Annotated in this window: 108 protein-coding genes and 1 CRISPR repeat array (2 of these 109 only partly in view); of the genes, 46 read left to right on the plus strand and 62 right to left on the minus strand. The window is 34.3% G+C overall.

Going from position 1 to position 115343, the window contains the following annotated elements:
* The 15 genes from THEYE_RS02640 to hslO all read left to right on the plus strand — a co-directional run.
* Nucleotides 1-300 carry the 3' portion of a phosphatidylglycerophosphatase A family protein gene (locus THEYE_RS02640; protein ID WP_012546233.1) on the plus strand. Its footprint begins 138 nt before the window's first position, so only the last 300 of its 438 coding nucleotides appear in the window; its start codon lies beyond the left edge, outside the window; it ends in the stop codon at nt 298-300.
* 7 nt (nt 301-307) lie between these two features.
* Nucleotides 308-868 carry an RNA 2',3'-cyclic phosphodiesterase gene (gene thpR / locus THEYE_RS02645; protein ID WP_012545374.1) on the plus strand — a complete coding sequence of 187 codons (561 nt, stop codon included), beginning with the start codon at nt 308-310 and terminating at the stop codon, nt 866-868.
* A gap of 38 nt (nt 869-906) precedes the next feature.
* A complete protein-coding gene (gene recA / locus THEYE_RS02650) occupies nt 907-1935 on the plus strand; it encodes a recombinase RecA (protein ID WP_012546028.1) in 1029 nt (342 codons plus the stop codon).
* Entirely contained in the window at nt 1916-2416 is a 501-nt protein-coding gene (locus tag THEYE_RS02655; protein WP_012545289.1) for a regulatory protein RecX, read from the plus strand. The genes recA and THEYE_RS02655 overlap by 20 nt, the downstream gene beginning before the upstream one ends.
* Nucleotides 2413-2748, plus strand: coding sequence for a lipoprotein (locus tag THEYE_RS02660; protein WP_012546204.1), 336 nt, complete (start codon nt 2413-2415; stop codon nt 2746-2748). The genes THEYE_RS02655 and THEYE_RS02660 overlap by 4 nt, the downstream gene beginning before the upstream one ends.
* A 3-nt stretch (nt 2749-2751) precedes the next feature.
* The gene (alaS, locus tag THEYE_RS02665; protein WP_012545089.1) at nt 2752-5379 is read left to right on the plus strand and encodes an alanine--tRNA ligase; all 2628 of its coding nucleotides are present in this window, start codon (nt 2752-2754) and stop codon (nt 5377-5379) included.
* Between the two features lie 10 nt (nt 5380-5389).
* Nucleotides 5390-5701 carry a phasin family protein gene (locus THEYE_RS02670; protein WP_012546703.1) on the plus strand — a complete coding sequence of 104 codons (312 nt, stop codon included), beginning with the start codon at nt 5390-5392 and terminating at the stop codon, nt 5699-5701.
* A gap of 5 nt (nt 5702-5706) precedes the next feature.
* The gene (gene selA, locus THEYE_RS02675) at nt 5707-7074 is read left to right on the plus strand and encodes an L-seryl-tRNA(Sec) selenium transferase (protein WP_028842667.1); all 1368 of its coding nucleotides are present in this window, start codon (nt 5707-5709) and stop codon (nt 7072-7074) included.
* Entirely contained in the window at nt 7071-8090 is a 1020-nt protein-coding gene (locus THEYE_RS02680; protein ID WP_012546176.1) for a deoxyguanosinetriphosphate triphosphohydrolase, read from the plus strand. Before selA ends, THEYE_RS02680 begins: the two co-directional genes overlap by 4 nt.
* Nucleotides 8087-8428 (plus strand): holo-ACP synthase, encoded by a 342-nt coding sequence (gene acpS / locus THEYE_RS02685; protein ID WP_012545321.1) that lies wholly within the window; start codon nt 8087-8089, stop codon nt 8426-8428. The genes THEYE_RS02680 and acpS overlap by 4 nt, the downstream gene beginning before the upstream one ends.
* 64 nt (nt 8429-8492) lie before the next feature.
* Nucleotides 8493-8969 carry a transcription elongation factor GreA gene (gene greA, locus THEYE_RS02690; protein WP_012545525.1) on the plus strand — a complete coding sequence of 159 codons (477 nt, stop codon included), beginning with the start codon at nt 8493-8495 and terminating at the stop codon, nt 8967-8969.
* Nucleotides 8962-9708, plus strand: coding sequence for a dihydroorotate dehydrogenase electron transfer subunit (locus THEYE_RS02695; RefSeq protein WP_012546654.1), 747 nt, complete (start codon nt 8962-8964; stop codon nt 9706-9708). The genes greA and THEYE_RS02695 overlap by 8 nt, the downstream gene beginning before the upstream one ends.
* A complete protein-coding gene (locus tag THEYE_RS02700) occupies nt 9708-10619 on the plus strand; it encodes a dihydroorotate dehydrogenase (RefSeq protein WP_012545671.1) in 912 nt (303 codons plus the stop codon). Before THEYE_RS02695 ends, THEYE_RS02700 begins: the two co-directional genes overlap by 1 nt.
* Nucleotides 10591-11373: an SAM hydrolase/SAM-dependent halogenase family protein gene (locus tag THEYE_RS02705; protein WP_028842665.1), complete on the plus strand. Its 783-nt coding sequence runs from the start codon at nt 10591-10593 to the stop codon at nt 11371-11373. The genes THEYE_RS02700 and THEYE_RS02705 overlap by 29 nt, the downstream gene beginning before the upstream one ends.
* Complete coding sequence (hslO, locus tag THEYE_RS02710) at nt 11366-12229, plus strand: Hsp33 family molecular chaperone HslO (protein ID WP_012546884.1); 864 nt, start codon at nt 11366-11368, stop codon at nt 12227-12229. The genes THEYE_RS02705 and hslO overlap by 8 nt, the downstream gene beginning before the upstream one ends.
* Here the strand turns inward: hslO and THEYE_RS02715 are convergent.
* On the minus strand, nt 12216-12632 hold the full coding sequence (locus THEYE_RS02715) for a DNA polymerase ligase N-terminal domain-containing protein (protein WP_012545568.1): 417 nt from the start codon (nt 12630-12632) through the stop codon (nt 12216-12218). The genes hslO and THEYE_RS02715 overlap by 14 nt on opposite strands.
* 8 nt (nt 12633-12640) lie before the next feature.
* The gene (gene truD, locus THEYE_RS02720) at nt 12641-13813 is read right to left on the minus strand and encodes a tRNA pseudouridine(13) synthase TruD (RefSeq protein WP_012545670.1); all 1173 of its coding nucleotides are present in this window, start codon (nt 13811-13813) and stop codon (nt 12641-12643) included.
* A 17-nt stretch (nt 13814-13830) separates the two neighbouring features.
* On the opposite strand from truD, the gene THEYE_RS02725 reads away from it, so the two are divergent.
* A complete protein-coding gene (locus THEYE_RS02725; RefSeq protein WP_012546787.1) occupies nt 13831-14289 on the plus strand; it encodes a RidA family protein in 459 nt (152 codons plus the stop codon).
* Nucleotides 14290-14308: 19 nt separating this feature from the next.
* Here THEYE_RS02725 and THEYE_RS02730 read toward each other — a convergent pair whose 3' ends face one another.
* The 13 genes from THEYE_RS02730 to trpB all read right to left on the minus strand — a co-directional run bounded on the left by THEYE_RS02730 (nt 14309) and on the right by trpB (nt 30738).
* Nucleotides 14309-15022 carry a pseudouridine synthase gene (locus THEYE_RS02730; protein WP_012544927.1) on the minus strand — a complete coding sequence of 238 codons (714 nt, stop codon included), beginning with the start codon at nt 15020-15022 and terminating at the stop codon, nt 14309-14311.
* A gap of 3 nt (nt 15023-15025) precedes the next feature.
* Complete coding sequence (locus THEYE_RS02735; RefSeq protein ID WP_012546060.1) at nt 15026-16051, minus strand: peptidylprolyl isomerase; 1026 nt, start codon at nt 16049-16051, stop codon at nt 15026-15028.
* A gap of 11 nt (nt 16052-16062) precedes the next feature.
* Nucleotides 16063-17061 carry a hydrogenase expression/formation protein HypE gene (gene hypE, locus THEYE_RS02740; protein WP_012545205.1) on the minus strand — a complete coding sequence of 333 codons (999 nt, stop codon included), beginning with the start codon at nt 17059-17061 and terminating at the stop codon, nt 16063-16065.
* Entirely contained in the window at nt 17054-18175 is a 1122-nt protein-coding gene (locus THEYE_RS02745; protein ID WP_012546291.1) for a fibronectin type III domain-containing protein, read from the minus strand. The genes hypE and THEYE_RS02745 overlap by 8 nt, the downstream gene beginning before the upstream one ends.
* On the minus strand, nt 18172-19548 hold the full coding sequence (gene argH / locus THEYE_RS02750) for an argininosuccinate lyase (protein WP_012546455.1): 1377 nt from the start codon (nt 19546-19548) through the stop codon (nt 18172-18174). Before argH ends, THEYE_RS02745 begins: the two co-directional genes overlap by 4 nt.
* Nucleotides 19549-20072: 524 nt before the next feature.
* Nucleotides 20073-22169: an elongation factor G gene (gene fusA / locus THEYE_RS02755; RefSeq protein ID WP_012546422.1), complete on the minus strand. Its 2097-nt coding sequence runs from the start codon at nt 22167-22169 to the stop codon at nt 20073-20075.
* 29 nt (nt 22170-22198) lie between these two features.
* Complete coding sequence (gene purB, locus THEYE_RS02760; RefSeq protein ID WP_012545083.1) at nt 22199-23491, minus strand: adenylosuccinate lyase; 1293 nt, start codon at nt 23489-23491, stop codon at nt 22199-22201.
* Between the two features lie 2 nt (nt 23492-23493).
* Complete coding sequence (truB, locus tag THEYE_RS02765; RefSeq protein ID WP_012546120.1) at nt 23494-24402, minus strand: tRNA pseudouridine(55) synthase TruB; 909 nt, start codon at nt 24400-24402, stop codon at nt 23494-23496.
* Nucleotides 24380-26479 (minus strand): LPS-assembly protein LptD, encoded by a 2100-nt coding sequence (locus THEYE_RS02770; RefSeq protein WP_012545799.1) that lies wholly within the window; start codon nt 26477-26479, stop codon nt 24380-24382. Before THEYE_RS02770 ends, truB begins: the two co-directional genes overlap by 23 nt.
* Complete coding sequence (locus tag THEYE_RS02775; protein ID WP_164924820.1) at nt 26476-27780, minus strand: bifunctional folylpolyglutamate synthase/dihydrofolate synthase; 1305 nt, start codon at nt 27778-27780, stop codon at nt 26476-26478. The genes THEYE_RS02770 and THEYE_RS02775 overlap by 4 nt, the downstream gene beginning before the upstream one ends.
* An 8-nt stretch (nt 27781-27788) precedes the next feature.
* Nucleotides 27789-28763 (minus strand): acetyl-CoA carboxylase, carboxyltransferase subunit beta, encoded by a 975-nt coding sequence (gene accD / locus THEYE_RS02780; RefSeq protein ID WP_012545653.1) that lies wholly within the window; start codon nt 28761-28763, stop codon nt 27789-27791.
* The gene (trpA, locus tag THEYE_RS02785) at nt 28763-29542 is read right to left on the minus strand and encodes a tryptophan synthase subunit alpha (protein WP_012546593.1); all 780 of its coding nucleotides are present in this window, start codon (nt 29540-29542) and stop codon (nt 28763-28765) included. The genes accD and trpA overlap by 1 nt, the downstream gene beginning before the upstream one ends.
* Nucleotides 29539-30738, minus strand: coding sequence for a tryptophan synthase subunit beta (gene trpB / locus THEYE_RS02790; protein ID WP_012546381.1), 1200 nt, complete (start codon nt 30736-30738; stop codon nt 29539-29541). Before trpB ends, trpA begins: the two co-directional genes overlap by 4 nt.
* 84 nt (nt 30739-30822) lie before the next feature.
* Between trpB and THEYE_RS02795 the strand changes: the two genes are divergently transcribed.
* The 4 genes from THEYE_RS02795 to THEYE_RS02810 are packed head-to-tail and all read left to right on the plus strand — an operon-like array spanning nt 30823 to nt 35186.
* The gene (locus THEYE_RS02795; RefSeq protein WP_012545510.1) at nt 30823-32520 is read left to right on the plus strand and encodes an ABC1 kinase family protein; all 1698 of its coding nucleotides are present in this window, start codon (nt 30823-30825) and stop codon (nt 32518-32520) included.
* A gap of 30 nt (nt 32521-32550) precedes the next feature.
* Nucleotides 32551-33240, plus strand: coding sequence for a lytic transglycosylase domain-containing protein (locus THEYE_RS02800; protein WP_164924821.1), 690 nt, complete (start codon nt 32551-32553; stop codon nt 33238-33240).
* On the plus strand, nt 33222-34133 hold the full coding sequence (gene nadA / locus THEYE_RS02805) for a quinolinate synthase NadA (RefSeq protein WP_012546803.1): 912 nt from the start codon (nt 33222-33224) through the stop codon (nt 34131-34133). The genes THEYE_RS02800 and nadA overlap by 19 nt, the downstream gene beginning before the upstream one ends.
* A 6-nt stretch (nt 34134-34139) precedes the next feature.
* The gene (locus THEYE_RS02810; protein ID WP_012545013.1) at nt 34140-35186 is read left to right on the plus strand and encodes a class I SAM-dependent methyltransferase; all 1047 of its coding nucleotides are present in this window, start codon (nt 34140-34142) and stop codon (nt 35184-35186) included.
* Here the strand turns inward: THEYE_RS02810 and THEYE_RS02815 are convergent.
* From THEYE_RS02815 to THEYE_RS02850, 8 genes are all read right to left on the minus strand, one after another.
* Complete coding sequence (locus THEYE_RS02815) at nt 35183-35686, minus strand: CAP domain-containing protein (RefSeq protein WP_164924822.1); 504 nt, start codon at nt 35684-35686, stop codon at nt 35183-35185. The two genes, THEYE_RS02810 and THEYE_RS02815, sit on opposite strands and share 4 nt — an antisense overlap.
* 44 nt (nt 35687-35730) lie before the next feature.
* Entirely contained in the window at nt 35731-36891 is a 1161-nt protein-coding gene (locus THEYE_RS02820; protein ID WP_012546471.1) for an acyl-CoA dehydrogenase family protein, read from the minus strand.
* A 12-nt stretch (nt 36892-36903) separates the two neighbouring features.
* Nucleotides 36904-38229, minus strand: coding sequence for a TldD/PmbA family protein (locus THEYE_RS02825; protein WP_012545326.1), 1326 nt, complete (start codon nt 38227-38229; stop codon nt 36904-36906).
* Entirely contained in the window at nt 38204-38572 is a 369-nt protein-coding gene (gene queD / locus THEYE_RS02830) for a 6-carboxytetrahydropterin synthase QueD (protein ID WP_012546681.1), read from the minus strand. Before queD ends, THEYE_RS02825 begins: the two co-directional genes overlap by 26 nt.
* Complete coding sequence (gene hpt, locus THEYE_RS02835) at nt 38572-39096, minus strand: hypoxanthine phosphoribosyltransferase (protein WP_012546262.1); 525 nt, start codon at nt 39094-39096, stop codon at nt 38572-38574. The genes queD and hpt overlap by 1 nt, the downstream gene beginning before the upstream one ends.
* Nucleotides 39097-39292: 196 nt before the next feature.
* Nucleotides 39293-40423 (minus strand): site-2 protease family protein, encoded by a 1131-nt coding sequence (locus THEYE_RS02840; protein ID WP_012545010.1) that lies wholly within the window; start codon nt 40421-40423, stop codon nt 39293-39295.
* Nucleotides 40420-43095, minus strand: coding sequence for a cation-transporting P-type ATPase (locus THEYE_RS02845; RefSeq protein WP_012545920.1), 2676 nt, complete (start codon nt 43093-43095; stop codon nt 40420-40422). The genes THEYE_RS02840 and THEYE_RS02845 overlap by 4 nt, the downstream gene beginning before the upstream one ends.
* Nucleotides 43096-43097: 2 nt before the next feature.
* On the minus strand, nt 43098-43502 hold the full coding sequence (locus THEYE_RS02850) for a phosphate-starvation-inducible PsiE family protein (RefSeq protein ID WP_012545179.1): 405 nt from the start codon (nt 43500-43502) through the stop codon (nt 43098-43100).
* An 82-nt stretch (nt 43503-43584) separates the two neighbouring features.
* Between THEYE_RS02850 and THEYE_RS02855 the strand changes: the two genes are divergently transcribed.
* The 3 genes from THEYE_RS02855 (at nt 43585) to THEYE_RS02865 (ending at nt 45367) form a co-directional block, all read left to right on the plus strand.
* Entirely contained in the window at nt 43585-44649 is a 1065-nt protein-coding gene (locus THEYE_RS02855; RefSeq protein WP_012545057.1) for a PH domain-containing protein, read from the plus strand.
* A gap of 120 nt (nt 44650-44769) precedes the next feature.
* Entirely contained in the window at nt 44770-44991 is a 222-nt protein-coding gene (locus THEYE_RS02860; protein WP_012546702.1) for a type II toxin-antitoxin system VapB family antitoxin, read from the plus strand.
* Entirely contained in the window at nt 44981-45367 is a 387-nt protein-coding gene (locus tag THEYE_RS02865; protein ID WP_012545845.1) for a PIN domain-containing protein, read from the plus strand. Before THEYE_RS02860 ends, THEYE_RS02865 begins: the two co-directional genes overlap by 11 nt.
* Nucleotides 45368-45388: 21 nt before the next feature.
* On the opposite strand, the gene THEYE_RS02870 is transcribed toward THEYE_RS02865, so the two are convergent.
* Together THEYE_RS02870 and THEYE_RS02875 are read right to left on the minus strand one after the other, a co-directional pair.
* A complete protein-coding gene (locus THEYE_RS02870; protein WP_012545363.1) occupies nt 45389-46498 on the minus strand; it encodes a hypothetical protein in 1110 nt (369 codons plus the stop codon).
* 91 nt (nt 46499-46589) lie between these two features.
* On the minus strand, nt 46590-47768 hold the full coding sequence (locus THEYE_RS02875; protein WP_012545490.1) for an oligosaccharide flippase family protein: 1179 nt from the start codon (nt 47766-47768) through the stop codon (nt 46590-46592).
* 542 nt (nt 47769-48310) lie between these two features.
* On the opposite strand from THEYE_RS02875, the gene THEYE_RS02880 reads away from it, so the two are divergent.
* Nucleotides 48311-49924, plus strand: coding sequence for an acyl--CoA ligase (locus THEYE_RS02880; protein WP_012545924.1), 1614 nt, complete (start codon nt 48311-48313; stop codon nt 49922-49924).
* 5 nt (nt 49925-49929) lie between these two features.
* Complete coding sequence (locus THEYE_RS02885) at nt 49930-50922, plus strand: NAD(P)H-dependent glycerol-3-phosphate dehydrogenase (protein WP_012545485.1); 993 nt, start codon at nt 49930-49932, stop codon at nt 50920-50922.
* A gap of 28 nt (nt 50923-50950) precedes the next feature.
* Here THEYE_RS02885 and rimI read toward each other — a convergent pair whose 3' ends face one another.
* The 4 genes from rimI to mnmG are packed head-to-tail and all read right to left on the minus strand — an operon-like array spanning nt 50951 to nt 54639.
* On the minus strand, nt 50951-51391 hold the full coding sequence (rimI, locus tag THEYE_RS02890; RefSeq protein WP_012546589.1) for a ribosomal protein S18-alanine N-acetyltransferase: 441 nt from the start codon (nt 51389-51391) through the stop codon (nt 50951-50953).
* Nucleotides 51392-51399: 8 nt separating this feature from the next.
* The gene (gene tsaB / locus THEYE_RS02895) at nt 51400-52101 is read right to left on the minus strand and encodes a tRNA (adenosine(37)-N6)-threonylcarbamoyltransferase complex dimerization subunit type 1 TsaB (RefSeq protein ID WP_012546261.1); all 702 of its coding nucleotides are present in this window, start codon (nt 52099-52101) and stop codon (nt 51400-51402) included.
* Entirely contained in the window at nt 52089-52760 is a 672-nt protein-coding gene (gene rsmG / locus THEYE_RS02900; protein WP_012546513.1) for a 16S rRNA (guanine(527)-N(7))-methyltransferase RsmG, read from the minus strand. The genes tsaB and rsmG overlap by 13 nt, the downstream gene beginning before the upstream one ends.
* A gap of 4 nt (nt 52761-52764) precedes the next feature.
* A complete protein-coding gene (mnmG, locus tag THEYE_RS02905; protein ID WP_012546402.1) occupies nt 52765-54639 on the minus strand; it encodes a tRNA uridine-5-carboxymethylaminomethyl(34) synthesis enzyme MnmG in 1875 nt (624 codons plus the stop codon).
* Nucleotides 54640-54683: 44 nt separating this feature from the next.
* On the opposite strand from mnmG, the gene THEYE_RS02910 reads away from it, so the two are divergent.
* Nucleotides 54684-56246, plus strand: coding sequence for a sigma 54-interacting transcriptional regulator (locus THEYE_RS02910; protein ID WP_012545066.1), 1563 nt, complete (start codon nt 54684-54686; stop codon nt 56244-56246).
* Here THEYE_RS02910 and THEYE_RS02915 read toward each other — a convergent pair.
* Genes THEYE_RS02915 through THEYE_RS02925 form a run of 3 tightly spaced genes read right to left on the minus strand, consistent with a single transcriptional unit; the run spans nt 56208 to nt 60069 of the window.
* Entirely contained in the window at nt 56208-57098 is an 891-nt protein-coding gene (locus THEYE_RS02915; protein ID WP_012545040.1) for a lysylphosphatidylglycerol synthase transmembrane domain-containing protein, read from the minus strand. The two genes, THEYE_RS02910 and THEYE_RS02915, sit on opposite strands and share 39 nt — an antisense overlap.
* Complete coding sequence (locus tag THEYE_RS02920; protein WP_012546047.1) at nt 57095-58039, minus strand: glycosyltransferase family 2 protein; 945 nt, start codon at nt 58037-58039, stop codon at nt 57095-57097. The genes THEYE_RS02915 and THEYE_RS02920 overlap by 4 nt, the downstream gene beginning before the upstream one ends.
* 11 nt (nt 58040-58050) lie before the next feature.
* On the minus strand, nt 58051-60069 hold the full coding sequence (locus tag THEYE_RS02925) for a glycosyltransferase family 39 protein (RefSeq protein WP_012545854.1): 2019 nt from the start codon (nt 60067-60069) through the stop codon (nt 58051-58053).
* A 48-nt stretch (nt 60070-60117) separates the two neighbouring features.
* On the opposite strand from THEYE_RS02925, the gene THEYE_RS02930 reads away from it, so the two are divergent.
* From THEYE_RS02930 to THEYE_RS02950, 5 genes are read left to right on the plus strand one after another with little or no spacing between them, the layout of a single operon-like run.
* Nucleotides 60118-60501, plus strand: coding sequence for a 4Fe-4S dicluster domain-containing protein (locus THEYE_RS02930; RefSeq protein ID WP_200855674.1), 384 nt, complete (start codon nt 60118-60120; stop codon nt 60499-60501).
* Nucleotides 60498-62258, plus strand: coding sequence for an aldehyde ferredoxin oxidoreductase N-terminal domain-containing protein (locus THEYE_RS02935; RefSeq protein WP_012545652.1), 1761 nt, complete (start codon nt 60498-60500; stop codon nt 62256-62258). Before THEYE_RS02930 ends, THEYE_RS02935 begins: the two co-directional genes overlap by 4 nt.
* Before the next feature lie 6 nt (nt 62259-62264).
* A complete protein-coding gene (locus tag THEYE_RS02940) occupies nt 62265-63575 on the plus strand; it encodes an NfeD family protein (RefSeq protein WP_012546843.1) in 1311 nt (436 codons plus the stop codon).
* A complete protein-coding gene (locus THEYE_RS02945) occupies nt 63572-64534 on the plus strand; it encodes an NAD-dependent epimerase/dehydratase family protein (protein ID WP_012545841.1) in 963 nt (320 codons plus the stop codon). Before THEYE_RS02940 ends, THEYE_RS02945 begins: the two co-directional genes overlap by 4 nt.
* Nucleotides 64507-65715: an aminotransferase class I/II-fold pyridoxal phosphate-dependent enzyme gene (locus tag THEYE_RS02950; RefSeq protein ID WP_200855675.1), complete on the plus strand. Its 1209-nt coding sequence runs from the start codon at nt 64507-64509 to the stop codon at nt 65713-65715. The genes THEYE_RS02945 and THEYE_RS02950 overlap by 28 nt, the downstream gene beginning before the upstream one ends.
* A 114-nt stretch (nt 65716-65829) precedes the next feature.
* Here THEYE_RS02950 and THEYE_RS02955 read toward each other — a convergent pair whose 3' ends face one another.
* The 12 genes from THEYE_RS02955 to THEYE_RS03010 all read right to left on the minus strand — a co-directional run bounded on the left by THEYE_RS02955 (nt 65830) and on the right by THEYE_RS03010 (nt 76984).
* A complete protein-coding gene (locus THEYE_RS02955) occupies nt 65830-66321 on the minus strand; it encodes a hypothetical protein (RefSeq protein WP_012546438.1) in 492 nt (163 codons plus the stop codon).
* Nucleotides 66276-67199: a type II secretion system protein gene (locus tag THEYE_RS02960; RefSeq protein WP_012545310.1), complete on the minus strand. Its 924-nt coding sequence runs from the start codon at nt 67197-67199 to the stop codon at nt 66276-66278. The genes THEYE_RS02955 and THEYE_RS02960 overlap by 46 nt, the downstream gene beginning before the upstream one ends.
* The gene (locus THEYE_RS02965) at nt 67196-67816 is read right to left on the minus strand and encodes a type IV pilus modification PilV family protein (protein ID WP_012546114.1); all 621 of its coding nucleotides are present in this window, start codon (nt 67814-67816) and stop codon (nt 67196-67198) included. Before THEYE_RS02965 ends, THEYE_RS02960 begins: the two co-directional genes overlap by 4 nt.
* A complete protein-coding gene (locus tag THEYE_RS02970; protein WP_012544961.1) occupies nt 67794-68249 on the minus strand; it encodes a prepilin-type N-terminal cleavage/methylation domain-containing protein in 456 nt (151 codons plus the stop codon). Before THEYE_RS02970 ends, THEYE_RS02965 begins: the two co-directional genes overlap by 23 nt.
* On the minus strand, nt 68234-71974 hold the full coding sequence (locus tag THEYE_RS02975; RefSeq protein WP_012545300.1) for a pilus assembly protein: 3741 nt from the start codon (nt 71972-71974) through the stop codon (nt 68234-68236). Before THEYE_RS02975 ends, THEYE_RS02970 begins: the two co-directional genes overlap by 16 nt.
* A gap of 7 nt (nt 71975-71981) precedes the next feature.
* Nucleotides 71982-72272 (minus strand): hypothetical protein, encoded by a 291-nt coding sequence (locus tag THEYE_RS02980; protein ID WP_012546168.1) that lies wholly within the window; start codon nt 72270-72272, stop codon nt 71982-71984.
* Between the two features lie 74 nt (nt 72273-72346).
* Nucleotides 72347-72772, minus strand: a complete 426-nt coding sequence (gene hepT, locus THEYE_RS02985; protein WP_012546800.1) for a type VII toxin-antitoxin system HepT family RNase toxin — start codon at nt 72770-72772, stop codon at nt 72347-72349.
* Between the two features lie 3 nt (nt 72773-72775).
* Nucleotides 72776-73189: a nucleotidyltransferase domain-containing protein gene (locus THEYE_RS02990; RefSeq protein ID WP_012545960.1), complete on the minus strand. Its 414-nt coding sequence runs from the start codon at nt 73187-73189 to the stop codon at nt 72776-72778.
* Between the two features lie 265 nt (nt 73190-73454).
* Nucleotides 73455-74348, minus strand: coding sequence for a sensor histidine kinase (locus tag THEYE_RS02995; RefSeq protein WP_012545894.1), 894 nt, complete (start codon nt 74346-74348; stop codon nt 73455-73457).
* On the minus strand, nt 74345-74989 hold the full coding sequence (locus THEYE_RS03000; RefSeq protein ID WP_012546125.1) for a response regulator transcription factor: 645 nt from the start codon (nt 74987-74989) through the stop codon (nt 74345-74347). The genes THEYE_RS02995 and THEYE_RS03000 overlap by 4 nt, the downstream gene beginning before the upstream one ends.
* A gap of 89 nt (nt 74990-75078) precedes the next feature.
* Nucleotides 75079-76701 carry a chaperonin GroEL gene (gene groL / locus THEYE_RS03005; protein ID WP_012545192.1) on the minus strand — a complete coding sequence of 541 codons (1623 nt, stop codon included), beginning with the start codon at nt 76699-76701 and terminating at the stop codon, nt 75079-75081.
* Between the two features lie 16 nt (nt 76702-76717).
* Entirely contained in the window at nt 76718-76984 is a 267-nt protein-coding gene (locus tag THEYE_RS03010) for a co-chaperone GroES (RefSeq protein WP_012546861.1), read from the minus strand.
* A 333-nt stretch (nt 76985-77317) separates the two neighbouring features.
* On the opposite strand from THEYE_RS03010, the gene THEYE_RS03015 reads away from it, so the two are divergent.
* Complete coding sequence (locus THEYE_RS03015) at nt 77318-78529, plus strand: lytic transglycosylase domain-containing protein (RefSeq protein WP_012546425.1); 1212 nt, start codon at nt 77318-77320, stop codon at nt 78527-78529.
* Here THEYE_RS03015 and THEYE_RS03020 read toward each other — a convergent pair.
* From THEYE_RS03020 to THEYE_RS03060, 9 genes are all read right to left on the minus strand, one after another.
* Nucleotides 78526-79128, minus strand: coding sequence for a tetratricopeptide repeat protein (locus THEYE_RS03020; RefSeq protein WP_012544965.1), 603 nt, complete (start codon nt 79126-79128; stop codon nt 78526-78528). The genes THEYE_RS03015 and THEYE_RS03020 overlap by 4 nt on opposite strands.
* Complete coding sequence (locus tag THEYE_RS03025) at nt 79125-79775, minus strand: histidinol phosphate phosphatase domain-containing protein (protein WP_012545579.1); 651 nt, start codon at nt 79773-79775, stop codon at nt 79125-79127. The genes THEYE_RS03020 and THEYE_RS03025 overlap by 4 nt, the downstream gene beginning before the upstream one ends.
* On the minus strand, nt 79772-80332 hold the full coding sequence (locus THEYE_RS03030; RefSeq protein WP_012545477.1) for an isochorismatase family protein: 561 nt from the start codon (nt 80330-80332) through the stop codon (nt 79772-79774). The genes THEYE_RS03025 and THEYE_RS03030 overlap by 4 nt, the downstream gene beginning before the upstream one ends.
* Nucleotides 80333-80707, minus strand: coding sequence for a response regulator (locus THEYE_RS03035; protein ID WP_012546622.1), 375 nt, complete (start codon nt 80705-80707; stop codon nt 80333-80335).
* Nucleotides 80688-82544: a sensor histidine kinase gene (locus THEYE_RS03040; protein WP_164924824.1), complete on the minus strand. Its 1857-nt coding sequence runs from the start codon at nt 82542-82544 to the stop codon at nt 80688-80690. The genes THEYE_RS03035 and THEYE_RS03040 overlap by 20 nt, the downstream gene beginning before the upstream one ends.
* Before the next feature lie 2 nt (nt 82545-82546).
* A complete protein-coding gene (locus THEYE_RS03045; protein ID WP_200855676.1) occupies nt 82547-83689 on the minus strand; it encodes an ABC transporter substrate-binding protein in 1143 nt (380 codons plus the stop codon).
* A 98-nt stretch (nt 83690-83787) separates the two neighbouring features.
* Complete coding sequence (locus THEYE_RS03050; RefSeq protein ID WP_012545978.1) at nt 83788-84012, minus strand: sulfurtransferase TusA family protein; 225 nt, start codon at nt 84010-84012, stop codon at nt 83788-83790.
* The gene (locus THEYE_RS03055) at nt 83993-85822 is read right to left on the minus strand and encodes a 4Fe-4S binding protein (protein WP_164924825.1); all 1830 of its coding nucleotides are present in this window, start codon (nt 85820-85822) and stop codon (nt 83993-83995) included. Before THEYE_RS03055 ends, THEYE_RS03050 begins: the two co-directional genes overlap by 20 nt.
* A 45-nt stretch (nt 85823-85867) precedes the next feature.
* Nucleotides 85868-86095: a 4Fe-4S dicluster domain-containing protein gene (locus THEYE_RS03060; RefSeq protein ID WP_012545602.1), complete on the minus strand. Its 228-nt coding sequence runs from the start codon at nt 86093-86095 to the stop codon at nt 85868-85870.
* A gap of 102 nt (nt 86096-86197) precedes the next feature.
* Between THEYE_RS03060 and aspS the strand changes: the two genes are divergently transcribed.
* From aspS to THEYE_RS03080, 4 genes are read left to right on the plus strand one after another with little or no spacing between them, the layout of a single operon-like run.
* Nucleotides 86198-87982: an aspartate--tRNA ligase gene (gene aspS, locus THEYE_RS03065; protein ID WP_012546812.1), complete on the plus strand. Its 1785-nt coding sequence runs from the start codon at nt 86198-86200 to the stop codon at nt 87980-87982.
* Nucleotides 87983-87995: 13 nt separating this feature from the next.
* The gene (locus THEYE_RS03070; protein ID WP_012546626.1) at nt 87996-88286 is read left to right on the plus strand and encodes a hypothetical protein; all 291 of its coding nucleotides are present in this window, start codon (nt 87996-87998) and stop codon (nt 88284-88286) included.
* Nucleotides 88283-89119 carry an HDOD domain-containing protein gene (locus THEYE_RS03075; RefSeq protein WP_012545798.1) on the plus strand — a complete coding sequence of 279 codons (837 nt, stop codon included), beginning with the start codon at nt 88283-88285 and terminating at the stop codon, nt 89117-89119. Before THEYE_RS03070 ends, THEYE_RS03075 begins: the two co-directional genes overlap by 4 nt.
* Entirely contained in the window at nt 89112-90041 is a 930-nt protein-coding gene (locus THEYE_RS03080) for a GGDEF domain-containing protein (protein WP_012545261.1), read from the plus strand. Before THEYE_RS03075 ends, THEYE_RS03080 begins: the two co-directional genes overlap by 8 nt.
* Here THEYE_RS03080 and THEYE_RS03085 read toward each other — a convergent pair.
* The 5 genes from THEYE_RS03085 to THEYE_RS03105 are packed head-to-tail and all read right to left on the minus strand — an operon-like array spanning nt 90038 to nt 94224.
* Nucleotides 90038-90313, minus strand: coding sequence for a cell division protein ZapA (locus tag THEYE_RS03085; RefSeq protein ID WP_012546407.1), 276 nt, complete (start codon nt 90311-90313; stop codon nt 90038-90040). The genes THEYE_RS03080 and THEYE_RS03085 overlap by 4 nt on opposite strands.
* Nucleotides 90306-90512 (minus strand): cell division protein ZapB, encoded by a 207-nt coding sequence (gene zapB, locus THEYE_RS03090; protein ID WP_012545009.1) that lies wholly within the window; start codon nt 90510-90512, stop codon nt 90306-90308. The genes THEYE_RS03085 and zapB overlap by 8 nt, the downstream gene beginning before the upstream one ends.
* Nucleotides 90509-92419, minus strand: coding sequence for a lytic transglycosylase domain-containing protein (locus THEYE_RS03095; protein WP_012546396.1), 1911 nt, complete (start codon nt 92417-92419; stop codon nt 90509-90511). Before THEYE_RS03095 ends, zapB begins: the two co-directional genes overlap by 4 nt.
* Nucleotides 92420-92425: 6 nt before the next feature.
* Nucleotides 92426-93637, minus strand: a complete 1212-nt coding sequence (gene aroC, locus THEYE_RS03100) for a chorismate synthase (RefSeq protein WP_012545839.1) — start codon at nt 93635-93637, stop codon at nt 92426-92428.
* A 50-nt stretch (nt 93638-93687) separates the two neighbouring features.
* Nucleotides 93688-94224 carry a flavin reductase family protein gene (locus THEYE_RS03105; RefSeq protein ID WP_012546732.1) on the minus strand — a complete coding sequence of 179 codons (537 nt, stop codon included), beginning with the start codon at nt 94222-94224 and terminating at the stop codon, nt 93688-93690.
* A 79-nt stretch (nt 94225-94303) separates the two neighbouring features.
* On the opposite strand from THEYE_RS03105, the gene ftsH reads away from it, so the two are divergent.
* Both ftsH and folP read left to right on the plus strand, forming a co-directional pair.
* Nucleotides 94304-96115, plus strand: coding sequence for an ATP-dependent zinc metalloprotease FtsH (gene ftsH, locus THEYE_RS03110; RefSeq protein ID WP_012545429.1), 1812 nt, complete (start codon nt 94304-94306; stop codon nt 96113-96115).
* Nucleotides 96112-96948: a dihydropteroate synthase gene (gene folP / locus THEYE_RS03115; protein ID WP_012545277.1), complete on the plus strand. Its 837-nt coding sequence runs from the start codon at nt 96112-96114 to the stop codon at nt 96946-96948. Before ftsH ends, folP begins: the two co-directional genes overlap by 4 nt.
* A 1-nt stretch (nt 96949) precedes the next feature.
* Here the strand turns inward: folP and argS are convergent, their stop codons facing one another.
* The 4 genes from argS to rho are packed head-to-tail and all read right to left on the minus strand — an operon-like array spanning nt 96950 to nt 104112.
* Complete coding sequence (gene argS / locus THEYE_RS03120; RefSeq protein ID WP_012546374.1) at nt 96950-98566, minus strand: arginine--tRNA ligase; 1617 nt, start codon at nt 98564-98566, stop codon at nt 96950-96952.
* Nucleotides 98559-102470 (minus strand): phosphoribosylformylglycinamidine synthase, encoded by a 3912-nt coding sequence (purL, locus tag THEYE_RS03125; RefSeq protein ID WP_012544968.1) that lies wholly within the window; start codon nt 102468-102470, stop codon nt 98559-98561. The genes argS and purL overlap by 8 nt, the downstream gene beginning before the upstream one ends.
* Complete coding sequence (locus THEYE_RS03130; protein ID WP_012546098.1) at nt 102467-102865, minus strand: PaaI family thioesterase; 399 nt, start codon at nt 102863-102865, stop codon at nt 102467-102469. Before THEYE_RS03130 ends, purL begins: the two co-directional genes overlap by 4 nt.
* Entirely contained in the window at nt 102862-104112 is a 1251-nt protein-coding gene (gene rho / locus THEYE_RS03135; RefSeq protein WP_028842629.1) for a transcription termination factor Rho, read from the minus strand. The genes THEYE_RS03130 and rho overlap by 4 nt, the downstream gene beginning before the upstream one ends.
* Nucleotides 104113-104711: 599 nt before the next feature.
* Here rho and csm6 point away from each other — a divergent pair.
* The 8 genes from csm6 to THEYE_RS03175 form a co-directional block, all read left to right on the plus strand.
* Complete coding sequence (gene csm6, locus THEYE_RS03140; RefSeq protein WP_012546577.1) at nt 104712-105821, plus strand: CRISPR-associated ring nuclease Csm6; 1110 nt, start codon at nt 104712-104714, stop codon at nt 105819-105821.
* A 104-nt stretch (nt 105822-105925) separates the two neighbouring features.
* Nucleotides 105926-108511: a type III-A CRISPR-associated protein Cas10/Csm1 gene (cas10, locus tag THEYE_RS03145; RefSeq protein WP_012545463.1), complete on the plus strand. Its 2586-nt coding sequence runs from the start codon at nt 105926-105928 to the stop codon at nt 108509-108511.
* Entirely contained in the window at nt 108508-108939 is a 432-nt protein-coding gene (gene csm2, locus THEYE_RS03150) for a type III-A CRISPR-associated protein Csm2 (RefSeq protein ID WP_012546668.1), read from the plus strand. Before cas10 ends, csm2 begins: the two co-directional genes overlap by 4 nt.
* Nucleotides 108940-108942: 3 nt before the next feature.
* Complete coding sequence (csm3, locus tag THEYE_RS03155) at nt 108943-109677, plus strand: type III-A CRISPR-associated RAMP protein Csm3 (RefSeq protein ID WP_012545508.1); 735 nt, start codon at nt 108943-108945, stop codon at nt 109675-109677.
* Nucleotides 109678-109680: 3 nt separating this feature from the next.
* Complete coding sequence (gene csm4 / locus THEYE_RS03160; RefSeq protein ID WP_012546365.1) at nt 109681-110595, plus strand: type III-A CRISPR-associated RAMP protein Csm4; 915 nt, start codon at nt 109681-109683, stop codon at nt 110593-110595.
* Between the two features lies 1 nt (nt 110596).
* Entirely contained in the window at nt 110597-111682 is a 1086-nt protein-coding gene (csm5, locus tag THEYE_RS03165; RefSeq protein WP_012546605.1) for a type III-A CRISPR-associated RAMP protein Csm5, read from the plus strand.
* Between the two features lies 1 nt (nt 111683).
* The gene (cas6, locus tag THEYE_RS03170; RefSeq protein WP_012545702.1) at nt 111684-112580 is read left to right on the plus strand and encodes a CRISPR-associated endoribonuclease Cas6; all 897 of its coding nucleotides are present in this window, start codon (nt 111684-111686) and stop codon (nt 112578-112580) included.
* A 407-nt stretch (nt 112581-112987) separates the two neighbouring features.
* A CRISPR array of direct repeats spans nt 112988-114876; the repeat unit is 36 nt; unit sequence GTAGGAAACAAGACCTCATTTAAAAGGGATTGCGAC.
* 243 nt (nt 114877-115119) lie between these two features.
* On the plus strand, nt 115120-115343 hold the 5' portion of the coding sequence (locus tag THEYE_RS03175; RefSeq protein ID WP_012546826.1) for a hypothetical protein. 127 nt of this gene lie beyond the right edge of the window; the window shows 224 of its 351 coding nt (coding positions 1-224); it begins with the start codon at nt 115120-115122; its stop codon lies off the right edge, out of view.

Below are 115343 nucleotides of genomic sequence, written 5' to 3' on the forward strand. Positions count from 1 at the left end.
GTTTCTATTGTTACCGGTATAATAGCTTCTGAAAGGATTGAAAAGGCTTCAAATAAAAAAGATCCCTCTTATATTGTTATAGATGAATTTGCAGGATATTTAACTTCAATTCTTTTTATCCCGATAAACTGGCAAAATCTTTTAATTGCCTTTATTTTGTTTCGTATTTTTGACATAATAAAGCCACCACCCATAAGGCAGATTGAAAAGAAATTAAAAGGAGGATTAAGTATAATGATGGATGATATAATTGCTGGATTAATTACTAATGTTTTAATAAGGATTTTTTTAATGTTATGATAATTTTATGCGACTTTTTATAGCCATAGAAATACCTGATGAGATAAAGGAATTTCTGTATCAACTCATATATTTAAAAACATCACTTGACGGAGTAAGTATTGTTCAAAAAGGAAATTTCCACATCACATTGAAATTTCTTGGAGAAGTCAACGAAGGTCTTATCCCTGATATAACTAATACTCTAAGGAAAATTTCAAATGGGTTTTCTCCTTTTACGCTGAAGATAACACATCCAGGAGTTTTTCCAGATAAATTTAAACCAAGAGTTATATGGATAGGCACAGAAAACACGGATAGTCTTAAAGAAATGGCAAAGAGAATTGATGAAGAGATGGAATCATTGGGATTTAAGAGAGAAGATAAAAATTTTAAATCTCACATAACTGTTGCGAGGGTAAAGAATTTCCATAATGGAAAATATTTGTTTGAAAAAATTTTAAAAAAATTTTCTGGAGAATCTTCTCAATTAAAATTTCAAGTGGAAGAGTTTGTTTTAATGAAAAGCACTCTTACTCCAAAAGGTTCAATTTATGATGTTTTACAAAGGTTTCCTTTGGTCAAATAGATAAATGGTATAATAAAAAAAAGCCTAAGAGGTGATTTATGAATAAGGATAAGTTAAAGGCATTGGAAATTGCCATATCCCAGATTGAAAAAAATTTTGGAAAAGGCGCTATAATGCGTCTTGGCACTAAAGCTCATGCAGAAGGAATAGGAGTAATTCCTACAGGTTCTATTTCTCTTGATATAGCAACTGGTATTGGAGGATATCCAAGAGGAAGAGTTATAGAGATTTTTGGTCCGGAGTCTTCGGGTAAAACCACCCTTGCACTTCACGCAATTGCAGAGGCTCAGAGACATGGCGGAGTTGCTGCTTTTATAGATGCAGAGCATGCTCTTGATGTTAATTATGCTTCAAAATTAGGCGTTGACGTTGAAAATTTACTGATCAGCCAGCCAGACACAGGTGAACAGGCTTTGGAGGTAACAGAGACACTTGTCCGTAGCGGAGCTGTAGATATTATTGTCATTGATTCTGTTGCAGCATTGGTTCCTAAAGCAGAGATAGAAGGAGAAATGGGAGATAGTCTTCCAGGGCTTCAGGCAAGGCTTATGAGTCAGGCATTGAGAAAACTTACAGCTGCTATATCAAAGTCTCAGACCGCTGTTATCTTTATTAACCAGATAAGGCAAAAAATAGGAGTAATGTTCGGAAATCCAGAGACAACACCGGGTGGAACTGCTTTAAAGTTTTATGCATCTATGAGGCTTGACATAAGAAAGATAGATACACTTAAAGAAGGGCAAGAGACAACAGGCGGTAGAGTAAGAGTGAAAATTGTTAAAAATAAGGTAGCTCCACCATTCAAACAAGCTGAATTTGACATCTACTTCAATGAGGGGATATCAAAGACAGGTGAGATTCTTGACCTTGCAGTAGAAAAGGGAATCATTGAAAAGTCAGGTGCATGGTATAATTACAATGGTTCAAGACTTGCACAAGGTAGAGAAAATGCTAAGGAATACTTAAAAACTCATCCTGAAATTTTTAATGAAATATATTCTAAAGTTCTTGATGTATATGGATTAAAACAACCAAAGGTTTCGGAAGGTGAAAACAAAACAGAATAAGGCATTAACTGTTGCATTGAGATTAATTACTAAGAGAGATAGAACAGAGGCAGAATTACAAGACAGGCTTCAAAAAAAAGGTTTTTCTGAAAAGGATATAACCGAAACTATCCAATATTTAAAACAGAAAGGCTTTATAGATGATTCAAAGTTTATTGAGAAAGCAGAAAAAATTGCTGAAGACAGGTTTTTAGGGACAATGGGACTAAAAAATTATTTGATGAGAAAGGGCATAGATAAGAATTTAATTCAGCATATTCCTGAAATTGATGAATTCTCAATAGCTCAGAAGCTCATTCAGAGGAAAAAGCATTTTTTAAGGGATATTCAACCAGATAAGAAAAAAGCAAAAATTGCAGGATTTCTTCTTCGCAGAGGATTTTCATGGGATACAGTAAATAAATGCTTAAAATTAAATGATAATTTTTTCGGGGATATTAAATCCCCTCAGAATGACATTTTAAGGGAGGATAGAAAATGAGAATTTTGATTGCTTTATTGATTGCTGTTTTTATTTTTGGATGCGCATCGCAAGGTGTCAGATATACCTATGATGAAATTAAAAACTATCCACCTGATGTTCAGGAAAGAATTGCTAAAGGTGAAATAGCACTTGGGATGACAAAAGAGCAGGTAAGATATGCATGGGGTCCTCCTTCCACTACAAGAATTCTTACTCCTGAGAAAGGAAAACAAAGAGAAGAGTGGGTGTATTCTTCCTCTCTTGGGCTTTTAAAATCAAGACTTATTTTTGTTGATGGAAAACTGACATACATAATCAGTAATGAACAAAGAATTGTAAATGAGGAATAATTAATGCAAAGTTCTGAAATAAGAAAGCTTTTTCTGGATTACTTTGTATCAAAGGGACATGAATTAGTTAAAAGTTCTCCGCTTATTCCTAAGGATGACCCGAGCCTTCTTTTCACAAATGCAGGAATGGTTCAGTTTAAAAGGGTTTTTCTTGGCGAAGAACAAAGACCTTATAGCAGGGCTACTACCTGTCAGAAATGCATTCGCGCAGGTGGAAAGCATAGTGATCTTGAAAACGTTGGATTTACTGCAAGACATCATACTTTCTTTGAAATGCTTGGCAATTTCTCTTTTGGCGATTACTTTAAAAGAGATGCAATCCTTTTCGCATGGGAGCTTCTTACTGAACATTTTAAACTTCCAAAGGAAAAGCTCTGGGTTTCTATTTACAAAGATGACGATGAAGCTGCAGAGATATGGGAAGAAGAAATAGGAATTCCTTCAGAGAGAATTGTCCGATTAGGTGAAAAGGATAATTTCTGGCAGATGGGAGATACAGGTCCATGTGGTCCATGCTCCGAGATAATAATTGATCAGGGAGAAGACTTTGGATGTGGACAGCCTGACTGTTCAGTTGGATGCGATTGCGATAGATTTCTTGAACTGTGGAATCTTGTTTTTATGCAGTATAACAGAGATGAGGAAGGAAAACTAACTCCTCTTCCAAAGCCGAGCATTGATACTGGAATGGGGCTTGAGAGGATTACAGCAGTTAAACAGGGCAAACGGACAAATTTTGATACAGACCTTTTTGAGCCGATTATTTCTGAAATATGTTCAACTCTTAATGTTAAGTATGGTAAAGATAGAAAAACAGATATTTCAATAAAAGTCATAGCAGACCACATAAGAGCTGCCACATTTTTAGTAGCTGAAGGACTAATCCCTTCAAATGAAGGCAGGGGATATGTTTTAAGAAGAATAATAAGAAGAGCTGGAAGACATATTAAACTTCTTGAATATGATAAAACAGCCTTTTACAGATTTGTAGAACCTGTTGTTTACAAACTTGGAGAAGTTTATCCTGAGATTGTTTCAGAAAGAGAAAGAATTGAAAAGATAATAAAAATAGAAGAAGAAAGATTTCTGAGAAGCCTTGAAAAGGCTCAGCAGATTTTTGATGATATTATTAACAATCTTAAGAAGACTGATTCAAAATTAATTCCTGGACATGAAATTTTTAAACTCTATGATACATTTGGTTTGCCTTTTGACTTGATAAAAGAAATGGCTCAAGATTCTGAGTTACAAATTGATGAGATAGGATTTCAGCAAGAGCTTAATAAACAGCGTGAACGTGCAAGGGCAGCACAAAAGTCCGAAGAAGTAGGAATAGGTGAAGTTTATAAACAGCTAAGACCTCAGTCGGAGAATTTAAGATTTATAGGATATACGGATTACGAAACAGAGACAGACATATATGCTATTGTGAAAAATAGTGAAAGAGTAAACGAACTTAATAAAGATGAAGAAGGTGAGATTTTTCTTTTTAAAACACCTTTTTATGCTGAGTCAGGAGGGCAGGTAGGCGATACAGGTATGATTATTTCAAATTCTGGTAAAGCAGAGGTTTATGATACAAAGAAAATTTCAGGATTACATTGTCATAAAGTCAGGGTTATTGAAGGAACTATTAAAGAAGGTGATAAAGTTTTTGCAAAAATTGATCTTGAAAGAAGAAAGGCTATAAAAAGAAACCACACTGCAACTCATTTACTTCATGCTGCATTAAGAACCGTGCTTGGAGAACATGTAAAACAAGCAGGTTCTTTGGTTGCACCTGATAGATTACGATTTGATTTTACTCATTTTGAAGCTGTGAATGATGAGGAGTTAAGAGAGATTGAAAGAATTGTAAATGAAAAAATACTGGAAAATCTTCCAGTTAAAATAGAAATTAAATCACTTGATGAAGCTTTAAATGAGGGAGTTACAGCACTTTTTGAAGACAAATATGAAGACACAGTTAGAGTAGTAAAAATTGTTGGTTTCAGTAAGGAACTCTGCGGAGGAACTCATTGTGACAGTACAGGTGAAATAGGAAGTTTTTATATAGTTTCGGAAGGCTCTGTCGCATCAGGAATCAGGAGAATTGAAGCTGTTACAGGGATTGAGGCATTCAAATATTCAAATATTAACAGAGAACAACTTAAAGCCATTTCCTCAATTCTTAAATCAGCTGAACCTGTTAAAGCTGTTGAAAGACTTGTAGCAGAACTTAAAGAAAAACAACAAGAAATAGAAGTTCTTAAAAACAAACTAATAAGTCAGAATATTGAAGAGATTGTAAAGCAGGCAAAGGAGATAGATGGGGTAAAAGCTCTTGCAGTAAAACTTGATGGTGTTGATCTAAAAAGTCTTAGAACACTTTCTGATAAACTTAAAGAAAAACTCCATCCTGCTATAATTTTACTTATATCAAAGGCAGATGGACAGGGCATATTGCTTCTTTCTGTAACCAAAGACATAACAAATAAATACGATGCTGGAAAACTTATGAGAAATATAGTCCAGGCTGTTGGTGGCAAAGGTGGTGGAAGGCAGGAAACTGCTCAGGGTGGATGTCCTGATGGAGAGTCTCTTGAGAAGGTATCGGAGATATTCTACAGTTTGATTGAAAAACAATCATGAAGGAGGTAGCATGGCATTACAGGATTTATTTAAAAATATGCTTTTTGCATGCTTGGGAATGCAGGAAATGCTCAGAGAATTTCTTGAGGATCTTGTGAAACGGGGTAAGATGAGCGAATCAGAGGCAGCAAAGATAATTAATGAGTTTATATCAAAATCAGAAGAGGCAAAGGAGAGTTTCAAGGACAACTTCAAAGAAATGGTTCAAAAAACATTACAGGGAATGAATCTGGTAACAAAAGATGAGATTGAGAATTTGAAATCATTGATAAATGATATAAACTTAAGAATTACAAAGATTGAGGAAAAATTAAAGGATTAATGAATCTGGATAAGACCAAACTCTTAAGAAATATTCCTGCTGTTGATAGGATTTTAAAAAATGAAAGAATAGAAACTCTTCTAAGTAACTATTCTTATTCATTAGTTCGTGAATGCACAAGAAAAGTTCTTAACAGATTAAGAGATAAAATACTTAAAGGTTATGTTTCTCAGATTGATGAAGATAAAATAGTTGAAGAAATAGAAAAATCTTTAAACCAGAGATATTCACTCAGACCTGTGATAAATGCTACAGGAGTTGTGATTCACACAAATCTTGGGAGAGCAATACTCCCAGATGAGGCAATAAAACATGTGATTGAAATTGCTACAAGCTATTCAAATCTTGAGTATGACTTAGAAAAAGGGCAAAGAGGCAAGAGATATGTTCATATTGTTGATGCTATAAAAAAGATTGCTGATGTTTCTGGAGCAGTGGTTGTAAATAATAATGCAGGTGCAGTTTTCCTATGCCTTAATACTCTTGCTCGTGGCAAAGAAGTAATTGTCTCTCGTGGAGAACTTGTTGAAATAGGTGGTTCTTTCAGAATTCCTGATGTAATGACTCAATCAGGAGCAATTTTAAAGGAAGTTGGCACAACAAACAAAACACGATTAAGTGATTATGAAAATGCAATAAATGAAAATACAGCTTTTTTACTTAAAGTGCACAGGTCAAATTTTAAAATTGTAGGCTTTACAGAAGAGGTTTCAATTAGGGAACTTTCAAATCTTGGTAAACAAAAAGGTATTCCAGTCATGGTTGATCTTGGAAGCGGATGTTTTATTGATTTAAAAAGATATGGATTTTTTACTGAACCATCGGTTCAGGAAGTTGTTAGAGAAGGAGCAGATATTGTTACATTTAGTGGAGATAAACTTCTTGGAGGAGCACAGGCTGGATTTATAATTGGACGGGACGATTTAATTGAACAGATATCAAAAAATCCTCTCATGCGTGCTTTGAGAGTTGATAAAATGACTCTTGCAGCACTGGAAGCAACTTTGATGCTTTATCTTGATGAAAAAGAAGCTATTGAAAAAATTCCTACATTAAGAATGATTGTTGAATCTCCTGAGAAGATTAAGAATAGAGCATTAAAGATATTGAGGATGTTTAAAAAAGAAGGAATTGATGCTACTCTGAAAGAAGATGTGTCAATGCCTGGAGGCGGATCTCTTCCTGAAAATGGCATTAAAACATATGTTGTAGCAATTAAAACAACTCAGACTGAAGAATTTATAAAAAAATTAAGAAAAACAGAACCTCCTGTAATTGCAAGAATAAAGGAAGATTTTGTTATTTTTGATGTAAGGACATTACAGGAAAAAGAGATTCCTTTGCTTGTTAAAGCTATAAAACAAGTTTTATGAACATCAGAGAACGATATCAGGAAATAGAAAAAAGTTTTTTACATCCCAAGTCCTGTCTGAGTTCACAAACAAAAGGAAGATTAAAGCCTGAACCAGAAGATGATATAAGAACTCCTTTTCAGCGTGACAGAGACAGAATTATTCATAGTAAAGCTTTTCGCAGGCTCAAACATAAAACACAGGTTTTTTTCTCTCCTCAAGGTGATCACTACAGGACTCGTCTTACTCATGTTTTTGAAGTATCTCAGATATCAAGAACAATCGCAAGAGCATTAAGGCTTAATGAGGATCTTACAGAAGCTATAGCACTTGGACATGATCTCGGACACACTCCTTTCGGACATGCTGGTGAAGCAATACTAAGAGAGCTTCATCCTGGAGGGTTTGAACATTATGAGCAAAGCCTTAGAGTTGTTGATATTCTTGAGAAAAATGGTAAGGGTCTTAATCTTACATTTGAAGTAAGGGATGGAATACTTAAACACTCAAAGGGTCGTGGAAAAATTTTAAGTGATGAGCCTTTCACATTAGAGGGGCAAATTGTGAGAGTAGGAGATGTTATCGCATATATTAACCATGATATAGATGATGCAATAAGAGCAGGAATTATCAAAAAAAATGATATTCCACAACAGTTTTTAAAATTTTTTGGCGATAGGCACTCAAAAAGAATAGATAAAATGGTTAGAGATGTTATTTTTACAACCATAAAAGAAGATTATGAAAAAATCTCCATGTCTCCTGAGATGGAAGAAATGGTTCACAGTTTTAGAGATTTTCTTTTTGAGAAAGTTTACTATAATGAACGCATTATAGAAGAGTTTAAAAAAGCTAAGAGAATGCTTGAGAGTCTTTATAACTATTATCTTGACAATCCTCATATAATAGATGCTCAGGAACTTGAAGAAAAAGAACTTCATAGAAAAATATGTGATTTCATTGCAGGAATGACAGATAGATATGCTCTTTACACATTTGAGAAAATATTTATTCCTAAAAGCTGGGCAGTTCCATGATTGAAGGAGTTGGTGTTGATATTGTAGCAGTTGAAAGAATAAAAAAAATTTATGAAAAATGTGGAGAAAAATTTTTAAACAAAGTTTTTACCGAAGGAGAAATTTCTTATAGTTTCAGCCATGCAAATCCTTTTCCTCATCTCGCAGCTCGCTTTGCAGTCAAAGAAGCAGTGATTAAAGCATTAAAAAAACAGAAAGGATTAACCTTAAAAAATATTGAAGTCAGAAACAACTCTGACGGTTCACCAGAAGTTAAAATACCAGGCTTTAATAAAAAAATTTTCATATCTATTTCCCACGAAAAAAATTATGCTGTAGCATTTGTCGTAATCACATAGCTTTACTGAAATTTCAAAATTCTGCTAAATTAAATAATATAATTTTCATTCAAAGGAGGATAAGTTGACTGACAGGATTCCCATGACCCCTGAAGGTTATGAAAAGCTGAAGGAAGAGCTGGACAGATTGATAAAAATTGAACGTCCAGCAATAATAAAAGCAATCGCAGAAGCACGTGCTCACGGAGATTTATCAGAAAATGCTGAGTATCACGCAGCAAGAGAAAAGCAGTCTTTTATTGAAGGAAGAATTCAGGAACTTCAGGCTAAACTCGCCCGTGCCTATGTAATTGATCCATCAAAAATCAATCAAAATAAAGTTGCCTTTGGTGCAAAAGTTAGAGTTATTGATATTGATACAGAGGAAGAGAAAGAGTTTCATCTTGTTGGTCCTGATGAAGCAGACGTAAAAAATGGAAAAATATCCATTACTTCTCCTGTGGGTAAAGCTTTAATTGGTAAGGAAGTTGGTGAGCAGGTTACTATAAAAGCTCCTGCTAAAACATTTAATTACGAAATTATCTCTATAAGCTTTGAATAAGCTATTTAAATCAAAAGTAATAAGCAATGAAGCACTAACAGAAGAGATTTATTTAATTTCCCTTGAGATTTCTGATGATGTTGAAACCAAGCCAGGACAGTTCTGTATTCTAAGAGTTAATCAGAGGCTTGATCCTCTTTTGGGAAGACCCTTTAGCATTTTTGAGCATGAAAAGGGAGAGATTAAGTTTTTATACAGACTAAAAGGCAAGGGAACAAATATCCTTACTAAACTTAAAAAAGGTGATTCTATAACTCTTACAGGTCCATTTGGAAGATGGTATCCTTTCCCAGAGGGAGATTTTATAGTAATTGCAGGAGGAATTGGACTTGCATCAGTTTATTATCTGATTAAAAAATTTCCTCAAAGAGCCTATCTTTTTTATGGTGTAAGAAATGAAAAAGAAATACTTTTTTATGAAGAACTAAAAAGGCTTTCAAAACAACTTTATATCTCAACTGAGAAAGAAACTTCCTATGCCTATAAAGGAGTTATTACAGAGCTTTTTAGAGAAAAAAGCATACAACTTCCTTTCCCTATTTATGCCTGTGGACCTATGATGATGTTAAAAGAGCTTAAAAAAATTGTTAATGAAAACAGACCCTGTTATGTAGCAACAGAGGAGAGAATGGCTTGTGGAGTTGGAGCATGTCTTGGATGTGTAATAAAAACAAGGGAAGATTTCAAAAGAGTTTGCACTGAAGGTCCTGTTTTTGAGCTTAAGGAGCTTGTATTATGATGCCTGTCTTGGAGGTTAAAATAGGTAATCTTAGTTTTAAAAATCCTGTGCTTACTGCATCTGGCACATTTGGCTACGGACTTGAGTATTCTCAGTTTGTTGATCTTAATATTTTAGGTGGCATTGTTGTAAAGGGGCTTTCATTAAAACCAAAACAAGGGAATCCTCCTCCGAGAATTTATGAAACTCCCTGTGGAATGATTAACTCAATTGGATTGCAAAATATAGGATTAGAGGCATTTAAAAAAGAAAAGCTTCCATTTTTGAAAAAGTTTAACACTAACATAATAGTAAACTTTTTTGGTGAAAATCTTGATGAATATATAGAAGTAGCAAAACTTCTTGATGAAACTGAGGGAGTTCATGCTCTTGAGATGAATGTTTCATGCCCGAATAAGACAAGTGAATGGAGAAAAATGGGATTAGAGCCAGAACTTTTACGGGAAGCTATAAAAAGGGTTAGACTTCATATTAAAAAGCCATTGATAGTTAAACTTGCTCCTCAGGTTACCGAGATTGCTTTAATGGCAAGAATTTGTGAGGAAGAAGGCGCAGATGCTGTCTCTTTGATTAATACAATTCCAGCAATGGTGATTGATATAAAAACTCGTAAAAGTATGATAGGAACTCTTACCGGAGGTCTTTCAGGACCTGCGATAAGACCAGTAGCTTTAAGAGCAGTGTGGGAAGTTGCCCAAGCTGTTAAAATTCCTGTAATTGGAGTTGGAGGAATTGTTAGTGCAGAAGATGCTTTGCAGTTTTTAATTGCTGGAGCAAAGGCTATTCAAGTAGGAACAGCTAATTTTATAAACCCTATTGCAACAGTTGAGATAATTGAAGGCATTAAGCAGTTTTTAATTGAAGAAAACATAAAAGACATAAATGAGATCATTGGCAGCTTCAAAGAATAGGATAATTACACTTTTAACTGATTTTGGTTATGATGACCCTTTTGTTGGGCAGATGAAAGGAGTAATTTTAAAAATAAATCCAAATGTAAAAATCATTGATATCACACATGGTATTAAACCTCAGACAGTGGAGGATGCTGCTTTTGTTTTATGGCAAAGCTTTAAATACTTTCCTAAGGGAACTATTCATCTCAGCATTGTTGACCCTGGGGTTGGTTCTCAGAGAAAAGCTTTGATAGTTAAATCTCAGGGACATTACTTTATCGCTCCTGACAATGGACTTCTTAGCTATGTTATAAAAGAACCCTTTGTATGCATATCAATTGAAAATCCTAAATATTTTCTACAAAAGGAAAGTCCTACTTTTCAGGGAAGAGATGTTTTCGCACCTGCTGCAGCATGGCTTTCAACAGGAGTTTCAATAAGTGAATTTGGCAAACCATTAAAAGAGATTTTTTTACTGGAGTATTTAAATCCTGTAAATTTGAATGATAAAATAGTTGGGAAAATAGTTTATATTGATAGATTTGGTAATGCAATAACCAATATAAAACCAGAAGAGAGAAAAATTAAAGAAATAAGAGTTGGAGAAACAATCCTTCCAATTGTGAACTTTTATTCTCAGTCTCCAAATAAACCTGCAGCACTTATAAATAGTGACGGATTTATAGAGATATTCATTTATATGGGCAATGCTGTAAAAACTATGGGGTTAGAGAAAAAACAGATTGTGGAGGCTTTATTAGATGGATGAGGTTGTAAAAGGATTAATAAAGAATGAGCATGTTCTTGTTGTAGCAACAATTTGCACAGAAACAGTTGAGTATGCAAGAAAGATTCACGATACATGGCCTACTGCTACAGCAGCAATGGGAAGAGTTATTGCTGGAAGCGTTCTTCTCGCATCAACATTAAAGGATAGGCAGAAGATAATGGTTCAGATAAAGGGTGATGGACCTTTAAATGAAGTTGTAGCTGAAGCAGATTCTTTTTATAGAGTTCGTGCATATGTAAAAAGACCACATATCTATATGGGATTGAAGAATGAGAAAATTGATGTGGGAAGAGGAGTGGGCAAAGGTTTTTTAAATGTGATAAGAGATTTGGGATTAAGAGAATACTATCAAAGTAGCGTGGAACTTCAAACAGGTGAGATTGCCCGAGACCTTGCTTACTATTTAAATGTTTCTGAACAGATTCCTTCAGCAGTCTCACTTGGAGTTTATGTTGAACCAGATAACTCAGTTAAAGCAGCAGGTGGTTTTATGATTCAGACCATGCCTGAAACAAGAACTGAAATAGTTGAGTTCCTTGAAAGAAAACTTTCTGAAACTCAATCAACTTCATCAATGATACTTCAAGGAATGGATTCTCTACAAATACTTGAAGAAGTAGTAGGATTACCAATTGAGGTTTTGCACAGAGGCACTGTTACATACTTCTGCCCATGCACAAAAGATAGAGTTATCAATGCAATTGTTACACTTGGAAGAGAAGAAATTCAGAAAATGATTGAAGAAGGAAAAACAGTTGATGTTGAATGCTATTTCTGCAAGAAGAAATATGAGGTAACAGTGGAAGAGTTAAAAATTCTGCTCAGGGAAATTTAAGTTTTAGCTTAAAGTTATAGTCTGCAAATTTATCTTTTTTCTTGATAAAAAGCCATTCATCAGATTTCCCCTTAAGTTTCACTAAAACAAAGTTTCCTTTTAATATTTCTCCTTCCATAAAAATTTCCCACTGTCCTTCTTCAGGAGAGCCTTTCACTGTGCTATATTGCCCTTTATCCCAGATATAAACTTTACCTGCACCATACTGTCCTTCAGGAATAATACCTTCAAAGTTACCATACTCTAAAGCATGATCTTCAACCTGAATTGCAAGACGCTTATCTTGAGGATTCATTGAAGGACCTTTGGGAATTGCCCAAGATTTGAGCACTCCATCCTTTTCTAGTCTGAGGTCAAAATGAAGCTTTTTTGCATGATGTTCGTGCACAACAAAGTAAGGCATTGTTCCTCCTATTTTTTTGCAAAGATTCTTTTAATAAGCATTGTTGCATAGGAACCTCTTGGAAGAATAAAACCAAGAGTAAGCTTTATTTTACCTTCATAAACTTCATCATCTTCAATTTTATGCAGAATATTAGGGATGACAAGGACTTGTCTTGGAACAGATTTAAAAAATGACTGTCTTATTTTTTTCAAATTAAACTGAGAAGGTTTTATTTGTCTTTCAAAAAAAATCTCATTATATATTTTTTCAATAATGTCCTGGGGCATTTTTGCGTTTGAAGAAGGTGTAGGAATCTCTAAACTCTTAAGATACTCAAAATTTTTTTCATCAATTTCATCAAAGAAGATATACTCTCCTGCAACTCCTTTATGAATAAGCAAATTTTCAACGGGGAATAAAGTTTTAAGGAGTCTTTTAACAGTTTCATTCCATATAAAACTCTGATAGGCTGAAAAAAACATGGACATTTCTTCTTTTGGAATTTTTTGAAGCAGTGATATGTAATCCTTTTGATGCTCTAAAAGATGGCTGAATGCAAATTTTTCAAATTTAGTTTTAGCAAAATTTAAACAACTGTTCCAGTCACCCCAGTTTTCAGAAATTTTTCTTTTTCTTTCTTTTGCCTTTTTTTTATCTTCAGGATATATATGGGTAAAGTAAATTTTAAGTGCTCCATTATAATGCCCTTTTATTATTTTTTCAGCAATAAATCCTTGGTTTGGATCAAAGCTTCCAAATCTCTGATCATCAAAATAGTTTATGAATCCGTAATTTTTAACTTTTTCAATATGATATATGATAGAATCAATGGCATTTGGAGAAATAGCTCTTACAGTTACTTTGAAAACATTGTTCTCAATGAATTGTGGCTTCATTGGTTCATCTGAAAAACCAATATGTTTGAGTTCAAATTTATCTTTTTTTATATTAAATTTGAAAGGAGGATTTTTTATTGTTATGAACTGCTCAGTAATACCGTGTCTGTCTTTTTTCCCACCGTATGAGATGCTATCAAAGGGAATTCTCAATTTTTGGGCAATCTTTTTTAACAAGTCAATCGTATTCCACTTTTTTTTCTTTAGAATAAAAACTCCAAAAGGTCCCTTTTCCTTTAAGGGAATTGAACTTATCTCTTTTACAATGAAATCTTCTGGCTTTACTTTAATTTTATATGACATGTTAAAATTATACCATTATGATAGAGGAAAAGTTGAAAGAGTTAGGGATAACACTTCCAGAGCCTCTAAAACCTGTTGGTGCTTATACAACCGCTTTAAAAGTAGGAAATCTTTTATTTTTAAGCGGAATTCTTCCTTTTAGAGAAGGAAAGCTTTTAAGGAAAGGCAAGGTTGATAAGAATGTATCTATTAAAGAGGCTTCTGAAGAGGCATTACAGGTTGTTTTAAATGCACTGGCAATTGTAAAAGATTATATAGGTAATCTTGATAAAATAAGACAATGTGTAAAAGTAACCGGATATATTGCTTCTTCAGAAAGTTTTACGGAACACCCTAAGGTTCTTAATCCAGCATCAGAACTTCTGATGAAAATATTCGGTGAAAATGGGAAACATTGTAGAGTAGCTGTAGGAGTATATAGCCTCCCACTTGATGCTGTAGTAGAAATGGATTTTATTTTTGAATTGAAAAAATAAAATTATCTAACGAAGATTATTATTTATTTCTTCTTAATTTTTCTATTTCTTCCTTTGTCAATGGTCTAAGTTGACCTGGTTTCAGGTCTCCCAATTTGACGCCATCAATAGCTATTCTAATAAGCCTGATAACAGGATGCCCGACGCGTTCAAGCATTTTACGAATCTGTCTTTTTCTACCTTCATGAAGAGTAATCTTTATCCAAGAATTAGCTTTAAGTTTTTTTACGAGATGAACACTTACAGGTACAGCAAGTTTGCCTTCAATTTTTATCCCTTTCCTAAGTTTTTCAATTGTTTCAGGTTCAACGATACCATCAACCTTTACCATGTAAGTTTTTTCTATCTGGGAACTTGGGTGCATAACTTTGTAAGCTAATTCTCCATCATTAGTAAGAAGAAGCAACCCTTCAGAATCAAAATCAAGCCTGCCTACAGGGTAAATGCGGAATTTTATTCCCTTTATAAAATCTCTTATAGTAGGTCTTCCTTGAGGGTCTAAAAGTGCTGTGATTACCTTTCGGGGCTTATAAAAAGCATAGTACACCTTAGGTTCTGGTTTAATGAGAAGTTTTCCATCAACTTTTATGTAGTCTTTTTCAGGGTCTGCTTTTTGTCCTATTACCGCAATCTGTCCGTTTACAGTTACTCGTCCTTCTTTTATTAATTCTTCAGCGTGTCTCCTTGATGCAATTCCGTAATCAGATAGTATTTTCTGTAATCTTTCAAGCATTTTTTAATCCATAATCTCAATATAAGCTCTCTGACGTAAACCTCTTGTCCAGAGCTTGTAATCTTTTTTAAACTTTTCATCTTCTAAAAGACTTCTCACGTAGTTTACAAGCTGTTCAGAACCTTTTTTAAAACAAACTCCATCAAGCCTGAAAATAAAAATACCATGTTCAGTCATCATAGGTTCACTTACTTGTCCTATATTCATTTTTGAGAATAAATTTGATAGTTCAGAGGCAATTTCTTTCTTTTTAAGAAGTCCAATTGCTCCTCCTGTTTTTGCTGTTACGTCCTCACTCATCTGAGATGCTACTTTACTGAAAGGCTCACCTTGAATGAGTCTTTTGAAAACTTCATTTATTTTTGCTTTTAGTTCTTCTTGATTTTCTCTTTTTTTCAAAAATATCTGGCTTACATAATAACCCTCATCATCACATGAAAGCTCTGGATGAGCTGCAATATAGTTATTTATCTCAGCATCAGTAATAATAATTTTGCTTTTTACTAATGTGTTTAATGCTCTACCAATTATTATCTGTTCTTTAAGCATTTTTTTATAGTCATTAATGCTCATGCCTTCTTTTTTAAGGGTTTCCAGAAAAGCTTGTTCTGTAAGAGCATATTTTTTCTTTATATCATTTATTGCTCCTTCTATCTCAGAATCGGTAACAAAAATTCCATATTTTTCAGCTTCTTCAATCTGAAGTTTTGTATCAATTAGTCTCTCAAGAAACTCTTCTTCATGAGCTTTAAAGTATTTGAATTTTTCATCTGGATTTAATGCCTTAATCTCATCCTTCGCAGTAAATTCCATATATTTGTATAGTTCGCTCCAGGTTATTACATCTCTGTTTACAACAGCGATTACTTTATCAACGAAGAATTTGTTTTCTTCTGCATTAAGTTTGAAAATTAAAAGCTGAGTGCAGAAAAAAACAATCATCAGAAAAAAGACAAACTTGATTGAGCAATTTAGATATTTTTGATTAATCACTCTTGGTGAAATCAAGCGATTTTTAAACTTTCTCATATCTAACTCCTTTAACATATTCTTGGCAACTGTTCTCCAGGAAGCATATCAACTATTCTGGTACCCCCAATGAATGTTTTAAGTAAAACTTTTCCTCCCTTGCCAGTTACTTCCCCAATTATAGCAGATTCTTCTCCAAAAGGGTGCGATTTCATTAATTGTAAGATTTTCTCTGCTACATCTGCTTTAACAATTGCAACGAAAATTCCCTCATTCGCCACATAAAGTGGGTCAAGTCCAAGAAGTTCACAAGCACCTTTTACTGTGTCATGAAGAGGGATAGCACTTTCATAAATTAAAATATCTTTCAATGATTCTAATGCAAGTTCTTTAAGTGTTGTGGCTAATCCTCCACGAGTAGGGTCTCTCATTACTTTTACGAATGGTGTAAATTCCTTCATTATCTGGTCAATTAAGCCATTTAATGCCCTTGTATCACTTAAGACAGGTGGCTCAAAGGTAAAGCCGTTTCTCTCGCTCATAACAGCAATACCATGATTCCCTATAGAGCCACTTATGAGGATTTTGTCGCCCATTTCAATTTTCAGAGGGGAAAGCTCTACTCCTTCGGGAATTACTCCTATTCCAGAGGTATTTATAAAAATTCCATCTCCCTTTCCTTTGTCTACAACTTTAGTATCTCCTGCAACAATTTTTACTCCTGCTTTTTTAGCTGAGGAGGAGATGCTACTGAGTATTTTTTCAAAATCAGACAGAGGAAAACCTTCTTCAAGAATAAAGCCAACAGTAAGATAAAGGGGAACTGCACCGACCACTGCCAGGTCGTTCACAGTTCCATTAATTGCAAGGTCTCCAATATCGCCACCTGGGAAAAAGATAGGAGAAACAGTATAAGAATCAGTTGTTATTGCTATTTTTCCTGAATGATTAAGAGAAACTATCGCAGAATCCATAAGAGAAGGGAGTTCAAAAATAGGTGCAATATATTTTTTAATAAGCTCATACATGAGCTTGCCGCCACTTCCGTGTCCCAGAAGAATTTTATCCATCATGCACCTCCACTTTTATTTCTACTGCTTCACTCTCTTTTAAAGGAGCTTCCGAAGTGATTTTATAATAAACCGGCGATTTTATGTTAGTGATATTATACTTGGCGTCAAAGAATAGAGGAATCATTGTTTCACCTACAAGCTCATAACTCTTTTCATCTGCTGTTTTTCTATATATTCTGTAACCTTTTATCCATCTTTCTTTGGTTTCTTTCCATGAAATATAAACTCCTTGCTCATTAACTGACCAGAAAACTTCCTTAGGCTTTGTCGGAATAAAAGATTCAATTGAAACTTTTGTTTCAATGCCTTTGCTCTCCAGATATGCTGATTCATAGGATTTAGAAGTAGTAATAACATAGGGAATTTCCGATTGAGAGTTTTCTTTGTAACTGCTTATGCTTCCGTAAAGAAGTTCGTCTAAAAAGAATTTTTTATCTGTTGAGCCAATCTTTACTCTCTCACCCTTTTGATTTATCCTGTACACGTTATAAGTCAATGAATTCTGTGCATCCCATGAAAGCATTACGCCTTCAGGATTAATTTTATAAGTAATATTTTCCACCTCAGGTAATTTTTGAGGAGTAATCGTAGCTTCTGTTGGTTTGCTGTATATACCTTTTGGTCTTATGGCAAAGATACGATATCTGTAAGTTTCTCCGAAGGTAAAATCTTTGTCCTCAAGGGAGGTAGTTTCTTTATTGTAGTAACCAAGAGTTTTTTTCTCTCCTTTGCTTTCTCTCTCTATGAGGAAGCTTTCTATTTTAGTTTTTTCTTTTTCAGGATAACTCCAGGAAATTAATATTTTGTCATAAGTAGCTGAAAGCGTTAAACTCGCAACGGGCTCGGGCTGAAGATAGTCATCAAGATTTGGGTCAAGCTTTCTGCCACAGGCTGTGAGAAGGAATAGTAAAATAAAAATTGTTAAACAAGTAAATACTGGTGTGAGCGATTTTAGATATCTTTGGGTAACAGTTCTTAACGAAGTGTAGCGTAAAACAGTTGCAACTGTCTGAAACCCGAAGGGTTGAGTTTTGCAACTGTAGCGAAACGAGTTTAGAACTGTCCAAAGATATCTCATGAGCGAACACCAGTAAAACTTGCCTTTCTTCATTCCTTCAACCTCTTCCTCAACATTCTTATCTGTTCCTTTACACTCTTTTTTGAAGTGCTTCCGTAGGAGCTTTTTGAATCAATTGAACCTTCAGGAGTAAGTATGGCATAGAGGTCTTTTTCAATTTTTGACGAGAACTTCCTTAATTCCTTTATGCTTAATTCGTTGAGATTTTTACCCTTTTCAATACAGTAAAGCACAATCTTGCCTGTTATCTCATGGGCATTTCTAAAGGGAACTCCCTTCTTTACAAGATACTCTGCAATGTCTGTAGCTGTAATGTAGCCACTTCCGCAAGCCTCTTTCATTCTCTCTTTGTTGAATTTTATCTCCGGAAGCATTTCTGTAATTACTCTAAGGCTCATGATTACTGTGTCAATCGTATCAAAGACAGGCTCTTTGTCCTCCTGCATGTCTCTATTATAGGTAAGGGGAAGTCCTTTCATAGTTGTAAGCATGCTAAGCAGATTTCCGTAAACTCTGCCTGTTTTCCCTCTAATTAACTCTGCCGGGTCTGGATTTTTTTTCTGAGGCATCATGCTTGAGCCAGTGGAGAATTTATCAGGCAGCTCAATAAATCTGAATTCATCTGTTGCCCAAAGGATTATCTCTTCAGCAAGCCTGCTTAGATGCATCATGAGCATAGCACCACAGTATAAAACATCAAGGACAAAATCTCTGTCTGAGACCGCATCCATGCTGTTTGGAATTGGTTCTTCAAAACCAAGCTCCTTTGCTGTGTAATGCCTGTCAATTGGAAGGCTGCTTCCTGCAAGGGCACCTGCACCAAGAGGGCATAGATTGAGCCTTTTTAGTGCCTCTTTCAGCCGCTCCCTGTCTCTTTCAAGCATCCATGCATAAGCAAGTAGATGATGAGCAAGAAGCACTGGCTGGGCTTTCTGTAGATGAGTATATCCGGGCATGATTGTATCAATGTTTTTTTCGGCAACATTAACAAGGGTTTTCTCAAGCTTTTCTGTTAACTCTATTAATTCATTCACTCTTTTTCTCAAATAAAGTCTTAAGTCAGTGGCAACCTGGTCGTTTCTTGACCGGGCTGTATGAATCTTTGCACCAGCAGAGCCTGTTTTTTCAATCAAAGCTCTCTCAATGTTCATGTGTATATCCTCAAGCTCTTCTTTGAACTGAAACTTTCCCTCTTTGATTTCTCTTTCAATTTCAGCAAGTCCCTTTAAAATCTGCTTTAGCTCCTCTTCAGTGATAATGCCCTGTTTGCAGAGCATCTTTGCATGGGCACGGCTTCCTTCAATATCTTCCTGCCAGAGCCTTCTGTCAAAAGAGATTGACTGTGAGAACTCCTCCAGTGTCTTAGCAGTTCCTTCCTTAAATCTTCCACCCCACGGTTTTTTCATCTATGCTTACTTCCTCCCTCGTATGTCATTTCAAGAAGCGTAAACCTCCCTCATCTGTCATTCCGAACGGAGCAAAGCAAAGTGAGGAATCTCTTTCGATTGTAAAAATTTTGTCTGCACTATTTCTTGTAACCTGAGTAACATATAAATTAGGCGACCCTTCGGCTAAAGCCTCAGGGTGACCCATAAGGGTCACTTCGGGGTCATTGAGCCCCCTCGGAATGACCTTTTGTAATTGAACATACCCTAATTTTTTAAGTTTATTATTCCTACAAAACATATTCATACTTTCAGAAAATAGATGCTTTAATAAGCGATTTATAAATCTTCTGGTAACAATTTTTATCAAACAAATAATTGCTGTATTGAGCGACTTTTAAAATTTTTGGGTAACAATTCTTAGCGAAGCAGAACGTCCACAGCCAAAACTGTTTGAGCCTGAAAAGCAAGTTTTTTGGCTGTAGTGGAGTAAGCTTAGAATTGTCCAAGAATTTTGCAAAAGCGAAATACAGCATCTGTTTACTTCACTCCTCTGCCTTTGCCTGACGTTCTTTTTGCCTCTGCTCAATTATTTTCTGGGCAATATGAGAGGGCACTTCCTCATAATGGGAAAACTCCATTGAGTAAATTCCTCTTCCCGATGTCATACTGTGAAGCTGATTGGCATAGGTAAGCATCTCTGCCATTGGCACAAGGGCTGTTATCTTTTGATTTCCTCCAGCCTGTGGGTCAACGCCCTGAACCTTGCCTCTACGGGAGTTAAGGTCTCCAATGATTGTTCCCAGTGTTTCATCAGGCACGATTATTTCAGCTTTCATGATTGGTTCAAGCAATACGGGTTTTGCATCCATAAAGGCTTTTTTAAGAGCAAGAGCACCAGCTATTTTGAAAGCCATTTCAGAGGAATCTACAGGATGATAAGAACCATCATAGAGAGTTACTTTTATGTCAATTATTGGATAGTATGCAAGTATTCCTTCTTTCATCGTCTCAATTATGCCTTTCTCAACAGCAGGGCGATACTGTTGCGGAATAACACCTCCTACGATTTTATCAACAAACTCATAGCCGCCTCCTCTTGGAAGAGGTTCTATCTGAATCCAGCAGTCTCCATACTGGCCTCTTCCACCAGACTGCTTTTTATATTTGCCCTGGGCAGAAGCAGAGGCTCTGATTGTCTCTCTGTATGGAACTTTTGGTGCCATTAGGTTAACTTCAACACCAAATTTTCTTTTAAGTTTTTCCAGAGCAACTTCTATATGAACCTGTCCCATTCCACTTAGAATCATATCCTTAGACTCTTCATCCCTTGAAAACTTAAGAGTAGGGTCTTCCTCAAGAAGTTTATGTAACCCTGCGCTGACCTTTTCCTCATCACCCCTTGTTTTTGGTGCAATTGCATAGGAGATAATAGGCTCGGAGAATCTTACCTCTGGAAGCAGAATCGGATTATTTTCATCGCAAAGAGTGTGTCCTGTGAGAGTATCCTTTAGTTTTACTGTAGCTACAATCTCACCATGTCCTGCTTTCTGGCAGGGATTTTGTGTTTTGCCGAGTATGTAGTAAATCTGGCCAATCCTTTCCTTTGTGCCTGTGTTGGGATTAAGAACTGTAGAGTCAGCCTTAAGCACACCTGAGAAAACTCTTATGTATGATATTTTGCCTGCAAAAGGGTCTATGGTGGTTTTGAAAACATAAGCAGCAAGCGGAGCTGTTTCGGAGGGTTCTCTTTTTGCTTCGCTGCCATCTTTTGGATTAATGCCTTTTATAGGATATATATTTGCTCTTTCCTGTGGGTCTGGAAGAGCGAGAATTATGCTATCAAGTAAAGCATCAACTCCTATGCCCAGCAAGGCTGAACCAGCAAGGACAGGGATGAATCTGCGGGCAATTGAGGCATCATGAAGCCCTTTTCTTAATTCCTCCTCGGTGAGCTCTCCTCCTTCAAGATACTTTTCGAGCAGGCTATCATCAAGCTCCGCAATTTTCTCTACGAATTTTTTTCTGTATTCCTCAACTTTTGATGAAAGCTCGGAAGGGATAGGCACTTCTTTTACTGATTTTCCATCCTGCTCGTAGGCTTTAAGTGATATAAGGTCTACTATCCCTCTTAAGCCAGGACCTTCGCCAATGGGCAGGGTAAGAGGGATTGCCTCCTGACCAAAAACCTTTTCAATCTCTGCAACTGCTCTGTCAAAGGATGCGTTTTCCTTGTCAAGCTTGTTTACGAAAACTACTCTTGGAAGGTCGTAGTCATCGCAGTATTTCCATATTCTTTCAGTTTCAGCTTTAACACCCGAAAGGGCACTGACAATGACAACAGCGCCGTCGGAAACTCGAAGGGCATTCTTTGTATCTTCAAGAAAGTTAACAAAGCCAGGTGTATCTATAATGTTAATTCTGTGCTCTTTGTAATCACAGTAAGCAACTTTGCAACTCAGTGTCATATTTCTTGCAAGCTCTTCAGGTTCATAATCAATTACTTTGCCTGTTGTCTCGCCTGTAGTTACTCTGTCAATTTGCCCTGTTTTAAAAAGTATCTGCTCTGCAAGTTTGGTATTCCCTGCACCTGCATGGGCTACAATTGCTACATTTCTAATTTTTGTAATGTCTCTACTCATAAAACCCCCTCCTCGTATTTTTCAAATTTCTATCCAAACACTCTCCTGTAAATATGGTCTATGTTTCTTGTGTAATAGTTTAGCTCAAAAATGTTTTTTATTTCATCTTCATTGAGATACTTCCTCACTTCTTCGTCCTTAAGAAGAAGCTCCATGAATGGTATGCCTTCTTTCCAGCTCCGCATAGCATTGGACTGGACAATTTTGTATGATTCCTCACGGGTAAGCCCCTTCTCTACAAGAGCAAGTAATACCCGCTGAGAGTTGTATAGACCAAAGCTAAGTTCAATGTTTTTAAGCATCCGTTCTGGATAAACCCTCAAGTCTTTGATTATTCCGTAGAGTCTATTAAGCATATAGTCAACAAGGATGCAGTTGTCGGGAATTATTACTCTCTCAACAGATGAGTGGGATATGTCCCTGTCATGCCAGAGTGCAATGTTTTCATAGGCTGTAAAGGCATTGCTTCTGACAAGGCGGGCAAGTCCACTTAGGTTTTCGCAGCCCACAGGGTTTCTCTTATGAGGCATGGCAGAGGAGCCTTTCTGTCCTTCTGTAAATGGTTCTTCTGCCTCTAAAACTTCGGTTCTCTGTAAATGCCTTATCTCAACAGCAATCTTTTCAATCATGGCAGCAATAAGGGCAAGCACACTTAAAAACTCTGCATGTCTATCCCTTTGCACAACCTGAGTTGCCACAGGCTCAGGCTTAAGCCCGAGTTTCTTAAGGGCAATCTCTTCAATCTCTGGTGGCATGTTTGAGAATGTCCCAACAGCACCTGAGATTTTACCGACTGAAATTCTATCAATTGCTGAAGCGAGTCTATCAATATTTCTTCCTGCTTCCTCATACCATAGAGCAAATCTCAAACCAAAACTTGTAGGCTCTGCGTGAACTCCGTGACTTCTTCCCATGCATATTGTATCTTTGTATTGAAATGCCTTATCTTTAAATAATTCCTTAATCCTTTTCAAATCCTCCATTATCAACTCTCCAGCCTCTTTCATAAGCAATGCCTGGGCAGTATCAACGACATCAGAAGATGTCAGTCCCATGTGAATATATCTGGATACAGTCCCAACTTTTTCAGCCACAGCAGTCAAAAAAGCTATCACATCGTGCTTGACAGTTGCTTCAATCTCATCAATCCTTTTAAGGTCAAAGTCTGCCTTTTCTTTTATCTCCCGTAAAGCTTCCTCAGGAATCTTTCCAAGCTCAGCCCATGCCTCACATACAGCAATCTCAACAAGAAGCCATTTCCTGAACTTGTTCTCATCGCTCCAGATGTTTCCCATCTCTTTTCTTGTGTATCTCTGTATCATTATCAAACCTCCTCCCAGATAATTCTTTCAGGTTTTATAATTACGCCATTGCCATAGCCTATTCCAAGAATTTTACCCCTGGTGTCTTTTACTTTAACCCAGCCTGCTGGAACTATTCCAGAGGGTATTTTCACTGGATTGCCGTTAAGAAATCTCGGAATGATATAATCCTGCATTGTAACAGATGGCAGAAAATATAAAGCTTGGTCTATGGAGAAAATACCCTTCTTAGGCTGAAAGCTGAAGGCTGAAGAGTCAAGATTATTTGAGATTAAACTCTTTAACTCCTCTAACTCTATTGACTCCTCCACTCTAAACTCTCCAATCCTTGTTCTTGTGAGCTCTACTATATGCGCTCCTATACGGAGTTTCTCTCCTATATCGTGACAGAGAGACCTCACATATGTTCCCTTGCTGCATACTACTCTGAATGTCACAAAGGGTGGTTCAAAACTTTCTATTTTAATTGAATGGATAATCACCTTCTTTGGTTTTCTCTCTATTTCAACACCCTTTCTTGCAAGTTCATGAAGGGGTTTGCCTCCTACCTTTACTGCCGAATACATAGGTGGTATCTGCATTATCTCTCCAGTGAACTCCTCAAGGATGCTCTCAACTTGCTCTCTTTCAAGCTTAAAATCCTCAACCACTCTCACAATTTTCCCCTCAGCATCATAGGTATCTGTTGAAATTCCAAATTTTGCCTTAAAGACATACTCCTTCTCAAGTTCCATCAAAAAAGGTGTAATCTTGGTCGCTTCATTTATACATACAATCAAAATCCCTGTTGCCATAGGATCAAGTGTTCCTGCATGCCCTGCTTTTTTGACTTTTAAAATCTTTTTTACCTTAGTAACAGTATCTTGGCTTGTAAAACCTTTTGGTTTATTAAGAACTACCACTGCGTTCATAAACTCTTATTGGACCTAATCCTTTCAATTCAAAAATTACAAGAAAACTAAACTCAGAGGTTTTTCTTCCTTGTATTTCAACAGGTCTTCTTGTGATTGCAATATTTGTTGCCCAGCAAGATTGAGTATATTTTATGTTTAATGAGCTATCTCTTAATCCAGGACCTTTAGCATCATAGTTTAAATTTGCTGTAAATGACCACTTTTCTGAAAGTTTTTTGGCTATTGCTAAGGCGTATGTCTTAACTCCCCCTTCTTTTTCCTGTGAGTTATACTGGTCTCTTAATGTAGGAGACCAGAGATAAGCAGGAGAAAGTGCACCGTCTTTGGTATATCGTTCACTTAATGAGAAAGATGTTGTTTCATCTGGAGAAAAACTTATATCACTGTTAAATCTTTCCATTCTTTTTTTTGCTATATTCTGATATGTATCAAATCCGAAACTTATTTTCCATAAGGATATTCTTCCTTCAAATAAAATCGGATATAACTTATCCCATTCATTTTTTGCTCTGAAATCATATACTTGGGCAATTCTTGCTTGGATATTAAAACTTTTAAAGTTTAATTTGTTATACACACCAGCTCTTAAAAGTGCTGTGTCATCAATTGCTTCAGTATCTTTTAAAATCGGAGGCTTACCATTAACTCCTATAAAAACTCCTTCCACAAATGGCTCAACCAGATGAGTGAAATTTTCTCCTCTTTTATAAAACCTCATAAAACTTTTTGCATTATATTGAATCATTTCTCTATGAGAAGTATCCTCATAAGGAGATGTGTTTTCAAGATTATAAAAAGTTTCTTTTAATCCTAAGCTCTGTGTTAGTTTAACACTATCTCCCATACTATGACTTATTTGAGGGCTTATCTCAAATCTTTGCCCTTTAAGTCCGTCTTCTTTATAAAACTCAGCCAGATTAGTATTGAAATTTATATTGAATTGTCCAAGTTTATATGGATAAACAACATATCCAAGTTCTGCTTTTCCCGGAGGACTTATACCTCCTTCTTTTAAATCCTTCCACCCTTGTCCAAGCAAATAAAATCTTGATTGAACCCCTGGTATAGAAAGCTCCAGAGAAGACTGCAAGAATCTATCATATCTTGCAGCAAGGTCTTTCCCATATTCTTTAAAAAGAAATGTATTTGAAGCTGAACGAACATCTCCGTATTCCCTGTAAAAATCATTCTTATTGACATAGTTTAAATCTGCCAGCAAGTCAACTCCCTTAAATTTCTGAAGATGAATTCCTCGTAATTCAATATATTCTTTATTAAGTTTCCTGTCCTTGATCTGATATCCATACCACATCCCCTTTGTATCAAAATCCATGTATCTGTATTCAATTCCTTTACCAAGTCCTATTTTTGAAAAATAGTCAAGATAAAATGTGGCATCTTTATTACTATCAATCACAAGATAATAGGCAGGGCTTAAACGAACTCCGCGAGTATTTGAATTTCCAAATTTAAATGGTAAAAATCCGGATTTTTTTGTGCTTCCACCAGGACCCCAGAACACAGGAGAAAAAAGAATAGGCACATCTTTGACTTTAAAAGTAGTAATTTTTGATGTTAATGTATCATCAACCACAAGGTCAACAAACTCCCCTGTAAAACACCATGGTTGTGCAGTATCTGGCTCTGGTTCACAAGTTGAAAAAGTTGCTTTTTTAGCTTTGTATTTAATCTCGCTCAGCCTTTCAATCTCAGATGCTTTTATCCACATATCCTGCTTTTTTATATGAAGAAGAGCATTTTTTAAAAGACCTGTTTTTTTATCCCTGTTAAGTTTTCCTTCTTCAGCCCATGCAGTAATTTCGTCATCGTCATAGTAAAGGTCTCCATAGGCTTCTATATCACCTGTATTTTCATAATAAATTACTTTTTGTGCTTTAAGATCAAAGGTTATATCGCTCATATAGACATCACCAATTGCAATAATTTTTTTTTCTTCGTCAAAGTATTCTAATGTTTCAGAGATTATCTCTGTAGCAAAGGAAATACGAGCAATAAAAAAAAGAAACAGTATTATACAAAACAAAAGAAAATGCCTGGAGATAATAATTTTCATAAAATTTCTCCAAGACTTCTATGCAATGTTTTTTCTCCAAGACGCTCTTTTATTTCACCAACCAGATATGCTGAGCCTGTGCAGAGGACATATATGTCTGAATTATTCTTACAAAGTGAAATGGCATTTCTAAATGCTTCCAAAGGTTCAGGAACAAAATCTATTTTTTTATCATTTAGTCTTTTCAGTAATTCTTTATATGTCAGAGCTCTTTCATAATTAGGGACTGTAAAAATCATTTTATATGCATAATTTTCAAAACATTTTATAAATTCATTTACATTTTTATCTCGCATCATTGCAAAAACTACTACAGGTTTTTTATCTGTAAGAGTTTTTAATGATTTTATCAAAACCTCCGCAGCATCAGGATTATGTGCTATATCAAAGACAGCAAGAGGTTTATCATAGATTATTTCAAGTCTGCCTGGTATTTTTACATTTTTTAATCCTTCTTTGATTGCATTTTCATTATACATGGGATATATGTTAATAAAAGCCTTTAATGCTACAGAGACATTTTCAAGTTGATGAAAGCCTGTAAGAGGCAAGAATAAGTTAGACTGAAGGCTTGAGGTTGAAGGCTGAAAACTAAAGGGATAAAAATCAAAGACAATTCCCTCAAGGCTCATTGACTTTAATACACCTATGAAATCTCTGTCGTAAATAAATAATGGTGACTCCATCTCTTCTGCTTTTTTTATAATCACTTTCTCTACTTCTTTTTTCTGAGATGAAGATACTACTGGTATCCCGTTTTTTATGATTCCTGCTTTTTCTTTTGCAATAGAGGCTAAATCAGCACCTAAAAACTCCTGATGGTCAAGTCCTATGTTTGTTATTACAGATATCAGAGGATTTACCACATTTGTGGCATCAAGCCTTCCTCCCATACCTGTTTCAATCACTGCATATTCAATACCTTTTTCTTTAAAATATTGAAGTGCCATTACTGTTACATACTCAAAAAAGGTAAGTTCATCTGAAAAAGGTTTTATTTTTTCAATAAGATGTTCAACTTCTTCTTCAGAGATTTCAATATCATTGACAATTATTCTTTCTGTAAATCTTGTAAGATGAGGAGAGGTGAAAAGTCCAACACTCAGTCCTTGAGCTCTTATAAGACAATATATGATTTTAGAAACAGAACCCTTACCATTTGTTCCTGCAATATGAATTGATTTGAAGGAATGATGAGGGTTGCCAAGTTTTTCAAGTACTGAAATAACTCTATTAAGTCCAAGTTTTATGCCATTTGTTCTTTTTTTATAAAGCTCATTTATCAACTCTTTATATTTCATCCTCTTTGTCATTTAGAGTCTGAATTGGACGAAGAAGAATTTTTACCTGTATGCTGTTCAGTATTCTTGTTTTCTTGAATAACATTAAAGGACGATTCAGGGTCATGGATGTTTTTAAGATTTTGGCTGTTGCTGTTATATGAAGTTGATACAGGCATAAGAATCTCAATAAGTCTATGAATTGTATTTTTTAATTCTTTTCTTTCTACAATGATATCAACCATTCCGTGTTCAAGTAAAAATTCTGCCCTCTGAAATCCTTCAGGTAGCTGCTGTTTGATTGTTTCCTGAATAACTCTCGGACCTGCAAAACCTATAAGACTTTTGGGTTCTGCAATGATTATATCGCCAAGCATTGCAAAGGATGCTGTAACTCCACCAAATGTCGGGTCTGCTAAGACAGAAATATACAGAAGTCCTGCTTCTTTAACTCTTCCAATTGCCTGAGATGTTTTCGCCATCTGCATGAGAGAAAACATGCCTTCCTGCATTCTCGCACCACCTGATGATGAGATTATTATTAAAGGAAGTTGTCGCTCAACTGCTCTTTCTGCTGCTCGTGTTACTTTTTCTCCAACAACTGTTCCCATGCTTCCACCCATAAAGGAAAAATCAAGAACAGCGATTACTACATCTCTTCCATTGATTTTTGCATCTCCATATATTGCTGCCTCTTTAAGTCCTGTCTTTTTTTCGTTTTCCTGTAATCGGTCATTATAAGGCATTGTATCTTTAAATTCAAGAGGATCAGGGCTTCTAATATCAGAGTCAAGTTCTGTAAAACTTCCGGTATCTGTTATAAGAGAAATTCTTTCTTTTGCTGAAATTCTGAAATGATACTGACATTTTGGGCAAACTTTAAGATTATTTTCAAGTTCTTTTCTATAAATTATTTCTTTACAATTTTCACATTTCACCCATAATCCTTCAGGAATTTTTACTTTTTTGTCTATTTTAGGCTCTTTTCTTTTAAACCATGCCATTATATTGCCTCTCTGAGAGATTTAATGAATTCAGAAGCCTTTTCAGGTTTTTCATGAAAAATTTTTACAATTGCACTTCCCACAATTACTCCATCAGCAATTCGAGAAATATATTTTGCTTCTTCTGGTTTACTGACTCCAAAGCCTACACAAACAGGTTTTCCAAAACTTTTTACAAAATTTATATGGTCATTGAAAGATTTATCAAGGCTAAGTGTAGTGCCTGTTATTCCTGTTATTGAAACATAGTAAACAAAACCTGTTGAGGCTTTTACAATTTTCTTTACTCTCTCAGGAGTTGATGTTGGTGCTACAAGAAATATTGTATCAATACCGTATTTCTTCGCAAATGTTCTGTAATACTTAGACTCTTCAACTGTTAGATCAGGAAAAATAACTCCACCAACATTTACTCCCTTTGCATCATGAAAAAATCTTTCAATTCCGTAACAGAAAACAGGATTTAAATAAGTCATAAGAATTATGGGTGTATTAATACTTTTTTTAAAATCCTCAAGAAAATTCAATATCTTACGTAAGGTTGTTCCAGAGTTTAATGCTCTTTCTGCTGCTTTTTGTATTGTCGGTCCATCAGCAAGAGGATCTGAAAAGGGAACGCCAAGCTCTATTAGGTCTGCTCCTGCCTGTTCAAGTATTTTTAGTCTCTTTGCAGTTTCCTCAAGATTTGGGTCTCCTGCCATAATATATGGAATAAAGGCTTTTTTACCCTGATTTTTTATCTCTTCAATTTTTTTTCTAACTGCGAATCCTTGTTTCATATTTTTGTTTTTCCATCTCCTCCTTTGATTCTCGCCACCTCTTGCACATCCTTGTCACCTCTACCTGAGAGGTTTACAATTATTATTGAATCCTTTGACATTTTTGGTGCTATCTTTATTGCTTCAGCTACAGCATGGGCTGACTCAAGAGCTGGAATAATTCCTTCAAGTCTGCTTAAAAGTTCAAAGGCTTCTAAAGCCTCCTCATCATTAGCATAGGTGTATTTTACTCTTCCTGTATCTTTCAGATAGGCATGTTCAGGACCAACAGAGGCATAATCAAGCCCAGCAGAGACAGAATGTGTTTGAAGGATATTACCATCTTCATTTTCCAAAACATAGCTAAGACATCCTTGAAAAATTCCCTTTGCTCCTCCTGCAAATCTGGCTGCATGAAGCCCTGTTTCTATACCCTTTCCACCTGCTTCAACACCAATCATCTTTACATCTTTATCATGTAAAAAAGCACTGAAAAGTCCAATTGAGTTACTTCCACCACCAACACAGGCAATAAGAACATCTGGAAGCCTGCCTTCTTTATTTAATAGCTGTTTTTTTGCCTCTTTTCCTATAACACTCTGAAAAAATCTGACAAGTAATGGATATGGATGAGGACCAAAAACAGTTCCCAAAACATAATGTGTTGTTCTTACATTGGTTGTCCAGTCTCTTAATGCTTCATTTATAGCATCTTTAAGTGTCCTTGAGCCTGTATCAACAGGGATAACCCTTGCACCAAGAAGGTTCATTCTGAAAACATTAAGTGACTGTCTGCGAATATCCTCTGTTCCCATGTATATGTCACAACTAAGTCCTACAAGTGCAGCACCTGTAGCAGTTGCAACTCCATGCTGACCTGCTCCTGTTTCAGCGATAATTCTATCCTTTTTCATGAGTTTGCTTGCAAGTAGAGCTTGTCCAAGAGCGTTATTTATTTTATGTGCACCTGTATGGGCAAGGTCTTCTCTTTTTAGATAAATTTTTGCACCACCCAGGTGTTCACTTAGCCTTTTTGCAAAATAAAGAGGGGTAGGGCGACCAACATAGTCTTTAAGAAGAGATTCAAATTCGTTAATAAAATTTTTATCTTTTCTGGCTATGTTGAAAACCTTGTCAAGTTCTTCAAGAGCGGGCATTAAAGTTTCAGGAACAAAACGGCCCCCGTATAGACCAAAATATCCCTTTTTAATACTCATGAAAAGTATTATAGCATGAAGATTTTAAGTTTTGCATTGGATAATTTCTGGCTTTATTTTCTTGTGTTATAATAGTTTCAGCGAATGGATATTTTAAGAATAAAAAAAACGTATTTTTCAGCAAAGAGACTACAAGAAATAATCAATGTGTTTTTAAAACACGGATTTGGACAAATAATTGATCAGATTCATCTTGGTAGATTTATTGGTCTAAAGAAAAGGATTAGAAGTTTCGGAAGATGGCCATATTATAAAGTCCCCACCATTGCTGAAAGGCTTAGAATAGCATTTGAAGAACTCGGACCTACATTTATAAAACTTGGTCAACTTCTCGCATCACGTCCTGACATGGTCACGCTAAATTATGCGAAGGAGTTTAAAAAACTTCAAGACAGAGTCCCTCCTTTTAAAGTGGAAGTTGTTTACGAAATTATAGAAAAAGAACTGGGTATTTCAATTGAAAAGGTTTTTCAAAGTTTTAATCCAGAGCCAATAGGTTCTGCATCAATTGCACAGGTTCATGAAGCTACATTGATGAATGGAGAAAGGGTTATTGTGAAGGTTAGACGTCCTGGTATTAAAGAACAGATTATGCTTGATCTTTCAATACTTCAAACTCTTGCTAAACTTGTTGAAAAATATATTTCAGAAAGTAAGCTATTTGACCCTGTCGGAATTGTGGATGAATTTTCAAAATCTATTACAAAAGAGCTTGATTTTAGAAGAGAAGCAAGAAATGCAATAATTTTTAAGGAAAAATTTAAAAATGAGGAAAAAGTTTATATTCCTCACGTTTTCAGAGAGTTTACTACTGAAAAAATTCTTGTTATGGAAAAAGTAGATGGAATAAGAATTGATGACAAGGAGTCAATTAAAGAGAAAGGACTTAATATAGAAACTCTTTTAAATACGCTGATTGATATATATTTTAAACAAATTTTTGATTATGGCTTTTTTCATGGTGATCCCCATCCTGGGAATATCCTTGTCAGAGATGATGGAAGAATAGCTCTTGTTGATTTTGGTATAGTCCAAAGAATTGATGAAGAATTCAAAGAGGCTTATGCAAATGTCGCACTGGCAATAATAAACCAGAATACTGAACAGTTAATTACAGAGTATCTTAAACTTGGAATAATTCCAGAGGATATTGATAGAGAAAAAATCAAAAAAGAATTAAAGGAAGATATAGAAGAGCTTCTTTTCCCAATTTATACGTACAGAATTGAGGAAATCAAAATATCAGAACTGATTGAATCAATTATGAGAGTATGTTTAAAACATAGACTTAGATTCCTTCCTGAACTTCTTTTAATTGACAAGGTTTTGATAATGCTTGAAGGATTAACAAGAGAACTTTGTCCAAAGATATCTATCATTGAGTTACTAAAACCTTATGCGAGAAAAATTATATCAAAAAGATTGCATCCAGAGTTTTACTTGAACAAAACTTTTAAAGCACTGCGTGAATTCAGGGATGCTCTTGAGCATATTCCATTTCAGTTTAAAACGCTTCTTAAAAAGGCTGTTAGAGATGAGATAACTGTGAGAATGTATCATGTTAATCTTCCAGAGTTTATTAAAGATATTGATAAAGCGAGCAATAAAATTGCATTCAGTCTTATTGTAAGTGCCATGATACTGAGTTCTGCAATAATGCATGCAAACCAGGTAAAACCTTTGATATATGGAATTTCCCTTTTTGGTTTAATTACAGGAGTTTTTGCATTTTTTCTCGGTTTATGGTTGATAATCTCAATAATAAGGTCAGGGAAGTTGTAAGAAAATTCTTTCATTTTGATATAATTGGATATGTATAAATGGTTGACAATAATAGCAGTATTTTTTGTATTTTTCAACAACAATCTATGGGCAGATAGAATTTGTGTTAAAACAATAGATGGTGAAAGGGTTTATACAAACTTTTGTGAAGAAAAAATTAAAAAAGTATCAACAAAAAAATTAGGTAGGGTCCAAAAAATATCAACATCTCAATCAGTTTCTTATTCATCCAGACATGAGCTTGAGAAAATTGTAGATGAAAAATCCAGGTTTTATGGAGTTGACTCTAAGCTTATAAAAGAAATGATAAAAGAAGAAAGTGGCTGGAATCCAAATGCTGTTTCTCCAAAGGGTGCAATGGGAATTATGCAGCTAATGCCTCAAACAGCAATTCTCATGGGAGTAAAAGACCCATTTGATCCTGTGCAAAACATAGATGGTGGAATAAAATACATGAAATATCTTCTTGACAGGTTCAATGGCAACTTTAAGCTTGCTTTGGCTGCATATAATGCAGGACCCAATCTTGTTGAAAGTCTTGGTAGAATTCCTAAGATTCTTGAAACACAAAATTATGTTAGAAAAATATCTCTAAGGTATGCAGGAGATTCTGGACAATACAGGATCAAAAAAATGCCTATTAAAGCGATTATTCTATCTGATGGCTCTGTTGTATATACAAACAGGGAGGATTTGTATATATGGTCAACAGGACAGTAGAAGAAATTCTTGCTCTTAAAAAACAAAGGAATGCTATAATTCTTGCTCACAACTATCAGAGAGAAGAAGTTCAAGAGATTGCTGACTTTGTTGGAGATTCTCTTGAATTAAGCAGGCAGGCGACAAAGGTTGACTGCGATGTTATTGTTTTTTGCGGAGTTCATTTTATGGCTGAAACTGCTGCTATTCTCAATCCTGATAAAACAGTGCTTCTTCCTGAGATTGATGCTGGTTGTCCTATGGCAGATACTGTAGATGTTGAGGAACTTAAGAGATGGATAGATAGATATCCTTATGCACCTATTGTGTCATATGTTAACACCACTGCAGAGGTTAAGGCATTAAGTTATGCTTGTTGCACCTCTGCCAATGCTCCTCAGATTGTAAAAGCGGTTCCGTTTAGCTCAATTATATTTGTGCCTGATAAAAATCTTGCAGACTGGGTTAAAAAGCATGTTCCTGAAAAAGATATTATTGCGTGGAATGGTTTCTGTCCAACTCATCATATGATAAAAAAAGAGGATATTATTCGGGCGAAAAAGGCTCATCCAGATGCATTGGTTGTTGTTCATCCTGAGTGCCGTCCTGAAGTAATAGAACTTGCTGACCATGTTGCATCCACATCTGGAATGGTAAGATTTGCTCGAGCAGCATCACAAAAAGAGTTTATAATTGGCACAGAAGTCGGGCTTCTTTACAGGCTTAAAAAAGAAAATCCTGATAAGGTTTTCTATCCTATCAAAAAAACCATGATATGCCCCAATATGAAGATTACAACACTTGAAAGCATTCTTACTGCCTTAAAAGAAAATCAATATGTAATTAAAGTCCCTGAAGATATAAGAATCAAAGCCTATGAAGCTGTCCAAAGAATGTTAACTCTCATTTCCTAAAAAGCCGTGCTTAAAGAAATAATCATTAAAAAAATCAAAAAACATGGTGCAATTCCATTTGATGAGTTTATGGAAATGGCTCTTTATTATCCAGAGCTTGGTTATTACACTAAACCAGATGCAAAAATTGGAAGACAGGGAGACTTTTTTACAGCATCTCATCTTGGTTCAGTTTTTGGATTTTTTTTAGCAAGACAAATAGAGATTTTTTATCAAAAGCTCAATTGTCCCAAAAATTTTACCGTAACTGAGATAGGACCAGGCATGGGATTTCTTGCTAAGGATATTCTTGATAATATTGACTCTTCGGCCTCTATAAAATATAATCTCGTAGAAATAAATCCTGCTTTCAAAAAAGTTCAAAGAGAAAGGTTAAAAGAACATGAAGATAAAATTTTTTGGTATAGCTCAATTGAACAATTAGAGTCATTTAGCGGATTAATTATTTGCAACGAAGTCTTTGATGCCCTTCCTGTAAGAATATTTGAAGTGAATGACTCAGGTCAGATTATGGAAGTTTATGTAGACATTGGAGAGCAAGAACAGTTAATTGAAATATTTTTGCCTTGCAGAACAGACACATTAGAGTATTTACAGGAATTCGCACCATGGGTTTTGAAAATGAAAAAATATCGCTCAGAGGTAAATCTTGCAATGAAATCATTAATTGAAAGCTTGAGCAAAAAATTAAAAAAAGGCTATATTTTAATCTTTGATTATGGCTATACCTCAGAAGAATACTATCATCCAGACAGGAATAAAGGCACTTTACTCTGTTATTATAAACACAATATTAATGAAAATCCCTATATAAACATCGGACATCAGGATATGACTGCTCATGTAAATTTTACAGCAGTTGAAAAATTAGCAACTATGGCTGGACTTAAATTTGAAGGATATTTTTCTCAGGGTAGTTATCTTATTTCGCTCTGTGATGAGAAAATATTTCAAAAAATTTATCAAAAGAATTTAAAAGAGCATTTTAAAAGACTTGTGCTCCCCCAAGGAATGGGGGAGTCACACAGAGTTATGATTTTATCTAAGGATTAATAAGGCTTCTTACCTTTGATATTACCTGCAGGATTGTAATTACAAACCCAGATTTCCTCTCCTCCCTGACATAGAGCCCTGCCACAGCCTATTTCTCTTGTATCTTTCCAAACAATCTGCGTATAATGCCCACATACTTTACCTGGTTTACAACTGTCAGATAAATAATCATAGTTAAATCTTTCCTCTGCCCAATAATCAACCACATACTTTGCTGTAACAGGATAATTTGCCCAGAATATATTTTCTCCATAATTACTACTTCGGTGCATCATTCTACAACCATATGTTCTACTTAATTTATATGCCCAGTCTATTGCAAGTTTTTCCATTTCATAAGACCATTTTAAAGCTGAAACACCTACCTTAGCCCTCCATTTATTATGCTCTGCAAGTAGTTCTTCTTTTTCACTTGCTGAAAGTTCTGCATAATATCGTTTAGTAGCATTTTTATATTGATAATTTGAGCAATTCGTTAGAAAGACTAATAAAAAAAACATTATGAACAGGACTCTATTTTTTATAAAAATTTTAGTGTATTTCATTAAATACCTGATTTTGTTAATTCCTTTATAATTGCCTGTCCTATGACATTCCTCTGAATCTGATTTGTTCCTTCATATATCTGAAGAATTTTTGCATCTCTCATCATTTTTTCAACAGGATAGTCCTTCATATATCCTGAACCACCCATGACCTGTACTGCATCAACTGTTACTTTCATTGCTACATCTGTTGCAAATGTTTTTGCCATTGCTGAAGCCTTTGTAATATCTTTTGCTCCGCTGTCAATATATCTTGCAACAGAATAAATAAGTGCTCTTGCAGCTTCAATCTGAATTGCCATATCAGCAAGCATGTGCTGGACTGCTTGGAAACTTATTACAGGCTGTCCAAATTGAACTCTCTGCTTAGCAAATTTTGCTGCTTCTTCAAAAGCTCCCTGAGCAACTCCAAGTCCCTGAGCTCCGACACCAACACGACTCTGATCAAGTGTTTTCATAGCGACAATAAAACCCATGCCTTCTCTGCCGAGCATATTTTCTTTTGGAATTTTACAGTCTTCAAATATTAATTCTCTGGTGGCAGAAGCTCTTATACCCATTTTATTTTCTTTTTTACCAAAGCTAAAGCCAGGAGTTCCTTTCTCAACAATAAAAGCAGATGCACCCCTTGCTCCCTTGCTTTTATCAGTCAAAGCAATAACTGTATAAATCTCAGCTTCTCCACCGTTTGTTATCCATTGCTTTCTTCCATTAAGAATGTAATAATCTCCATCTTTTGTAGCAGTTGTTTGAATTCCTCCTGCATCACTTCCTGCATTTGGTTCGGTGAGTGCAAAAGCAACAAGACGTTTCCCATCTGCTATATCAGGTAAGTATTTTTTCTTTTGCTCCTCTGTTCCAAAAAGAAGAATTGGGTATGTCCCAAGTGCGTTTGCAGCATAGGTAGTTGAAACTCCAAGACAAACTCTTGATAACTCTTCCACAACAAGACAAAGTTCAAGGGCACCTGTTCCAAGTCCTCCATATTCACTTGGAATGAATACTCTGAACATATCTGCCTGGGCAAGAATTTTCATGATATCCCATGGGAATTCTCCTGTTTCATCAAGCTCTGCCCGGACAGGAAGAACATGTTCTTCTGCAATCTGCCTTGCTAAGTCTTTTATCATCCTTTGTTCTTCAGTTAAAAAGTAATCCACGGCAATCCTCCTTTAACCAGATATATCTGCACCTTCTACAAGAAGGGTTGGTGAACCAGTGTTTCCAAAAAATTTTAAATCATTAGCTAATGCTCGTATATTTTTGAATAATTCTATCACATTGCCAGAGTATATTACTTCCTTTACAGGATGTTTTAATTCTCCGTTTTCTATATAAATTCCTGAAACTCCCACTGAGAAATCTCCACTAACAGGATTTGCTGTATGCATACCCATAACTTCAACAACATAGATTCCTTTGTCAACTTGTTTTATTAAATCCTCTGGAGAAGGCTTTTCCCCTTCATTATCAATATATAGATTTGTTGGACCTACGGATAGTCCTCTATCTGTTCTAATTGCATTTCCTGTAGATAATGTTCCTGCCCTGTTTGCTGTATAGGTGTTATGTAAAAGAGATGTTAAAATCCCATTTTTAATTAAAACTTTTTTTGATGCTGGAACACCTTCAGCATCAAATGGTGTTGAACCAAACTTTTCTGGAGACAGTGCATCATCAATGATATTTAATTTTTCGTTTATAACAATTTGTCCGATTTTGCCTGAAAAAAGAGATTTACCCATTTGATAGTTTTCTGCAGAAATAGATTGAGCTATAAGTTCAAGAAATTCACATGCAACATAGGGAGATAAAATTGTAATTCCTTTAAATGGTTTAATTTTTCTGGGAGAAAGAAGCATTAAAGCTTTTTTACCTGCTTCTAATGCAACATCTTCAAAGTTGATATTTTTTAAAAATCTTTCAGTTCTGTAAGCCCATCCCATCTGAGAATCTCTTTCTTCAGCAATTGCAATTATATGAACCATAATGCTTGTAAAAGGTTGATAAAGAGAGATGCCTTTTGAGTTTATTATGCCTTTTTCATCAATTGTAAAGCTTATTTCTGCATTTCTGAGTTTTTTAATTCTTCTATCAAAAAGAGCTGATTTTTGCATATTTATCAATATTTCAGGCAGTGATTCTTCCTTGTTGATTAATTGTTCATCAAAAACTTCCACTTTTTTTATTTGTTCTGGACATGGAAGAGCTAAAAATTCATCTTGGTCAGATATTTGAGCAAGCGTAGTTGCTAACTGAAAAGCCTCAGGAATTTTATTTATTTCGCTACAAATTGAAAATCCAGCTTTTTTATCTTTTATTACTCTTATTGAAAAAAATTCTCTTGTAGCATCCTTTTTTTTATCAAGTTTTAAATCTTTACCTTCTACTGAATGAGTTTTTCTTCTTAGAAAATAAATTTCCCAATCAGCATGAATATCTGGTATTTTTTTTAAAACTGAATCTAAATATTCATTCCATGTATGTTGCAGATGCATAATCAGACTCCCAGACAGTAACACTATAAAGTCTTACAAGCGTTGTATTGAACTTATCTTTCAGAGACATATATATCCATCTTGCTATGTTTTCGCTTGAAGGGTTTAATTGTGTAAACGGTGGAATTTGGTTTATAAAGGTATGGTCAAGCTGGGATACTACTTCATCAACATTTTTTTTTAATTCTTTAAAATCAAGAGCAATTCCGATTTCATTAAGTTTCTCTGAAATTACTTCTACTTCCACTTTCCAGTTGTGTCCATGAATATTTTCACATTTTCCTTTATAACCTTTTAGTTGATGAGCAGCATCAAATCCTGTAATAATTTTCAACTTATACATTATTTCACTTCTTTCTTGAAGACTGTGATATAAGGGAGATTTCTGAACATTTCATGATAATCAAGCCCGTAGCCAACAACAAATTTATTAGGAATTTTAAAGCCAGTATAGTTAACAGGAACATCAACAACTCTTCTTTCTGTTTTATCAAGGAAAACACAAATTTTAAGAGAAGATGGATTCATTGAAAGAATTTTTTCTCTTATGACTTTTAAAGAAATTCCTGTATCAATAATATCATCCACAAGAAGCACATCTTTGCCTTGAATTTCCTCTCTCGGAAAATAATGAATTTTTACTTCTCCAGAGGATGAGTCTTTTATGTAACTGGATGCAATAATAAAATCAACTTTTAAAGGAGTCTGAATATACCTTATGAGATCTGAGAAAAACATAAATGAGCCTTTGAGAACCCCGATTACAAGTAAGTCCTTGTTTGCATAGTCTGCAGATATTTTGTATGCCAGTTCCTTAACTTTCTTTTGAATCTGGTCTTCTGAAATAAGCGGTGTTCCAATAAACATAGTTAACAATTATAACAGAATAAAGATTATTTTTGCGAGAGTCTTTAGATTCCTATAAAGGAATATGGAATATGTTTTAAAATGGTTCCTTTTTGTCTTTCCAACATATACATAGTAACCTGAATAGAAATAATAGTTTCCCATCTGTATGATATTGATTAAATTCAGGCTCATTCAGGTTAGCTGTACTCAACTGTCATTCATTTATTTTAGTTATAAATTTTTTTATTTCCAGATATCTAGCAATTCCATTTCTTGTTATCATGCCTGTAATTTTCCCATCTTCTAAAATTACAAGTCTTCCTACATCTTCTCTGAGCATCTTTTCAAGAGCATTTAATGCATTATCTTGAGGAGATATCTCCCATTGAGGTTTGTGCCTACCATAAAATTCAGATACCTCTCTTAGTGGTCTGTCTTCTTCAGGAATACTTTTTATATCCCTTAGTGCCAAAATACCCAGATATTTGCCTTCAGAGATTACGGGAAATCCTGTATAACCATACTTAAGAAAATAATTATTAATCACCTCTTGAATGCTCATTGATGGAGAAACAGTAACTAAATCTTTTACCATCAAATCCTTTACTTTAACATTATGTAACAGTGCCTCAAGTGTTGATTGTTGATAACTTCCATAGGCTGCGGAATAGAGAAACCATCCAATTAAAATGAGCCAGAGACCTGTGGGAATCCCCATAAAAAGAGAGAATACACCAAATATCATGAAGAATATTGCTATATTCTGTCCGATTTTTGATGCTTTCTGGGTAGCATATAGGTAATCTTTCTTTTTGCTCCATAAATACGCTCTTAGAACCCTGCCACCATCCATAGGAAACCCCGGTATAAGGTTGAAAAAACCAAGGATTAGGTTGAGCTGGTAAACATAGGAAAAAAGAGACTTGAAACCGATATTTGTTGTTTTCAGACTAAACAAAAAGAAAAAAGCCGCTAAAAAAAAGCTTGTTAGGGGACCGGCAATGGCTATTCTAAACTCAGCCTTCGCACTTGGAGGTTCTCCTTTCATCTGAGCAACTCCACCAAAAATAAAAAGCGTGATACTTTCAATTGTAAGCTTATATCTCTTAGCTACAAGTGAATGGGCAAGTTCATGTATTGCTACAGAGAAAAATAGCAAAAACGCAGCCACTACTCCATTAATCCAGTAAGAAGCTACTGGTAACTGTGGCGCAACTTTCGGAAAATAAAATGTTGAAAGTGACCATGTGATGAGTCCGAAAACAATAAGCCAAGTGTAGTGTATTCTTATGGGAATTCCGAAAACTTTTCCAATCTGCCATGCTCCCTGAAAAAATCCATTCATTTTCTCCATCTCCTTCTGAGCCATTTGTCAATTTCAACAACTATAATAACTGAAAGAGCTACAAGAAGAATATTCTGCCAGTCTTTGATTGAAATCGGTTCTGTTCTGAATATCCACTGAAGTGTTGGAACATAAATAAAAGCAAGCTGGGCAATAGTTGCTGCTATTAGGCTTAAAAACAAAAATGGATTACTTAATAAGCTGATTTTAAATATGGATTCATACTCAGAACGGCTGTTCCATGCCTGAAAAAACTGAAAAAATACCATTGTGGTTACCGCCACTGTTCTTGCTCTCTCAAGGGATGCATCACTTTCTAAGGCATTGATAAAGTTAAAAACTATTCCTGCCGAGATTAACGCACCCACAATGATTGTTCTTTCAATTAAAAGCCGCGACATTATTCCCTCTTTCGGATCTCTCGGAGGACTTGTTAGCACACCCTTTTCTCCAGGTTCAAAGGCAAGAGCAATATCCTGAAGAGCATTTGTTACAAGATTTATCCATAAAATCTGTGCAGGAACATAGGGAATGGGAACACTGAAAAGCATTGCAAGAATAATTGAAAGTATTGAGGCAACTCCTGTAGGAATCAGAAAGAATGTGACTTTTCTAATATTGTCAAAAACAATTCTTCCCTCTCTTACAGCATGAAAGATACTTGCGAAGTTGTCATCAGTAAGAACCATATCAGAGGCCTCTTTTGCCACATCTGTTCCGCTTTTACCCATTGCAATACCTATGTGAGCAGCTTTCAGAGCGGGTGCATCATTTACTCCATCTCCTGTAACTGCAACTATTTCTCCGTGACGTTTAAGTTGCTTAACAATTCTTAGTTTATGTTCAGGAGAAACCCTTGCATAGATAGATACTTCTTTTACTTTATGGAAAAGCTCCTCATCGCTCATTCTTTCAAGCTCTTTTCCTGTAAGAACCTTTGATTTACCATCTGAAATCCCGAGCATCTCACCTATTGCCTTTGCAGTGACTGCATGGTCTCCTGTTATCATCACAACTCTGATTCCTGCGCTTTTACATCCCTTAATTGCCTCTATTGCCTCAGGTCTTGGGGGGTCAATCATTCCCTGAAGTCCTGCAAAGATTAAACCAGAGACTGTATCACATTTTTCTATCTCTTTACATGTTATTTCCTCAATTTCTTCTTTAATTTCTCTATATGCAAAGGCAAGAATTCTGAGCCCCCTCTTTGCAAACTCATTTGCCATGTATAGTATTTTTCCTCTGTCTATTTCATTTCCAAAGGAGTCTTTTATGCACATCTCTAAAACCTTTTCAGGTGCACCTTTTACGAATATGTATCTTTTCCCTTTGTGTCTGTGTAAGGTTGCCATGTATCCTCTTTCAGACTCAAAGGGAATTATTGCAATCTGTCTGTATCTTTCTTTTTCTTCCTCCGGAGACAGCCCTGCCTTCATTGCTGAAACAATCAAAGCAGCCTCTGTTGGGTCTCCTTGAATTTTATACTCTCCATTTTCCACATAAACTGATGATTCATTACACAGCAGTCCAATTCTTAAAACATCTATGAGATGATGTCTTTCTTTTGGGTTTACAGGTAATCCATTATGAAGTATATTCCCCTTGGGTTCATAACCGCTTCCTTCAACTTCATAAACATCTTTCCCATCATAAATCACTTTAACTGTCATCTCATTTTTTGTTAATGTTCCGGTTTTATCTGAACCAATAACAGTGGTGCTACCAAGGGTTTCAACTGCATGAAGCTTTCTTACAATTGCATTATGCTTTGCCATCCGTGAAACACCAACTGCAAGTGCTACAGTTACGACAACAGGCAAGCCTTCAGGAATTGCAGCTACTGCAGCAGCAACTGCTGTCATAAACATATCTTTTATGGATTCACCGATAATCAACCCAGCTATAAAAAGAAGTAGACAGGCTGACAGAACAAGGATACCTATAGCATTTGCAAACTTGGTTATTTTGTCCTGCAGCGGTGCTTTTACTGTTTCTGCTTCTTTTATATGCTTTGCGATTTTTCCAAAAACAGTATTCATTCCTGTTTCAACAACAACTCCTTTTGCTCTTCCGCTTACTACAATAGTTCCCATGAATGCCATATTTTTCTGATCTCCGTGTGTGAGATTTTCTTCTTTAATGACATGATGATGTTTTTCAACAGGAAGAGATTCTCCGGTAAGAATTGATTCATCAATCTTGAGTTCTACTGTATGAATAAGTCTTATATCAGCAGGGACACGAATACCTGAATAAAGAAGGACTATATCACCTGGAACAAGCTCCTCACTGGTTATATCTCTTTCAACTCCATCTCTTAAGACCTTGGCTTTTGGAACAAGCATTCTTTTCAGTGCTCTTACACTTTGTTCAGCTTTGTATTCCTGAAAATAACCAATTATTGCATTTATTATTACAGCTGCAAATATGACACTGGCATCAATATATTCTTTAAGCAAGATTGTAACTACTCCAGCTATGATAAGAATGTAAATAAGAGGACTTGCAAACTGATGAAGAAAGATTTTAAGTCTGTTTATTTTTTCCTCTTCGGTGAGTCTATTTGCTCCATACTGTTTAAGCCTTTTTTGAGCTTCCTCAGTGGTAAGACCTTTTTCAGAGGTATTGAGTTTTTGATAGATTTCTTTTGAACTTATTTGATACCAGTTCACAATTACTCCCTTTTAATTTTTGACAGATAATATCCAATTGATAGTGCTAATATAATCGCAGCTATTCCAAGCATTGTAAGACTGGATATCTCTTTCACATCAAGGATTATCACTTTTCTTGCAATAGCAATCATGGCAACTGCCAGAACAACCTTTACATGATCCACTCCCTCTTTAAGGTAGGTTTTAATTATTGATTCAAAAAGCTCTATGCCTATTATTACAAGCATAAAAACACCAAAAATTTCAAGAAGTTCATCAAGCTCCAGAAGAAAAAAAGGTGGAGAAATTATGTCTTTTGCTATTACATAGATTAGTTCAACAGTAGCAAGCAGAAGAACTAAGGCAAGAAGGAAAATTATGACTACAATTAGTGCATGCTTGAATTTTATTAAAAGATCAAACATTATCAATTATTTTAATTTAACTTGACAAGATGTGTCTATGAATTGTAATTTTTTAAAAAATTTATATGAAAGGAGAATTTGTATGGAACCTTTTATCTTAAAAGAGATATCTAAAAAAGGATTTTTCAGTAAATTGTTAGGGTTAGAAAAAATCGAAAATGCAGCTACAGAAATTAATAATCTGTTAGCTGAAGCTAAAGATATAAATGAAGTAACAAGAGAAAAGATTGAGGAAACTTGTAAGAAATGGAATGTAAAATTAGATAGTGCTTCTTTAATAGATAAACTCAAGAATTTAGTAGAAAAATTTTTAATTTATACTATTACCACAAAAGATTTTTCTGAATTTTTAGAAGATTGTCACTATGTTTTAAACATTTTTGGATTATCTATTACAGATTTTTATAATACGTCTTTAGAGTTACTTAAAATATTTGGTAAAAAAATTATAGAAGATGAAGAATTTACGCAGGATGAAAAAAAGAGACTTGAAGATTTTAGGAGATTCTTTCAAATAAAAGAAAAAGATTTTAAACAAATTTGGGAACAGCTTATCACAGAGAAACTTAAGGCTATAGTTCAAGCTGGAATTCAAGATGGACGATGGTCTCCGGATGAAGAACAAAGATTATGGAATTTTGCTAAGGAGTTTCAAGTTGATCTCACATTGGATTCTCAAACTCAAAAAATGTTGGAGAAATTGTCCTTAGTTTGGAAAATTGAAAATAATCAGATTTCTACCGTCCAAATAAATATTAACCTAAAAAAAGATGAAAATTGTTACTATTTCACTAAAGGAGAAATTTTAGAAAGAAAGAAAAAGGTGGTTTCATATGGCTATACAGGAAGAGCAATATCATTCAGAATAGCAAAAGGCATATATTTAACAGGCGGGTCTTCTAAGAGAATAAGAGATGAAAAGGAAGTTATAGAAACTATGGATAGTGGTAATATTTATGTAACTAATCAAAGAGTAATTTTTATAGGTAATAAGAAAAGTTTATCAACTCCATATAACAAAATTCTGAATATAGATATTTATTCTGATGCTATAATTCTCTTTAAGGAACAAGGCAAACCCGTAATTTTCAGTACGCCAGATAGTGAAATTTTAGGATTATTTATAACAAAATTTCTTAGTATTTAAACACTTTCTATCATCATATCTTCTTTCAAGAATTTAAAAAGATCATATGCAAGAAAAATTCATATTGACAACGCATATTTTTATATCATACACTTATAGCATATAAAGGAGGTGATATAAATGCGTGCTACATTAAATATTCCTGATAATCTTATAGATGAGATTTTAAAAATTACTGGAGAAAAGTCAAAAACAAAGGCTTTGATTAAAGTTATGGAAGAATACATAAAGCAAAAAAAAATCAGCAAATTGATAGAACTAAGTGGAAAAATTGAAGTTGAAGATCTAACTGAAGAACTTGAGATAATGGAATTACAAGAGGCAGAAGATAATGCAAACTAAGGGAGTAATAATTGATACCTCTGTTTTCATTTCATTTTTAAGAGGCGCAGAAGCTGCCCCATTTGTAATTAAGCTACTTAAAGAAAATAAGGCTTATATCAACGGAATTATTATCGCAGAATTAATCCAAGGATTAAAAAATTTCAAGGAAGAAAGCAATCTTATAGAGCTCCTAAAAGCAGTAAATACTCTTGAAATTACAGTAGATATATGGATAAAAGCAGGTAAGTTAAGTCTTGATTTAAAAAGAAAAGGAATTAACATTCCTCTTACTGATGTTGCAACTGCTGCTTTGGCTTTTGAACATGATATGGAATTATATACTTTTGATAAACACTTTGATTTAATTCCTGGTTTAAAAATTTATAAGCCCTAAAACTTTTAATAAGTAAAAAGTTTAATCTATCCTTCTTTCATAAATTCTCAGCGTTTTGTATTTTTTTGCGCCTACAATCTGGGTGAGATTTATTGTATCATAGTTATCTTCAAGTATCCATGAAAACTCACACTTTTTAAAACCATGCCTGACAGCCCCTCTAAAAGCTTCTCTTATCATTATAGATTCCACACCTTTATGTCTAAAATTACTTTTTACTCCAAATAAAAGAAGCCTTATTGATTGAATTTTTTTTCTATAGTATAAAGCCTTTATGATTGACAGCGGAGTTAGCCTTCCTTTCAGCCTCCTTAAAACCTCGTTGAAATCAGGAATAGCACCAAAAAAACCCACAGGCTCTGCGTCTTTTTCAGCAACAATAACTAACTCCGGAATTGCTACAGGCTTAAGTTTTTCAGCCATGTAGTCAATCTCTTCCTTAGTTATGGGAATAAAACCCCAGTTTTCTCTCCATGCCTCATTGTATACTTCCATAAATGCGTAGAGTTCTTCCTTTAGATTTTTTAATTTTACAGTTCTTGTTTTTATTCCCTGTTTTTCAGCAAATTGGGCAACTCTATCAATTTTTACGGGAAGTTTCTCAGGTACATCAACAATAAAACAGAATAAATCTTTCACCTTTTTCATGCCATAAGCTTCTGAAAGTTCATTGTAATAAGGTGGATTATAAGGAATCATTATCATAGAGGGCGTATCAAATCCCTCATAGAGAAAACCACATTCTTCATTGGTTGAGAGATTCATCGGACCACGCATGATTTTAAGATTATTCTTTAGAAGGAATTTTCTTGCCTTATCAAAAAGAGCATTGGCAACTTCTTTGTCATTAATACATTCAAAAAGTCCGAAAAAACCCACACTATCATTATGAAACTCAAGGTGGGCATAATTAACTGTAGCTGCTACTCTTCCAGCAGGTTTTCCATCTTTATAGGCAATAAAAAATTTTGCCTTTGCTCTCTTAAAAAAAGGATTTTTATCTGTAAGATGCTCCATCATATCTTTTATCAAAGGTGAAGCATAGAAAGAATCTTTTTTGTAAAGTTTTAGAGGCAGGCTTACAAACTCTTTAAGATACTTTTTATTTGTAACTTCTTTTATTTCCAGCATTTTTTTATTCTGTTTTTTAGCAGTTGAAAATTCAAGCTTTTTAAAATTTTATAAAATTATACCATAAGACATTTTATTCTTAAGCTTTGAACTATTTATTATAAACATCTTTTCTAAAAAAACATGCATAAATAGTGAAAAAAATCAGGTTTATTAAGAAAATGTATTTAAAATAATCATAAACAGAATTGAATGAAATTAGAATAAAACCAGAATAATAAAAAATTAAATGCAAATAAATTAAATAAAAACCTTTTTCCAAAGCTGTTGCTATGCTTATGAATACTATGTTAAAAAGCAGAGGTAAAATTGCCCAAAAATAGTAAGAAAGAAATTGCACTGCAGGTTCAAATTTATATCCAAAGAGTAATAGGAAAAGAGGCTTACCAGTAATAAATATAACAAGTTGTGCCAAAATTTCAGCAAGCACAACAATGCCGAACATTTGAAAGATAACATTTTTAAATTTGCCAGAGTTTTTAAGTTTAACGAACTCTGGAAAGTAGACCCCAAGAATGGTAATAGTAAGCCATACAAGCACCTTACCAACTATTGATACAGATGCAAATAATCCTGCAGTATGCCAGTCAAATATTCTTCTTATAAAAATATCGTCAGCATAAACAAAAAAACCTGATGGTGAAATATAAAGAGATGTCTTTATTATGTTTCTAATATTTAAAGAAGCCTTCTGTCCAAAGAAATTTTTATTTTTATAAAAAAGAAAAATTAAAGTGCAGAATAAAGCTATTGTAGAAGCCAATAACACACCGCCAACTTTTAACCCAATAAAAAGCAATAATACAGCGGCAAAAAAACGAAGTGTAAGTTCAAAAATACTTGAGAAAGCAAAAAGATGGAATCTATTAGTTGATTGAAGAAAACTTTTTTCAACAGTAACCATAAACATTCCAAACCATGACAAGGCTATTATAAAAAAATAATATAGTTGCGTTACATGTAGAAAATTTTTAAGAAATAAAGAACCTAAACAAATAGATATTGCAAACATTGTTCCTATAAAAAAGACAAGTTTTCTCAATGACCTTAAAAGTTCATATCTATAAACAAAATTTTCAACCAATATTTTTATACTCACTGCCCCAAGAAGCGATGTAATATTACCTACTGTTAGCATGAAGGAATAAAGGACCATAAATTCACCGTATTGAACAGGACCAAGACTTCTGCTTACAACTGCATGAAAGAAATAGCCGAGAATATTTATATAAATAAAAGCAACAGTTACATAGGAAATATTTTTAAACATTTTTTATATTTTTCTATAGCTTGTCAAAAAATTGTAATTTATTGTAAATCAAGGCATTACAAGTTTCAATGTTTTTCATTTATTTTTATTTGTCATTGTTCGCATTCTTTCTGTAATGTTCAGCCTTTTTTCCTGCCATTCCGAACCCTCTTTCTGTCATCCCGCTCCCACTTTTTTTATTCCGACCCCCTTTATCTGTCATTCTGAACGGAGTGAGGAATCTCCTCTGTTTTTTCTCCAGAGGAACAGTCAGAGATTCCTCTCACCATTGAGTTTGCCCGAAATGACAGATAGAAACTGAATAGCTTTTTAATCAATATCCTACATATTTTTTTGGTAATAGTCAACTTTAAATGATTTTTACTATCTTTATTTGTGACTCATATGTATTAGATTTTTTTAATTTACTTATAGAAAATTGTTGTAATTGCAACTTCATCTGAGAATTTAAATGTAAATTTTCATGATTTTCAATTGCCTTGATAAATGTATATTTTTTATTTTATGATTTTAGATTATGCAAATTACTGAGGGAGGATTCTATGCAAGATATGATGAAAAAGTACTATGAAGAAGTTAAAAATTTTAAACTTGATGTTCCAGAAAAGTTTTCTTTTCCTTTGGATGTTTTTGACAGATGGAATGACAAAATAGCACTAATCTGGACAGATGGTAACGAATTGAAGAAGTTTAGTTTTAGTGATTTAACCCGTCTTTCAAGCAAACTTGCTGGAGGGTTTAAAAAACTTGGTATAAATAAAGGTGATACAGTTTTAATACTGCTTCCAAACAAGCCTGAATGGTGGGTAATTGTTCTTGCAGTTATGAGAATCAACGCAGTTGCTATTCCTGGAACAACTCTTCTTACAGCCAAGGATATTGAATACAGATTGAAAGCAGCAAACATTAAAGCTGTTATTTCGGATAGTGAGAATGCATCAAAAATAGAAGAAGCTGTTAATAAACACGGGAAAGACGTGATTTTGATAAATATAGATAATCAGCAGGGATGGCATAAATATGAGGAACTTCTTAAAAATGAAGCATTTTTAGGTGAGAAGACATTCTCTAATGACCCGGCATTTATATTTTTTACATCAGGAACAACAGGACTTCCCAAAATGGTTCTTCATACTCAGGTCAGTTACCCTCTTGCTCACATAATTACTGGAAAGTTCTGGTTGGACTTAAAACCAGGAGAGATTCATTGGAATATTTCAGATACAGGCTGGGCAAAAGCAGCATGGTCAAGCTTTTTTGGACCTTGGAACATGGGGACAACAGTTTTCACCTACTATAGAAAAGGAAAATTTTCACCCTCTTTAATTGTGGAAACATTAAAGAAATATGAGATAAACACTATTTGCGGTCCACCTACTGCTTATAGAATGATTGTTAAAGAACTTCCTTTGGAAGAACTTAAATTTAAAACAGTAAGACACTTTGTGGCAGCAGGTGAACCTTTAAATCCTGAAATAATTAATCTATGGAAAGATGCAACAGGAGAATATATTTACAATGGTTATGGACAGACAGAAACAGTAAACACTCTTGCTATGTTCAGATTTATTCCAATGAAACCAGGAGCAACAGGATTTCCAACACCTGGATATGAGATAGATATAACAGATGATGAAGGAAATCCGCTTCCTCCAAATACAGAAGGAAATATTGCAATTAAGATAAATCCTCAAAGACCTGTGGGACTTTTTCAAGAATATATAGGTGATAAATTAGAGATGGCTGCTGCATTTAGGGGTGATTGGTATTTTACAAGGGATCGTGGCTATAAAGATGAAGATGGTTATTTCTGGTTTGTTGGAAGAGAAGATGATGTCATAATAAGTGCTGGATACAGGATTGGTCCATTTGAGGTAGAGAGCGCTCTTATCAAGCATCCTGCAGTTAAAGAAGCTGCTGTTGTTGCAAGTCCTGATGAGGTAAGAGGAGAAGTAGTTAAAGCATTCGTTGTTCTTACACAGGATTATGAACCTTCTGAACCTCTTGTTAAAGATATTCAGGAATTTGTAAAAAAAGAAACAGCACCATATAAGTATCCAAGAAAAATAGAATTTGTTGATGAACTTCCGAAAACAATAAGTGGTAAAATAAAAAGAAAAGAACTCAAACTTAAAGAGTTTGGGAAATTAAAATAAAAAATATGTCATATATAGCAGTCATAGGAGCAGGGAGCTGGGGAACAACCCTTGCTTCCCTTCTTTCAAAAAAAGGATTTGATGTAGTAATCTGGGCAAGAGAAAAAGAGATTGCGGATGCTATAAATTCTAAAAAAGAAAATCCGATATATTTACCTAATATTAAACTGCCCCATAATTTAATCAGCACCGATGATATATTAGAAGCAATTAAAAAAGCCAGATTTATTGTGAATGTTGTTCCGACACAACATATACGCTCTGTTTTTACTTCTTTACAGAATAAGTTAAATGATGAAAATATCGTTGTGAGCGCGTCAAAAGGTATTGAAAAAGGCACTCTAAAAACACCATCTATGATTCTTGAGGAAATAATAAACAAAAAAGTTTATGTTCTTTCGGGTCCCACTTTTGCTATTGAGGTGGCTCAGGAAAAACCTACAGCTGTAACAATTTCAGGTTCAGAAAAAAGAGGAAGATTATTGTTACAGGAAATTTTTAGCACTTCTTACTTCAGGGTATATGAACACGATGACCCTATTGGCGCCGAGATTGGAGGAGCTATAAAAAATGTTATTGCAATTGCTGCGGGAATTTGTGATGCTCTTGAGCTTGGCAATAATGCAAGAGCTGCTCTTATTACAAGAGGACTTCACGAAATCATGAGACTTGGCAAAAAGATGGGAGCAAAGGAAATAACCTTTTCAGGATTAAGCGGACTTGGAGACCTTTTTCTTACATGCACATCAAATCTCTCAAGAAATTATACAGTAGGATACAGACTTGGTAAGGGTGAATCACTGGATGAAATTTCAAAAAGCATGCGCTCAATTGCAGAAGGTGTTGAAACGAGTCTTTCTGCCATGCAACTTTCAAAAAAACTTGATGTTGAAATGCCTATTACAACTGAAATATATCAGGTTATATATGAAGGAAAAACACCTCAGCAAGCAGCTTCTGATTTAATGAACAGAACCTTAAAACCAGAGTTTTATTAAGAAAAGATTTTTTGAATGACAAAATAAATTAAAATAAATCAAGCTTCATAATAATAGCGTCTTCTTCAGGTAAAAGATAGTATTTTTTACGTAATCCTGCTTTTTTAAAGCCAATTTTTTCATAAAAACTGATTGCTTCATTATTTGATACTCTCACTTCAAGAAAACAAGTTTTTACAGAGTCTTTTACTTCATTCAATACATTTTTTATAAGTTCAGTAGCAATCCCTTTTCTTCTTAATTCAGGCTTTACAGCAATTGATAACAATTCTGCTTCATCTAATATTTTCCTGAGAACAATATAACCAACAATTTCTCCATTAAATTCTGCGACCTTGAGTATAGAATGAGGATTTAAAAGCTCATTTTTAAATGATTTTAATGACCATGGTATAGAAAAACTCTGGCTTGCAATTTCTAAAACACGTGAAAGGTCTTGTTCTTTTAAGTTTCTTATTTTTATATTCATCCAAAATGCTAAACTTTATCCTGAGACGAAGTTGAAAGTGTTATTTTTATTTCAGCTTCTGATTTTCTGAGATACTCAGGTTTTAAGTCTTTTCCATTAGTTGCTTCATTAATTCTTTGTAGCCCTATGTATGCCACAATTCCAGGATGTGGCACTGAATATATTAATGGTGGGAATATAGCCTTACTACCAAGTTTTTCAATCAATTTTTCTTTATAAAAATCTGCCCCACTTCCAGCAAATATTGTTTTTTCTTTAATCCAGTCTACCAGAGCATTAATTCCTAAAACCGAATCTTCCTTAAGTCTTAGAATTTTATTATTTTCCCATTTGAACAAAGCTGTGAAGACCTCTTTTTTTCTTGCATCAAATATCGGACATATCTGATATTTGCAGTAAGGAAATTCCCATGCAATCACTTCCAGTGTTGATACAGGAATTACCTTTTTTTTAGTTACGAAAGAGAGCCCTTTTGCTGTGCTTATACCAACCCTCAAACCTGTAAAAGACCCTGGTCCTACAGTAATTGCATAATAATCAATTGTTTCAAGAGGAATTTTCATTATTTCAAGAATATGGGCAATTTCAGGAAGAAGTTTCTCAGAATGGGAAGCCATAAACTGCATTGTAGATTGTGCAAGCAGTATTCCATCTTCCAGCACTGCTATACCAGCATATTTTGTTGATGTATCAATCCCTAAGATTCGCATTTTTCAATTTTGATTATATATCTTTTACCTCCTATTTGCGAAGAGTTAATATCTGGAAGTTCAAACTCTCTTATTTCTATGTTATATCTCTCAGGTAAATTTTGAATTTCCTCATCAATTTTTAATGATTTACTTATTAGAAAATATCCTTCCTTTTTGAGTAAATGGTTACAATGTTTAATAAAATCCTTTATACTCCACAATGCTCTGGATATTACAATATCAAACTTATTATGAATCTCTTCTGCTTTTGCCTTGATAATTTCAATATTTTCAAGTTCAAGTTTTCTTTTTATATTTTTTAAAAAAGCGTTTTTTTTCCAGGAAGGTTCAATCAATGTTATTTTTGCACGAGGTCTTACAATAGCTATTGGAATTCCTGGGAAACCCGCACCTGTGCCGATGTCTGCAATGCTTAGAGGATTTTCAGAGATGAAACATAAATATAAAAGCGAATCAATGAAATGCTTCACGATTATCTCTTTTTCATCTTCTATGGATGTGAGATTGTAGGCTTTGTTCCATTTTTTGAGTTCTGATAGATAAAAGAGGAATTTATCTGCCAGGACTTCAATCTGTTTATCATCATCTGGCAATTTTAACGAGTTTATAAGAATACTGCTAAAACATTTTTTGAAAAAGTCTTTCAACTCTTTCACATTATTACTTCTTAACAGTTGTTTTTTTCTGGACAGCCACCATAAGAATGGATATGGCTGCAGGAGTTACTCCGGGAATTCTCATTGCCTGACCGATTGTTCTTGGTGCTACTTCTGTGAGTTTTTGTATTACCTCCCTTGAAAGTCCAGGGATATTAAAATCAAAATTTTCAGGAATAAGTTTTTCTTCAAATTGTTTCATTCTTTCAACAAGCTCCATCTGTTTTGCAATATATCCCTCGTATTTAATATGAATCTCAACAAGCTCTTCAAGCTCTTTTGTTAAAGTCACCTCAGAAGGTGCGAATTTTTTTATAAAATCATAGTTAAGCTCAGGTCTTTTAAGAAGCTTATCAAGAAACGTGGCTTCTTCAACTGGAGTTGTTTGAGCTTCTATGAGTGCTTTATTAAGTTCTTCTGAAGGTTTAATTGTGGTAGTTTTGAGCCTTTTGATTTCTCTTTGGAGCAATTCCTTTTTCTTGTTGAATTCTTCATAGGTTTCTTCATCAACAAGGCCAATTTTATATCCATAATCTCTTAGTCTTAAATCAGCATTGTCATGTCTAAGTAGCAGTCTGAATTCAGCCCTTGAAGTAAACATCCTGTAAGGCTCTTGTGTTCCTTTTGTTACGAGGTCATCAATTAATACTCCAATATATGCTTCATCTCTGCCCAGAATAAGAGGTGGTTGTTTTTTTATCTTAAGTGCTGCATTAATCCCAGCCATCAATCCCTGTGCAGCAGCTTCTTCATATCCACTTGTTCCATTAATTTGACCTGCAAGATATAATCCTTCAATTCCTTTCACTTCAAGAGTATGCCTTATCTGTGTAGGGTATACAAAATCATACTCAATTGCATATCCCGGCCTCATTATTTCAGCATCTTCAAGCCCAGGGATTGTTCTTACAAAAGCAACCTGTACATCATAGGGCAAAGATGTGGGAATTCCGTTTGCGTAATATTCTTTTCTACTCAATCCTTCAGGTTCAAGAAATATCTGATGTCTTGATTTATCTCTGAATTTTACAACTTTGTCTTCAATTGAAGGACAGTAACGGGGACCTATTCCCTTTATCTTTCCGCTATACAGGGGGGAACGGTCAAGATTATTAAGAATTATCTCATGGGTTTTTTCATTTGTATATGTTATATAGCACGGTACCTGAGGATTATTAATTTTCTTGGTGGAATAGGAAAATGGTATAGGAGGGTCATCACCGCCTTGTTCTTCTGTTTTTGAAAAATCTATTGTTTTTGCATCAATTCTTGGAGGGGTGCCTGTTTTAAGTCTTCCCATCTTTAATCCGAGTTTTTTGATTGATTCTGAAAGCTTTTTTGATGGAAATTCTCCTGCTCTGCCTGCTTCAAAAGAATCAAGACCTATGTGGATAAGTCCATTTAAAAATGTTCCAGGTGTAATTATAACAGCTTTTGCACCGTAAAAAACACCAAGAGAAGTTATAATTCCTTTAACTTTACCATTTTCAACCACTATCTCCTCAACCATTGCTTGTTTTATAGCAAGATTTTCCGTTGATTCAAGAATTTTACGCATATAAATATTGTAAAGGATTCTGTCAGCCTGAGCACGTAAAGACCAAACAGCAGGACCTTTTGAACGATTAAGCATTCTGAATTGTATACCTGCCATATCAGTTACCTTTGCCATAATACCACCCAGAGCATCAATTTCCCTTACAAGATGTCCTTTAGCAAGACCTCCGATTGCAGGGTTACAACTAAGTTGTGCTATTGTTTCAAGATATATTGTAAAAAGGGCTGTTTGTAGTCCCATCTTTGCTGTAGCTAAAGCAGCTTCACATCCTGCATGTCCAGCTCCAACAACAATTATGTCAAAATCTTTTTCTTTATACATTTTTTCCCTTTAATTTTGTTTCCCTTTTTATTATAATAAATGTGATGAGTTTTCCTGTATTCAGACATACAATTTCTAAATTAAGAGAAGTTTTAGTAGAGGATTCAGATAAAATCTCTTTCTTGATAAAGTATGACCCTATAATTGCCTATCTTATTTTTCAGGAAGTTAATAAACCCTGTAGCAAAACAGAAATAACAAACTTCTCTCAAATGGTTAACTATATTGGAACAAAAAAAATTGAACAGATAATTATTGAAAGAGATCTTTTCCTTGAAGTTGAAGATTTACATATATGGGTATATGGCATTTTAAGTGCTGAAATTTGTTCTCTTATTGCAGAGAAATTTTCTCATATTCATAGAGATGAAGCATTTTTTGTAGGCTTGCTACCATGCCTTGGTTTACTTTTTATGATGAATGATTTTCCTAAATACAGAAATATAATTCATTTTCTCGTTAAACTTCCTCTTGAAGACAGAGTCTTTCTTGAAGAATCAGTTTTTGGCACAAATCATATTGATACTCTTAAAAGAAATATAATCTGTCCTCCTTTTAAGGAAGTTGTGAATATTCTAAACAGGATGTTTCCAAAAGATGGGCAAAAGGAGATAAAAACATCTGTTCCACAAAGGGGATCTACTTTGCAGAGTTTTTATGATATGGCATTGCTTTCAGACCTTGCTTCTTATGGTGCACAGGCTTTGATGTTTCCATCTGTTGTTGATAATCGCGAACTTTTTCTTGAACTTGCAAAAAGATACTTCAGAGTAAAAGAGTCTGATTCATTAGAAATTCTTCAAAATGCAATGGATAGATTTATCTCAATTGCTCAGGAGTTTAATATCCTTGAAGAAATTCAGCTTTCAACTGAGAAAGTTTATCAACTAAGAAAGTTCAGATTTGAAACAAAAAATCCTGTTTTTGCAAATATGCTTAAAAATTTATTTGAAGAAAATGCAAAAGATAGAAACATTTTTATTTATGGTGAAAGAGCAGTTGGCAAAAGACTTCTTGCTGCAGCACTTTATACTGCAGATGATAATCCTCGTAGAGAAAAACCTTTTGTAATGATTTTTTGTGATATAGAAGAGGAAACTCTTGAAGAAGAGTTTTTTGGAATAAAAGAAGGATATTTTGGCAAAAAAGGTAAAAAAGGAGTTTTAAAACATGCAGAAGGAGGAACTCTTGTAATAAAAGAGTTTGATGCAATGCCTGGAGATTTTCAAGATAAATTTCAAAAAGCAATTCAGAACGGAAAATTTTATAGAGTAGGGGATATAACTCCAGTTGAATTTCCTGATATAAAATTTATTCTTGTAGGCAAAGAAGATATAAGAATTAAGGTTGCAAAAGGAGAATTTTCAGGTAATTTACTTAAACTGCTTAATCCTGTTTTTTTCAGAATACTTCCATTAAGAGAAAGAAGAGAAGATGTTTTTTATATTGCAAATGAGATAGTGAAAAAATATAATCTGAATATTGAAGATAGACTTGCACAACCAGAAATTATAGAAAAGCTTAAAACTGACCCATTCCCGAATAATCTTAGAGATTTAAAAAGATTTTTATTCCTTCTTTATATTCAAAAAATTCTTAAACCTTAAATACTCAATTCCACCAATAAGAGAAGCAAAAACCTGAGAAATAAACCATAAAAAAGACACTGCTACAACATTAGCATATCCTAAGGAATTACCAAAAAATAAGATAAAGCACCATTCTCTTACTCCAACTCCTGATACTGATATTGGAAGCATTGAAATTAGTATTATAATTGGCATAAAAATAGCTAATTCAAAAAAAGATATTGATTGGTGAAGCCCAATAAAAATTATATAAACCGAAATAATTACAATAAATTGAACAAAAATAGACAAGATAAATGCCTTAATAATCTGTTTTTTGTTAAAACTTAAAATATAATCTTTCAACCCTTTAAAAAATTTAGTTTTTCCAAGCAATAAAAAGAAAATACTTCCTCCAATAAATCCTACAAAACTTACAGGAACAGTCCATATAAGCATTTGTTGTGGAAGCTTTGTATAAAATACACAAAAAAATATAAAGCCTATGAATAATAAAGCAGAAAGTCCTATATATCTTTCCATAAATACTGATGCCAATGCTTGTTTGGTCCCTGTTTTTTCTTTAATCATAAAAATTTTTACTATATCTCCTCCTATGATTCCAGGTAAAACATTATTAAAAAATGCGCCTATTAGATAAAGAGAAAAAAGTTTTGAAATACTCAATTCTTGATAAGGAAGAAAAATTTTCCATCTCAATGTAGATATGTATGAAGAAATAATGTATAGAAAAGAGGCAAAGAAAAAAGCAAAAGGATTTATTAAAACAAAAGAGCTTAAAACATTAGAAAAATCAATTTTTTTAAGAAGATATAAGACTAATAAAACAGTTACTGTAAAGCGAATGCAAAATTTTATATATTGCTTCAATCTCCAGGTCCTAAAATTTTCTTCAGAATATATATGGGCTTTTTCTGGGTTTCATGGTAAACTCTTACAATCATCTCTCCAAGAAGTCCCATACCAATAAAGTTTAAGCCTATCAGGACAGAGAAAAATCCTCCAAGAAGCAAAGGTCTTCCACCTATGGATATTCCCTTGAATAATTTAAGAAAAACAAGATATCCTACAATTATAACTCCTAAAATCATAAATAAAACACCAATCGGTCCAAAAAACTGTATTGGCTTTGTTGAGAAACTATGTAAAAATTTTACAGTAACAAGGTCAAGAAGAACTTTAATTGTCCTTCCTATTCCGTATTTTGACTTTCCTTTATATCTTGGATGGTGAGTTACTTCTATCTCTTTTATCTTTACTCCATACCAGCTTGCAAGGGCAGGAATAAATCTGTGCATCTCACCATAAAGTTTTAAATTTTTAACAACCTCTCTTTTATATGCTTTTAGAGAACATCCATAGTCATGAATTCTTACACCTGTGACTTTTCCGATAAGCCAATTCGCCACTATTGATGGGAGTCTACGAGATAAGAATGGATCTTTTCTTTTTTTTCTCCAGCCACTAACAATGTCTGCGTCTTTTATAGCTTCCATAAGCTTTGGAATATCAGCAGGGTCATTCTGAAGGTCTCCATCCATTGTAATTACAACATCCCCTCTGGCAAAATCAAAACCTGCTGCAAAGGCTGCTGTTTGTCCAAAATTCCTTCTGAAACTAAGCACGACTACATGGGGATCCTTTTTTTGAATTTCCTCAAGAAGTCTAAGAGTATTATCTCTGCTTCCATCATCAACATAGATTATTTCATATGAAATCAATAGTTGGCTTAATGTCTCTGATAATTTCTTATGAAGTTCCTCAATATTTTCTTCTTCATTGTAAAGTGGTATTACAATAGACAAATCCATTTTTTTCTCCCTCAATAATTCTCTGGTTTTTTTAAATTCATACCTTTGAAATTATAACACTTAAAAATTGTGTAATCTCTAATTTTAACACCTTTTTTAAAAACTGTGAAATTCTCGGATGTACATCCATCAAAAGCAGAAGAGACTTCGGGTTCAGGTTCATTTTTTGTGCCATAAACAACATAGATTCCGTGAACAACTGATAAGTCATTGAGTTCATTATTTATTGACTGCCACAGGTCATATTGATTCATTCTTCTTCCGAGATTTATACAGTAAACAACTGGTTTGCCTTTTGTATAAAAAGCAAGTTCACTTGAAATCTGATACCTATCTGAAAAAATCACCACTTTTCCTTTTTTTTCAAATTCCTTTTTTATTTCAGAGACTTTTTCCCCAAGTTCCTTCCATCCTTTAAGTCTTGCTGAAGGGTCAAATTTTTCTGGTAGATTTAGATATGGCAAAGCATAGTTAATAAATGAAAAAATAAAGGCTATCAGGATTGCTGATATTATAAGTTTTTTATAAACCCTCTGAATTAAAGCATGAGCAAGAATAATCAAAAAAGGAATGTAGGCTGGCATTGCCCAGTTTGCCTGAACTTTACCCTGTATGCTTTTTATTAGAAAAAAGGCAAAAACAGGCATTGAAAGGGAAATTAGAAGCCATCTATGATTAGGCTGAAGGTTTAAGGATGAAGGCTTAAGGAGAAGATAGACTCCTAAGATAAAAACCAAAGGAGTAACTACTAAAAGTTGACTGCCAATAAATTCAGCAAAATATTTCAATGAAACCTTCAACCCCTCATATATGTGCGCCTGTCCTGCAGTATGCTTCAGTGTTACCCAGTCATGCTGAAAGTTCCAGATGATAACAGGAGAAAAAACAATAAAAGAAATAACTATACACAAATAAAGCATGGGATTTTTAAAATGACTTATTCTGTTTTCATCTTTTTTTAATAAATAAACAAATATACACAAATAGAAAAAAGCCATTGTATACTTGGTAAGAAGCCCAAAACCTATGAATACTCCAAGAAGTAACCAGTAGTTTTTTCTCCCTTCAAGAGCAATCAAAAAAAGATAAATTGAAACAATCCAGAATAAAATAAAGGGGCTGTCAATGGTAAAGATGATACCAAATGTTGAAAATAAAGGAATTAATTGGAATAAAATTCCGCTAATATATCCGGTTTTTTCATCAAAAAGTTTTTTCCCGATTTTATAAACAAAAAAGCTGCTTAAAAATGAGCACACCGGTGCTAAAATTCTAACTCCGAATGGATTATCGCCAAAAATCCATGTAGAAAAAGCAATTAAATAAGCAATCATCGGACCTTTTGAGTAATAACTTAAATCAAGCCTTCTACTCCATTCCCAGTAATGGGCTTCATCTGGAGATATATCAACAGGTCCGTGAAGAATAAAATAAATCCTAAAAAGACTTATAATGAATAGGCTAAAGTAGAAAACTCTTTTTAATGAATTAACCCATATGATTGCATGAAAAACAAGAAATCCAAATAAAATTCCTAATATTATACTACCCAGAACATCTGTAAGCCAGTGAACACCTAAATAAAGCCTTGATATACATATAAAGAAAGCAATTAAGAGGATATAAAAATAGAAAATTTTTCTCAATTTTGTGTTAACAGAATTATTTTTCAAAAATAATATCAAAATTGTGGAAAAAGTCAGAGCATTTGTTGCATGATTTGATGGGAAGCTGTAAGAATGTGTACATCCAACAATTCCTCTAAAATATTCTGTCCAGCATGGACGAACTCTCTGAATAAGATTTTTAATCTCCAAAGAAAGCCAGTCTGAAAGAAATATTCCTAATATGATTGCCAAAATAAAATATGCTATGTATCTGTAATTTTTTGTTTTAAGATATTTGAATATCATGTAAAGAAACACTGGCAACCAAAGTATCCAGCCTCTCTGGGTAAAAAAGACCATTAAAATATCTAAAAAATTGTTTGATAGAGTTTTATGAAAGAATAAAAATATTTCTTTTTCCATGTCCAGTTTGAAATTATAACATGTTATAATTTCATTATGCCTGTTTTCGTGAAGGATAATGAAAAATGTGTTGGATGCCTTATCTGTATGTTTGCCTGCGGAAGGGCACATCAGGCTGCTGGACTTGAAAGTTCTTGTATAAAGGTGCGTTCTCAGGGTGGAATCTCAAGAGGTTTTTCAGTATTTGTATGCCGAGGTTGTGATGACCCTCCATGTGCTCGTGCTTGTCCAGAAGATGCATTGATTGTAAGAAAAACAGGAGGAGTTTTGCTTAAAGAAGAAAGATGCACAGGATGTGGTTACTGTGTCAAAGCCTGTATTCTTGATGCAATAGGATGGAATAATGGGAAAAATAAGCCTGTTATATGTATTCAATGTGGAGAGTGTGCTAAAAGCTGCCATTATAAAGTTCTGGAGTTTGTAAGAAAATGATTAAAGAAGATCCTTTAAATAGAGTTCTATACATTGACCTTACAAAGAAAAAGTTCTGGATTGAGGAAAGACCTGAACTTTTTACAAAATATATTGGTGGAACAGGTGTTGCAATAAGGCTTTTGCATGAAAACTGTCCCAATGATATAGACCCATTTTCTCCTGATAATCCTATAATCTTTGCTGTGGGACCATTAAATGGACTTTTTCCGATAGCATCAAAAACAGTTGCCATGTTTAAGTCTCCTCATACAGGAAATCTTGGTGAATCTCATGCAGGAGGCAGAAGTGCAATTGCTATAAGAATGGCAGGATATGGAGCAATAGTTATAAAAGGAAAAAGTGAACGCCCATGCTATATTGCTATCCATTCAGACAAAGTATATTTTAGAGATGCTACAACTTTATGGGGGGTAAAAGAAGGATTATCAGTTGGGAGTCTTATAAGAAGGCAAGAGCCAGGTGCAGGTCTCAGAACAATAATGAGAATAGGTCCAGCAGGTGAAAAACTGATAAGTTATTCCTGCGTTACACTTGAAACTTACAGACATTTTGGGAGACTGGGATTGGGCGCTGTATTCGGGAGTAAAAATTTGAAAGCTGTTGTTATATCAGGCAAAAGAGACATAAATGTAACAAACTTTAAAGAATACAAACAACTCTATGAAGAGTTATTATTGCAACTTGCTGAATCGGAAAAAATGAAAAAATATCATGAACTTGGTACGCCTGCTAATATTCTTCCGCTTAGTTTTTCAAAAGGGATTCCTATAAAAAATCTTTTAACAAATGAAATTGAAAAAATTGAAAACATATCAGGTGAGTCTTTTGCAGAAAAACATCTCGGTAGGCGAGTTGCTTGCTCTCACTGCCCTGTTGCTTGTATTCATTTAGCTACTTTACGAAAACCCTATGAAGATGAACCATACTTTTATAGAACGGTTTATCTTTCATATGATTACGAATTAATTTATGCTCTTGGCTCAATGCTTGGAATAACTTCTTCTGAAGATGTATTAAAACTTATTGAAGCTGTAGAAGATATGGGACTTGACGCTATATCAACAGGTGTTATTTTAGCCTGGATTACAGAAGCTTTTGAAAAAGGTATCATAAATGAAACTATGACTGATGGAATTGTTCCTGAATGGGGAAACACAGAATGCTATGTAGAACTCATAAGAAAAATTGTCTACAGCAATAATGAACTTTTCAACGATTTGAGAAGAGGCATTGACTATACATCATCCAAATATGGTGGAAAAGATTTCGCTCTTACCTATGGTAAAAATGAGATGCCAGGATATCACACTGGTTATGGTGCTCATATTGGTTATCTCTTTGGGGCAAGGCATAGTCATCTTGACAGCGCTGGATATGCAATTGACAGAGAAGCAATGACAACTCAAAAAACTGTAGAGGAGTTAGTGGAAAGAATTATTAAAGAAGAACAATGGAGGCAGATACTGTCAAGTCTTGTTATATGTTTTTTTGCAAGAGAAATATATACTTCCGATGTGATTCATAAGTGTTTAAAACTATCGGGATTTGGCTTTAGTGAAGAGGAGCTTTCAGAAATTGGAAGAGAAATTTATGCTGATAAATATAGATTTAAAATTAAATGCGGCTTTGATATTGATAACCTGAGTTTACCCAAAAGAGTATTTGAAATTCCAACAAGCTTGGGATTTATTGACAAAGACTTTACAGACAAGGCAATTGTTTTATTAAAAGAAAAAATTAAAAGTTTGTTATAATTCTTCATGGCAAATAGAGAGTTACTAAATAAACATTTATTATCTTTGATAAAATATTTTATTTGCCTGTTAATCTCTTTTCTTTCTACATCCGTTTATGCAAAAGAGATAATTGTTCTTACAGTAAATGGGGTTATAAATCCACCTCATGCAGAATACACAATAAAGGGAATACAAAAAGCCCATGAACAAAATGCAGAGGCAGTTATAATCCAGCTTGATACACCAGGAGGACTTGATACATCAATGAGAAGCATAATTAAAGAGATGCTTAACTCTCAAATCCCGATTGTTGTGTATGTTTCACCTAAAGGTGCTCGTGCTGCAAGTGCAGGTGCTTTTATAACACTTGCTGCTCATATAGCTGCAATGGCTCCAGGTACGAATATAGGTGCAGCTCATCCTGTTGCTATGGGTGGAGAAAAAATGGATAAAACAATGGCAGAAAAAATAACAAATGACGCAGTTGCATATATTAAATCAATTGCAAAACAAAGAGGAAGAAACATTGAATGGGCTGAGCAAGCAGTAAGGAAAAGTATATCATCCACTGAAACAGAGGCATTGAAACTTAAAGTAATAGATTTAATTGCTGATGATTTAAATAGTCTTATGAAAGACATAAACGGCATGAAAGTAAAAACAGCACGGGGTGAAGTTACTTTAAATACAAAGACTGCAAAAATAAATAAAATTGAAATGAACTTTAGAGAAAAACTCCTTAACTTTATAAGTGACCCTAATATTGCTTATATTCTTTTGATGATCGGGATATATGGGATTATATTTGAACTGAGCAATCCGGGAGCAATACTCCCAGGTGTAATTGGTGCGATTTCTTTAATCCTTGCTTTTTACAGTTTACAAACTCTTCCAATAAACTACGCAGCAGCAGGACTTATTCTTCTTGGAGTAATTTTATTTATTCTTGAGCTCAAATTTACATCTCATGGACTGCTAACACTTGGAGGAGTAATATGTTTTATACTCGGTTCAATAATGCTTTTTGATACAGCAAATCCTTTATTCAAGCTTTCTCTTTCAGTTATTATTCCTGTAACCCTTGTTACAGCCTTATTTTTTGGAGTTTTGTTAAGGCTTGCTTATAAAGCACATAAAAGAAAACCTGTTACAGGAGTTGAAGAACTCATCGGCTTAAAAGGCATAGCAAAAACTGATATTGACAGACACAGGGGAATGGTTATGGTGCATGGAGAACTCTGGCAAGCTGTATCAGATGAAGAAATAAAAAAAGATGAGGAAATTATAGTAGAAGAAGTAAAAGGGCTAACTCTCAAAGTAAGGAGAGCTAATTGAAAGTTCTGATTACTGGTGCAACGGGTTTTATAGGAAGTCATCTGACAGAGGCTCTTTTGAATGAAAATTTTGACGTTTATTGTATTGTAAGGAATCCTTTGAAGCTTCGTTTCCTTCAGGGATTGAATGTAAAGATAATTCAGGGAGATTGTTCTCAGAAAGAAACCATTGAAAAAATTAGGTGGGATTTTGATTACATTTTTAATTTATCAGGAATTACAAAAGCAACCCATCCTGAAGAATTTTTCCAATCAAACTATCTTGGTACAAAAAATCTTGTAGAAGTAGTAGCTGAGAGGAATCCTTCTCTTAAAAGATTTGTTCATGTAAGCAGTCTTGCAGCTGTAGGACCATGCAGAGATGGAAAACCTGTTGATGAAAAAACAGAACCTGCACCTATATCAGAATATGGAAAAAGCAAATTAATGGGAGAAAAAGCAGTGGAATTTTTCAAAGATAAACTTCCAATTACAATAATAAGACCACCTGCTGTTTATGGACCAAGAGATAGTGATTTTCTTACATTTTTTAAAATGATTAAGGTGGGGGTGGTTTTATATCTTACAGAAGCCATCTATTCAATGATTTATGTGAATGACCTTGTCAATGGCATTATTACTGCTTCAAAGAGTGAAAAAGCAGTTGGTGAAACTTTTTTTATTGCTGAATCTCAGCCATATGACACTCATCAGATAGTTGAGGCTATCTCTGATGCAGTAGGTAAAAGACCTGTCAAAATTAAAATTCCTAAGGGAATCGGAATGTTTTTCATAAGAGTATTTCAAAAATTTGATAAAAAAAGTATAATAAATAGCGATAAACTCAAAGAGCTTGTTCAGCCCTGCTGGGTTTGTGATACACAAAAAGCTGAGCAATTGCTCGGTTTTAAAACAAAAACTAAGTTAAAGGAAGGGATGGAATGGACCGCAAAATGGTACAGAATGAATCAATGGATATGAAAAAAGATGTATTTGAAAAATGTTTTAAATTTACAATAGCATATGAACTTCAAAAAATAGGAGTTTATCCATACTTCAGGGTAATTGAGTCTGCCCAAGGTCCTGAAGTAATAATGAATGGTAAAAAGATGATTATGATAGGCTCAAACAACTATCTTGGGCTTACCAATCATCCAAAGGTTAAAGAGGCTGCAATCAATGCTATTAAAAAATATGGAACAGGATGCGCAGGTTCCAGGTTTTTAAATGGAACGCTTGATATTCATGTGGAACTTGAGGAAAAATTGGCAAGATTCATGAGAAAAGAAGCTGCTTTAATATTTACAACAGGATTTCAGGTAAATCTTGGAGTAATTTCATCATTAATTGGAAAGGATGATATTGTAATCATTGATAAGATGGACCATGCAAGTATTGTTGATGGATGTCGTCTTTCCTTTGGTGAAGTTAAAAGATATAAGCACAATGACATTGATGATTTGGAAAGAATTCTTAGAGAATCTGAAGGGAAGCCCAGGCTTGTAGTAGTTGATGGAGTATTTAGTATGGAAGGAGATATAGTTAAACTTCCAGAAGTTGTAGCTTTATGCAAAAAATATGGTACAAGGCTTATGGTTGATGATGCTCATGGAATAGGAGTGCTTGGAGTAACAGGTCGTGGAACTGCTGAACATTTCGGACTTGAAAATGAAGTTGATATGATAATGGGAACATACAGCAAATCTCTTGCATCAATTGGAGGGTTTATTGCAGGACAAAAGGATGTTATAAACTATATCAAACACTTTGGAAGGTCTTTTATTTTCAGTGCAAGCCCGCCACCTGCATCAGTAGCTGCGGTTTCTGCAGCTATAGACATAATTGAAAGTGAGCCAGAACGCAGGGAACAACTGTGGAAAAATACAAATAAGATGCTTAAAGGATTTAAAGAACTTGGATTTGATATCGGAGTAGCAGAAACACCAATAATTCCAGTAATTGTTGGAGAAGACGAACTGGCATTTAAATTTGTTATGATGCTTCAAGAAGAAGGAGTATTTGCCAATGTGGCTGTATCTCCAGCTGTTCCTCCTGGAAAAGCTCTCATAAGAACAAGTTATATGGCAACTCATACAGATGAGCATCTTGATAGAGTCCTTGAAGCGTTCAAAAAAGTTGGTAAAGCATTAGGAGTAATTTAAGTTTTTATTTTTCTCAAGAAGTTAAAACAAACTGTAAGATCAAGATTGATATATTGCTTTTTGGAATTATTGATTAACCCTGTTTACAAAAATTCAGCAGGGGCATAATCTGAACTATCTTGCATAAACAGCTTCTATACGGGAATGAGTACTTTCAGGTCCTTCTGCTTCTGAGATTATGGTATAAATAAAACCTTTATATCCTGCGCCAAACTTTGAATATGCTACTCCTGTTATTTCATATCCTGGAGGAGTTTTATATGCATTGAGGCATACAGTTATATTATTTCTAAAAAGCGTATTACTTCCGTAAAGCTTGAACTTAAGTTCAATAGGACTTGATGTGCATTCTCCAACGCTATATTCGTTAAATGAACCAGATTGAATCATTATTACAGCATGATGAATCCCACCAACTGCTGCATCACGAACTGAAGCGTATGTTTTTATTGTCTGTGAAGTTCCTAAAAGTTTTGTAAGGGCAAAATAAAGTCCTGCAAGTGCTAACAATGCAAAAAGTGCAATCAATATAGCAGAAAAAAGAGAGATTCCTCTATTGTTTATTGATAGTTTCTTAATTGAATATCCTGCTCTATTACCTTCCATCTATACCACCTCCCTATATTATTCCACCACGTGCTATCTATGGTTGGACCTCCTCCACAGTCTGTACTGAACTGCGGCTTGGTTGTTACAGTATCCTGCTTTCCACCAACCTGAAGAATAAGGCAGATACGGAATAGTTTAAGGTTATGACTTTGAATATCTGAAGAAGAAACTGAATCCTGATAAATAATTGAACCACCACTTTGTATACCTGCTCTAACTTTGAAACTATTTGGTAAAACACATGAAATAATTGGTTGATTTGCCTGATAACCTGCATATCCTGATGTCCCAATTGTTTTGATAAGATTATATGTTCCCTGTGCACATTCCTTCGGTAAGTTTGTCTGTGTAAGGCTATAACTAACCATAAAAGATTGAGGATATTTATAATCATCATTTGTTGTAGCATAAAAACCTAAGCCACTCATGCCTGTTAAGTCATTGCATAGATAGTCAAGAGTTGAAGGGCATAAATTTTTTTTAGTTATAGAGTCAAGAATAATGTACCAGGCACTGGGAAATTCGCAGTCCTGTCCCATAAAGTTTTTACTTTTTATTGTTAAGCTACCATTGTCTAAAACCGCCCAGCATCCTGACCATATTTCTTCTCTTGAGGCTAATGAAGGAAACTTTAAAATTCCTGATGTTATTGTTGTTGAAGTCAAATTATCAACGTCCACTCCAAATCCTGCAGATTCAACATCCTTTAAAAGCTGATTAATAAGAACTCCTACATCAGCTTCCTGTTTTGCAACGATATGCTTAGTTACATTTTCCTTTGCTATGAATCTATATGCAGAAAGAATGCCTGCTGCTAAAATACCCATGATTGCAATTACAATTAGTATTTCAACAATTGAATAACCTCTTTTCATCTTTTTTCCTTAATTACTACGGAAGTCATCTGCTTAAGAGTATTTGTAAATGGCTCAAAATACCACACCATAACTGAAGCTGCTTTACCTGTTTCTCTGCCATAATCATCAATTATTCTTGCAATATTCACAGCTAAGTATATTTTTTTGCCTGAAAATCCTTCATATGTGCATACAGGAAGAGTGCTTGGACAGTTACTACCACTACAGCTACATTGTGCATTTACATTATTAGATGAAGGATACAGTCTTAATTTTGAAGAAAGTCCGTCAATTGGGTTCGTTCCTGTAGGTGAACCTATATTGTAAAAATCTGTCTCACTTTCAAAAAAACTGCAAGATGTTGAATTACAGATTACATTATTCCATGAAGAATTATTTGCATAAAGTATTGATTGAATTCCGCTTCCATCACTTACATAAGGAAGACTTTCAATATAAGCTGTAAACTGTTTCGCTATTTCCGTTGCTTTGTCTTTCATTTTTGCTCTTATTGAAAATTTGTTATATTCAAGAATTCCTTTTAAAAGACCAAGCATTACAATAAGTACAATGAGCATTGCAATAAGAAGTTCAATAAGAGTGAAACCTTTATTATTTAATTTGAGTTCTTCCATATTTGCTTATTTCTATTATTTTTTGATTATTATTAATGTTTTTTAAGGTGATGCTACTTACTCCCAGCGCGCATGTTATAGTTCTTGGATATCCTTTTCTATCAAAAACCAATGTCTGAGAAACAGTGGCAGTTATTCCAGAAATAAAACTCTGAGATTTAACAGTCTCAGCATTATTAAAGTTACAGTTTCCGTCTGAATCTTTAAATATTGTATAACTACCTATATTGACTACTATTCCATAGGGTTCTTTAGAAATTGATTGAGATTTTATCCAGCTTATTTCATCTGTGAGCATATTTGCCTGTCTCATGAGTTCTCTGTCTGCTTTATATTTTGTATACTGGGAAACACCAACATACATGAGAATTGACAGAATTGCTATGATTATTAAAAGCTCAAGAATGCTGAAACCTGCTATTTTTCTATCCATGAAATAAACCTGCTTTCATATCCTGTAGCTACCTGTTGTTCCACTCTAAGCACAATCCCAGCTGATACCTGAATAAACTTTGTATACTCCCTTGAGCTTATTCCAGTTGTTATCTGAAATGGATTTCCCAAGGGAGGCACACCTCTGCCAAGAGAAATCTTCGGATATACAGTTACAGTTCCTTGAGTTCCACTTGTTGCCAGACTTGAAAGCACAACAGGTCTTGGATAGGCGGTACCTGATTTATAATATAAGGCAAGAAGATTTGAATTTCCTTCATAGGCGCATATATTTGAAGGAGGAGCAAAGCTTAAAGCATCTAATACTCCGCCAAATATGGCAGGCTGGCTTATTATTGCTTCTCCTGTAAGCTCATAATACCATCCGCGGGTTACTTCTTGAATTGAACTTATAGGTGTTGTATCATACACAACATCCACAAGCCCGCAGGAACTACCTGAACAGGAGCATAGTTTTTTAATCTCTGTAACTGTTGCCTGAACGGTGACTGAAGTTGTATCTGTAAGGTTAGTTTTTGAATAAGTATTTGAACAGGAGCCATCCCAGCATGGGTCTTTGTATCCTATAAGATAGTTTTTATAGGCAATGGTTTTGTCTGCCTGAGCAAGATATCTTCCTGTTCCAAAGAAAACCCAGAGATTGCCATATTCATCCTTTGTAAATGTGGAAGCAGCAAAGACAGGAGGAGCTTCATTATATGTTGAAGTTTTGAATGTTTCAAGATCTATTGCCTTTGAGACAGTTGCCGAGGCAAGTCCATTTTTAACAACAATTCTGTAAAACATGCCCCAGGTTTTCCCGCTTTTTAATCCATACAGCCCGAAATAAATCGCATCATCAGAATAATCAAAATCAACATCAACAGGCATTATATCTCCAGTTGCAGCATAGATATTGCTTGATAGAGAAAGTGTAAAATCTTTTGCTAATGTTCCATCTCTAATGTTTAAAAAATATATTTTTGTGGAAGAAGAAAAGCTTGTTCCATCAGGGCTGCTCGGTCCTGTTCCTGTAACCACATACCAGCTACTGCCAATTTTTGTGACAGCAGGAAAAGAAAGCGTAAGAGTTTGATCATCAAGGGATTTTTCCCATAAGAGAGAAGGATTTAAAGGGTCTGTAATATCAAGAACAAAGACACTTGATGAATAACTACTTAAGGCTTTTCCCCCAAATCCCATGGCTCCTACAAGAAGAGTTTTCCATGTCCCATCCACCTTTGCATCAACAACAAGGGTTCTGTAATCAACAGTTGGAACATGACAGTAGTCGGATTTTCCGTACCATATAAGATAGGGTATAGCATTCTTTGGAATGAATGCCCATTCTTCCCTTCCAATTTTATCAGTTCCTGTATCAGTAGGTGAATTTTGTAGTTTTGAAGGTTTTTCAAGATTTGCCTGATTTACAATTGTTCCTACTCTGAATGCATGAAGCATTCCATCGTTTGCGCCTACAAAAGTTAATGATGGACGATTTTTATAACTATCCTGTCTTATAAATTCTGCATATGTACTATCTCCGTATTTTATGTGATAGATATTAACAGGCTGATCAGAGACAACTGATGGAGTAGAATGGATTATATCCCCAAGCTTCCATGTTTTTGTTTGATTTATCCCACAGAATGATTGTATATTCAGTTCTCTTGGTCTCTGAACATAGGAAAGGGTTTTACATGTGGCGTCACCTGACAAATCCTCGCCTCTTAGATATCTTATTATACAGCCTGCTTTTGTTGAATCCACTGTTGAGTCAATGCTCTGCCATACTGTAGCAAGTGTAGATGCCTCTGTGGTGGTGAAATCTGTCAGGACTCCGTTTTTATTGTATTTTATGTTTCTTGAGGAAGTATCTATGTTTGCAAGCCAGCAACCGCTGTCAAAAACTGCTTTAAGCTCAGATATTTCTTTTACCTCTTGAAGCTGACATGTATCAGTTCCACCCTGTAGCACCGCTGTTTTTGTCTGGTCATCAACTATAACAAACTGGAATATTTTATCAATGGTATTCAAAATATTGAGAATAAATTTTTCAACTGTATCCTCTCTAAGGTTTTGACTAAGATCAATCCAGAAACTTCGTAAAAATCCAAGCCATCCAAGTTCTGTACCATCTTCCCTCTGATACTTGGGATAAAAATATGGCTGAATAACAAGGCTTGATATTCCAGTTCTTGAAGCAAGAGTTGCAACAGTAGAACCTGAGGATGCGCGGCGGAGAATATCAAATATGGCGGTTTTCACTGCTTCCTTTATTTCAGTTGCATCAGAGGCTGAATAAAAAGTATCGGGTTTTCCATCTCCATCTTTATCCCAGTCAGAAGAAGATGTTGGAAGAGTTGCACAGGAACTGCCTTTCCCGCAGTTAGTTGTTGAACAGCAGTCATCAACATAACTACAGCTTGTTTGGGGATAACTACTTAAAGCATCGGGCCATGTTTTTGTTCTGTCAAAGGCTCCATACATGGCAACCTGTTTTAAAGATTTTTCTCCAGTGCCTCCAAGCCAGAGACCTATTCCGTAAACTGCTTCCACATAGGAAGAAATTCCTGTTGGTGCATTAGTAAAACCTTTTTTATGAAGCCAATAAGCAGGGACAACAGGATCTGCTGAATTTGCTTCATATCCTGTGTCTATCTTACATGTTGAGGTAACGGGATATCCACCGTAATTCCACTGCCCGTCAGTAAGAAGTATTACAAAGTTTTTTGCACAGGGAACAAGCTTAAGTTCACTTCCCTGACAGACTCCGTTGTTATCTTCATCAACACATTGATACATGGGATTACGCCATTGGTCTCCACTACCACTTTGGGGAGTAAACCCTCCATATTTCGGGCTATTCTGGGCAAAATAGTTATAGGCATCCCATAAAGCAGGAGCAGTGGGAGTTGCACCTGATGGTGACTCATAGTTTATGGCAGCAATTAAATTTTTGTAGGGATTAACTCCATCAAAACTGGCACTTGAAGTAAAATCACCAACATGTACTTTGTTGCTTCTGACTCCTGTTCCGCTGTAAAACATTACCCCAAGTCTTGGCTGTAAAGTCAAACTTCTGAACTGAAAGGTGAGGCTATCATATATTCTTGTCCAGGGAACTTTTACCTTTATTCCTGATTCTGATTCAAGAAAACAGCCACTGCTGTCACAGCTGAGATTGGCAGCTGGTTGTCCGTAGAGCTCTGGGTCACATTTTTTTGGATCATTTGAGGTGCAAGAGCTAAGTTTTCCTCCTGTTATTGCCCATCTTACAAGGTCAACTCTTGTCATATATATGAAATTGAGACATGCACCTTTATATTTCTTGGATGTATCAATATCGTATGCTCTTTTGGGGCATGTTGTTTCAGTTCCTGTTGTTTCTACCCATACATATCCATTACCCACATTTGGAATAGATATAAATTGTCTTTCATATAGTTTATCAGGATTAAAGTATCCTTCCTCTGTTCCTTTATATGTCCATCCACAGCCTGTGCTTGTGCCACAGCAGTCCTCTCTGTCAGTTTTAGGATTATAGGCACACCATGACATTGAACCACTGACATCTATTACAAATAGAACATTTGGAGAAGCAATCTGTCCAATTGAGGGAGGAACATAGCAGTAATCTGCCATATCAATTGATTCTACTGTAGGATGATCCTTGATCAAAAGAGAAATGAAAAATAGAAAAATAAAGAAAAACAATTTTCTCATGATAACCTCAATTCAAAAGAGGTGTTCGTATTTTATGTATTTTAAATTTATCACAATGATTTGAATCAATTCCGAAACTGATGACTTTGTTGATGAGTAAATCCTTTGAAAGACCCTTTTCAGCCCAGAACTCTCTAACACCTTTACATGAACTGCTTAGAACATCTATCTTTATTTTGCCAGTATCTGGTTCATAATTAATTACTTTCCCTGTAAGATAAAGTTCATCAACAGCAATTGACAGGGCAGGGGATAATATAAAAAGAAAAACCAATAAAAAAGCTACACGGACTCTCATTTTAAGCCTCCTTTTTTAGCTGAGTATAGTTTAGCAAAAAAACATCAAAAAATTGTGAAAGTTGTGTGAGAGATTTATTTGATGAATTTTTCTCTGATTGTTTCTATAAACTGATAGAAACTTTCTAAATTTTCCTTTACATTCTTAAGAAGCAGAGAGTCATCAATTTGCCAGTATCTGTGAATCAAGATATTTCTGAAATCAAAAAAAGGCTTAAGAGAGACATATATAGATTCATCAATTATATTTTTTTCTCTGGCTTTTTTGATTGTATCAATATAGCCTTTTACAGGGATACCGTAATTTTTTGCAAGTATGTGCTGGATTGTTAGAGAGATTGATTCAGCAATCTCAACAAGACTAAACTTTAAAGCTTTAAGAATCCTTTTATTATTTAAAATTTCTTCAGGAGAGAAATCTTCAAGTATTGATTTTATATCGTCTGTATTCTCTTTGATTTCATAAATATATTGAGAAATTCTCTTTACATCAATATTCATTATTTACCTATAAAACTCATTGAGGACTATTTGATTTATACGATAATTGAGTGATACTTTTTCAATAAGATTTGTTCTTAATTCCGGGTTTTTGTCCACAATTAGAACACCTCTATCAAGAACTTCAATTAGAAAGTCATAGGGAGCATTGTTAATTACTCTTAAATCAATATAATCTGGAGCTATGTCTATCCCTGCATTTATTAATTCATTAGAAATTTTAATTTTCATGTCTGCCTGAAAGTTGAATACTGATTCTATTTCTGAGCAATAAATTGCTATATCAATATCATTGAAAAAGGTTTGCTCAATAAAAGAACCATAAAGATAGGCAAAAACTACCTTTTCTTCATTGTGAAGAAGAGTTTTGAGCAAGTGAATTATTTGATTTTTCTGATTTTTTGAAATCTCCGGCATATATAATTATATCACACAGAGTAAATTTAATTTATCAAAATCGAGGCTATTAAATTGAAGAGAATCATCCCAATGGATCTTCTCCTTTAAAAAATGAGAAAATTCCTCGCAGGATAGGATTGAAAGAGAGGGGATGATATGGGAGCCTTAATTGTTGATATTAATGCCGATTTAGAAATAATAAGAAGTAGAAACCATCAAGAGAAAACTTATCAGGCTTAAAATGCCCCTTTACAAGCTTTGAAAGATGGTGTAATCTGTATCTTTATAGAAACTTTAAAATAGTTAGGAAATGCTCTCCCTTAGCTCTATATTTAATAGAGAATTTATGTATCCTGCATAGATATTCAACTATTTGTAATCCTATTCCTGAACCTTTAAGAATCTCTGAGAAATCATTTCTTATGGCAATTACGTCACTGCAAATTTTTATGTGCACTTTGCTTCGGGAGTATCTGAAGGCATTGTCAAGAAGAAGGAAAATTATTGTTTCAAATGCTTCAGGATTTATATCAAGAAAAAGTTGTCTTGAAGTAAAGATTACTTTTTTATCAGTCACAAACTTTGAAACCGTTTTGTTTACTACCTCATTCAAATTAACTGTCTGTCTGCTTTTTGATATTTTGGGTAGCTTCTTTATTGCCTCCATGGATTTCTTTATTTCATCATCAATAAGATTGCAACTATTTTCAATTCTTTCAAGAACTCTCAGTTCAGGTTTAAGTTTTAATATTTCTATATTTGTTTTCATTACAGAGAGAAAATTTCCAATTTTATGAGATAAAACAAAAAAGAGAAATTTTAAGAATTCTTCATGCTCTATTTCTTTTTTGTTTATTAAAACTAAAACTTTATAGAAAAGAAAGCTTAAAATCAAAATAAATAAAGCTTCCCAAATAAGCACTGTTTTGGAGTATCTCGCAAATCTCTCTTCATAGTATGTTTTATCAATAATTATTTCATCTCCGTATCTTTTCAAATAAGGCGGGAGAGGGTGGTTTTTACCGTGTTTTAAAATATCCTGATAGATAGAGGTAAATTCATTTTCAAATTTAATATATTCTTCCTTAAAAAAGTAGATTGTTATGAAGTTTATCGTAGAAAAGATAATCACTGCTGAAAACAGAAATAGAATAAATATTTTTGTTTGAAATCTCAACTTAATTTATATCCTCTTCCTTTATAGTTCTGAATAGTTCCTTCTGGAAGCACTTTTCTTAACTCTTTTATATATGCTCTTATAACTTCTTCGCCTACTGCTTTCCCACCCCATACATAGTTTAAAATTGTTTCTTTATCAATTATCTCTCCTTTTCTTTTTACAAACAATGTTAATAAGTCCCATGCGGTTTTTGAAAGTTTTATTTCTTTACTTCCCTTTAAAATAATTTTTGTATCAATATTAATACTGATATCACCTATGTTTATCATACTGTCTATATGCTTCCTTTTGCTTAGTGCTAATAGCCTCAAAACAAGCTCTTTTGGTTCAAAAGGTTTGGTAAGATAGTCATCAGCACCTCTTAAAAAGCATGTTTCTTTATCTTCAACTCTTTTTTTTGCTGTTAATATAAGAATTGGTGTTTTTATTCCTTTTTCTCGTATAAATGTTATTAAATCTTCACCGCGACTGTAATTTAATATTAAATCAATCACAATTACATCAAATTCATAGACATTTAGCACATTGGGAAGTTTTCGTTCATCCCATAGCCAAAGAGTTTCAAAGTTTTCAAGCTTTAGATATTCTTCAAGGCTTTCGCCAAGTACTCTGTCATCTTCCACTAAAAGAATTTTCATCAATTGAATATTACAATAAAATGTGCGGTTTTTCAAGAAAAAAAGGAGCAGACAATTGATGTCTGCTCCTCTGTAAATTGGCGAGAAAATTAATACATATCAGGTGATGGCATTGGAGGTTTCTTTTCCTCTTCAGGAATTTCAGCTACAAGAACCTCTGTTGTAAGCATTAAGCCTGCCACAGAAGCAGCATTCTGGAGAGCTGTTCTTGTAACTTTTGTTGGGTCTATAATTCCAGCCTCCATCATATCAACAAACTTTTCTGCATAAGCATCATATCCATAATTGATATTCTTATTCTCTTTGACTTTCTCAACAATCAGGGTAGCTTCAACTCCTGCATTTGCTATAATCTGCTTTATTGGTTCCTCAAGAGCTTTTTTAACTATCTCAGCTCCAAGTTGTTGGTCATGATTTTCAAATTTTATTTTTTCTAATGCTTTTTGACATCTCAGAAGCGCTACTCCACCACCAGGAACAATTCCTTCTTCAACAGCAGCTCTTGTCGCGTTTAATGCATCTTCTACTCTTGCTTTCTTTTCTTTCATTTCCGCTTCAGTGGCTGCACCAACATTTATTCTTGCAACTCCGCCTGCAAGTTTTGCAAGTCTTTCCTGAAGTTTTTCGCGGTCATAATCTGAAGTAGTTTCATCTATCTGAACCTTTATCTGCTTGATTCTTGCCTGAATCTTTTGTGGATCACCAGCCCCTTCAACAATTGTTGTGTTATCTTTGTCAATAATTATTTTCTTTGCTTTGCCGAGGTCTTCAACTTTGACATTCTCAAGTTTGAGGCCTATGTCCTCAGAAATAACTGTTCCACCAGTCAGAATAGCTATGTCTTCAAGCATTGCTTTTCTTCTTTCTCCAAATCCTGGTGCTTTTACAGCACAAACCTGAAGTACTCCTCTGAGTTTGTTTACAACCAATGTTGCAAGTGCTTCACCTTCAACATCTTCTGCAATAATGAGAAGCGGTCTACCCATTCTTGCAATCTGCTCAAGAATTGGGAGTAAGTCCTTCATAGTTGATATTTTTTTATCATGGATTAAAACAAAAGCATCTTCAAGAATACACTCAAGTCTTTCTGGATCAGTAATGAAATAAGGTGAAATATATCCTCTGTCAAATTGCATTCCTTCTACTATATCAAGGGTTGTAGCCATTCCCTTTGCTTCTTCAACAGTTATAACACCGTCTTTCCCAACCTTGTCCATTGCTTCAGCAATCAACTCACCTATGGAAACATCATTGTTTGCAGAGATAGTTCCAACCTGAGCAATTTCTTTTTTATCTACAACAGGCTTTGAGATTTTTTTAAGTTCCTCAACAACTGCTTCAACTGCTTTGTCAATTCCTCTTTTGAGGTCCATTGAATTGGCACCAGCTGAAACATATTTAAGACCTTCTTTGTAAATAGCATAGGCTAATACTGTTGCTGTTGTTGTTCCGTCACCAGCAACATCAGATGTTTTTGAAGCAACTTCACGAACAAGCTGAGCTCCCATGTTTTCAAAGGGCTCTTTAAGGTCTATCTCTTTTGCAACTGTGACACCGTCTTTTGTTACATTGGGAGAACCGAATTTTCTCTCAATTACTACATTTCTTCCTCTTGGTCCCAATGTTGCTTTTACAGCATCAGTAAGGAGTGTAACACCTTTAAGAATAGACTGTCTTGCTGCATCACCAAATATTAACTGCTTTGCTGCCATATCATCCCCTCCTTTTTTATTTTTCTACTATTCCAAGTATTTCTTCTTCTTTAATGATTAAATACTCTACATCATCAACTTTAATTTTTGATCCTGCATACTTGTCAAAAAGAACTGTGTCACCTACTTTTACTTCTTTTACCTCAGAACCAATTTCAACAACAGTGCCTTTCTGTGGTTTTTCCTTTGCTACGTCAGGCACATAAATTCCTCCTGGGGTTTTTTCAAGTTCTTCAGATGAGAATTTTACAACTACTCTGTCTTTGAGTGGCTTAATCTTCATATCCTCCCTCCTTTTTTATTTTTGTTTTTTTGATTATTAGCAACTATCTTAACTGAGTGCTAATATAACCTGAAATTAAATTTCCAATCAAGAACAAATAAAAGAGTTTATTGTTAATTTTTGCTTATTTTTGTCAAATATTTTAATTTTTTATCAATTTTTGCTTTTTAGCATATTATTTTATAAATTTTTTAAACATTTATCTAAAGCCTTATTTGATGAAAAAATGCCGCAATTAAGCAAATGAAATAAAAATAATATCGGCAGTTTTATATTTTTCAGAGTTTCAGAAAACTTGAAAATTTAGTTTGCTTTAAGGTATAAAAAATAGTTATGAAAAACGTGGTTGTTTTATTTCTTTTCTTTACTTTGATTTTTTGCCTTCCTTGTTATTCTGAAGAGACCTCTCCTGTTATCAAGCAAGATGAGAAAAAAGAAGTAATATTTTTAGGCAACGAAGATTTTAAGCTTTTACCAGATACAAAGGAAAGCTTTATTGAAAGAGTAGAAAAAAATATTGTTTTATTCTCTGAAAAACTGAAAGAAAAATTTTCTCTTTGGCTTAGCCGTTCTACAAAGTATATTGAAAAAATGAAAGAAATACTTGTGGAAAAGGGCTTACCAGAGGATCTTGTTTATTTGCCTTTAATAGAAAGTGGATTTAATGTGAATGCTCGCTCAAGAGCAAAAGCTGTTGGTCCATGGCAGTTTATTGAAAGCACTGCAAAAAGGTATGGTTTAATAGTTGATTGGTGGAGGGATGAAAGAAAAGATCCCATTAAATCAACTGTTGCTGCGGCAAACTATCTTAAAGATCTTTACAAAATGTTTGGAGACTGGTCACTGGCTTTGGCAGCTTATAATGCTGGCGAAGGAAGAATTTATAAAGCCATGAACAGGGTTGCTGAGAATGATTACTGGATGCTTCTTAATACAAAGTATCTACCAAGAGAAACAAAAAATTATGTGCCAAAATATATTGCAGCTATAACAATTGCCAAGCAGCCAGAGAGTTTTGGATTTAATAACATAAAAGAACATGAAACAATTAATTATGAAGAGGTTGTTATTCCTTCTCCTACTGATATTGATATAATTGCCAAGTGTGCACAGGTTGATGTAAGTATAATCAAAGAATTGAATCCAGAACTTAAAAGATGGTCTACTCCTATGAATGTTAAAGAGTACATTATTAGAATTCCTGAAGGTAAAAAAGAAGATTTTTTATCAAACTTTGAAAAGATACCACCTGAAAAAAGATTCAGCCATGATACATATGTAACAAAAAAAGGTGATACAGTTTATAAAATTGCTAAAAAAACAGGATTTTCACCAACTGTTCTTTATGAGATGAATGGTAATGAAGTATTTAAGAACTTAAAACCAGAGACAAAAATAATGATTCCTCCTCATGATAAATTTACACCTACAAATGAAGATAAATTTCATGAAAATAAAAAACCAAAAAAGAAAGTTACATTGAAAAAGAAGAAAAATTCATCTGTTAGCAAAACTAAAAAGGCAAAAAATAATAAAAAAGCTTAATTACTTAATTTTTGTAGTTCTGCTTTTGCAGATTCAACCATTGTAGAAGAAGGAAATTTATTTATAATCTCTTCATAATATTTTTTTGCTTCATCTTTATTATCCGATATTTTTGCCATTTCAAATAGTGCAACATCTTTCATTACAGTTGATTTACCATCTATAATTTCTTTTAAAGTTTTAGTTGCGCGCTCTTTATCATTGTCTTTAAGATAAATCATTGCCATTTTAAATTTTGCAAGATTTGAGAAATTTTCATCATTCATACTTGCTACTTTGCTTAAATATTCAATAGCTTTCTTGTTATCTCCTGCAAAAGAGTATGCATAACCTGCATTTATAAGATAAGTAATATTTTTCTTTTTCTCATAGGCTTTAATAAATAAATCACCTGCCTGCGAAAATTTTTGCTGAAGCAATGCTTTGTATGCTTCGTATTGAAGCTCTTTTGCATCAGTTTCTTGTTTAAGGTTATAAACATAAAAACCTGTTATCAGGAAAACTATACCGAGAAATACAAAAATTCCGATTACTAATTTCTTTTTTTGTGCAAAAAGTTTTTCTTTAAGTGTTTGTACATCTTCTGGTTTTTGTTTCACTTAATCTTCCTCCTTATAATTTCTTCCATATTCTGGAATACCTTATAAATTTCTTTTTCTATTAATCCGGCACCTTTCAGTATTTTTATAGCAAACTCCTTTGAAATAAAATCTCCTGGTGAATGACAATCAGTATTAATAACAAGTTTTGCTCCATACTTTAGGGCTGCATGAGCAACATGTCCATTGCTAAGACTATGCCCTCTTCTTGAAGTAATTTCAAGATATATATTTCGGGCTGATGCCTCTATTGCCTCTTCCTCAGTTATCAAGCCTGGATGAGCAAGTATATCAATATCTGACTGTAAAGCCTTTATGTTTGTTCCTTCTTTAACAGGCTCAACCAGTGTTTCACCATGAACAATAACGATTTTTGCCCCGAGTCTGCGAGATTCTTTTGCTAAATCAGGAATTGTATCTGGTGGGACATGAGTAATCTCTATCCCAGGAAGTAAAACCATATTAGTAAAAGGTTGGATTCTCTCCATCACTTTAACAATTCTGGGAATAATTAGGTCAATATTTGAGTGATCTGCATGATCAGTTATTGCAAGAGCTTTATAGCCAATTGCTTCGGCTCTTCTGATTATTTCTGCAGGAATTAATTCTCCATCGCTAAAAACACTGTGAATGTGCAAGTCAATCATTTTATAAACTCCAGAATTTTTTTAAACTCTGTTGTCCCAGCTTTTTTAAGAATCTGAAATGCCAATGTTTCAGTACAGGATATGACTGCACCAGCTTGTTTCATAAGCTCAAGCCCAATTTGCCAATCTTGTTTTCTGCGGCTACAGACAGCGTCATAGGGCACAAAAACATGATAATCTCTTGCGAGAAGGTCAACCGCTGTCTGAAAGACACATACATGGGTTTCCATACCTGTAAGAATAATTTTCTGCCTTCCAATGTCTTTAATTTTGTTTGCAAACTTTTCTTCTCCAACTGAGCTAAAGCTAATTTTTTCAATAGCTTCTTCATTTATCAATGTTTTGATTCTATCTAAGGTTTTGCCCAATCCTTTTGGATACTGCTCAGTAAAAACTATTGGAATGTGATAGAGTTTACAAAGCTCAATAAGTGTTGTAATATTTTTCAAAGTTTTCTCAACAATTTCCTCTTTCATGGCTTTAGCAAGTTTTTCTTGAACATCAATTATTATAAGCAGAGAATTTTCAGGTTTTATAAAAAATTTTTCAAGTTTCATTCAGTGCACCTCTGTAAGTTCTTTTAAAAGTTTTATTATATCATCTATTTTAAATGGTTTTGTAATATACCATTTTACTCCTAATTCTTTAGCAGTTTGTTTATCTATTTCCTGCCCTTTTGCTGTAAGCATAACAACTTTCATGTCCCAAGAGGGAGGCTCTTTCTGCAAAATTCTACATATTTCAAATCCGCTCATCTTTGGCATCATTATGTCCAATAAGACTATATCGGGTTTTTCTTTTTTTATTAACTCAAGCCCTTCAACTCCATCACAGGCTTCAATTGTTTCTATATCCATATCTTCTAACTCATCAATTATTTGTAAAATCAACTCTCTGATAAGAGATTCATCATCAACTATTAATATTTTCATTAAACTCCTCCTTTCTTTTTAAAGGGATTGTAAAATAAAAGGTGCTTCCTTTTCCTAATTCACTTTCAACCCAAATTTTTCCTCCATGAGCTTCCACAATCTGTTTTGAGATTGCAAGTCCCAGTCCTGTGCCTTTTGGCTTGCCTCTTATTAAATCTCCTACCTGTTTAAATTTCTCAAAAATCCTTTCTTTTTCTTCTTCTGGAATACCTATTCCGCTATCTTCCACGCTCACAACAATCTCATCTGCATTGAGTGCGGTTTTGCATTTTACATATCCTTTTTCTGTAAACTTTAAAGCATTTGAAAGAAGATTAATAACTACCTGAATGAGCCTTTCTCTATCAGCATTGATAAATGGAAGAGAGGGCTGAATTTCTATATAACAGGGGATTCCTTTTTGCTCAAAAAGAGATGAAAGCGCTTTATACGCATCTGTGATTACTCCCTGTATTGAAATTTCTTTGAAATTCCATATAGCTTTGCCTGATTCAAGTTTGGAGATATCAAGAACATCGTTTATTAATGAAGTTATTCTCTCTCCTTCAGAAAGAATTATTTTAAAATTTTTATTTATCTTGTTTACAGCTTTGGATAACCTGAAGTTATTCATATCAAGATGTGGAAGAATATTTTCTGTAAATTTTTTATTTATTATTTCAATAAATCCGAGTATTGAAGTAAGCGGAGTTCTTAGTTCATGGCTTACAACAGTAATAAATTCCGTTTTAAGCCTGTCAACTTCTTTTTCCTGAGTAATATCTCTTATTAAAATTACAGAGCCAAGAATTCCCTTAGCTTCGGATTCTTCAGAAAAATATTCTTTTTTAATACTTTTTGCAACAGCCTTTCCAACTCTTTCATTAACGAGATTTATTTCATTAGAAACAATCTCCTCAGTATTAAGTGATTTTTTTACCAGCTTATCAAGCTCCTTTCCAAGAATCTTTACATTTTTCCCTATCATCTCAAACTCTGCTTTGCCAAACATTTCTGAGGCAGCAGGATTAATATGGTTTATCACACCATCTTTATCAACAACAATAAGTCCATCTGCCATGTTATCAATTATTGTAGTTAAGTAAGCAAGCGTATCCTGAAGTTCTACTACAGCATCTTTAAGTGCAAATTCATATCTGTCAAATACTTCATTTATATTGTTTGCCATTGATTGCATTGTATTTGAAAGAAGACCGATTTCATCTTTTGATTTGATATCTACTTTAGCATCAAAATCATGAGCAAGGAGTTTTTTAGCATACTCAGTGAGCTGGTTAAGGGGTTGTGATATTCTATTTACCATAAAATAAGCAAGAAGAACACTGAAAATAAAAATTAAAGAAAGAAGGGTGAGCTGTTTACCAAGCACAGCCCACATTTTCTGATTAATGTTGTTTTTATTCATGCCTACATGAACATATCCAACAGCTCCTTCTGTAATTGGAGAGACTATATCTGAAAAATCTCCAATACCTTCTATGCTTACATCTCTTATCCCGGTTTTATGTATTTGTGAGATTCTTTTAATTTCTTCTGGAATTGTTGGAATAAATGTATGCGAAATTATCTCACCTGTTGAGTCCACAACAAAAACATAGGAAACTCCTTCAATTTCAAGAAATTGGTCTATCATCGCCTGAACAGTTGCTGAATCAAGATTGAGTATTGTTTCTGCAGAAGATGAGGCAATACTACTTGCAATAGCAGTTCCTTTTGATTTGTATTCTTCAGATAGATTATTATAAAGATGCCAGCCAGAAAAAACACTTATTGTTATAAATATAATAGCAAAGAGAAATATTATCCCCAAGAGAGTTTTCTGAAATAACTTTGACATTCTCATTTTTTCCACTCGCTCCAGTCCTTGATTGGAACAAATTTATTATTTTTATAAGTTGTATAATAAACTTTATCCAGTGCCTGATGCTTTATTGAAGAAAAACTAATTTTTTCATCAATTCCAATATCCAGATTTTTTATGTTTTCTACTACCTTTTTAATGTTTTCTCTTTTTGGTTCTTTACCGAGTCTTTTTAGAACTTCAACAATAACTTTTGCATTGAGAAAGCCTTCAAAGCTTACGAAGCTATATTTGAGAGGTTTATAGTCTTTTTCCATAATTTCTGGAGGTATCATTGGATTATAGTTATCCATAAGAGTTCTATATTGTCTTACTGCTGATAGGCTCATGTCTTCATAACTGGGTACAACCTGAGAGTTTATTAAATTGTAAGTGTATTTTTTGCCTGTTTTTTTCTCTTCTTCAAGAAGAAGATTTATCATAAACTCGCTTCCAGTAAAAGATACATTCGCAATAGGAACATCCCATCCTGCATCTCTTGCGTCTCTAATAAATCCTGCGCAGGCAGCATAAGCACCTACAGATATGACAGCATCTGCTCCTGCATTTTTCAGAATCTCAACTTGTTTCCTAAAGCTTTCTGAATATTTTGCACCTCTTTTGTATGTTGCTTCTGCAACTATTTTAGAGCCATACTCTGCGAGCGTTTTTCTTACACCATCCCATCCACTTCTTCCGTAAGCATCTGCTTGATAAAAAATTCCTATTTTTTTTCTGCCAATTTTTATGAAATTTTCAACAAGCCCACCTGTTTCCTGTTCATAGGATGCTCTTAAATTAAATACATATTCATTATAAGGAGGTTTTCTATGAGGAAGAGCACCTGTAAAAGGAAAAAATAAATAAATATTTCTGTTACTGTAACTTTTAAGTATTGGTAGTATTCTGGTTACAGTTGGAGTTCCCACATAGTTAAAAAGCGTAAACACTTTATCTTCTTCAACGAGTTTTATAGTGTTTTTTATAGTGGGACTTGGGTTATAGCCATCATCATAGGCTTTAATAACAATCTTTTTTCCGTAAATACCGCCATTTTTGTTAATATGTTCAAAATATGCCATTGCTCCTCTGTAAAGCTCTATTCCAAGTCCTCTTGAAGGTCCTTTAAATGCTGCAGACATGCCAAGAACTATGGAATCATTTTGTTGTTCAGCAAATAGTAATTGTACGCTGGTGAACAAGGAAGGGATTAGTAGAAGACAGATAACCAAAAAAACTTTCAAAACTGAACCTGACATCTTTTTACTCCATTGCCTTCATCCCTAATCCATAAAAGAGTTTTATTATTTCTTCTGCACCAGTTTTTTACATCATTTTCAAAAGTTGGGCAATCTGCGATAACTTCAAGAATATCGCCTTTTTTCATTTTTAATGCTTTGATTGTCATCTGAATTGTTGGCTGCGGGCATTTTAATCCTCTGGCATCAAGCAACAGTACTTCCATTATCTACCTCCTTGGTTGCATTCAATATTCCATATATTTCAGATAAAATTTCTTCATCAGAGTAACCATTAAGTCCAATTGCATTTGAAGGGCAGGAAGCTACACATGTTCCACATCCTTCACATAGAATTTCCATCATTTTTACTTCTCCCATTTCAATTTCAATTGCTTTATATGGGCATTGGAATATACATATACCACAACGGCTGCATTTATTATAGTCTATTTTAGCTATAAATGGCTGTTTGATTATTTTTTCTTCTTTAAACAAACAGAGAAGATTCCCAACCTGCGCCATTGCATCATTTATTGTTTCGTTTATTGTCAGTGGCTCTTTAATAGAACCAGTTAAAAATAATCCTGAAATTTCTTCAATTTTTCTATCTGAAATAATTGCAGGACATAAAACAACAATATCACAGGAAATTTTATCATTTTTAAAATACACATTTAATAAATCTTCTTTGGTAATTTTTAATTCTTTTAAATCGTTATATCTTAGAATTTTTGTCAAAGGGTCTTTTAATGCCTGTGAATAAAGTCTGTATGCATTTTTACCTGGAAGAACTATTTCTTTAACAAAATGAACTATTTCTGTCTCAGGAAGCCTCTGCCTTAGAACCCTATTAAACTTGAAAGCATATTGACAGCATATTTTGCTACAGTAGGGATAATAATTTTCATCAAGACTTCCAACACAGTGAACAATAGCAATTTTTTCAGGTATTTCCCCTGAACTGGTGATTATTTCTCCTGATGTTGGTCCTTCAATGTTTAGTATCTCTTCAAACTCCAATGAATCATAAACATCTTTAAACCTTCCATAACCAAACTCTGGTAGAACTTTGCAATCCATAAGCTCAAGCCCTGTTGCCCATAGCACAGCACCAACTTTTAAACTTTCTTTTTTTTCTGATTCATCAAAGTTTATTGCTTCCGGCACTGGACACTCTTTTATACATAAATCACAGTCTTGTCCTTGAAGATAAAGACATTTTTCAGAATTTATCCTTGCAACCACAGGAAGTTTCATTGGTTCTACTTTAATGGCTTTTACAGGGCAAATCTGTTCACATTCAGAACAGCCAATACATTTTTTAGGATTAACGTACATTGGCTTCGATAAAATCTTAGCAAAAATAGCTCCATAAAAGCCCTTTAATTCTTCTACTTTTGAATTAAGCCTTAGTTCTATATTACTGTTTAAAACTTCTTCAATCATTGGATGAATCATGCATGGACCACATGTAAGGTCTGGGAAAAGTTTTTCATATTTAACAATTTTGCCTCCCAAAGAGCATTCTTGTTCAATGAGATAAACCTTTTTGCCAGCTTTGGAAAGACTATTTGCTGCGACAATTCCTGCAATGCCGCCTCCCACTATCATGATATCATTGCAGATAGGTATTTTTATTTCAAAAAGAGGCTTTTGTTTTTTTAGCCTTTCTAATGCTCCACTGAAAAGTATAAATGCTTTTTTAAGAGCCTTATCTCTGTCTTTAATAACCCATGCAACCTGTTCTCTAATGTTAACTATATTTATCATATATGGATTGATTCCCGCTTTTTCCCCGAGCTTCTGAAATACAGATTCTTTATTTTTGGGAGAGCAAGCAAGAATAATCAGACCTTCAGGTTTTTTAAGGCTTAAAAAATTTATAATTTTTTGATGTGTTTTTTCAGCGCAGGCTAATTCAAATTTTTCAATCCATGCTACTTTGTTACGTATGAGATTCTGTAATTTTTCAAAATCAATTTTTTCAGTTATTTGACCAGCACAGCTACAAAAAATAGCCCCGATTTGCAACAAAAACCCCTATTTAATAAATTTAAGGATATTTTACCACAAATACGGTTAATCCTCTACGAAGACTTCTATAGCTATTTCAGGGCAAACAACTGCACACATTGCGCATCCTATACAATTAGCAGGATTAGAAAATTTAGCAGGGAAATATCCTGAAGAATTAAAATCAGAAGAAATTTCAATACAGCCTTTTGGACATGTCAAACCACAGTAATTACAGCCTTTACATCTTTCCGAATCAATTACAATTAAGCCTTTTTTTACCTTTGTTTGCATGAATCCAATTTTAAATATTTTTTAAATTTAAAGTCAAATTTTTATCACTTGGTTTTGTTTTGCTATAATAAAAATTTATGAAAATCTATAGCAGGAGGAAAAATGTTTCGCGATAAATATTGTGCTGAGGTTAAAGAAGAAGAAATCGGTAAGGAAATAAGTCTTTGCGGCTGGGTTTTTCGTAGAAGAGATCACGGAGGATTGATTTTTATTGATTTGCGTGATAGAACCGGAATTATTCAGGTTGTATTTAGCCCTGAAATTTCAATTGAAATGCATCAAAAAGCTCATGGTTTAAGAAGTGAATATGTCATAGCTGTAAAGGGTATCTTAAAAAAGAGACCTGAAGGCACTGAAAATCCAGAACTTATTACAGGCAATGTAGAATTATGGGCAAAAGAGCTTGAAATATTGAGTTTTTCAAAGCCTTTACCCTTTCAGCTTGATGAAATGGCTGAGGTTAGTGAGCTTTTAAGATTAAAATATCGTTACCTTGACCTTCGCAGGGCAGAGATGCAGAAAAATTTTCTTCTTAGGCATCGCATAACAATGGCGGTAAGGAATTTTCTTGACAGTAAGGGATTTGTTGAGGTAGAGACTCCTATGCTTACAAAATCTACACCTGAAGGAGCAAGAGATTTTCTTGTGCCGAGTAGACTTAATCCCGGAACATTTTATGCTCTTCCTCAGTCTCCGCAACTTTTTAAACAGATTCTTATGATGTCAGGATTTGATAGATACTTTCAGATTGTTCGTTGTTTCAGGGATGAAGATCTAAGGGCAGACCGTCAACCAGAGTTTACTCAGATTGATTTTGAGATGTCTTTTGTAAAACCTGAAGACATTATTGAGATTGTTGAAGAGATGCTTTTTAAATGTTTTAAAGAAGTTTTGGAAGTTGATATTGAAATTCCATTCAAGAGGCTTACTTATGAAGAGGCTATCAATAAATATGGTTCAGATAAACCTGACTTAAGATTCGCACTTGAAATTCAGGATGTAAGCGAGCTTGTAAAGAACTCTCAATTTAAGGTTTTTCTTGATACTATAGAAAAAGGTGGAGTTGTGAAAGCAATTTGCGGAAAAGGTTTAGCCTCTCTTTCAAGAAGTGAGATAGATAAACTTACAGCATTAGCCCAATCATTTGGTGCTAAGGGACTTGCATGGATAAAAGTTAAAAATGGCTTTGAATCTCCAATTGTAAAATTCTTTTCTGAAAGTCTTCTAAGGGAAATTGCTGAGAAAGTAGGTGTAGAAGATGGAGATATGATACTTTTTGTTGCTGATAAAAAATCCTTAGCTAATGAAGTTTTAGGAAGACTAAGACTTGAAATTGCTGAAAGAGCTCAGATTAAAAAAGAAGGATTTTATTTCGCATGGGTTCTGGATTTTCCTTTATTTGAATGGGATGAAGAAGAAAAAAGATTTGTAAGCATGCATCATCCATTTACATCTCCTAAGGATGAGGATATTGATAAACTTTTAAAGATACCTCAAGAAGCTTTTTATGACCCGCAAAGTTCTGTGAAGGATATAAAGGCAAAGGCTTATGATATTGTTCTTAATGGTTATGAGCTTGGCGGTGGAAGTATTAGAATTCATAAAGCAGATATTCAGGAGCATATATTCAGAATACTTGCTATTTCAGAGGAAGAGATTAAGAGAAGGTTTGGATTTTTTGTGGAAGCTTTACGATATGGAGCACCCCCTCATGGTGGAATTGCTCTCGGTCTTGACAGGCTTGTTATGGTTATGACAGGAGCAAATTCTTTAAGAGATGTTATAGCTTTTCCCAAAACGCAAAAAGCTTTCTGCCCGCTTAGTGAAGCACCTTCAGAGGTTAATTTGAAACAATTAAGAGAGTTACACATAAAGCTTGATATTTAGGGTATAATTAGCTATGATAAAAATTTCAATTGATAAAGCAAAACCTGGTATGAAGATTGCAAGAGATATAGTGAATGAAGCAGGTATGGTGGTGATTACTGCTGGTAAAGAATTAACAGATGCTCTTATAGAAAAACTTTCAATAATGAATATAGATTTTGTGTATGTGGAAGGACAAAAAGAGATGCCTCCCAAAGAAGAAGTTTTTGAGGAAATTGAGAAAAGATTTAAGAAAGCAACAGATTCATATACACTTTTGATAAAAAAAGCTTTGAAGACTCATATTGAGGAACTTTATAAATGAATGCTCAGGAAGTAATCGCAAGAATTGAAAAAATAGAAGCTCTTCCTACAATCCCTCCGATTTTAAGAAAGATTTTATCAGTTATAGAAGACCCTAAAGTATCTTTACAAAAAATAACAGAGTTTGTTTCATCTGATCCTACTTTGACAGCAAGAATTCTTAAAATGGTTAATTCTCCTGTTTATGGATTCCCTGGAAGAATATCTTCTGTAAGTCATGCAATGGTAATTCTTGGATTGAATGCTGTAAAAGGACTTCTTTTAGGAGTATCAGTTTTTGAAATAATGCAAAAAAACATGATAGGGCTTTGGGAACATTCTCTTTCTACAGCCATATTTGCAAGAATTATTGCAATAAGAAAAGAACTGCAATCTCCAGAGGAAATATCAATAGGAGGACTTTTGCACGATATTGGCAAAGTTATACTTATGATGTCTTTTAAAGATGAATATTTAAAACTAATTGAGTCTGTTCAAGAGAAAGATGATTTTTTATATGAGATTGAAAAACAATATTTTGGACTAACACATGCAGAAGTTGGAGGAATTATAGCAAAAAAATGGCATTTTCCTTTAAAATTGATAGAACCAATAATGTATCATCATAAGCCTAAACTATCTGAAAAGTTTCAAGTAGAGACTGCTATTGTTCATTTATCAAATATACTTGCAATGGCAAGAGGAGTAGGGTATTCAGGAGAAATTTTTGTTCCTTCAGTTCATCCTTTTGTTTGGGAAATATTAAATCTTAAAGAAGAGGAAATTTTAGACATATTTAGAGAAGCAGAGGAACCTATCACCACTTCAGGAGAAATATTTCTTTCTGATGAATAAAAAAGCTATTGTTATTGTAAAAGATTGTGAAATAAAGAAACTTATTAAGAAAAAATTTTTTTCCTCTCCATATGAAACATATTATTTTGAAGATATTAAAGACGCTCTTCAGATTATATATGATGAGATTCCTGACCTGGCAATTGTAGAAGCTATAAATAATTCAAAAATTGAAATTTCAATCATAAATGAACTAAAAAGTGACCCTATTTTTGTATCAATGAATGTAATCGCAATAGTCTCCCCTGATTTTTATACTGACGATTGGCAGAATTTTCTTGTAGATGATTATATAAGAGTTAATAACTTATCACAGGATTTGCTCATGAGAATCAATCTATGCTTTGAAAGAGTAGAAAGAGTAATAGCAACAAGTCCGTTGACAAAGCTTCCTGGTAATCTTGTTATTCAGAAGGAGATTCAGAGAAGACTTAGCAGAGGAGATGTTTTTGCTTTGGCGTATGCGGATTTAGACAATTTCAAACCTTTCAATGACAAATACGGATTTTCAAGAGGTGATGAGGTAATAAAGATGCTTGGAAGGCTTATCCTCAATATTGTAAGGAATGAACAGCCAACAGGAAGTTTTGTAGGGCATATAGGAGGTGATGATTTTGTATACATTATGTCTCCTGAAATAATTGAAAAAACAACCCAAAAAATAATAAATATATTTGACAATCTCATTAAGAATTTTTATGATGAAGAAGACATTAGAAAAGGTTACATAGAATCAATAAATAGAGAAGGCAAAATTCAATTTTATCCGATTATGACAGTTTCTGTTGGAATAACCTCCAATCGTCACAGAATTTTTAATCATTTTAGTGAGATGGCTGAAGTTGCCTCTGTAATGAAATCTGTTGCAAAAAAACAAAAAGATAAAAGATACGCAATTGACCGAAGAAGAGACATTATTTAGTCAAGGAGTAGTAGTAATTCATTGGTTTTTTCTTCAAGTTTTTTAAGCTGATGTTTTGTATCTTCACAGTCTTTTTTCATTTCATAAAGTTCATCAGCTATATAAAAACAAGCAAGGATGGCTGCCCTTAAAGGAGGCATTGCAGAGTTTTGTTCATAAACCTTTCTCAATTTTTCATCAACATAGGCAGCCAACCTCTGGATATACTCTGGTGATTTTTCTCCTTTTATTGTATATTTTTGACCCAATATGTAAACTTCAGTTTTATACATTTGCTTCTAAATCAAGCTCTTTAAGAAGTTCTTCTATCTGTTTTTTAATTGCTTCTCTTTCAATCAATAAGTTTTCAATTTCTTGATTTTTTGTTTTTAAAACTTCTTCTAATGTGTTAACTTTTTTTTGCAATTCTTCTTTTTCCTGTTTCAGAATTTTAATTCTTTCCACAGCAGATACAATCTTTTCCTCAATCATGGGTTTCCTCCTTTAGTTTTTATTATGTTTGAAATAGTTTCCTGTGTCAAAGCTTTGTTAATGCGAAGATATTCAAAATATGAAGTAAGAACTCTTTGCACATATCCTTTTGTTTCAGCATAGGGAATATCTTCTAAGAACTCATCAATATCATTATAGGAATTATTTTTAAGCCATGAAGATACTGCTTTTTCTCCAGCATTATATGCTGCAATAGCCATTACAGTGTTGCCAAATTCTTCAATTAGCTTTTTTAAATAAGAACTGCCGATAAATATGTTTTTTTCAGGTTCAAATATTTCAGAATCGTTTTTAAGTGTAATACCTATTTTTTTACCTTCTTTTTTCGCTGTCTCTGGCATCAGTTGCATTAACCCCAATGCTCCAGCAGGTGAACGGGCAAGAAAGTCAAATCTTGACTCTTCTCTCATAACAGCGAGGATAAGATAAGGATTAATATTGATTTTTTTTGAGGCATTTAAAACTGTGTCTTTGTATACCTGCGGATATAGAAGTTCAGAAAAGTTAAATTTACCAGGAATTTTTGATATAAGCCTTACTGAAGTAGGATAATCTCCTATTTCATAAAGAATTTTGCTCAGCAAAGGAATGTTTTCAATGTTTCTATTGTCTTTTAATAAGGCTTTTATTTCTCTTATAGCCTCCTCTGTAAATCCTGCTTTGATAAGTATGTCAACTCTTTTCGGGATTGCTATTTGATAATTGATAGGCATAGATTCAGGAATATTTGAAATTTTTCCTTTTATATAAAGTAGATATGAATAAATATCTCCCTGTTGAAATGAAACAGAGTATTGTTTTACAGGAATAACTCCTTTTAATTCTTTAACCTTTTCAAGCCAGTAAAGATATTTAAGTTTACCAAAAGAAGAGTATAATTCTTGAAAAATCTTTTCTGCTTCATTATAGTCTTCTTTGAGATAGTAATTCCATGCTAAAAACCATAATCCTTCTTCTTTTGCAGATGGGTATTTGTTAACAACCATTTTGAGCATTTTTATAGCTTTCTCAGGTTCTCCATTTCTTCTTTTAATGTTTGCATAGTTTATAAGAATCTCTGAAATTTTCTGATCGCCTAAATTAATATAATTTGGCAGTTCTTTTTCAAAAGTTTCATAATTTTTTGCTCTTAGAAGAGCTCTTGCTCTCCAGTAATATTCACCAGACTTTTTGAAAATATCAGCAGCTTCAGAATATCTTTTTTGCATAAAAAGAGAATATCCAAGTAATGAAAAAACATCTAATTTTTGAGAAATATTTGATTTTGAAAGAACTTCCATCAAGTATTTTTCTGCTTTTTTGAATTGATAAGCATTATTTAAAGCTTTAGCCTTTTTTATCAAATCATTTATTGTTATATCTTTTTCAGAGAGTTCTTTTTCTGCTTGGTCTGCAAGGGATGAAGCGGTTATGAAAATATCTTTAAATATTTTTTTTGCTTCGGTAAACTTTTCGTGTTCTTTAAGATAAACTCCATAATCAAATTTTATTTTTATTTCTTCAGGATATTCCTTGACAAAAGATTGATAAAGCTGTTCAAGTTCTGGTAAATCAAGGAGTTTTGCCAGTTCAATTTCTTCCTTTCTTGCATCCTTAATAAGAGGTGATTTTGGATAGTTTCTCTTTAATTCATTTATATCTTTTAAAGCTTCTTCATATCTATTCATCTTTTTATAGGCATTTGCTCTCCACAATAAAATATAATCACCAATTTCTTTGAATTCCTGTAAAGATTTTGTAAGGTATTCTTCTGCTTTTTGAAAATTACCTGAATTTAAAGAATTTTTTCCTTTAATGAGAGAGTCTAAGGAGGAAAGTTGAGATAAACTATCAGAAGGAAGAAAAATGAATATTAAAAAAACAGTTAATAAACCTAATAGTTTCATCTCCCTTTAATCCTTAATAGTTGGGTGTTTGAGCCATTTGTTTTTCATTATCTGTTTATAGTAGGAAGAAAAATTTGCTCTGATTTCTTCCAGACTGTCACCTCCAAATTTTTCTATAAATGCCTCTGCAATATGCCATGCTAAAACAGCTTCTCCTATAATACTGGCAGCGGGTACAGCACATACGTCACTTCGTTCATAGGAGGCTAAGGAGCTTTCCTTTGTAAAGATATCAACAGAATTAAGAGGTTTTCGCAGTGTTGGGATAGGTTTCATAGTAGCTTTTACAATCACAGGCATTCCATTTGATATTCCTCCTTCAATTCCACCCATATGATTGGTTTTTCTGTAAAATTGTTTGTTTTTATTATAAAAAATCTCATCCATAACCTCTGAACCATACTTTTTACCAAGCAAAACTCCATCACCAATTTCAACTGCTTTTATTGCTTGAATGCTCATCATTCCCATAGCTATTTTTGAATCAAGTTTTCTATCCCAGTGAACATGGCTTCCAAGCCCTACAGGAACACCTATAGCAAAAACAGTGAAACAACCACCAACTGTATCTCCATTTTTTATTGCCTGTTCAATGACTTTTATAAACTCAGCTTCTGCATCTTTCCATGGACATCTCACAGAAGAAGTTTCTGCTAAAACTGAAAGTTCTAAAAGCTCCTTTTCACTTAAATATGCTGTTTCAATCTCTTTTTCACCAGAACCAATTCTTGTTACAAAACTTCCTATTTTTATATCAAAATTTGTTAAAAACTGTTTTGCCACTGCTCCAATTGCAACTCTCATTGCAGTCTCACGAGCAGAGGAACGTTCAAGAACATTTCGGATATCAGAGTGTTGATATTTAAGTAAGCCTGCTAAATCAGCATGTCCTGGTCTTGGTCTTGTTACAGGAGGATGTGTACCTTCAAAGATTTTATCAGAGTTCATTGCTTTTTCCCAGTTTTCCCAATCACGATTTTTAATAAAGAGCGTAATTGGTGAACCAAGAGTTTTACCCCATCTTATACCTGAAACTATTTCAACTTCATCAGACTCTATTTTCATTCTTCCGCCTCTGCCATAACCCTGTTGTCTTCGCTTGAGTTCCTTATTAATTTCTTCTTTTGAAATTGGTATACCAGCAGGTATTCCTTCAATTATACCAGTAAGTCCTTTACCATGCGATTCTCCAGCTGTAAGAAATCTGAGCATAGGCATATTTTAAAAAATCTTAGCTTATTTTTTCATCTTTAAAAATGCTTTGCATTTTATTCATGCGAAGACGAGGAACTAAAATAAACAATTTTTCTACCACCAAGATGCATAGGAATGTTATCAGCAATCCAGATGCCTTTCTTAAAATATCTTTCATCAGCCTTTGATTCAACAACATCAGATAGAAAAGCATAACATTCACCAGCATCAATTGTTTTGGTAACTTTACATTCAATAAAACCAGCACATCCTTCTATGAGAGGTGCGGAGACCTTAGATGCTTTAAACGTTTTTAGCTTTGCTTCTTTAAATTTATCAACACTTCTACCAGATTTACTTCCACATATCCATATAGCTTTAACCATATCCTTAGTAGGAATATTGATTGCGAACTCTTCTGTCTGAAGGATTAACTCTGTAGTATAATGTTCTTTTGAAACACATACAATAACCTTTGGTGGTTCTTCAGATGCTGGAGTTGCCCATGCACAAGACATAACATTGTGTTTTCCGTCTTTACCTGCAGATGTAAGTAAAAAAACAATCTTTGGATGCAAAAGCCGATAAAAGTTTTCTTTTAAGGTTATCATTTTAACCTCCTTATTGGATTTTATTTATATTTTACTGCAATTTTTTACTTTTATACTTATTTTAAGTTAAAATTAATTTATGAACGGACAGGCAAAAGGTTCATTAAAAACATTTCTAATCTGGTTAATTATAGGTATTTCAATAATTGCGCTTTTTAACATTATAAATGTTCCTCAGAAAACAGAAAAAGAAATAATATTTTCAGAATTTCTTCTTAAGGTGCAGAATTCTGAAGTAGATGAAGTTTTAATCAAGGACAATACAATAACAGGCAAATTGAAAGACGGCTCGCAATTTAAAACTTACTATATAAATTATCCAGAGCTTATAAAGGAGCTTTCTTCTCATGGTGTAAAAATTTCAGTTAAACCTCCTGATCAGACACCATGGTATATTAATTTTCTCATATCATGGGGACCTGTGATTTTTCTTGTATTCTTATGGATTTTATTTATGAAGCAGATGCAAGCAGGAAGTAGCCGTGCAATGTCATTTGGTAAAGCAAGAGCAAAAATGATTTCAAATAAATCAGTTAAAGTAACTTTTTCAGATGTTGCAGGTATTGAAGAAGTAAAAGAAGAAGTAAAAGAAATTGTTGATTTTCTTACGAATCCTCAAAAATATATAAAGCTCGGAGCAAAAATTCCTAAGGGCATTTTACTTGTTGGTTCGCCTGGTACAGGTAAGACTCTTCTTGCAAAAGCAATTGCCGGTGAGGCAGGTGTTCCTTTCTTTTCCATATCTGGGTCAGATTTTGTTGAGATGTTTGTTGGAGTTGGTGCAAGCAGAGTCAGAGACCTTTTTGATCAGGCAAAGAAAAACTCACCATGCATTGTTTTCATTGATGAGATAGATGCAGTTGGGAGACAACGTGGAGCAGGTCTTGGTGGAGGACATGATGAAAGAGAGCAGACTCTCAATCAGCTTCTTGTTGAGATGGATGGATTTGAAAGTAATGAAGGAATAATTGTACTTGCAGCTACAAATAGACCTGATGTCTTAGACCCTGCACTTTTAAGACCTGGAAGGTTTGATCGTCAGATTGTTGTTCCTCTTCCTGATGTAAAAGGAAGACTTGAAATACTCAAAGTTCATACAAAGAAGATTCTTCTTAACAGTGATGTTGATCTTGAAAAGATTGCAAGAGGAACTCCGGGATTTTCAGGAGCAGACCTTGCAAATTTAGTAAATGAAGCTGCGCTAATCGCTGCCAGAAGAAATAGCGATACTGTGCATATGAATGATTTTGAAGCTGCAAAGGATAAGGTTTTGATGGGCGTTGAAAGAAAAAGTATGGTTTTGAGCGAAGAAGAAAGGAGAATTACAGCATATCATGAGGCAGGACATGCTCTTGTTGCAAAACTTACACCCGCAACTGACCCAATTCATAAAGTTAGCATAATTCCAAGAGGAAGGGCTCTCGGAGTAACCCAGCAGCTTCCACTTGATGATCGCTACACTTACTCAAGAGAATATCTCTATGGTACACTCAAAGTTCTTCTTGGAGGAAGAGTTGCAGAAGAAATAGCACTTGGAACGATGACAACAGGTGCTGGAAATGATCTTGAAAGAGCTACAGAACTTGCTCGCAAGATGGTTACTGAGTGGGGAATGAGCGAAAGGATGGGACCGCTGACATTTGGTAAAAGAGAAGAGCATGTATTTCTTGGAAGAGAAATTGCAAAACACAGAGACTATTCTGATAAAACCGCTGAAGAGATAGATGAGGAAACAAAGAGAATTGTAACTGAGGCTTATAGTCAGACCAGAGAATTACTTGAACAGAATAGAACAATTCTTGATGCAATCGCCAGAGCTTTACTTGAAAGAGAAACTCTTGAAGGTCCTGAAATAGAGGAGCTCATTTCAGAGAGCAAAAAGGCTGCATGAAGCTCAAGTTTCATAATTTTGAGTTCAATTTTCTCAAAAAAACCTACATAATGGGAATTATCAATGTAACCCCTGATTCTTTTTTTGATGGTGGAAAATATTTCAATTTTCAGAAAGCAGTTGATCACGCATTTCGTTTAATTGATGAAGGTGCTGATATACTTGATATTGGTGGAGAATCAACACGTCCTGGAGCAGAACCAGTAAGTATTGATGAAGAACTTAGAAGAGTTATACCGGTGATTGAAGCAATTTCAAAGAGAATTTCCATTCCTATTTCCATTGATACATACAAAGCTCGTGTTGCAGAAGAAGCAATTAAGGCAGGTGCAACTATTATAAATGATATAAGTGGATTGAGATTTGACCCTCAGATGTCAACAATAGCAAGTAAATACAAAGTTCCTGTTATTGTCATGCATATAAAAGGAACACCCAAAGATATGCAGAAAAATCCTTACTATGAGGCTCTTATCCCTGAAATTATTGAATATTTGAGGGACTCTGTGGTTATTGCCAAACAGGCAGGAGTTGATGAGAATATGATAATTATTGACCCAGGTATTGGATTTGGTAAGTTACCTGAACACAATCTTACAATAATAAAAAATCTCAGAGAATTTTCTAATCTGGGGAAGCCATTACTTATTGGAGTCTCAAGAAAGAGTTTTATTGGTAAAGTTTTAAATGAAAGTTTACCTGAGAAAAGACTTGAAGGTACTGCTTCAGCTGTTGCTATATCAGTTATTAATGGAGCAAATATTGTAAGAGTCCATGATGTGGGATTTATGGCTAAAGTTGTAAAAATGGCTGATGCTATTAAATTCAGCTAAATTACATCTTTTCAGGAGCTTTAACTCCAAGCATTCTGAGTCCATGTTTTAAAACAAACATTATAGCCTTGCACAGACTGAGTCTTGTTTCTGTTAATTCATCATTTTCAGAGATAACTCTGTATTTGTGGTAATAACTGTGAAACAATGCCGCAAGTTCCTGTAAATAAAATGTTATTCTATGTGGTTCTCTCATTTGAACGCTCAGTTCAAAAATCATTGGATAAATGAGCGCCTTTTTAATAATTCTTAATTCATCTTCGTTAAAAAGTTCTCCAGAAAATCTTTCTGGTTCACTCTGAGCTTTTACAAAAATACTATTAATTCTTGCATGAGCATACTGAACATAATAAACAGGATTTTCATGAGACTGTTTTTTTGCAATCTCTATATCAAACTCAAGATGGCTATCATGTCTACGGGTTAGAAATATAAATTTTGTAGTATCAGCACCTATTTCATCAATAAGCTCTCTTAGAGTAACAAATGTTCCTGCTCTTTTTGACATTTGAACAGGCTTTCCTTCTCTGAGTAGATTTACCATCTGCACAAGAAGTATTTTAATTTGAGAATCAGACATGCCCAATGCCTGTACAGCAGCCTTTACTCTCTGAATATACCCGTGATGGTCAGCTCCCCAGATGTTTATAAGTTCATCAAATCCTCTTTCAATTTTGTTTTTATGATAGGCAATATCAGAGGCAAAATATGTATATGTTCCATCACTTTTTACAATAACTCTGTCTTTGTCATCTCCAAAAGCTGTTGAATGAAACCACAATGCTCCATCTTTTTCATAAATAAATCCAAGTTCTTTAAGCTTAAGAATCGCTCTCTGAACCTCACCTGTATGATAAAGTTTTCTTTCACTTATCCAGTTATCAAAATTTACTCCGAAATCATCAAGGTCTTTCTTTATTTCATTGAGCATTTTTTTATAAGAAAAATCAATTAAAAAATCAGCGATTTCATCAAATTCCTTATTTTGTAAACTATTGCCATACAAATCATATAGTTCCTTTGCAATTTCATTTATATACTCTCCTTTATAACATTCCTCTGGCATTTCAAGGTTTTTCCCAAAAAGATTTTGAAGAGCAATATAGACACTCAATCCAAGAATCTCAACCTGTTTACCAGCATCATTTATGTAATACTCAGTGAAAACATTATATCCAGCTTCCTTTAAAATGTTTGCTAATGCTGCTCCCAATGCAGCTCCTCTACCATGCCCAAGATGAAGTGGACCTGTAGGATTTGCACTGACAAACTCAATCTGAATTTTTTTACCATTCCCTATATTCTGGGTAAAAAACAACTCTCCCAGTTTAAGAAGATTTTCAAGCTCAGAAAAAACAAAATCATTTTTGAACTTAAAATTTATAAATCCAGGTCCTGCTAATTCCACACTTTCAAATGAGCTTTTATTTATTGATTGAATTATATCCTGAGCAATCGTTCTTGGGGGTTTTTTTAATTTTTTTGCAATTTCCATTGCTATTGGTGTGCTTAGGTCACCAAAGGCTTCATTTTTAGGAATTTCTATTTCAGGCTCAACTTCTGGTAAGCCAAGTATTTTAATTGTTTCAATGATTCTATTTTTCAAAAATTTATGCATGGCTATCACACCACAATCTTGCATTCTGAAAAAGTTTAAGCCATGGAGATGCTTTCAGTTTTTTCCAGTCTTGAGGTAGCCATGGCAATTGCCACAGTAAAAATGTTCTTTCTGGATGAGGCATCATAGCAAGATGTCTGCCATCTTCACTGCATAAAGCAGTTATACCATAAGGTGAGTTATTTGGATTAAATGGGTAGGTTTCTGTAATATTTCCACTATCGTCAACATAACGCACAGGTGCAAGATTTTTCTCAAGAACTTTACTGAGAATATTTTTATCAGGGAAATATGCTCTTCCTTCTCCATGAGCTATCCATACTCCAATTTGAGAGTCTTCCATCTCTTTAAGCATAATTGATGGAGAAGGTAAAATCTTTACAGTTACCCATCTGGATTCAAATCTTCCAGATTTATTCCATATAAATCTGGGCTGTTTTAGTTCTTCAATCCCATACCACGGAACCCATCCAAGAAGTGCCATAAGCTGGCATCCGTTACAGACACCGAGACTGAAAGTATCATTACGCATATAAAAATTTTCAAATTCCTTTTTTAGATGAGAAAACTTTATACAGCCAGCCCATCCCTTTGCAGAGTCAAGAACATCTGCGAAACTAAAGCCACCAACAAATGCGATTCCCTTAAATTTCTTGAGAGAAATTTTTTTATCTATCAAATCCTGCATACATACATCCCATGGTTCAAATCCAGCCATGTAAAAGGCAGCTGCCATTTCTCTATCACCATTGCTTCCTTCCTCACGAATGATTGCAATGAGCGGTTTTGTTTTCTTTTTAAGAATTATTTCAGGAGTACGTTCAGGGGTAAAGCTAAGTTTGTAATGAGGAGCAATTCTTCCATATATTGATTTTTTTTCTTCCTCCACGCACTCAGGATTTGCCTGAAGCATATCAAGACGATAACTGGTTTCTTCCCAGATGTCTCTAAGGGATGTCATGGGTTCATCAAAAATGATTTTATTAGAATGTTCAATAATAATTTTATTTTCTTTTAAAGTATCGGCAATTCTGTAAAAAGATATCTCATTTTGTATAAGAAACTTCTCTACTTTATCAAGCTTTTTAATATCTACTTCAATTGCAAGCCCTGGTTCTTCATTAAATAGTTCTGCCATAATATTAGATAATTTAGGCTCTTTTATTTTTATATGAAGTCCGCAAGAACCTGAGAAAGCCATTTCAAGAAGAGTTGTAATCAATCCTCCATCTGAACGGTCATGCCCTGAGAGTATTAATTTTTTATCAATTAATGTTTGGATTGCTCTGAAACTTCTCTTTAGAAGTTCAGGATTTTCCATATCAGGCGTTTCATCACCAAGCTGTCCCATACATTGAGCCAATGCTGTGCCACCAAGTCTTTTCTTTCCATTAGAAAGGTCAATGAAAAGAATCACACTTTTATCTGGAGATTTTATATCAGGTGTAATAATCTTCTGTATATCAGGACATGGCGCATAAGCAGAAATTACAAGACTTCCTGGAGATTTTACAACTTCAACTCCATCTGGTGTTTTAACTTTTGCAGCCATTGAGAGAGAATCTTTACCTCCATCAATTGCTATACCCAGCTTTATCATAAACTCTGCCATAGCCTGTGCAGCTTTATAGAGTCTAACGCCTTCTCCTGGAAGTTTTGCAGCCCACATCCAGTTAGCAGAGCATTTAATATCTTGAATATCTGTAATCTTTGCCCATACTATGTTTGTTAAAGCTTCTGTGACAGAAAGCCTTGCCATAGCCTCAGGATTTATAAGTCCTTTTATTGGTTGTTCTCCTATGGCATGGGCAATTCCTGTTTTATTAAAATAGCTCTGAGCAACAACGCACACGTCTGAAACTGTAAGTTGCACAGGTCCGGCACACTGCTGTCTAACAATAAGTCCTGTAACTGAACGGTCTACTTTATTTGTTAGAAATCTTTTTGAACCTACAGAAAGAAGCCTCAAAACCCTATTTAATGCATCTTTCAGTGTTAAAGTTTCAGGAATTTTTAACGGTTTAAGTTTTTTTTCAATTGTTTGAAGTTTGAATTCTTTTTTTGGAATTTCTCCTAAAACATCCTTAAGATCAAAATTGACAGCTATTTGATTATTTTTACTGTCATAAACAATAAGTTTCCCATCTCCTGTTACTTCTCCAATAATTGACCATGGAAGCCTTTCCCTTTTACATAGAATACCAAAAAGTTTTACATTTTCTTTTTCTATTAAAATAGCATCATTTTCCTGATATTCTGCTCCCCATATTTCAAGAACAGAAAGAGTTTCGTCTCCAAGTATTACTTTTCTTATATCAATTTTTGCTCCTTCTGGATAGACAAGCTCTTTAACTACATTACAGTTTCCACCAGCGCCCTGGTCATGAATGCTTACTATAGGATTTTTTTTGCCAAGTTCAACACAGGCTCTAACAACTCTGTTAAGTTTATTTTCCATCTCAGCGTCTCCGCGCTGCACAGCATTAAAATCAAGCTCTTCACTAAGTTCTCCTGAAACCACAGAAGATGCAGCTCCGCCTCCCATCCCTATTCTGTAAGCAGGACCGCCAATTTTTACAACATACATTCCCTTTTTAGGTGAATCTTTCTCAGTATGAATTGCATTTATCTGACCTATGCCACCAGTAAACATTATGGGTTTTATCCACTCAACTCTTTCTCCGTCAGGAAGCCTCATACCAAATGAACGGGTAAATCCTGCTATTACAGGTTCACCAAATTTATTTCCATAATCAGAAGCACCATTGCTGGCTTCAATCTCAATCTGTAGAGGTGTTGCAAGATTAGAAGGATATTTAAAGGACTTATCTTCCCATGAAAGCTCATAGTTTGGGATATAAAGATTTCCAACACAATAAGCTGCTGTTCCTGCAATTGGGATAGCACCTTTACCAGTTGCATGAACATCACGGATTCTTCCTCCTGTCCCTGTCTCAGCTCCAGGGAAAGGAGCTACACCTGTTGGAAAATTATGAGTTTCAGCTGTGAAAATAAGATGATGTAGTTCCCTTTTTATTGCGAATCTACAAGACTTTCCAGGTATTTCAGGTTTTAAATATCCTATTTTTGCTCCATATATAGCGCTTGAATTATCTTTAAAGGCTATAACAGAATTTTTCGGATTTCTTTTCAAAGGTTCTTTTACTATATCAAAGAGCGTTTTTTCTGCCGGTTTCCCATCAATAAAAAGAGTTCCTCTGAAAAACCAGTGTCTTGAATGTTCACTGTTTGATTGAGCAAGATCAAAACATTCAACATCTGTTGGATTTCTCTTTAATCTGTCCTTGAAAAGCTTTAGATAAAACTCAATATCCCACTCATCCCATCCAAGACCAAGTTCATGATTTATTTTTTCAAGTGCTTTTTTCCCTTCTTCCAAAACAGGCACAATTCTTAAAGGTTTTGGAGATATGCCATGAGAAAAGTCATTAAGGGGCTCTGGATACGGACACTCAACCATTCTGTCATGAATCATGTCAAGAAAAAGTTTCATAGGGAAATTTTTAATTACAGGTATCAATTTATATCTTCTTGAGCGTTCTATTCTTTGAATTTTATTGATTCCGATGCTATGGCATACAGATACAGCACAGGTAGACCAGGCAGTAGAAAAATTAAGACGAGGTCCTACTTCAAATATCATTCCATTATCTGAAGATAGAAAGCTTTTATCTGAAAAGTTTTCTGGTTCAAAGGTTTCAGCTAAAAGCCATTTTAAAATAGTTAATTCATACTCTGATAGTTTTTTATCTGTCAGGATGTAGTAGCAAAATTCTGTTTCAACTTGTTTAATTTCATCTGAAATTTCAGAATTTATACGTTTGAGCAGTTGTTGTGTTTTATATTCTGAAAGAGCACCTTTTCTATAAAATTTCAGAATCATTCAGTTTTTTCCTTTATAATTAATTTACTTTCAGCTTCTGCTATTAATGTTCCATTTAAATTTTTTATCCAGGCTTTTGCTTCAATTAGTTTTGATTTTATATGCTCTGCATGAGCCTCTACCACTATTTTTTCCTGAGGCGCTACAGGATTTTTAAATCTTATTTTTAGCTCTGCTGTAACAGTATGATATCCAAGTGAATTTCCTGCATAAACACAGGCTTCATCAAGAAGCGAGGCAATAATTCCACCATGAATTATTCCACTCCAGCCTTGATATTCTTTCGTAAGAATTAATTCTGCAAAGGATTTACCTTCTCCGTGATTAAATTTTACTTTTAGTCCAACAGGATTTTGTTTTCCACAGACAAAACAATAATCTTCAGTTTTCATCATTTATTCATCATCTCAAGAAACTCTTTATTGGATTTTGTTCCTTTAAGTTTACTCAATAAAAATTCCATTGCCTCAATTGGACTGAGTGTACTCAGAACTTTTCTTAAAATCCAGACTTTGTTTAAAACATCAGGAGCAACAAGGAGTTCTTCTTTTCTTGTGCCAGAAGCACCAATATCAATACTTGGAAATATTCTTTTGTCTGCAAGTTTTCTATCCAGATGAACTTCCATGTTACCAGTTCCTTTAAACTCTTCAAAAATAACATCATCCATTCTGCTTCCTGTTTCTACAAGAGCTGTTGCAATTATTGTAAGAGAGCCGCCTTCTTCTATATTTCTTGCTGTACCAAAAAATCTTTTAGGTTTCTGCAAAGCTGTTGCTTCAAGTCCACCAGAAAGAACCTTTCCTGAAGCTGGAGTAATAGCATTGTATGCCCTTGCAAGTCTTGTTAAACTGTCAAGTAATATTACAACATCTTCTCCCTCTTCCACAAGTCTTTTCGCTCTTTCAATGACCATTTCTGAAACCTGGCAGTGTCTCTGAGCGGGCTCATCAAAGGTAGAACTTATAATTTCAGCTCCTGTAACCTGTCTGCGCCAGTCAGTAACTTCTTCAGGTCTTTCATCAATAAGCAGAACTATAAGGTATATTTCAGAATGATTCTTTTTTATAGCTTTTGCAATTGACTGAAGAAGCATGGTTTTTCCTGTTCTTGGAGCAGCCACAATTAAACCTCTTTGTCCCTTTCCAACAGGAGTGAGTAAATCCATCACTCTTGTTGAGTAATCTGCTGGATTATACTCAAGATTAATTTTTTCAGTAGGATAATAAGGAGTTAAATTGTCAAAAAGAGGTCTAATAATACTCTCTTCAACAGGCTTTCCATTAATTGATTCTACTTTAAGAAGTGCAAAATATCTTTCATTTTCTTTTGGAGGTCTAATCTGTCCTGTGATAAGGTCTCCTGTCCTCAAACCGAATTTTCTTATCTGGGAAGGCGAAACATAAATGTCATCAGGGCTTGGTAGATAACTGTAATCAGGACTTCTCAGAAAACCGAATCCTTCTGGAAGAATTTCAAGTACACCTGCACCGTAAACAGTTCCAATTTTTTCAATCTGGCTTTGAAGTATTGCAAAAATTAAATCCTGTTTTTTCATGGAAGTGGCATTCTCAATGTTCAGAGAATTTGCCATATCCATAAGCTCTGGAATTTTTTTCTGTTTTAATTCAGAAATAGAAATTGGAATGGTATTGTTTTCCATTATATTACCTCATTATGGATTTTTAAGGATTTTTTTCACTTTTTAAAATTGTTTAACCCTTCAGGAGGGCAACTTTAATGATAAATTAAGCTTACAAAATCTGATAAATTTTGTCAATACTTTTTCTCTTTCAGGTTAGGATATAGTATCCATGGTAAGAATAAACTATGAAGACTGTTCAATTGCTAAATGTCATTCCTCAGGATCTCAATGTTCTTGAGGAATTTCTGAAATTGTTTAAAAAATGAGGAGATTCCTCGTAGACCCTTCGCCTAAGGCTCAGGGCTCGCTTAGCTCGGCTTGGGATGACCTTTTACTGTCACCCTGAGCGTAAGCGAAGGGTCTCCTAAAAGTCGGAATGACAGTTGGAGGTAATTGAAAAATAGCAGGAGTTGTAGTTTATTGATTTTCAATAAATTACAAGTTTTTGAACAGTCTTTATCTGTGATTCTGAGAGGTGAAGCCCCGAAGAATCCGGGCAGAAATTGTTATCCCGAAAAACTTATGCTTTTTAGTTAATCCTGAGAAAAACTATAAAATCTATTGAAATCCTCAAGGATTTTTATTAAAATTGAGCAATGTATCAAAAATTTAAAGAAGTATTGGTATGTGTTGCTGGTGCTACTCCACAGATAATTACTGAAACAATTTATGCCTTAGCTATGAAAGACCCTCCCATTTACATAGATGAACTCTACATTATTACAACTAAAAAAGGTGAAGAGATAATAAAAGATGTTCTTATAGGAGGAGGTATTTTAAATTCTCTTTTTAACGAGTACGGTCTATCGCGAACAAAAATTACAGATATAATTACTATCAAAAATGACAATATAGAGATTGATGATATAAGAAACACTGAAGAAAGTGAAGCAACTGCTGAAACTATAATTAGTTTCATAAGAAAGATTACTCAAAATCCAAATATAAGGCTTCATTGTTCAATTGCAGGTGGAAGAAAAACAATGAGCTTTTATCTTGGCACAGCCCTTCAATTTTTTGGAAGGCCGCAAGATAAACTCTATCATGTACTAGTCTCGCCAGAATTTGAGGCTAACCGAGAGTTTTTCTATCCACCTAAAAAACCACGGTGTATTAAATGTAGGATTGAGAATAGTTCTTTTAAAATGATAAGCACAGCTGAAGCAAAAATTGAACTTGCAGAACTCCCCTTTTTAAGGCTAAGGGATAAAATTGAATTAAAGGAAGGAACATTTAAGGAGCTTATGAAAATAAGTCAGAACGAAATTGATATTGCAATAATCCAGCCACAAATAAAAGTTAAATTAAAAGAAAGAGAAATAAAAATTGTCTCAGATGTATTGCTCCTTCCACCTGTAATGTTGACAATTTACTCCTTTTTTCTAAAAAGGAAAATTGAATGTGACAATGCAAAAGCTTGTCTGTCTTGTAATGACTGCTATCTTAGTCTTAATAAGTTGACTGAAGAACCATTTATTGATGAATTGGCTTCACTTTATGGATTTATTTACGATAAAGATCCAGTGAAAAGCAGCGAATTCAAGGAAAATTATACTCAAAAGTATGCCACTGAAAACTTAAGAAGCTATATTAGTAAGATAAATAGAAAAATCTCTCAAATTGTAAGTGATGGCTCTTCGTATCACTACTGTCTCATTAAATCCATAAGGAAGTATGGTTCAACCTCTGTATGGAGTTCCAATTGATAAAAGAAGGATAAAAATAGTTTGAAATATTGTTGCAACATTTTCTTTTAACGAAATGAGTGTAAAAGTTCAGTAAAATAAAAAAAACAATGAGGAGTTAAAACATGGTGGACAGAGAAATTTTAAAAATTGCCATTGCAGCTTTACTTCATGACATAGGTAAATTTTCAGAGAGAGCATCAGTTGAAATTCCTCAGGACTATGTTATTAATAATCAGGCTCTTTATCAACCTAAGTATAACCACAGATATACCCACAGGCATTCTCTTCACACAGCTTACTTTTTTGATAGTTTTTCAAAATACTTACCAAAGCAAATACTTACTGATTCAACTGCAGATACTTCTCTCATAAATCTTGCAGCAATGCATCATAAACCCACCTCAGCAGAACAGTTAATTATAAGAGAGGCTGATATTTTAAGTAGTGGTATAGAGAGAAAAGAATTTGAAGAGCAAGACGCTCAAAGCCGAATGCCCAAGGAAATCCCCCTTTCAACAATTTTTGAGGATATTTCAATAAATGAGAACTGGAAAGAAAACAAACCAGAAAGTTTTAAGTTTGTTTATCCACTGGCAACTTTATCTCCTAAAAGCATCTTCCCTGTTGAGAAGAGTTCACTAAAACAAATTGATTATAAAACCCTTTATGAACAATTTATAGAGCTTTTTAAAAAACTTCCTCATATTGAATATTCACCACTTTGGTTTGAACATCTTGACAGTTTACTTTTCCTGTTTACCAGCTCAATACCATCTGCTACCGTTACCAGAGATGACGCTGGAGATTTTAAAGAGATTATCACTGACATATCTCTCTATGACCACAGTCGCCTCACTGCTGCAATTGCCACAGCATTTTATGCCTATCACAGAGAGACAAATTCTATAAATATAGATGCCATAAAAGACAGAGATATTGAAAAGTTTCTTCTCATAGAGGGTAATTTTTACGGTATTCAGGATTTCATATTCTCTGATACAGGAGACACGAGAAAAAATGCTGCAAAGCTTCTAAGAGGAAGGTCTTTCTATGTGTCACTCCTTAGTGAGCTTGCATCAGATTTTATAGTTGAAAAGATAGGGCTGCCCTCAACCTCTATCGTTGTAAATGCAGCTGGCAAATTTAGAATGATCCTTCCAAATACTGAGAGAGCTATAAAACTTTTAGCGGAAGCAGAAAATGAAATTAATGATTGGCTTATTAAAAACTTCTATGGTGAAGTATCAATCGGTATAAGTAGTGTAACAGCATCTTTTAATGTTTTAATAGATACTGAAACTCTGTCAGACATAGGGAAAAAACTTGGTAAAGTCTCAGAGGAAAGAAAATTCCATAAATTTGACATTTTAAAGTATGCAGGGGCTAAAACAACCTATCTTAATGAATTTTCTTCTGAATTTGGCATATGCCCCCTATGTAACAGAAGACCTGCAGGGGACAGAAACAAGATAGATGACGAGCATCTTTGCGATGTGTGTTTTGATCATGTAAATATTGGAAGAAATCTAACATCAAAGGATTATATTGCGATTACTTATAAAGATGCAGACTTGAAGGATAAGCTTAGAATTCCTATATATAACCGATATCAATTAGCTTTCATCACAGGCAAATTAAGAGACCTTGTTGAAGCAGGAAAAGTAAGGCATTTCTGGGATATAAACTCTCTCTGGCAGGAAGAACTACATTTAAGCAAAGAACTCTTTTCCATAAAACTTATTAACGCTTATGTCCCGAGATTTACAGAGGAACATAAGGATGCTGAGATATTGGAAAAATTGAAATATGATGAATCTGAAGAATCCCTCAAAGAAATAGATAACTTAATTAATTATGGCGGAATTCTCAGCTTTGCTCACTTAGGAAAACTAAGTCTTCACAAAATTGATTCAGAATATCAGGGAGTCCCAGCTTTGGGAGTTTTCAAGGCAGATGTAGATAATCTTGGGACAATATTCATGAAAGGGCTAAGGAAGGAAAAGAGAACTTTTTCCCGATATACAACTTTATCCAGACAGCTTAATCTGTTTTTTACTCTTTATGTTCCTTATCTCTGCCGCACAGAATTTAAAAATATCTATACAGTTTTTACAGGCGGTGATGACTTGTTTGTTATAGGTCCATGGAAAGACACCTTTGAATTTGCTCTTAGAGTGAAAGAGGATTTCAGTAAATACTGCTGTGAAAACAGGGAGATTTCCCTATCTGCAGGACTTTTCATTACAAAGTCAGAAACACCAGTTATAAACATGGCTAAATTTTCAGAAGAAGCCCTTGATAAAGCAAAACAGAAGGGTAAAAACAAGCTTACAGTTTTTGATGTTTCAGTCTCTTGGGATGACCTTTCAAAACTTGCGGAGATTGAATCACATTTGCACAATTGGCTTGAAGAAGAAATAATAACAAAGGCTTTTTCTTATAAACTCAACGAAATAGTAAAAATGGTGGAAGAAGAGATACATTTAAGACAGAGCAATTCTTTTGACCTATCAAGTTTGAATTCACTTACATGGAGGGCTAAACTTTACTACTCAACTATAAGAAATGTGGCGAAAGGATATCCGAAGGACAAAAGAATTGAAATAGCAGAGGAAGTGCTTACACATCTAAGCCTTTGGCTTGAAAAATACAGGGAATCCATGAGGATTCCTCTCTGGAAAACTTTATACATGAGGAGGAAAGCATGAGTAATGGAGGATTACCAAAAATTGTTTTTTGGGCTGACGAGAAAGCTGAAATGATTAATCCAGATCTTTTTTCAACAGTAGCTGAGGCATGGGCAAAGAAGATTAAAGAAGTAGGTAAGATAGCTAAAGATAAAAATAAGATATCTCAGATACGAAAGTTTTATGATGAGGTATTATTGTTTTCAGATAGAGTAAAAAATGAAGATCAGTTCAAAAAAATGCTTCCTTACCTTAAAATGTTAAATGCAAAAGCAGCCTATGCAGATGGAAGGAATCATATAACAAAGGAATTTAAAGATTTCATTCAGGATTGTGTTTCTTTGGTTAACACTAAAAAAGATTTTGATATTTTTGTGAAATTTTTTGAAGCATTCATGGGTTTTTACAGATACTATGATGAATTATTTGATAGAAGAATGAGGAGGTAAAACATGCAACTCAGAGAGATTAAAACAATCAAGGGCACAATCAGACTTAAAACAGGCTTACATATCGGTTCAGGAAATACAGAAATGCAGATAGGCGGAACAGACAATCCTGTAATTAAGCATCCCTATACGAATGAGCCTTACATACCAGGGTCATCTCTGAAAGGCAAGATAAGAAGCCTTGTGGAGCTTTACTATGGAGTTGTTGCTGAGGCTACAAAACATGATGACATGATAAAGGCTGGAGGACTTGCGTCATCAAAAATGCTTGAGCAATCAAATGGTGGGATAAAAAAACACATTGAAAACATTCTCAAAGTTTTTGGCTCTGGAGCAGGAGATACAGATGAAAAGCTGGCAAAGCAACTCGGTCCCACAAGAGTGTCTTTTAGTGATTGTTTTCTGACCGATCAATTTATTAAAGAAGCAGAGGAGAAAAGATGGAGCTATATTGAAGTTAAGTCCGAAAACAGAATCAACAGAATTACAGGAACAGCCGAGCATCCAAGATTCATAGAAAGAGTTCCAGCTGGAGCTGAGTTCAAATTAGAGATAAGCTTTAAGATTTTAAATAATGGAGAAGAGGAACTCTTTAAGAATTATCTATTGAAAGGGCTTAAACTTCTTGAGTATGACAGTCTTGGTGGGTCTGGTAGCAGAGGATATGGAAAAGTAGAATTCATCTTTGATGATGAAACTTTAAAAAGGGAGTATGATGAGATTAAACTTTGGGGGTAAACCTTGAAAACCTATTCAGTTAAAATAAAACCTCTCACAGGTTTTGGAGACTTTATAAAAGGAGACACGCTTTTTGGGCATATTTGCTGGCAACTATGCTATGACCCAAAAATATTTGGAAAGAGTCTTGATGAACTTCTTAATGACTATGATAAAAATCCTTTCATAGTCTTATCTTCAGCCTATCCTGTAGTAAACAACAAGATTTATCTCAAAAGACCCGCGTTACCGCTAAGCATGCTTTTTGATATCTCTGAGGAAGAAATTGTAAAAAATAGAAAGGAACTTAAAAGAAGAAACTATTTTGCTTTTGAACAACCACTAAATTTGCTAAGAAAAATCAATTATGAATCCTTATCTTTTTTCAAAGAGCAGGAGCAGACAAGGTGTAGCATAAACAGGCTTACAAATACAACAACTGAACCACCTTTTGCTCCTTACAATGTAGGCAAAATTTTCTTTAATTGCGACTTGGTAGTTTTCGCAGGTTTGCGGGATGATATTAATATAAATTCGTTTCTTGAAATTTTGAGTCGTATTGGAAAACATGGTTATGGTAAAGATGCAACTGTTGGATACGGAAAATTTGATATTATCAGCTGGGAAGAGATTGATTTGTTAAATACCGCTAAGTCTCCAAATGCTCTATATACTCTGTCTCCTCTATGTCCTGACTCGGCTCAAACTGAGAAAATATATTTTAACCCTTTTGTAAGATTTGGCAGACACGGAGATATACTTTCAAAAAGCAAAAACCCCTTTAAAAATCCTGTAATATTTGCTGATGAGGCTGCTATAGTTTTTACAAAGGCAGAGATAATCAAGCCCTACATCGGAAAAGTGGTTAGAGATATCTCAAAAGCTTTACCAGAGGCAGTAACCCAGGGATATAGCTTAGTAATTAAAGTGGAGGTATGAGATGATTTATAATGTAAAATTACACACCGTAAGCCCGATTCACATTGGATGCGACCAGAGTTACACTCCTGTTAATTTTGTAATAGATACTGACAAAAGTACTCTCATAGAGTTTGACCTTTGGGATTTCATCAATTCACTGGATGAAAAAGAGTATATAAAATTAAGGGATATATCAGAGAATAAATCACCCATTGCACTTGTGTATCTATATAGATTCTATGCTGAAAGAAAAAACAGAATAAAGGGTAGAACTATTCCAATTCCAAAAGAACTTGCTGATAGATACAGAGATGTTAAGCAATTCCAAAATGAAAGTGATGTTATCAGGGAATTTAATGAATTTGAAATACCAAAGACATTTTATAATCCCTACACAGGTAAACCTCTGATTCCAGGTAGTTCCTTAAAGGGCTCTATAAGGACAGCATACATTGAAGGATTAATCAAGGAAGAGGGTAACGTTGCCCACTATAGAGATAGAGAGAAATACCCAAAATATACTGACATAGAAGAAAAGATACTGCAGGGTAAAACAAAAACCGATCCTTTTAGACTCTTAAAACTCAGCGACTTTGAACCTCAGGGAGAAGTAAAAACAGAGATAATCTTTCAAGTAAATGTACGAAAGCTAAATAACACATCAAAAGAATCTCTTTCTATTCCGATAGAGATTATTCCTACAGGTAATGTTTTTAAAGGAACATTAGCAATAGAAGAGCCATTAGCTCATTCAGGTATATCTAAAAAGCTTGATTTGACTGAGCTATTGCTTAAGACTCATTCGCACTATGCAGGAATTTTTAACAAAGAGATTGACTTAAGAAAAATCAAGGGATTCAGTCTACCAAATCTTTCAGAGTATAGAGAGATGTTTAAGCAAAAGTATTTTCTACTAAGACTGGGTAAGCACTCCGGTGCAGAGGCAGTTACATGGGAAGGGCTAAGAAAAATAAAAGTAAAAACAAAAGAGGGGACACAAATAATGGATTCATCAACTACAATATGGCTTGCCTCAAAGCAAAAAAAACCTTCTAATCTTTCAAGTACGACACCATTTGGCTGGGCTATTTTAGAGGTTTTATGAGATGAGGATAGAATATAAAAACATAGAATTTGAGCTTAAAGCTTTGACAGAGATAAAACTACCAGATTTCAAGGGTTCTGCCTTCAGAGGAGGTTTTGGGCATATCTTTAGAAAAATCACCTGCGTACTTAAGAGGCTTAATTGTCTTGAATGCCCACTAAAAAATCAGTGTATCTATTCATATGTTTTTGAAACACCCCCTCTGGAGAATTCAAATATATTAAATATGAGCAATTATGAGAAAATTCCTCATCCTTTTATATTTGAGCCACCTGAAACAAAGAAAAAATTATTTCAACCAGAGGAAACTCTAAATTTAAAAATACTTCTAATTGGAAAAGCAATGGAATTTGCCCCTTATTTTATTTACACCATATCTGAACTTGGAAAAGTTGGAATTGGAAAAGGTAGGGGTAAATTCACTGTAGAAAATATAAACATAGGTGAAAAGCTGTTGTTTCATCTTAATAACATAAACATAAGAGAGTCGTACAGCGTTCTAAAAATCAGAGCAATAACTCCATTAAGAATTAAATACAATCGCGACCTTGTAAGAGACATTGAATTTCACATACTGATCCGCTCCTTATTAAGAAGGCTTAGCCTTATTTATTATTTTCACATAAAACCTGAAATTTTAATACATGAACCAAAAGAACTTATAAGGAAAGCAGAGACGGTCAAAAAAGTTCAAGATATAACATTCTGGTATGACTGGGAGAGGTATTCATCAAGACAGGACAAACGAATGAAGCTTGGTGGAGTTATTGGAGAGATAATCTATAAGGGGAATATATCTATATTCATTCCATATGTAAAGGCTGGTGAAATCCTGCATGTTGGCAAAGGAACAAGTTTTGGATTGGGCAAGTACGAGATTGTTGAGTTCTCAACTTGACAAACATACAATGGTTATGATTTGATTTAATAAATTGCTCTTTGACAAGGCTGGTTTGTTTTAATCTCTAATGATTAAAACATACGAATATTCACTCCGAGCTTGGCGCTTGGAAGAATATTATTTTGCATTATTTTAATGGAGAGCTAACACTGTTTATGAATAGTTATTCCGAGCCTGCGTAAACAGGCGATGAATCTCAATCTCTATTTTTGAAGAAAAGAGATTATTTTCAACCAACTATTGGATATATTCACGCAAAATATTGCAAATATTTGTTTTGCTGGGAATATAAAATTAAGCATTATCAATGTTTTGAACCTCATGCGGAGGTGGGAAAATGCGAAAAAATTTGCACACCCATTTTTATAACATGTTGAAAAATAAACAAAAAAATATGATAGGCAGTAGGAAACAAGACCTCATTTAAAAGGGATTGCGACTTCATTGCTTATTTTATCAATTTCATCTTCAACTTGTTTGTAGGAAACAAGACCTCATTTAAAAGGGATTGCGACTTCTCTTTTAAATAGATATCGTGAGGGCAAATTTTGTAGGAAACAAGACCTCATTTAAAAGGGATTGCGACCTAAAGTATCCTTTATCTCTTGTATAAGAGATTGGTAGGAAACAAGACCTCATTTAAAAGGGATTGCGACATAATTTGATAGTTCTAAATCTTGTCCTATTATCTCAGTAGGAAACAAGACCTCATTTAAAAGGGATTGCGACCGCTAGTTGGTATAACTACATGATAAAAATCAGTTGTAGGAAACAAGACCTCATTTAAAAGGGATTGCGACTTTTTCTTTTTTACAATATTCTCTACTTCTTTGTAGGAAACAAGACCTCATTTAAAAGGGATTGCGACATCAAAAACCACTATTTCCTTTGCTTCTTTTTGTTGGTAGGAAACAAGACCTCATTTAAAAGGGATTGCGACTTTGACTATGTCATTTGTTTGACATGGGAAAGTTGAGTAGGAAACAAGACCTCATTTAAAAGGGATTGCGACCAATTTCAATTAATTCTTTCATTTTCCCCTCCGATGTAGGAAACAAGACCTCATTTAAAAGGGATTGCGACTTCAAGTCCCATCTCCTTGTAAATTTTCTTCTTCTCGTAGGAAACAAGACCTCATTTAAAAGGGATTGCGACTTTAAGGCGGCGATAAGTGTCTCTTGCTTTTGTCCTGTAGGAAACAAGACCTCATTTAAAAGGGATTGCGACCCATTTTTACCTCCCTTTTTGGTTTTGTAAAAAGTAGGAAACAAGACCTCATTTAAAAGGGATTGCGACTAATTGGTTTAATGATACCCCGATATGGGTCCAATGTAGGAAACAAGACCTCATTTAAAAGGGATTGCGACATTTTGTTCCTCTTCCTTTGCCCACTCCCAATCTGTAGGAAACAAGACCTCATTTAAAAGGGATTGCGACATAACGTATCATATCAAATATTACAAGGATTTTCCCTGTAGGAAACAAGACCTCATTTAAAAGGGATTGCGACTTAATCCATAAGTTATATTGTCTTCTTTAAAATAAGTAGGAAACAAGACCTCATTTAAAAGGGATTGCGACATCCATTTTTGAGTGCATTTTCAAAGACCTGAAGTCGTAGGAAACAAGACCTCATTTAAAAGGGATTGCGACCAAGCACTATAGCAGCACCACCGCACACAAACCCAAGTAGGAAACAAGACCTCATTTAAAAGGGATTGCGACTGCAGTAAACGCAATAGGCGGCAGAGTTATGTCAGGTAGGAAACAAGACCTCATTTAAAAGGGATTGCGACGGCTTTTCCTTTGCAGCATCAATTGCTGCAACTTGTAGGAAACAAGACCTCATTTAAAAGGGATTGCGACGATATGAAACCAGAGGATACTTATTCATTATGTTGTGTAGGAAACAAGACCTCATTTAAAAGGGATTGCGACATAAAACCTCCTATATGTTTCATTTCTTCTTTAACTGTAGGAAACAAGACCTCATTTAAAAGGGATTGCGACCACACATAGTAACATAAGTTGTAACGGCAACATGTAGGAAACAAGACCTCATTTAAAAGGGATTGCGACTCAAAGAATCCCAGAAGGGTGCACCAACTATCTGTGTAGGAAACAAGACCTCATTTAAAAGGGATTGCGACATGAATCATTGTATTGTAGTCCTGATAGCAGATTCTGTAGGAAACAAGACCTCATTTAAAAGGGATTGCGACTTAAAATACTCAGTTGTGGTTGTCCTGCTCTTTATGTAGGAAACAAGACCTCATTTAAAAGGGATTGCGAGTTTCTAAAAAGGAGGTTTTAATGAACGTTGACAACAGCAATCAAGAGCCTTTATTAGGTTTTTTATCTCTTTATGAGACAACTTCGCATGATGGATATATTGGAAGCTTATTGATAACTGATCCTCATGGTATACCACAAGAATTTAGATGCACTCATCCTATTAAACCTACGGCAATCCAAAAGGATATTATACGGAGAGAGTTTAGAAACCTATGTTGGTGTCAATTTATGCGGATTTTCTTTGCTCAAATCTCTTCAAACTGTTCCATCAATTTTAATTGTTGGCAAGAATTACCTACTTGACACACGAAAAGTAACTTCTTATCCCGTTGTATATGTTAGAAAAGCTGGTGAAACAATAGATTTAAGTTCATCGGAAAGTTCAAAAATTGGTAAAAGGGAAAGAATTGAATGCCCTACCAGTAAATTTCAACCGATAATAGTTATCTCTCATCCAGATTTTAG

This window comes from Thermodesulfovibrio yellowstonii DSM 11347, from assembly GCF_000020985.1.
Lineage (GTDB): Bacteria > Nitrospirota > Thermodesulfovibrionia > Thermodesulfovibrionales > Thermodesulfovibrionaceae > Thermodesulfovibrio > Thermodesulfovibrio yellowstonii.

What these genes read in the sequence shown, in the direction of transcription:
- THEYE_RS02705 (WP_028842665.1), top strand. Translation starts at nt 10,591, where the DNA reads ATGAGATCATTGGCAGCTTCAAAGAATAGGATAATTACACTTTTAACT.
- hpt (WP_012546262.1), bottom strand. Translation starts at nt 39,096, where the DNA reads ATGTTTATTGGAACACCGCTTATTTCAGAAGACCAGATTCAAAAGAAA.
- THEYE_RS02980 (WP_012546168.1), bottom strand. Translation starts at nt 72,272, where the DNA reads ATGAGAGTCCGTGTAGCTTTTTTATTGGTTTTTCTTTTTATATTATCC.
- recA (WP_012546028.1), top strand. Translation starts at nt 907, where the DNA reads ATGAATAAGGATAAGTTAAAGGCATTGGAAATTGCCATATCCCAGATT.
- trpB (WP_012546381.1), bottom strand. Translation starts at nt 30,738, where the DNA reads ATGAGTATTAAAAAGGGATATTTTGGTCTATACGGGGGCCGTTTTGTT.
- purL (WP_012544968.1), bottom strand. Translation starts at nt 102,470, where the DNA reads ATGATTCTGAAATTTTATAGAAAAGGTGCTCTTTCAGAATATAAAACA.
- THEYE_RS03025 (WP_012545579.1), bottom strand. Translation starts at nt 79,775, where the DNA reads ATGATTGACTTGCACATTCACAGTGTTTTTAGCGATGGAGAATTAATT.
- THEYE_RS03050 (WP_012545978.1), bottom strand. Translation starts at nt 84,012, where the DNA reads ATGGAAGTACTGTTGCTTGATGCCAGAGGATTAAAATGCCCGCAGCCA.
- hypE (WP_012545205.1), bottom strand. Translation starts at nt 17,061, where the DNA reads ATGGATAAAATTCTTCTGGGACACGGAAGTGGCGGCAAGCTCATGTAT.
- acpS (WP_012545321.1), top strand. Translation starts at nt 8,087, where the DNA reads ATGATTGAAGGAGTTGGTGTTGATATTGTAGCAGTTGAAAGAATAAAA.
- purB (WP_012545083.1), bottom strand. Translation starts at nt 23,491, where the DNA reads ATGATACAGAGATACACAAGAAAAGAGATGGGAAACATCTGGAGCGAT.
- accD (WP_012545653.1), bottom strand. Translation starts at nt 28,763, where the DNA reads ATGGCATGGTTTAAAAGAAAAGAGCCTAAAATAGACAAAAAAGTAAAA.
- THEYE_RS03070 (WP_012546626.1), top strand. Translation starts at nt 87,996, where the DNA reads ATGATAAAAATTTCAATTGATAAAGCAAAACCTGGTATGAAGATTGCA.
- THEYE_RS02735 (WP_012546060.1), bottom strand. Translation starts at nt 16,051, where the DNA reads ATGAGAAAGTTTAAAAATCGCTTGATTTCACCAAGAGTGATTAATCAA.
- THEYE_RS02965 (WP_012546114.1), bottom strand. Translation starts at nt 67,816, where the DNA reads ATGGAAGAACTCAAATTAAATAATAAAGGTTTCACTCTTATTGAACTT.
- THEYE_RS02795 (WP_012545510.1), top strand. Translation starts at nt 30,823, where the DNA reads ATGGATATTTTAAGAATAAAAAAAACGTATTTTTCAGCAAAGAGACTA.
- THEYE_RS03060 (WP_012545602.1), bottom strand. Translation starts at nt 86,095, where the DNA reads ATGCAAACAAAGGTAAAAAAAGGCTTAATTGTAATTGATTCGGAAAGA.
- THEYE_RS02925 (WP_012545854.1), bottom strand. Translation starts at nt 60,069, where the DNA reads ATGGAAAAAGAAATATTTTTATTCTTTCATAAAACTCTATCAAACAAT.
- csm3 (WP_012545508.1), top strand. Translation starts at nt 108,943, where the DNA reads ATGCAACTCAGAGAGATTAAAACAATCAAGGGCACAATCAGACTTAAA.
- THEYE_RS03045 (WP_200855676.1), bottom strand. Translation starts at nt 83,689, where the DNA reads ATGTCTGCAGCATTTAAAGGACCTTCAAGAGGACTTGGAATAGAGCTT.
- THEYE_RS02770 (WP_012545799.1), bottom strand. Translation starts at nt 26,479, where the DNA reads ATGAAAATTATTATCTCCAGGCATTTTCTTTTGTTTTGTATAATACTG.
- THEYE_RS02970 (WP_012544961.1), bottom strand. Translation starts at nt 68,249, where the DNA reads ATGGATAGAAAAATAGCAGGTTTCAGCATTCTTGAGCTTTTAATAATC.
- THEYE_RS03040 (WP_164924824.1), bottom strand. Translation starts at nt 82,544, where the DNA reads ATGTCAAAGTTATTTCAGAAAACTCTCTTGGGGATAATATTTCTCTTT.
- THEYE_RS02920 (WP_012546047.1), bottom strand. Translation starts at nt 58,039, where the DNA reads ATGGATTTGTCTATTGTAATACCACTTTACAATGAAGAAGAAAATATT.
- THEYE_RS03000 (WP_012546125.1), bottom strand. Translation starts at nt 74,989, where the DNA reads ATGAAAATTCTTTTAGTGGAAGATGACAGAGTACTTGGCGAAAGCCTT.
- argS (WP_012546374.1), bottom strand. Translation starts at nt 98,566, where the DNA reads ATGCATAAATTTTTGAAAAATAGAATCATTGAAACAATTAAAATACTT.
- THEYE_RS02850 (WP_012545179.1), bottom strand. Translation starts at nt 43,502, where the DNA reads ATGTTTGATCTTTTAATAAAATTCAAGCATGCACTAATTGTAGTCATA.
- THEYE_RS02940 (WP_012546843.1), top strand. Translation starts at nt 62,265, where the DNA reads ATGGCAAATAGAGAGTTACTAAATAAACATTTATTATCTTTGATAAAA.
- THEYE_RS02990 (WP_012545960.1), bottom strand. Translation starts at nt 73,189, where the DNA reads ATGCCGGAGATTTCAAAAAATCAGAAAAATCAAATAATTCACTTGCTC.
- THEYE_RS02840 (WP_012545010.1), bottom strand. Translation starts at nt 40,423, where the DNA reads ATGAATGGATTTTTTCAGGGAGCATGGCAGATTGGAAAAGTTTTCGGA.
- THEYE_RS02725 (WP_012546787.1), top strand. Translation starts at nt 13,831, where the DNA reads ATGATAGAGGAAAAGTTGAAAGAGTTAGGGATAACACTTCCAGAGCCT.
- THEYE_RS02865 (WP_012545845.1), top strand. Translation starts at nt 44,981, where the DNA reads ATGCAAACTAAGGGAGTAATAATTGATACCTCTGTTTTCATTTCATTT.
- cas6 (WP_012545702.1), top strand. Translation starts at nt 111,684, where the DNA reads ATGAGGATAGAATATAAAAACATAGAATTTGAGCTTAAAGCTTTGACA.
- THEYE_RS02815 (WP_164924822.1), bottom strand. Translation starts at nt 35,686, where the DNA reads ATGTTTTTTTTATTAGTCTTTCTAACGAATTGCTCAAATTATCAATAT.
- THEYE_RS03010 (WP_012546861.1), bottom strand. Translation starts at nt 76,984, where the DNA reads ATGAAGATTAAGCCACTCAAAGACAGAGTAGTTGTAAAATTCTCATCT.
- aspS (WP_012546812.1), top strand. Translation starts at nt 86,198, where the DNA reads ATGTTTCGCGATAAATATTGTGCTGAGGTTAAAGAAGAAGAAATCGGT.
- THEYE_RS02745 (WP_012546291.1), bottom strand. Translation starts at nt 18,175, where the DNA reads ATGAAGAAAGGCAAGTTTTACTGGTGTTCGCTCATGAGATATCTTTGG.
- groL (WP_012545192.1), bottom strand. Translation starts at nt 76,701, where the DNA reads ATGGCAGCAAAGCAGTTAATATTTGGTGATGCAGCAAGACAGTCTATT.
- rimI (WP_012546589.1), bottom strand. Translation starts at nt 51,391, where the DNA reads ATGAATATAAAAATAAGAAACTTAAAAGAACAAGACCTTTCACGTGTT.
- THEYE_RS02775 (WP_164924820.1), bottom strand. Translation starts at nt 27,780, where the DNA reads ATGAAATATAAAGAGTTGATAAATGAGCTTTATAAAAAAAGAACAAAT.
- hslO (WP_012546884.1), top strand. Translation starts at nt 11,366, where the DNA reads ATGGATGAGGTTGTAAAAGGATTAATAAAGAATGAGCATGTTCTTGTT.
- fusA (WP_012546422.1), bottom strand. Translation starts at nt 22,169, where the DNA reads ATGAGTAGAGACATTACAAAAATTAGAAATGTAGCAATTGTAGCCCAT.
- hepT (WP_012546800.1), bottom strand. Translation starts at nt 72,772, where the DNA reads ATGAATATTGATGTAAAGAGAATTTCTCAATATATTTATGAAATCAAA.
- csm5 (WP_012546605.1), top strand. Translation starts at nt 110,597, where the DNA reads ATGATTTATAATGTAAAATTACACACCGTAAGCCCGATTCACATTGGA.
- THEYE_RS03015 (WP_012546425.1), top strand. Translation starts at nt 77,318, where the DNA reads ATGAAAAACGTGGTTGTTTTATTTCTTTTCTTTACTTTGATTTTTTGC.
- THEYE_RS02870 (WP_012545363.1), bottom strand. Translation starts at nt 46,498, where the DNA reads ATGCTGGAAATAAAAGAAGTTACAAATAAAAAGTATCTTAAAGAGTTT.
- THEYE_RS03095 (WP_012546396.1), bottom strand. Translation starts at nt 92,419, where the DNA reads ATGAAACTATTAGGTTTATTAACTGTTTTTTTAATATTCATTTTTCTT.
- THEYE_RS03080 (WP_012545261.1), top strand. Translation starts at nt 89,112, where the DNA reads ATGAATAAAAAAGCTATTGTTATTGTAAAAGATTGTGAAATAAAGAAA.
- THEYE_RS02960 (WP_012545310.1), bottom strand. Translation starts at nt 67,199, where the DNA reads ATGAAAAGAGGTTATTCAATTGTTGAAATACTAATTGTAATTGCAATC.
- THEYE_RS03085 (WP_012546407.1), bottom strand. Translation starts at nt 90,313, where the DNA reads ATGTATAAAACTGAAGTTTACATATTGGGTCAAAAATATACAATAAAA.
- THEYE_RS03130 (WP_012546098.1), bottom strand. Translation starts at nt 102,865, where the DNA reads ATGATGAAAACTGAAGATTATTGTTTTGTCTGTGGAAAACAAAATCCT.
- ftsH (WP_012545429.1), top strand. Translation starts at nt 94,304, where the DNA reads ATGAACGGACAGGCAAAAGGTTCATTAAAAACATTTCTAATCTGGTTA.
- THEYE_RS03030 (WP_012545477.1), bottom strand. Translation starts at nt 80,332, where the DNA reads ATGAAACTTGAAAAATTTTTTATAAAACCTGAAAATTCTCTGCTTATA.
- csm2 (WP_012546668.1), top strand. Translation starts at nt 108,508, where the DNA reads ATGAGTAATGGAGGATTACCAAAAATTGTTTTTTGGGCTGACGAGAAA.
- trpA (WP_012546593.1), bottom strand. Translation starts at nt 29,542, where the DNA reads ATGAAACAAGGATTCGCAGTTAGAAAAAAAATTGAAGAGATAAAAAAT.
- THEYE_RS02700 (WP_012545671.1), top strand. Translation starts at nt 9,708, where the DNA reads ATGCCTGTCTTGGAGGTTAAAATAGGTAATCTTAGTTTTAAAAATCCT.
- thpR (WP_012545374.1), top strand. Translation starts at nt 308, where the DNA reads ATGCGACTTTTTATAGCCATAGAAATACCTGATGAGATAAAGGAATTT.
- tsaB (WP_012546261.1), bottom strand. Translation starts at nt 52,101, where the DNA reads ATGCGAATCTTAGGGATTGATACATCAACAAAATATGCTGGTATAGCA.
- THEYE_RS03105 (WP_012546732.1), bottom strand. Translation starts at nt 94,224, where the DNA reads ATGATAACCTTAAAAGAAAACTTTTATCGGCTTTTGCATCCAAAGATT.
- THEYE_RS02660 (WP_012546204.1), top strand. Translation starts at nt 2,413, where the DNA reads ATGAGAATTTTGATTGCTTTATTGATTGCTGTTTTTATTTTTGGATGC.
- alaS (WP_012545089.1), top strand. Translation starts at nt 2,752, where the DNA reads ATGCAAAGTTCTGAAATAAGAAAGCTTTTTCTGGATTACTTTGTATCA.
- THEYE_RS02975 (WP_012545300.1), bottom strand. Translation starts at nt 71,974, where the DNA reads ATGAGAAAATTGTTTTTCTTTATTTTTCTATTTTTCATTTCTCTTTTG.
- THEYE_RS03075 (WP_012545798.1), top strand. Translation starts at nt 88,283, where the DNA reads ATGAATGCTCAGGAAGTAATCGCAAGAATTGAAAAAATAGAAGCTCTT.
- THEYE_RS03035 (WP_012546622.1), bottom strand. Translation starts at nt 80,707, where the DNA reads ATGAAAATATTAATAGTTGATGATGAATCTCTTATCAGAGAGTTGATT.
- THEYE_RS02855 (WP_012545057.1), top strand. Translation starts at nt 43,585, where the DNA reads ATGGAACCTTTTATCTTAAAAGAGATATCTAAAAAAGGATTTTTCAGT.
- truD (WP_012545670.1), bottom strand. Translation starts at nt 13,813, where the DNA reads ATGTCATATAAAATTAAAGTAAAGCCAGAAGATTTCATTGTAAAAGAG.
- THEYE_RS02880 (WP_012545924.1), top strand. Translation starts at nt 48,311, where the DNA reads ATGCAAGATATGATGAAAAAGTACTATGAAGAAGTTAAAAATTTTAAA.
- argH (WP_012546455.1), bottom strand. Translation starts at nt 19,548, where the DNA reads ATGAAAAAACCGTGGGGTGGAAGATTTAAGGAAGGAACTGCTAAGACA.
- aroC (WP_012545839.1), bottom strand. Translation starts at nt 93,637, where the DNA reads ATGCCTATGCTCAGATTTCTTACAGCTGGAGAATCGCATGGTAAAGGA.
- THEYE_RS02715 (WP_012545568.1), bottom strand. Translation starts at nt 12,632, where the DNA reads ATGCCTTACTTTGTTGTGCACGAACATCATGCAAAAAAGCTTCATTTT.
- THEYE_RS02935 (WP_012545652.1), top strand. Translation starts at nt 60,498, where the DNA reads ATGATTAAAGAAGATCCTTTAAATAGAGTTCTATACATTGACCTTACA.
- truB (WP_012546120.1), bottom strand. Translation starts at nt 24,402, where the DNA reads ATGAACGCAGTGGTAGTTCTTAATAAACCAAAAGGTTTTACAAGCCAA.
- nadA (WP_012546803.1), top strand. Translation starts at nt 33,222, where the DNA reads ATGGTCAACAGGACAGTAGAAGAAATTCTTGCTCTTAAAAAACAAAGG.
- THEYE_RS02885 (WP_012545485.1), top strand. Translation starts at nt 49,930, where the DNA reads ATGTCATATATAGCAGTCATAGGAGCAGGGAGCTGGGGAACAACCCTT.
- THEYE_RS02910 (WP_012545066.1), top strand. Translation starts at nt 54,684, where the DNA reads ATGAGTTTTCCTGTATTCAGACATACAATTTCTAAATTAAGAGAAGTT.
- THEYE_RS02955 (WP_012546438.1), bottom strand. Translation starts at nt 66,321, where the DNA reads ATGGAAGGTAATAGAGCAGGATATTCAATTAAGAAACTATCAATAAAC.
- queD (WP_012546681.1), bottom strand. Translation starts at nt 38,572, where the DNA reads ATGTATAAGTTGAAAATTATTACAGGATTTGATGCTGCTCATCAACTA.
- THEYE_RS02680 (WP_012546176.1), top strand. Translation starts at nt 7,071, where the DNA reads ATGAACATCAGAGAACGATATCAGGAAATAGAAAAAAGTTTTTTACAT.
- mnmG (WP_012546402.1), bottom strand. Translation starts at nt 54,639, where the DNA reads ATGTATAAAGAAAAAGATTTTGACATAATTGTTGTTGGAGCTGGACAT.
- THEYE_RS02860 (WP_012546702.1), top strand. Translation starts at nt 44,770, where the DNA reads ATGCGTGCTACATTAAATATTCCTGATAATCTTATAGATGAGATTTTA.
- folP (WP_012545277.1), top strand. Translation starts at nt 96,112, where the DNA reads ATGAAGCTCAAGTTTCATAATTTTGAGTTCAATTTTCTCAAAAAAACC.
- THEYE_RS02875 (WP_012545490.1), bottom strand. Translation starts at nt 47,768, where the DNA reads ATGTTTAAAAATATTTCCTATGTAACTGTTGCTTTTATTTATATAAAT.
- THEYE_RS02825 (WP_012545326.1), bottom strand. Translation starts at nt 38,229, where the DNA reads ATGCATCTGCAACATACATGGAATGAATATTTAGATTCAGTTTTAAAA.
- THEYE_RS02670 (WP_012546703.1), top strand. Translation starts at nt 5,390, where the DNA reads ATGGCATTACAGGATTTATTTAAAAATATGCTTTTTGCATGCTTGGGA.
- zapB (WP_012545009.1), bottom strand. Translation starts at nt 90,512, where the DNA reads ATGATTGAGGAAAAGATTGTATCTGCTGTGGAAAGAATTAAAATTCTG.
- THEYE_RS02730 (WP_012544927.1), bottom strand. Translation starts at nt 15,022, where the DNA reads ATGCTTGAAAGATTACAGAAAATACTATCTGATTACGGAATTGCATCA.
- THEYE_RS02800 (WP_164924821.1), top strand. Translation starts at nt 32,551, where the DNA reads ATGTATAAATGGTTGACAATAATAGCAGTATTTTTTGTATTTTTCAAC.
- csm6 (WP_012546577.1), top strand. Translation starts at nt 104,712, where the DNA reads ATGTATCAAAAATTTAAAGAAGTATTGGTATGTGTTGCTGGTGCTACT.
- THEYE_RS02950 (WP_200855675.1), top strand. Translation starts at nt 64,507, where the DNA reads ATGGTACAGAATGAATCAATGGATATGAAAAAAGATGTATTTGAAAAA.
- cas10 (WP_012545463.1), top strand. Translation starts at nt 105,926, where the DNA reads ATGGTGGACAGAGAAATTTTAAAAATTGCCATTGCAGCTTTACTTCAT.